At 46.0% G+C, this 111,599-nt stretch carries 125 protein-coding genes and 2 tRNA genes (2 of these 127 only partly in view); 93 read left to right on the forward strand and 34 right to left on the reverse strand.

Translation table 11 applies throughout. The annotated features are described in order from the left end of the window. Window positions 1-239 carry the 3' end of a serine hydrolase gene (locus tag ICV90_RS04015; RefSeq protein ID WP_215359912.1) on the forward strand. 766 nt of this gene lie to the left of the window's left edge, so 239 of the gene's 1,005 nt are visible here — the last part of the coding sequence; its start codon lies beyond the left edge, outside the window; the stop codon is at window positions 237-239. An 8-nt stretch (window positions 240-247) separates the two neighbouring features. Here ICV90_RS04015 and ICV90_RS04020 read toward each other — a convergent pair whose 3' ends face one another. From ICV90_RS04020 to ICV90_RS04080, 13 genes are all read right to left on the reverse strand, one after another. Then, entirely contained in the window at window positions 248-1,081 is an 834-nt protein-coding gene (locus tag ICV90_RS04020) for an IclR family transcriptional regulator (RefSeq protein ID WP_215359914.1), read from the reverse strand. Between the two features lie 102 nt (window positions 1,082-1,183). Continuing rightward, window positions 1,184-2,218 carry a quinone-dependent dihydroorotate dehydrogenase gene (locus ICV90_RS04025; protein WP_215359916.1) on the reverse strand — a complete coding sequence of 345 codons (1,035 nt, stop codon included), beginning with the start codon at window positions 2,216-2,218 and terminating at the stop codon, window positions 1,184-1,186. A 9-nt stretch (window positions 2,219-2,227) separates the two neighbouring features. Next, complete coding sequence (locus tag ICV90_RS04030) at window positions 2,228-2,974, reverse strand: arginyltransferase (RefSeq protein WP_215359918.1); 747 nt, start codon at window positions 2,972-2,974, stop codon at window positions 2,228-2,230. Continuing rightward, window positions 2,971-3,708: a leucyl/phenylalanyl-tRNA--protein transferase gene (gene aat, locus ICV90_RS04035; protein ID WP_215359920.1), complete on the reverse strand. Its 738-nt coding sequence runs from the start codon at window positions 3,706-3,708 to the stop codon at window positions 2,971-2,973. Before aat ends, ICV90_RS04030 begins: the two co-directional genes overlap by 4 nt. Before the next feature lie 6 nt (window positions 3,709-3,714). Next, window positions 3,715-4,275, reverse strand: a complete 561-nt coding sequence (locus ICV90_RS04040) for an NUDIX hydrolase (protein ID WP_215359922.1) — start codon at window positions 4,273-4,275, stop codon at window positions 3,715-3,717. A gap of 9 nt (window positions 4,276-4,284) precedes the next feature. Continuing rightward, the gene (locus ICV90_RS04045) at window positions 4,285-6,111 is read right to left on the reverse strand and encodes a bifunctional chorismate-binding protein/class IV aminotransferase (RefSeq protein WP_215359924.1); all 1,827 of its coding nucleotides are present in this window, start codon (window positions 6,109-6,111) and stop codon (window positions 4,285-4,287) included. A gap of 24 nt (window positions 6,112-6,135) precedes the next feature. Next, entirely contained in the window at window positions 6,136-6,711 is a 576-nt protein-coding gene (locus ICV90_RS04050; protein ID WP_215359926.1) for a peptidylprolyl isomerase, read from the reverse strand. 77 nt (window positions 6,712-6,788) lie between these two features. Next, window positions 6,789-7,415: a 2-hydroxychromene-2-carboxylate isomerase gene (locus tag ICV90_RS04055; RefSeq protein ID WP_215359928.1), complete on the reverse strand. Its 627-nt coding sequence runs from the start codon at window positions 7,413-7,415 to the stop codon at window positions 6,789-6,791. Window positions 7,416-7,421: 6 nt separating this feature from the next. After that, on the reverse strand, window positions 7,422-8,735 hold the full coding sequence (locus ICV90_RS04060) for a replication-associated recombination protein A (RefSeq protein WP_215359930.1): 1,314 nt from the start codon (window positions 8,733-8,735) through the stop codon (window positions 7,422-7,424). A gap of 4 nt (window positions 8,736-8,739) precedes the next feature. Continuing rightward, on the reverse strand, window positions 8,740-9,219 hold the full coding sequence (locus ICV90_RS04065) for a DUF3429 domain-containing protein (protein ID WP_251367797.1): 480 nt from the start codon (window positions 9,217-9,219) through the stop codon (window positions 8,740-8,742). Between the two features lie 36 nt (window positions 9,220-9,255). Further along, entirely contained in the window at window positions 9,256-10,110 is an 855-nt protein-coding gene (locus ICV90_RS04070; RefSeq protein WP_215359932.1) for a 3-hydroxybutyryl-CoA dehydrogenase, read from the reverse strand. A gap of 1 nt (window position 10,111) precedes the next feature. After that, window positions 10,112-10,819: a glutathione binding-like protein gene (locus ICV90_RS04075; RefSeq protein ID WP_215360360.1), complete on the reverse strand. Its 708-nt coding sequence runs from the start codon at window positions 10,817-10,819 to the stop codon at window positions 10,112-10,114. A gap of 32 nt (window positions 10,820-10,851) precedes the next feature. Further along, entirely contained in the window at window positions 10,852-12,048 is a 1,197-nt protein-coding gene (locus ICV90_RS04080; RefSeq protein ID WP_215359934.1) for a pyridoxal phosphate-dependent aminotransferase, read from the reverse strand. Window positions 12,049-12,132: 84 nt separating this feature from the next. On the opposite strand from ICV90_RS04080, the gene yaaA reads away from it, so the two are divergent. Next, entirely contained in the window at window positions 12,133-12,909 is a 777-nt protein-coding gene (yaaA, locus tag ICV90_RS04085) for a peroxide stress protein YaaA (RefSeq protein ID WP_215359936.1), read from the forward strand. Continuing rightward, window positions 12,909-14,120: a DUF2863 family protein gene (locus ICV90_RS04090; RefSeq protein WP_215359938.1), complete on the forward strand. Its 1,212-nt coding sequence runs from the start codon at window positions 12,909-12,911 to the stop codon at window positions 14,118-14,120. The genes yaaA and ICV90_RS04090 overlap by 1 nt, the downstream gene beginning before the upstream one ends. A 119-nt stretch (window positions 14,121-14,239) precedes the next feature. On the opposite strand, the gene ICV90_RS04095 is transcribed toward ICV90_RS04090, so the two are convergent. Together ICV90_RS04095 and ICV90_RS04100 are read right to left on the reverse strand one after the other, a co-directional pair. Further along, window positions 14,240-14,614, reverse strand: coding sequence for a hypothetical protein (locus ICV90_RS04095; protein ID WP_215359940.1), 375 nt, complete (start codon window positions 14,612-14,614; stop codon window positions 14,240-14,242). A gap of 10 nt (window positions 14,615-14,624) precedes the next feature. Continuing rightward, window positions 14,625-15,614: a malate dehydrogenase gene (locus ICV90_RS04100; protein WP_215359941.1), complete on the reverse strand. Its 990-nt coding sequence runs from the start codon at window positions 15,612-15,614 to the stop codon at window positions 14,625-14,627. 167 nt (window positions 15,615-15,781) lie between these two features. On the opposite strand from ICV90_RS04100, the gene ICV90_RS04105 reads away from it, so the two are divergent. From ICV90_RS04105 to ICV90_RS04225, 25 genes are all read left to right on the forward strand, one after another. Beyond that, window positions 15,782-16,510, forward strand: coding sequence for a GntR family transcriptional regulator (locus tag ICV90_RS04105; protein ID WP_251367815.1), 729 nt, complete (start codon window positions 15,782-15,784; stop codon window positions 16,508-16,510). Window positions 16,511-16,654: 144 nt separating this feature from the next. Next, window positions 16,655-17,074 (forward strand): succinate dehydrogenase, cytochrome b556 subunit, encoded by a 420-nt coding sequence (gene sdhC, locus ICV90_RS04110; protein WP_215321900.1) that lies wholly within the window; start codon window positions 16,655-16,657, stop codon window positions 17,072-17,074. A 24-nt stretch (window positions 17,075-17,098) separates the two neighbouring features. Beyond that, window positions 17,099-17,464: a succinate dehydrogenase, hydrophobic membrane anchor protein gene (gene sdhD, locus ICV90_RS04115; RefSeq protein ID WP_072582237.1), complete on the forward strand. Its 366-nt coding sequence runs from the start codon at window positions 17,099-17,101 to the stop codon at window positions 17,462-17,464. Window positions 17,465-17,468: 4 nt separating this feature from the next. Beyond that, the gene (gene sdhA / locus ICV90_RS04120; protein ID WP_072582238.1) at window positions 17,469-19,247 is read left to right on the forward strand and encodes a succinate dehydrogenase flavoprotein subunit; all 1,779 of its coding nucleotides are present in this window, start codon (window positions 17,469-17,471) and stop codon (window positions 19,245-19,247) included. Between the two features lie 16 nt (window positions 19,248-19,263). Beyond that, window positions 19,264-19,968, forward strand: a complete 705-nt coding sequence (locus tag ICV90_RS04125; protein ID WP_215359943.1) for a succinate dehydrogenase iron-sulfur subunit — start codon at window positions 19,264-19,266, stop codon at window positions 19,966-19,968. Further along, entirely contained in the window at window positions 19,965-20,234 is a 270-nt protein-coding gene (locus ICV90_RS04130; protein ID WP_215359944.1) for a succinate dehydrogenase assembly factor 2, read from the forward strand. The genes ICV90_RS04125 and ICV90_RS04130 overlap by 4 nt, the downstream gene beginning before the upstream one ends. 82 nt (window positions 20,235-20,316) lie before the next feature. Next, a complete protein-coding gene (gene gltA / locus ICV90_RS04135) occupies window positions 20,317-21,630 on the forward strand; it encodes a citrate synthase (RefSeq protein WP_215359945.1) in 1,314 nt (437 codons plus the stop codon). A gap of 17 nt (window positions 21,631-21,647) precedes the next feature. Continuing rightward, window positions 21,648-23,057 (forward strand): 3-isopropylmalate dehydratase large subunit, encoded by a 1,410-nt coding sequence (leuC, locus tag ICV90_RS04140; RefSeq protein WP_215359946.1) that lies wholly within the window; start codon window positions 21,648-21,650, stop codon window positions 23,055-23,057. Window positions 23,058-23,069: 12 nt separating this feature from the next. Further along, complete coding sequence (locus ICV90_RS04145) at window positions 23,070-23,276, forward strand: hypothetical protein (protein ID WP_215359947.1); 207 nt, start codon at window positions 23,070-23,072, stop codon at window positions 23,274-23,276. A 32-nt stretch (window positions 23,277-23,308) separates the two neighbouring features. Beyond that, window positions 23,309-23,956, forward strand: coding sequence for a 3-isopropylmalate dehydratase small subunit (gene leuD, locus ICV90_RS04150; RefSeq protein ID WP_215359948.1), 648 nt, complete (start codon window positions 23,309-23,311; stop codon window positions 23,954-23,956). Window positions 23,957-23,979: 23 nt separating this feature from the next. Then, entirely contained in the window at window positions 23,980-25,050 is a 1,071-nt protein-coding gene (gene leuB, locus ICV90_RS04155; RefSeq protein ID WP_215359949.1) for a 3-isopropylmalate dehydrogenase, read from the forward strand. A gap of 46 nt (window positions 25,051-25,096) precedes the next feature. After that, window positions 25,097-26,254, forward strand: a complete 1,158-nt coding sequence (gene asd / locus ICV90_RS04160; RefSeq protein WP_215359951.1) for an aspartate-semialdehyde dehydrogenase — start codon at window positions 25,097-25,099, stop codon at window positions 26,252-26,254. A 10-nt stretch (window positions 26,255-26,264) separates the two neighbouring features. Then, window positions 26,265-27,647, forward strand: coding sequence for a FimV/HubP family polar landmark protein (locus ICV90_RS04165; RefSeq protein ID WP_215359953.1), 1,383 nt, complete (start codon window positions 26,265-26,267; stop codon window positions 27,645-27,647). A 3-nt stretch (window positions 27,648-27,650) separates the two neighbouring features. Further along, the gene (gene truA, locus ICV90_RS04170; protein WP_215359955.1) at window positions 27,651-28,490 is read left to right on the forward strand and encodes a tRNA pseudouridine(38-40) synthase TruA; all 840 of its coding nucleotides are present in this window, start codon (window positions 27,651-27,653) and stop codon (window positions 28,488-28,490) included. A 25-nt stretch (window positions 28,491-28,515) separates the two neighbouring features. Further along, on the forward strand, window positions 28,516-29,193 hold the full coding sequence (locus tag ICV90_RS04175; RefSeq protein ID WP_215359957.1) for a phosphoribosylanthranilate isomerase: 678 nt from the start codon (window positions 28,516-28,518) through the stop codon (window positions 29,191-29,193). 30 nt (window positions 29,194-29,223) lie between these two features. Then, on the forward strand, window positions 29,224-30,417 hold the full coding sequence (gene trpB / locus ICV90_RS04180) for a tryptophan synthase subunit beta (RefSeq protein ID WP_215359959.1): 1,194 nt from the start codon (window positions 29,224-29,226) through the stop codon (window positions 30,415-30,417). A gap of 9 nt (window positions 30,418-30,426) precedes the next feature. Beyond that, the gene (gene trpA / locus ICV90_RS04185) at window positions 30,427-31,224 is read left to right on the forward strand and encodes a tryptophan synthase subunit alpha (protein ID WP_215359961.1); all 798 of its coding nucleotides are present in this window, start codon (window positions 30,427-30,429) and stop codon (window positions 31,222-31,224) included. Window positions 31,225-31,230: 6 nt separating this feature from the next. Next, on the forward strand, window positions 31,231-32,118 hold the full coding sequence (gene accD, locus ICV90_RS04190) for an acetyl-CoA carboxylase, carboxyltransferase subunit beta (RefSeq protein WP_215359963.1): 888 nt from the start codon (window positions 31,231-31,233) through the stop codon (window positions 32,116-32,118). A 4-nt stretch (window positions 32,119-32,122) separates the two neighbouring features. After that, window positions 32,123-33,448 carry a bifunctional tetrahydrofolate synthase/dihydrofolate synthase gene (folC, locus tag ICV90_RS04195; RefSeq protein ID WP_215359965.1) on the forward strand — a complete coding sequence of 442 codons (1,326 nt, stop codon included), beginning with the start codon at window positions 32,123-32,125 and terminating at the stop codon, window positions 33,446-33,448. A gap of 3 nt (window positions 33,449-33,451) precedes the next feature. Further along, the gene (locus ICV90_RS04200; RefSeq protein ID WP_215359967.1) at window positions 33,452-34,261 is read left to right on the forward strand and encodes an SPOR domain-containing protein; all 810 of its coding nucleotides are present in this window, start codon (window positions 33,452-33,454) and stop codon (window positions 34,259-34,261) included. Next, window positions 34,261-34,827, forward strand: a complete 567-nt coding sequence (locus tag ICV90_RS04205) for a CvpA family protein (protein WP_215359969.1) — start codon at window positions 34,261-34,263, stop codon at window positions 34,825-34,827. Before ICV90_RS04200 ends, ICV90_RS04205 begins: the two co-directional genes overlap by 1 nt. Before the next feature lie 4 nt (window positions 34,828-34,831). Then, complete coding sequence (gene purF / locus ICV90_RS04210) at window positions 34,832-36,370, forward strand: amidophosphoribosyltransferase (RefSeq protein WP_215359971.1); 1,539 nt, start codon at window positions 34,832-34,834, stop codon at window positions 36,368-36,370. A 60-nt stretch (window positions 36,371-36,430) separates the two neighbouring features. Further along, window positions 36,431-37,639: an O-succinylhomoserine sulfhydrylase gene (locus ICV90_RS04215; protein ID WP_215359973.1), complete on the forward strand. Its 1,209-nt coding sequence runs from the start codon at window positions 36,431-36,433 to the stop codon at window positions 37,637-37,639. Further along, window positions 37,620-38,279 carry a bifunctional 2-polyprenyl-6-hydroxyphenol methylase/3-demethylubiquinol 3-O-methyltransferase UbiG gene (locus ICV90_RS04220; protein ID WP_251367798.1) on the forward strand — a complete coding sequence of 220 codons (660 nt, stop codon included), beginning with the start codon at window positions 37,620-37,622 and terminating at the stop codon, window positions 38,277-38,279. Before ICV90_RS04215 ends, ICV90_RS04220 begins: the two co-directional genes overlap by 20 nt. Window positions 38,280-38,289: 10 nt before the next feature. After that, the gene (locus ICV90_RS04225) at window positions 38,290-39,006 is read left to right on the forward strand and encodes a Crp/Fnr family transcriptional regulator (protein ID WP_215359975.1); all 717 of its coding nucleotides are present in this window, start codon (window positions 38,290-38,292) and stop codon (window positions 39,004-39,006) included. Between the two features lie 84 nt (window positions 39,007-39,090). Here ICV90_RS04225 and ICV90_RS04230 read toward each other — a convergent pair whose 3' ends face one another. Next, window positions 39,091-39,399 (reverse strand): high-potential iron-sulfur protein, encoded by a 309-nt coding sequence (locus ICV90_RS04230; protein ID WP_215359977.1) that lies wholly within the window; start codon window positions 39,397-39,399, stop codon window positions 39,091-39,093. A 181-nt stretch (window positions 39,400-39,580) separates the two neighbouring features. On the opposite strand from ICV90_RS04230, the gene ICV90_RS04235 reads away from it, so the two are divergent. Further along, window positions 39,581-40,165, forward strand: coding sequence for a rhodanese-like domain-containing protein (locus tag ICV90_RS04235; RefSeq protein WP_215359979.1), 585 nt, complete (start codon window positions 39,581-39,583; stop codon window positions 40,163-40,165). 707 nt (window positions 40,166-40,872) lie between these two features. Beyond that, the gene (locus ICV90_RS04240; RefSeq protein ID WP_215359981.1) at window positions 40,873-41,088 is read left to right on the forward strand and encodes a DUF2892 domain-containing protein; all 216 of its coding nucleotides are present in this window, start codon (window positions 40,873-40,875) and stop codon (window positions 41,086-41,088) included. A gap of 187 nt (window positions 41,089-41,275) precedes the next feature. On the opposite strand, the gene ICV90_RS04245 is transcribed toward ICV90_RS04240, so the two are convergent. Further along, on the reverse strand, window positions 41,276-42,385 hold the full coding sequence (locus ICV90_RS04245; protein ID WP_215359983.1) for an ABC transporter ATP-binding protein: 1,110 nt from the start codon (window positions 42,383-42,385) through the stop codon (window positions 41,276-41,278). Continuing rightward, window positions 42,385-43,038: a molybdate ABC transporter permease subunit gene (gene modB / locus ICV90_RS04250; protein WP_215359985.1), complete on the reverse strand. Its 654-nt coding sequence runs from the start codon at window positions 43,036-43,038 to the stop codon at window positions 42,385-42,387. The genes ICV90_RS04245 and modB overlap by 1 nt, the downstream gene beginning before the upstream one ends. Window positions 43,039-43,156: 118 nt before the next feature. Between modB and ICV90_RS04255 the strand changes: the two genes are divergently transcribed. The 26 genes from ICV90_RS04255 to mnmH all read left to right on the forward strand — a co-directional run bounded on the left by ICV90_RS04255 (window position 43,157) and on the right by mnmH (window position 62,693). Next, window positions 43,157-43,480 (forward strand): helix-turn-helix transcriptional regulator, encoded by a 324-nt coding sequence (locus ICV90_RS04255; RefSeq protein WP_215359987.1) that lies wholly within the window; start codon window positions 43,157-43,159, stop codon window positions 43,478-43,480. Between the two features lie 7 nt (window positions 43,481-43,487). Beyond that, a complete protein-coding gene (locus ICV90_RS04260; RefSeq protein WP_215359989.1) occupies window positions 43,488-43,820 on the forward strand; it encodes a rhodanese-like domain-containing protein in 333 nt (110 codons plus the stop codon). Between the two features lie 194 nt (window positions 43,821-44,014). After that, complete coding sequence (locus ICV90_RS04265) at window positions 44,015-44,920, forward strand: hypothetical protein (RefSeq protein ID WP_215359990.1); 906 nt, start codon at window positions 44,015-44,017, stop codon at window positions 44,918-44,920. Window positions 44,921-45,082: 162 nt separating this feature from the next. Further along, complete coding sequence (locus ICV90_RS04270) at window positions 45,083-45,610, forward strand: YeeE/YedE thiosulfate transporter family protein (protein ID WP_251367799.1); 528 nt, start codon at window positions 45,083-45,085, stop codon at window positions 45,608-45,610. Beyond that, window positions 45,610-46,203, forward strand: coding sequence for a DUF6691 family protein (locus tag ICV90_RS04275; RefSeq protein WP_215359994.1), 594 nt, complete (start codon window positions 45,610-45,612; stop codon window positions 46,201-46,203). Before ICV90_RS04270 ends, ICV90_RS04275 begins: the two co-directional genes overlap by 1 nt. 42 nt (window positions 46,204-46,245) lie before the next feature. Further along, window positions 46,246-47,223, forward strand: a complete 978-nt coding sequence (locus tag ICV90_RS04280; protein WP_215359995.1) for a sulfurtransferase — start codon at window positions 46,246-46,248, stop codon at window positions 47,221-47,223. Window positions 47,224-47,316: 93 nt separating this feature from the next. Beyond that, entirely contained in the window at window positions 47,317-48,603 is a 1,287-nt protein-coding gene (locus ICV90_RS04285) for an OmpP1/FadL family transporter (RefSeq protein WP_215359997.1), read from the forward strand. Between the two features lie 283 nt (window positions 48,604-48,886). Further along, window positions 48,887-49,120: a hypothetical protein gene (locus ICV90_RS04290; RefSeq protein ID WP_215359999.1), complete on the forward strand. Its 234-nt coding sequence runs from the start codon at window positions 48,887-48,889 to the stop codon at window positions 49,118-49,120. Between the two features lie 13 nt (window positions 49,121-49,133). Further along, window positions 49,134-49,766, forward strand: a complete 633-nt coding sequence (locus ICV90_RS04295; protein ID WP_215360001.1) for a hypothetical protein — start codon at window positions 49,134-49,136, stop codon at window positions 49,764-49,766. A gap of 163 nt (window positions 49,767-49,929) precedes the next feature. Beyond that, the gene (locus ICV90_RS04300; protein ID WP_215360003.1) at window positions 49,930-50,217 is read left to right on the forward strand and encodes a metalloregulator ArsR/SmtB family transcription factor; all 288 of its coding nucleotides are present in this window, start codon (window positions 49,930-49,932) and stop codon (window positions 50,215-50,217) included. Between the two features lie 37 nt (window positions 50,218-50,254). Next, window positions 50,255-51,652 carry a sulfite dehydrogenase gene (gene soxC, locus ICV90_RS04305; RefSeq protein WP_215360005.1) on the forward strand — a complete coding sequence of 466 codons (1,398 nt, stop codon included), beginning with the start codon at window positions 50,255-50,257 and terminating at the stop codon, window positions 51,650-51,652. Then, window positions 51,636-52,694 (forward strand): c-type cytochrome, encoded by a 1,059-nt coding sequence (locus tag ICV90_RS04310; RefSeq protein WP_215360007.1) that lies wholly within the window; start codon window positions 51,636-51,638, stop codon window positions 52,692-52,694. The genes soxC and ICV90_RS04310 overlap by 17 nt, the downstream gene beginning before the upstream one ends. A gap of 120 nt (window positions 52,695-52,814) precedes the next feature. After that, the gene (gene soxY, locus ICV90_RS04315) at window positions 52,815-53,267 is read left to right on the forward strand and encodes a thiosulfate oxidation carrier protein SoxY (protein WP_215360009.1); all 453 of its coding nucleotides are present in this window, start codon (window positions 52,815-52,817) and stop codon (window positions 53,265-53,267) included. 52 nt (window positions 53,268-53,319) lie between these two features. Then, a complete protein-coding gene (gene soxZ, locus ICV90_RS04320) occupies window positions 53,320-53,628 on the forward strand; it encodes a thiosulfate oxidation carrier complex protein SoxZ (RefSeq protein WP_215360012.1) in 309 nt (102 codons plus the stop codon). A 35-nt stretch (window positions 53,629-53,663) separates the two neighbouring features. Further along, window positions 53,664-54,494, forward strand: coding sequence for a sulfur oxidation c-type cytochrome SoxA (soxA, locus tag ICV90_RS04325; protein WP_215360013.1), 831 nt, complete (start codon window positions 53,664-53,666; stop codon window positions 54,492-54,494). Window positions 54,495-54,511: 17 nt separating this feature from the next. Further along, window positions 54,512-55,117 carry a sulfur oxidation c-type cytochrome SoxX gene (gene soxX, locus ICV90_RS04330; protein ID WP_215360015.1) on the forward strand — a complete coding sequence of 202 codons (606 nt, stop codon included), beginning with the start codon at window positions 54,512-54,514 and terminating at the stop codon, window positions 55,115-55,117. Between the two features lie 48 nt (window positions 55,118-55,165). Beyond that, window positions 55,166-56,899 (forward strand): thiosulfohydrolase SoxB, encoded by a 1,734-nt coding sequence (soxB, locus tag ICV90_RS04335; RefSeq protein ID WP_215360016.1) that lies wholly within the window; start codon window positions 55,166-55,168, stop codon window positions 56,897-56,899. A gap of 16 nt (window positions 56,900-56,915) precedes the next feature. Beyond that, complete coding sequence (locus ICV90_RS04340) at window positions 56,916-57,350, forward strand: DsrE family protein (RefSeq protein WP_215360018.1); 435 nt, start codon at window positions 56,916-56,918, stop codon at window positions 57,348-57,350. Between the two features lie 22 nt (window positions 57,351-57,372). Then, window positions 57,373-58,335, forward strand: a complete 963-nt coding sequence (locus ICV90_RS04345) for an MBL fold metallo-hydrolase (RefSeq protein WP_215360019.1) — start codon at window positions 57,373-57,375, stop codon at window positions 58,333-58,335. A gap of 60 nt (window positions 58,336-58,395) precedes the next feature. Further along, a complete protein-coding gene (locus ICV90_RS04350; RefSeq protein ID WP_251367800.1) occupies window positions 58,396-58,719 on the forward strand; it encodes a hypothetical protein in 324 nt (107 codons plus the stop codon). 16 nt (window positions 58,720-58,735) lie between these two features. Then, a complete protein-coding gene (locus ICV90_RS04355; RefSeq protein ID WP_215360021.1) occupies window positions 58,736-59,857 on the forward strand; it encodes a YeeE/YedE family protein in 1,122 nt (373 codons plus the stop codon). Window positions 59,858-59,881: 24 nt separating this feature from the next. Beyond that, window positions 59,882-60,319 (forward strand): YeeE/YedE family protein, encoded by a 438-nt coding sequence (locus tag ICV90_RS04360; RefSeq protein ID WP_215360023.1) that lies wholly within the window; start codon window positions 59,882-59,884, stop codon window positions 60,317-60,319. A gap of 2 nt (window positions 60,320-60,321) precedes the next feature. Then, complete coding sequence (locus tag ICV90_RS04365) at window positions 60,322-60,753, forward strand: YeeE/YedE family protein (RefSeq protein ID WP_251367801.1); 432 nt, start codon at window positions 60,322-60,324, stop codon at window positions 60,751-60,753. Between the two features lie 61 nt (window positions 60,754-60,814). Next, window positions 60,815-61,159 (forward strand): TIGR01244 family sulfur transferase, encoded by a 345-nt coding sequence (locus ICV90_RS04370; RefSeq protein WP_215360024.1) that lies wholly within the window; start codon window positions 60,815-60,817, stop codon window positions 61,157-61,159. Between the two features lie 22 nt (window positions 61,160-61,181). Beyond that, complete coding sequence (locus ICV90_RS04375) at window positions 61,182-61,601, forward strand: thioesterase family protein (protein ID WP_215360026.1); 420 nt, start codon at window positions 61,182-61,184, stop codon at window positions 61,599-61,601. Between the two features lie 6 nt (window positions 61,602-61,607). Continuing rightward, window positions 61,608-62,693, forward strand: coding sequence for a tRNA 2-selenouridine(34) synthase MnmH (gene mnmH, locus ICV90_RS04380; protein WP_215360028.1), 1,086 nt, complete (start codon window positions 61,608-61,610; stop codon window positions 62,691-62,693). A gap of 8 nt (window positions 62,694-62,701) precedes the next feature. Here the strand turns inward: mnmH and trxC are convergent, their stop codons facing one another. Beyond that, window positions 62,702-63,121, reverse strand: coding sequence for a thioredoxin TrxC (trxC, locus tag ICV90_RS04385; protein WP_215360029.1), 420 nt, complete (start codon window positions 63,119-63,121; stop codon window positions 62,702-62,704). A gap of 214 nt (window positions 63,122-63,335) precedes the next feature. Between trxC and ICV90_RS04390 the strand changes: the two genes are divergently transcribed. The 3 genes from ICV90_RS04390 to ICV90_RS04400 all read left to right on the forward strand — a co-directional run bounded on the left by ICV90_RS04390 (window position 63,336) and on the right by ICV90_RS04400 (window position 64,419). Then, the gene (locus ICV90_RS04390; protein ID WP_215360031.1) at window positions 63,336-63,716 is read left to right on the forward strand and encodes a rhodanese-like domain-containing protein; all 381 of its coding nucleotides are present in this window, start codon (window positions 63,336-63,338) and stop codon (window positions 63,714-63,716) included. A gap of 41 nt (window positions 63,717-63,757) precedes the next feature. Next, window positions 63,758-64,210: an OsmC family protein gene (locus ICV90_RS04395; protein ID WP_215360032.1), complete on the forward strand. Its 453-nt coding sequence runs from the start codon at window positions 63,758-63,760 to the stop codon at window positions 64,208-64,210. A gap of 74 nt (window positions 64,211-64,284) precedes the next feature. Beyond that, complete coding sequence (locus ICV90_RS04400) at window positions 64,285-64,419, forward strand: DUF3149 domain-containing protein (RefSeq protein ID WP_215360034.1); 135 nt, start codon at window positions 64,285-64,287, stop codon at window positions 64,417-64,419. A gap of 63 nt (window positions 64,420-64,482) precedes the next feature. Here the strand turns inward: ICV90_RS04400 and ICV90_RS04405 are convergent, their stop codons facing one another. Then, a complete protein-coding gene (locus ICV90_RS04405) occupies window positions 64,483-65,667 on the reverse strand; it encodes an acyl-CoA dehydrogenase (RefSeq protein ID WP_215360035.1) in 1,185 nt (394 codons plus the stop codon). Window positions 65,668-65,771: 104 nt separating this feature from the next. Between ICV90_RS04405 and ICV90_RS04410 the strand changes: the two genes are divergently transcribed. Together ICV90_RS04410 and ICV90_RS04415 are read left to right on the forward strand one after the other, a co-directional pair. Beyond that, window positions 65,772-66,482 carry a queuosine precursor transporter gene (locus ICV90_RS04410; protein WP_215360037.1) on the forward strand — a complete coding sequence of 237 codons (711 nt, stop codon included), beginning with the start codon at window positions 65,772-65,774 and terminating at the stop codon, window positions 66,480-66,482. 114 nt (window positions 66,483-66,596) lie between these two features. Then, on the forward strand, window positions 66,597-68,204 hold the full coding sequence (locus tag ICV90_RS04415; RefSeq protein WP_215360039.1) for an ABC-F family ATPase: 1,608 nt from the start codon (window positions 66,597-66,599) through the stop codon (window positions 68,202-68,204). A gap of 40 nt (window positions 68,205-68,244) precedes the next feature. Here the strand turns inward: ICV90_RS04415 and ICV90_RS04420 are convergent, their stop codons facing one another. From ICV90_RS04420 to ICV90_RS04435, 4 genes are all read right to left on the reverse strand, one after another. Continuing rightward, on the reverse strand, window positions 68,245-68,508 hold the full coding sequence (locus tag ICV90_RS04420) for a DUF1289 domain-containing protein (RefSeq protein ID WP_215360041.1): 264 nt from the start codon (window positions 68,506-68,508) through the stop codon (window positions 68,245-68,247). Beyond that, on the reverse strand, window positions 68,505-69,680 hold the full coding sequence (locus tag ICV90_RS04425; RefSeq protein WP_371743889.1) for a GNAT family N-acetyltransferase: 1,176 nt from the start codon (window positions 69,678-69,680) through the stop codon (window positions 68,505-68,507). Before ICV90_RS04425 ends, ICV90_RS04420 begins: the two co-directional genes overlap by 4 nt. Next, complete coding sequence (gene gloA, locus ICV90_RS04430) at window positions 69,680-70,066, reverse strand: lactoylglutathione lyase (RefSeq protein WP_215360045.1); 387 nt, start codon at window positions 70,064-70,066, stop codon at window positions 69,680-69,682. Before gloA ends, ICV90_RS04425 begins: the two co-directional genes overlap by 1 nt. 83 nt (window positions 70,067-70,149) lie before the next feature. Continuing rightward, a complete protein-coding gene (locus tag ICV90_RS04435; protein WP_215360047.1) occupies window positions 70,150-71,820 on the reverse strand; it encodes an electron transfer flavoprotein-ubiquinone oxidoreductase in 1,671 nt (556 codons plus the stop codon). A 158-nt stretch (window positions 71,821-71,978) separates the two neighbouring features. Here ICV90_RS04435 and ICV90_RS04440 point away from each other — a divergent pair, with 158 nt between their 5' ends. The 16 genes from ICV90_RS04440 (at window position 71,979) to ICV90_RS04515 (ending at window position 86,040) form a co-directional block, all read left to right on the forward strand. Then, on the forward strand, window positions 71,979-72,680 hold the full coding sequence (locus ICV90_RS04440; RefSeq protein ID WP_215360049.1) for a CoA transferase subunit A: 702 nt from the start codon (window positions 71,979-71,981) through the stop codon (window positions 72,678-72,680). Between the two features lie 42 nt (window positions 72,681-72,722). Continuing rightward, window positions 72,723-73,373 carry a CoA transferase subunit B gene (locus tag ICV90_RS04445; protein WP_068321494.1) on the forward strand — a complete coding sequence of 217 codons (651 nt, stop codon included), beginning with the start codon at window positions 72,723-72,725 and terminating at the stop codon, window positions 73,371-73,373. Between the two features lie 35 nt (window positions 73,374-73,408). Beyond that, a complete protein-coding gene (locus ICV90_RS10360) occupies window positions 73,409-75,277 on the forward strand; it encodes an alpha/beta fold hydrolase (protein WP_215360051.1) in 1,869 nt (622 codons plus the stop codon). Window positions 75,278-75,304: 27 nt separating this feature from the next. Then, the gene (locus tag ICV90_RS04455) at window positions 75,305-77,338 is read left to right on the forward strand and encodes a bifunctional (p)ppGpp synthetase/guanosine-3',5'-bis(diphosphate) 3'-pyrophosphohydrolase (RefSeq protein ID WP_215360053.1); all 2,034 of its coding nucleotides are present in this window, start codon (window positions 75,305-75,307) and stop codon (window positions 77,336-77,338) included. 18 nt (window positions 77,339-77,356) lie between these two features. After that, window positions 77,357-77,433 (forward strand) — tRNA-Val (locus tag ICV90_RS04460). Between the two features lie 124 nt (window positions 77,434-77,557). Next, a complete protein-coding gene (thrS, locus tag ICV90_RS04465) occupies window positions 77,558-79,480 on the forward strand; it encodes a threonine--tRNA ligase (protein WP_215360055.1) in 1,923 nt (640 codons plus the stop codon). Between the two features lie 42 nt (window positions 79,481-79,522). Continuing rightward, complete coding sequence (infC, locus tag ICV90_RS04470) at window positions 79,523-80,047, forward strand: translation initiation factor IF-3 (protein WP_174249837.1); 525 nt, start codon at window positions 79,523-79,525, stop codon at window positions 80,045-80,047. Window positions 80,048-80,174: 127 nt separating this feature from the next. After that, window positions 80,175-80,372, forward strand: a complete 198-nt coding sequence (gene rpmI, locus ICV90_RS04475) for a 50S ribosomal protein L35 (RefSeq protein WP_046330084.1) — start codon at window positions 80,175-80,177, stop codon at window positions 80,370-80,372. A gap of 25 nt (window positions 80,373-80,397) precedes the next feature. After that, window positions 80,398-80,763 (forward strand): 50S ribosomal protein L20, encoded by a 366-nt coding sequence (gene rplT / locus ICV90_RS04480; protein WP_011902675.1) that lies wholly within the window; start codon window positions 80,398-80,400, stop codon window positions 80,761-80,763. A 25-nt stretch (window positions 80,764-80,788) separates the two neighbouring features. Further along, window positions 80,789-81,835, forward strand: a complete 1,047-nt coding sequence (gene pheS / locus ICV90_RS04485; protein WP_215360057.1) for a phenylalanine--tRNA ligase subunit alpha — start codon at window positions 80,789-80,791, stop codon at window positions 81,833-81,835. A 24-nt stretch (window positions 81,836-81,859) separates the two neighbouring features. Beyond that, window positions 81,860-84,316, forward strand: coding sequence for a phenylalanine--tRNA ligase subunit beta (gene pheT / locus ICV90_RS04490; RefSeq protein WP_215360059.1), 2,457 nt, complete (start codon window positions 81,860-81,862; stop codon window positions 84,314-84,316). 53 nt (window positions 84,317-84,369) lie between these two features. After that, complete coding sequence (locus tag ICV90_RS04495) at window positions 84,370-84,693, forward strand: integration host factor subunit alpha (protein ID WP_072582283.1); 324 nt, start codon at window positions 84,370-84,372, stop codon at window positions 84,691-84,693. After that, window positions 84,671-85,021 (forward strand): MerR family transcriptional regulator, encoded by a 351-nt coding sequence (locus ICV90_RS04500; protein ID WP_072582284.1) that lies wholly within the window; start codon window positions 84,671-84,673, stop codon window positions 85,019-85,021. The genes ICV90_RS04495 and ICV90_RS04500 overlap by 23 nt, the downstream gene beginning before the upstream one ends. Window positions 85,022-85,045: 24 nt before the next feature. Then, a tRNA-Pro gene (locus ICV90_RS04505) sits at window positions 85,046-85,122 on the forward strand. Window positions 85,123-85,158: 36 nt separating this feature from the next. Continuing rightward, on the forward strand, window positions 85,159-85,572 hold the full coding sequence (locus tag ICV90_RS04510; protein ID WP_215360061.1) for a PaaI family thioesterase: 414 nt from the start codon (window positions 85,159-85,161) through the stop codon (window positions 85,570-85,572). Window positions 85,573-85,755: 183 nt separating this feature from the next. Next, complete coding sequence (locus tag ICV90_RS04515; protein WP_215360063.1) at window positions 85,756-86,040, forward strand: H-NS family nucleoid-associated regulatory protein; 285 nt, start codon at window positions 85,756-85,758, stop codon at window positions 86,038-86,040. A gap of 83 nt (window positions 86,041-86,123) precedes the next feature. Here ICV90_RS04515 and ICV90_RS04520 read toward each other — a convergent pair whose 3' ends face one another. Next, window positions 86,124-86,822, reverse strand: coding sequence for an excisionase family DNA-binding protein (locus tag ICV90_RS04520; RefSeq protein ID WP_215360065.1), 699 nt, complete (start codon window positions 86,820-86,822; stop codon window positions 86,124-86,126). 299 nt (window positions 86,823-87,121) lie between these two features. Here ICV90_RS04520 and ICV90_RS04525 point away from each other — a divergent pair, with 299 nt between their 5' ends. The 9 genes from ICV90_RS04525 to bamC all read left to right on the forward strand — a co-directional run bounded on the left by ICV90_RS04525 (window position 87,122) and on the right by bamC (window position 98,560). Beyond that, window positions 87,122-89,977, forward strand: coding sequence for a 2-oxoglutarate dehydrogenase E1 component (locus ICV90_RS04525; protein WP_215360067.1), 2,856 nt, complete (start codon window positions 87,122-87,124; stop codon window positions 89,975-89,977). Window positions 89,978-90,025: 48 nt separating this feature from the next. Then, entirely contained in the window at window positions 90,026-91,219 is a 1,194-nt protein-coding gene (gene odhB / locus ICV90_RS04530; RefSeq protein ID WP_215360069.1) for a 2-oxoglutarate dehydrogenase complex dihydrolipoyllysine-residue succinyltransferase, read from the forward strand. A 12-nt stretch (window positions 91,220-91,231) separates the two neighbouring features. Beyond that, window positions 91,232-92,668, forward strand: coding sequence for a dihydrolipoyl dehydrogenase (gene lpdA / locus ICV90_RS04535; protein WP_215360071.1), 1,437 nt, complete (start codon window positions 91,232-91,234; stop codon window positions 92,666-92,668). Beyond that, window positions 92,669-93,772, forward strand: coding sequence for a cell division protein ZapE (gene zapE / locus ICV90_RS04540; protein WP_215360073.1), 1,104 nt, complete (start codon window positions 92,669-92,671; stop codon window positions 93,770-93,772). A gap of 9 nt (window positions 93,773-93,781) precedes the next feature. Continuing rightward, window positions 93,782-94,633 (forward strand): 3',5'-nucleoside bisphosphate phosphatase, encoded by an 852-nt coding sequence (locus ICV90_RS04545; protein ID WP_215360075.1) that lies wholly within the window; start codon window positions 93,782-93,784, stop codon window positions 94,631-94,633. 53 nt (window positions 94,634-94,686) lie between these two features. Beyond that, window positions 94,687-95,889 (forward strand): tryptophan--tRNA ligase, encoded by a 1,203-nt coding sequence (locus tag ICV90_RS04550; protein WP_215360077.1) that lies wholly within the window; start codon window positions 94,687-94,689, stop codon window positions 95,887-95,889. 9 nt (window positions 95,890-95,898) lie between these two features. After that, window positions 95,899-96,462 carry a bifunctional 2-polyprenyl-6-hydroxyphenol methylase/3-demethylubiquinol 3-O-methyltransferase UbiG gene (locus ICV90_RS04555; RefSeq protein ID WP_251367802.1) on the forward strand — a complete coding sequence of 188 codons (564 nt, stop codon included), beginning with the start codon at window positions 95,899-95,901 and terminating at the stop codon, window positions 96,460-96,462. A gap of 77 nt (window positions 96,463-96,539) precedes the next feature. Next, a complete protein-coding gene (gene dapA, locus ICV90_RS04560; protein ID WP_215360370.1) occupies window positions 96,540-97,412 on the forward strand; it encodes a 4-hydroxy-tetrahydrodipicolinate synthase in 873 nt (290 codons plus the stop codon). Continuing rightward, entirely contained in the window at window positions 97,409-98,560 is a 1,152-nt protein-coding gene (gene bamC / locus ICV90_RS04565) for an outer membrane protein assembly factor BamC (RefSeq protein WP_215360078.1), read from the forward strand. The genes dapA and bamC overlap by 4 nt, the downstream gene beginning before the upstream one ends. A 61-nt stretch (window positions 98,561-98,621) precedes the next feature. Here bamC and ICV90_RS04570 read toward each other — a convergent pair whose 3' ends face one another. After that, window positions 98,622-98,795 carry a hypothetical protein gene (locus ICV90_RS04570; RefSeq protein ID WP_215360080.1) on the reverse strand — a complete coding sequence of 58 codons (174 nt, stop codon included), beginning with the start codon at window positions 98,793-98,795 and terminating at the stop codon, window positions 98,622-98,624. Between the two features lie 110 nt (window positions 98,796-98,905). Beyond that, complete coding sequence (locus ICV90_RS04575) at window positions 98,906-100,030, reverse strand: cupin domain-containing protein (RefSeq protein WP_251367803.1); 1,125 nt, start codon at window positions 100,028-100,030, stop codon at window positions 98,906-98,908. Between the two features lie 162 nt (window positions 100,031-100,192). Between ICV90_RS04575 and ICV90_RS04580 the strand changes: the two genes are divergently transcribed. Beyond that, entirely contained in the window at window positions 100,193-100,792 is a 600-nt protein-coding gene (locus ICV90_RS04580; RefSeq protein WP_215360372.1) for a peptidylprolyl isomerase, read from the forward strand. Between the two features lie 96 nt (window positions 100,793-100,888). Here the strand turns inward: ICV90_RS04580 and cysE are convergent, their stop codons facing one another. Together cysE and ICV90_RS04590 are read right to left on the reverse strand one after the other, a co-directional pair. Then, window positions 100,889-101,653 (reverse strand): serine O-acetyltransferase, encoded by a 765-nt coding sequence (gene cysE, locus ICV90_RS04585; protein WP_215360084.1) that lies wholly within the window; start codon window positions 101,651-101,653, stop codon window positions 100,889-100,891. A 23-nt stretch (window positions 101,654-101,676) separates the two neighbouring features. Next, complete coding sequence (locus ICV90_RS04590; protein ID WP_215360086.1) at window positions 101,677-102,429, reverse strand: RNA methyltransferase; 753 nt, start codon at window positions 102,427-102,429, stop codon at window positions 101,677-101,679. A gap of 140 nt (window positions 102,430-102,569) precedes the next feature. Between ICV90_RS04590 and ICV90_RS04595 the strand changes: the two genes are divergently transcribed. Continuing rightward, on the forward strand, window positions 102,570-103,358 hold the full coding sequence (locus tag ICV90_RS04595; RefSeq protein WP_215360088.1) for an inositol monophosphatase family protein: 789 nt from the start codon (window positions 102,570-102,572) through the stop codon (window positions 103,356-103,358). Window positions 103,359-103,391: 33 nt separating this feature from the next. Here the strand turns inward: ICV90_RS04595 and ICV90_RS04600 are convergent, their stop codons facing one another. From ICV90_RS04600 to ICV90_RS04610, 3 genes are read right to left on the reverse strand one after another with little or no spacing between them, the layout of a single operon-like run. Next, window positions 103,392-104,174 (reverse strand): UDP-2,3-diacylglucosamine diphosphatase, encoded by a 783-nt coding sequence (locus tag ICV90_RS04600; RefSeq protein ID WP_215360090.1) that lies wholly within the window; start codon window positions 104,172-104,174, stop codon window positions 103,392-103,394. After that, window positions 104,171-104,674 (reverse strand): peptidylprolyl isomerase, encoded by a 504-nt coding sequence (locus tag ICV90_RS04605; protein ID WP_215360092.1) that lies wholly within the window; start codon window positions 104,672-104,674, stop codon window positions 104,171-104,173. The genes ICV90_RS04600 and ICV90_RS04605 overlap by 4 nt, the downstream gene beginning before the upstream one ends. After that, a complete protein-coding gene (locus ICV90_RS04610; protein ID WP_215360094.1) occupies window positions 104,646-105,560 on the reverse strand; it encodes a M48 family metallopeptidase in 915 nt (304 codons plus the stop codon). The genes ICV90_RS04605 and ICV90_RS04610 overlap by 29 nt, the downstream gene beginning before the upstream one ends. A gap of 60 nt (window positions 105,561-105,620) precedes the next feature. Between ICV90_RS04610 and cysS the strand changes: the two genes are divergently transcribed. From cysS to tilS, 4 genes are read left to right on the forward strand one after another with little or no spacing between them, the layout of a single operon-like run. Next, complete coding sequence (gene cysS, locus ICV90_RS04615) at window positions 105,621-107,042, forward strand: cysteine--tRNA ligase (protein WP_215360096.1); 1,422 nt, start codon at window positions 105,621-105,623, stop codon at window positions 107,040-107,042. Further along, on the forward strand, window positions 107,042-107,716 hold the full coding sequence (locus tag ICV90_RS04620; RefSeq protein WP_215360098.1) for a DNA-3-methyladenine glycosylase: 675 nt from the start codon (window positions 107,042-107,044) through the stop codon (window positions 107,714-107,716). The genes cysS and ICV90_RS04620 overlap by 1 nt, the downstream gene beginning before the upstream one ends. 9 nt (window positions 107,717-107,725) lie before the next feature. Next, complete coding sequence (locus ICV90_RS04625; RefSeq protein ID WP_215360100.1) at window positions 107,726-108,697, forward strand: acetyl-CoA carboxylase carboxyltransferase subunit alpha; 972 nt, start codon at window positions 107,726-107,728, stop codon at window positions 108,695-108,697. Beyond that, a complete protein-coding gene (gene tilS / locus ICV90_RS04630) occupies window positions 108,663-109,976 on the forward strand; it encodes a tRNA lysidine(34) synthetase TilS (protein WP_215360102.1) in 1,314 nt (437 codons plus the stop codon). The genes ICV90_RS04625 and tilS overlap by 35 nt, the downstream gene beginning before the upstream one ends. Here the strand turns inward: tilS and ICV90_RS04635 are convergent. After that, entirely contained in the window at window positions 109,966-110,259 is a 294-nt protein-coding gene (locus ICV90_RS04635) for a type II toxin-antitoxin system RelE/ParE family toxin (RefSeq protein ID WP_215360104.1), read from the reverse strand. The two genes, tilS and ICV90_RS04635, sit on opposite strands and share 11 nt — an antisense overlap. Beyond that, window positions 110,253-110,537 (reverse strand): hypothetical protein, encoded by a 285-nt coding sequence (locus ICV90_RS04640; protein ID WP_215360106.1) that lies wholly within the window; start codon window positions 110,535-110,537, stop codon window positions 110,253-110,255. Before ICV90_RS04640 ends, ICV90_RS04635 begins: the two co-directional genes overlap by 7 nt. A 171-nt stretch (window positions 110,538-110,708) precedes the next feature. Here ICV90_RS04640 and ICV90_RS04645 point away from each other — a divergent pair, with 171 nt between their 5' ends. Then, window positions 110,709-111,599, forward strand: the 5' portion of a protein-coding gene (locus ICV90_RS04645) for an aspartate kinase (protein WP_215360107.1). 360 nt of this gene lie beyond the right edge of the window; 891 of the gene's 1,251 nt are visible here — the first part of the coding sequence; it begins with the start codon at window positions 110,709-110,711; the stop codon falls past the right edge of the window.

The raw sequence follows: 111,599 nt of genomic DNA on the forward strand, positions 1-111,599 counted from the left end.
TTTTGAACACAAACCGTTTGGTACGTTCCGGGGATATGGATATCGGACTGCAGAAGACGGGCTTCATTAATGCTGCAGGTCGATGTTTGGTCATGCAGGCAAGAGTAAACAACACGCCATTACTATTGGTCTTTTTGGATTCTGTAGGAACGCAATCCCGTTTTGCCGATGCAGTGCGGGTGCGCGATTGGTATGAGCGCATGCCATCGGGCGCGCAACCCATTCGTCGCTTGATGTAACTAATGAATTAAGCTGCTGAGCCTGGCTCGGCAGACTTGGGTTTAAAACCCATGCCTTTGGATATCTGTAGAGCAGTCTCTTGTAGGGCGCGGAGCCAATCTGCTTGTATACGATCCGTTGGGGCGCTTAAAGATAAGCCGGCAACCAATTTTCCAGTGTCATCCAAAATGGCTGCGGCTAAACAGCTCACACCCAACTCTAGTTCTTCGTCATCGCGAGCGCTACCCACTTTACGCACGTGATTGAGTTCAGCTTCGAGTTTGCCCAATTCGGTAATACTGTTACGAGTATGTCCAGACAAACCTGTACGAGTGACATAGGCGCGTACTTGTCCGGGATCGTCGCTTGCGAGGAAGAGTTTGCCAACCGAGGTGAGATGCAAGGGGGCGCGACCACCAATGGCACGAACTACCTGCATGCCTGAGCGTTCACTATAAGCGCGATCAACGTAGACAATTTCATCGCCTTGACGCACTGATAGGTTAACGGTTTCACCAGTGAGCTTATGCAGGGTACGCATCGGTAGTTGCGCAGCCTCACGAACGGATAAGCGCGCCTTCACTAAATTACCCAGCTCTAAAAGTTTTAAGCCAAGGCGATAGGTACCGCCGTCGCCACGCTCAACCAATCGGCAAGCAACGAGGTCATTCAAAATTCGGTGGGCGGTAGAAGGGTGCAGACCAGTTGTCTCTGCGAGATTCTTCAGGCTGCTGGATTCTTCTTGCTCAGCAAGAGCGTCTAGCAAATTCATCATGCGCTCCACTACTTGGATGGCTGTCTTGCCAACCTCGCCGGCAGATTTAGGAGTTTTGATGGTCTTGCTGGTGTTCATAGGCCTCATTGTAGCGATTTCGTACGAAATTGCATATTATGAAATCCTATTTTACAAAAGCATCTGCTGAAAATGTCCCGTTTTATAGGGAATCAGGGGATTAAGGCTCTTTTACGATTGTCTTAAAGCAGTGGCACACTCATTGACTAAGTCAGGGCCTCGATAAATCAGGCCGCTATAGAGTTGTACTAAGCTTGCGCCTGTCATGATCTTTTCACGGGCATCTGCGCCACTCATGATGCCGCCCACACCGATGATGGGTAATTGATCACCCAATCTCGCTTTTAAAGCTTTGATGACAATATTAGAAGCATTACGCACGGGCGCGCCAGATAAGCCACCAGCCTCTTCACCAAACTCCATTCCCTTGACTGCATCTCGAGAGATGGTTGTATTGGTAGCGATGACAGCATCAATGCCAAACTCGATCAGGAGATCGGCAATGAGATGAATGTCGCCATGATCTAGATCGGGTGCAATTTTCAAAAAGAGTGGTTTGCGTATGCCATAACGATCGCTTAAGCGCTTTCTGGCTTCATCAAGACTTCCCAATAATTCGCGGAGCATTTCTTCACCTTGTAAGGCGCGTAGATTTTTGGTATTCGGAGAAGAAATGTTGACGGTGATATAGGTAGAGATTTCATAAACGGCTTCCATCGCCAGGATGTAATCTCGAGAAGCTTCTTCAATTGGGGTGCTGGCGTTCTTGCCAATATTTAAACCAAGTACACCACCACTTTGCCAAAACTGAGAGCGACGCACTCTGGCAACGCAGGCATCAACGCCATCGTTATTAAAGCCCATGCGATTAATAATGCCCTGAGCTTGCGGTAAACGAAACATGCGTGGCTTAGGATTACCCGGTTGTGGCCGTGGCGTGACTGTGCCGATTTCTAAAAATCCAAATCCCAATGCAGCGAGTGCATCGATATGCTTGCCATCTTTATCTAAGCCTGCTGCTAATCCAACTGGATTAGGAAAATCAATGCCACAGAGTGTCTGCGGATCGTTAATCGGCTTGCTTACTAAACGCTCCAATAAACCCCAGCGCTGCGCACGGTCCATATTGCTTAAGGTGAGGTTGTGTGCCTTTTCTGGGTCTATAGAAAACAGCCAGGGGCGGAGGAGGGAGTAACGATCGATCATGGATAGATATTATGACTCAGGGAGCTCTTGCCAGTGATCGTCAATCAAACCTTCCATAGGTTGATATTTCACCTTATACGACATCTTGTCGCTTTCCTTGATGTAGTAGCCAAGGTAAAGGTAAGGCAAACCCAATATGCGAGCTTGTTCAATTTGCCACAGAATGCTATAGCTGCCATAACTGGCCACAGAGCTTGTAGTGTCGTAAAAGGTATAAACAGAAGAGATTCCCTGTTCCAGAATATCGATCATGCTCACCATACGTAATCGACCGGGGTGCGGGTCATGCGGACCATCCCGAAACTCCACAATACGGGAGTTCACTCGGCTTTGTAATAAGAACTGCATATATTGATCTTGATCATCGCTATCCATATCACCACCTGCGTGTCGCTCAGTTTGATAGCGTTGATAGAGTTGGTAATGTTCCTCTTGGTAACCTAGATTGAGGACGGAGGCCTGAAGATCAGAGTGTTTTTTCTGGGCGCGGCGCTGGCTGCGAGAGGGCGTAAATTGATTTACCAAGATACGGGTGGAAATACAGGCCTTGCATTCGTCGCAATATGGTCGATAGGTATACAAACCACTACGTCGAAAGCCTGCGTTGAGTAAATCGTTATACACATCCGCATGAATCAGATGCGATGGTGTAGCTACTTGTGAGCGAGCTGTTTTATTGGGCAGGTAGCTACAAGCATAGGGAGCAGTTGCATAGAACTGCAGGGTGGTTAGGGGTAGTTCTTTAAGCTGAGTCATAACCAGTGATGCAAGATTGCTTTGTCAAAAGTCCAGGATTTCTCAATCTTAGTTTGATTTAAGGATATTTGCAGTTGCTCTAAAAAGACCTGCCTGGATATTGGGGTGGCGCCTAAGGACAATAGGTGAGCCGTTTCTTGCTGGCAGTCGATCATCTGGACTTCATTCATCAGGCACCATGCACTCAGGGCTGCTAAGGCGATTTTTGATGCATTCGTCTTACGGCTGAACATGGATTCACCAAATACCATTCCTCCAAAGGCAACGCAATAGAGTCCGCCAGTAAGCTGGCCATCTTCGATTACGGCAATACTGTGAGCATTGCCTGCTTCGTGAAGTGCGGTGTAGGCATCAATGATTTCATGGGTAATCCAAGTGCCATCCTGATCTTTGCGAGTGCTCGTGGCACAGGAGCGTATGACTGCACCAAAATCGGCATCTACTAATATCTGAGATTGTGTGCTTTGACAAAAGAGTCGAATATTCTTTTGCAAAGATTCACTGCATTTAAAGGCGCTGGGCTTTAACACCATTCTAGGATCAGGCGACCACCAGAGAATAGGTTGGTTATCCGAGTACCAGGGAAAAATACCTTGTTGGTAGGCGCGAGCTAGTTGACCGGGGTATATCTGCTCACTGACGGCAATGAGCCCAGGAACACTGGGATCAGGATCCGCCTCAAGCAGTGGATTTGGGAAAGGGTCATTGGGCCCTAGCCAAGCTATCTGACCCATGTCGACTCAAATTCGTTCGGATGGCAAGACATCACGACTGCGCACATGAAATTCCTTACCAGCATCTAAGTTGCCAGCAGCGCGGTCTGCAAAGAACCATTCAAGGGTCTGCTTAACAGTGGGAAAGGCCAGTTCATCCCATGGAATCTCATGCTCATGGAAAAGGGCTACTTCAAGACTTTCTTCACCAGCAGAAAATTCTGGATTGGCCATCGTGGCTAAATAGAATAGGTGCACCTGTTCTGCATGGGGCACATTAAGCAAGGAATAGAGCGGCCCAATTTTTACTGCAGCGCCAGCTTCTTCTAGAGTCTCACGCGCAGCTCCGTGGCTTGTGCTTTCACCTAACTCCATAAAGCCCGCAGGCAAAGTCCAAAAGCCATGACGAGGTTCAATCGCACGACGACATAAGAGAACTTGCTTGCCGTATACCGGAATACTTCCAACTACGTTGCGAGGATTTTGATAATGAATGCTGCCACACGCTTCACAGACATGACGCTCACGAGAGTCATCCACTGGAATCTTGATAGTTAATACAGATGCGCAGTTAGAGCAATACTTCATACTGACTTTCTAAAAATGGGCCTTGATGGCGCCGCGTAGTGCATTGCTAAGCATAATCTCATCTGCCATTGAAACATCATTAATAGTCAGGTTAGCTTCACGGGCATTCAAGGTGGGGTCTGCAAGCAGGGCGGCACGCATTACCCCAGGTAAAAGGCCAGCGGACACTGGCGGTGTAAGCCATTCATAACTGCCGTGAGGTTTGACAAAAATGCTAGTCCTTCCGCCCTCAGTAACGAAGCCTTGTTCATTGATAAACAGAGCGTCAAATCCACCTAGCTTCACAGCTTCTTGCCAAGCTTGGTCATAGAGAGATCGATTGCTGATTTTATGACGCAGTAAAGCGTCTCCAGAAAACATCGTTGTATCACCCGGCAGAATATTTTTTGCCCAGAATATTTTGACGGGTTCATTGATCAAATCCATCGCAGCAGTTGTAACTAATAGCTCACCAGTAGTTGAGAGATCAAGCCTTAATCGGTATAACAATTTTTTATCAAGTGATGCACAAGTACTCAAAATCAAATGCTGGGCAGTCTCAAGTTGGAAGGACATTCTTAAGGCTATTGCGGATAAAGATAGGCGATTTAAATGAGTATGCAATCTCTGGGGTTCGCCATTCCGAACCGCAATGGTTTCAAATAAACCGGTAGCGCTTGGCAGATCCATCAGAAACGCTGATTTAATGCGACACTCTTGCCATTCTTGGCCTGCATCTGAGTCATTAGTGACTCCGGCGCCAACCCCTAGGGTGAAGCTTGATTCATGAGAGTCGGGATCTTGACTGATTTCCACCGTACGGATCGGCACACTAAAGGCAAAGTTGCCATTGGGGTCAAGCCAGCCTAAGGCGCCGCAATAATAGCCTCGATCTTCGGGTTCCAGTCCTTGAATAATTTCCATGCTGCGTTTTTTTGGAGCTCCTGTAACAGAGCCACATGGAAATACCGCTTCAAAAATATCGAATAAAGAAATCTCAGGTTTGATCTGACCTTGCACGGTAGAAGTCATTTGCAATACATCACCGTGTCTTGCAACTTCAAATAGATTGGGCACTAGTACCGTGCCCGGAAGAGAGATGCGACTGAGATCATTACGTAGCAAGTCCACAATCATGACATTCTCAGCTTGATTCTTTGGATCATCTGATAAGGCGCTCGCAACAGTAGATAGGGCACTTGCAGTACCCTTCATTGGCATCGCTTTGATAGTGCCACCATCTCGCGCAATAAATAGTTCAGGCGATTGCGACAGTAAAAAGTTGCCATCATGCTCGATATAAGCGCCAAAACGCCCAGGCTGGCGATCCCTTAAGCGGCTATATAAGGCGAGCGGAGCGCCATAAGTATTGCCTGTGATTCGATAGGTGTGATTAATCTGGTAGCTATCACCGCTGCGAATATATTCCTGTATCGCTGCAATATCGGCATTAAATTGCCCCTCATTCAAGGATTCCTGAGCATCTATGACTCCAGCACTTGCTTGAGAGGGATCTAATAAGGCTAGTTTTTGAGCAATGCAGCGATCGACATCCTGCTTGGACAGTTTTTTGAATTCTGCAAAAGACCAGGCTTCAATGAGCGGATGGTGATGATCTGAGTGATTGACTCGCTCTGGAAGATGATGAATTTGCCTACCTAACTCGTAAGCAAAGGCAGCAACAATAAATTCGCCCTTAGCAAGCGCGGCAGATATTTCAGTAAGACACTGCTGTGTAGCGGCTAAATCTACAGCATGATCGCCGCTCGGAAGAACGCACCAGTAGTGCAGCGCGTTTTCATATTGGCGACTGGTGGGTAAGGCCGCGGTGCTTTGCGCATCATCGAGCAAAATCATCGCGGCTTACCTGGTAATTTCTACTTACTTCAGAATCGTTGCAGATTCGATGATGACAGTCTTAGTAGGAACATCAGACATTCTGCCCATGCGTGGGGCTGGAGCAACCATGGTTGGTACTTTACGAATGGCATCTATGGTTTGTGTGCCAGAGATCACTTTGCCAAACACGGTATAGCCATTACCCATCGCATTAGGGTAGTCGAGCGCCGCATTGTCTTTCACGTTAATAAAGAACTGCGAAGTTGCAGAATCAGGGTCTGAAGTGCGAGCCATCGCAATCGTGTAAACATTATTCTTCAAGCCATTTTGCGCTTCAGAAACTACTGGGGAATCAGTTGGCTTTTGATTCAAGTCCGACGTAAACCCGCCACCTTGAATCATGAAGCCATCAATCACACGATGAAAGATGGTGCCGTTATAGAAACCGCTCTTGACGTAGTTCAAAAAGTTAGCAGTGCTCTTGGGTGCTTTCACATCATCTAATTCAACAACGAAGTTACCCATCGTAGTTTTAAATTCAACCTTAGGGCCTGCAAATGCTGCTTGACTAGTAAAACAAGAAACAGCAACAACAAGGGCGGCAAATAGCTTACGCATAAGAACTCCTTAAATAAGATAAAAATAGCTTGTATTTGATTGTATTGCCCAAGACCGCCGGAGGGTTAAATGATTTATTAGCCTAGACCATTAGGAACATTTCCGGCATAAGCATAGGAAGCCTCATCAAACATGCCAGGTCTTGCAAGGTAATCCAGTGTCCAGTCAATAGTGTCAACACCCCAAAAGCAATGTTGATTCACTATCAGGGCCGGCACTCCAAAGGCGCCATCGGCTTTTGCTTGATTGGTATTAGCGATCAGCTTTGCCTTCACTTCTGGATTTTCAGGTTTAGGTGCATCTGAGGGAAGTCCTAAGTAGCTACAAAATTCTGGCCAAGATAGATTGGGATCCTTACCTTCCACCCAAACATAATCAAAAGCGCGCTCAACCATCATCCAATCGGCATTTTGTTCAACCAAAAGGCGTTGGGCGGCAACTGTCATAAAAGGGTGATGCTCTGGAAAGCGAAAAGGAATGCCTAACTTCTCCGCCTGCCACACGCAAAATTGATAGGTGTGCGGGCGTTTTGCTGCAACTTCTCCTGGACCCTTATTTTCAGAAGCTCTGAGCAGGCCACCCAGCAGAATAGGAACAGGCTTAATCTCTAGCTTGCTTTCAAGACGCTGTCTTTGCTTGATATACAGATAAGCAAACGGCGAAACAATGTCGTAATAAAAAGTAGCCGAAATCTTTGTACTCATATCGCCTTATTTCTTCTTATGCTCTTCATCGAGCTTTTTTAAGAACGCTAGCTTTTCTTTGATCTGTGACTCTAGGCCACGCTCCACTGGCTCGTACCAATGGGGCTCCTTCATGCCTTCTGGAAGATACGTTTCACCGGCGGCATAGCCATGCGGCTCATCATGGGCGTAGCGATATTCTTTTCCATGTCCAAGCTCTTTCATCAGTTTGGTAGGTGCGTTGCGCAAATGATTCGGAACGGGTTTGGATTGATCGTTTGCTACATAAGCGCGAGCAGCATTAAAAGCGTTGTAGCTTGCATTGCTCTTAGAGGCAACTGCAAGATAAACCACTGCTTGCCCAAGAGCCAACTCACCCTCAGGAGATCCCAGTCTTTCATAGGTCTGCGCTGCATCGTTAGCCAATTGCATTGCTCTTGGATCTGCCAGGCCAATATCTTCCCATGCCATCCGAATAATGCGTCTGGCTAAGTAACGGGGATCGGCGCCGCCATCTAGCATGCGGCAAAACCAATACAAGGCCGCATCGGGGTTGGATCCGCGAACGGATTTGTGTAGAGCAGAGATTTGATCGTAAAAGTGATCACCACCTTTATCAAAACGCCGCGCTTGAGCGCTAAGTGCATTCTCTATAAATTTCTGATCAACGATTTTTACTTCCGCATTTGGTGTGAGGACCGCATTGCGCACTTGTTCAACTAAATTGAGAAGGCGTCGTGCATCACCATCAGCGTTAGAAATCAGGGTATCGATTGCTGTTGATTCAAATTGCACATCGGGCATCGCATGCTGATGGGCTCGATCAAAGAGTAATTTCAGCTCCTCGGGAGTGAGTGATTTCAAGACATAGACTTGAGCACGCGACAGAAGTGCAGAGTTCACTTCAAATGATGGGTTCTCGGTAGTGGCACCAATAAAGGTGAATAAACCAGACTCCACATGGGGTAGCAGGGCATCTTGCTGGCTTTTATTGAAGCGATGGATCTCGTCAACAAATAAAATCGTTTGCTTGCCGTACTGAGCCATATTTTGTTGGGCTTGCTCAATGGATTCCCGGATTTCTTTAACGCCCGCTAGGACTGCAGAGATCGCAATGAACTCACGATCAAATGCTTTGGCGGAGAGACGCGCTAGCGTAGTCTTGCCAACGCCCGGAGGCCCCCACAAAATCATCGAGTGAGGCTTGCCGGAGGCAAATGCTAGATTGAGTGGCTTACCGCTTGCTAATAAATGCGTTTGTCCAATGACTTCTTCAATCGTTTTTGGGCGCAGTGCCTCTGCTAAGGGTGGAGGCGGCGCGCTATCAAAAAGACTGCTCATTGCATCAGGCTTGAATAAAGAGAATAACTAAGGATGCCCAAGTGAGGCAGGCTGCTGCAACATAGGTCAAGCGATTGCGCATGGTCATAAAAGCAGAGCGGGCGGCTTCATCAGCAAAATAATATTGATAGGTGTTCTGATCAATATTGCGCTGAATGATTAGAGTGGAAGCCAAAATCAGTAAGCCTACTGGAATATAAATATGAAGGGCTAACCAAGCCACTAAAGCGGGGATGACACCCCAGATCCATGCATTACGGTCTTCCCAGCGATCACCAGCGGGTGCCTTACCTAGAAGATGTAAATTGGCACCCCAATGCAAAGCCCCCATAAAGGAAGTAATCACGGCACCATAACCCGCTAAAGATTCAGCGCTTAAATAATTCACGGGTGTTGGCGCTAATTGCACCATGAGGGCTAGCCCAATAAATGGAATAAGACCGGCATAGCCAAGTTTGCGAACTAAAGGTGGGATGGGGTTCACGATGGGGATGTCTAGGTTAAGGAGTTGTGAATGAAATTATTTATCGTAGGTGTATACGCCGCGACCTGTTTTGCGACCGAGATATCCAGCGGCAACCATTTCACGAAGTAGTGGGCAAGGGCGGTATTTGGAATCGCTGAAGTTTTCAAAATACACTTCCATTACCGCTAAGCATGTATCTAATCCAATGAGATCTGCTAAGGCTAGTGGGCCAATCGGTTGATTGCAGCCTAACTTCATGCCAGCATCAATATCTTCTGGGCTAGCAAGACCTTCCGATAAAACAAAGAAAGCCTCATTAATCATGGGTAGCAAAATGCGATTCACCACAAAGCCAGGTGAATTTTTAACAGTAATCGGCTCTTTGCCAACACGCTTAGCCATGTCAATAATGGCAGCGTGGGTAGCGTCACTAGTCTGCAAGCCACGGATGACTTCCACTAAAGCCATTAAGGGTGGCGGGTTGAAAAAGTGCATGCCAATAAAGCGGGCAGGGTTTGAGTCAAGTGCCGCTAGTTTGGTAATCGATAGGGAGGAGGTGTTGGTGGCAATGATGGTGTCTTTGCTCACGACCTCGTCTACTTGCTTGAGAATCTTTTCTTTAATTGCTTGGTTCTCGGTTGCAGCTTCAATCACTAATCCCAAGCCTTTGAAGTCAGTATAAGAAGTACTTCCTTTAATACGTTTGAGAGCAGCTTCCTTTGCTTCAACAGTCAACGTTTCTTTTTTGACAAGACGATCCAAACTCTTGCTGATTTGCTCAAGTCCACGTTGCACTGCTGCCTCATTAATATCAACCATCACGACATCCAGACCGGCCACTGCACATACTTGTGCAATCCCATTGCCCATAGTGCCTGCACCAATGACGCCTACAGATTGAATACTCATCTTATTTCCTCTTTTGATACTGGGTGGAACCAAATAACTGCTCTCTAGCCTTGTCATCGTGCAAGGGTTTGCGTAATGCGGTTAATACTTCACAACCACGCTTCACTGCTGGTCGTGCCCCAATCTTTTCAAACCATTTTTTGAAATGCGGGTAATCATTGATTTCAATGCCTTGATTTTTCCAATTACGAGTCCATGGATAAATCGCAATATCAGCAATGGAATAAGTTTTGCCTGCAATATAAGGATTATCTTTCAGTTGACCATCCAATACTCCATAGATGCGTTTGGCTTCATTGGTGTAGCGATTAATGGCATATTCAATTTTCTCAGGTGCGTAGAGTCTGAAGTGGTGGTTTTGCCCAAGCATGGGGCCAAGACCACCCATTTGGAACATCAGCCATTGCAGCACCTCGTACTTACCGCGGGTGCTTTGGGGCAAGAATTTGCCAGTCTTGCCGGCTAAATAGAGAAGGATGGCGCCAGACTCAAATACATTGATTGGTTTTCCGTCCGGCCCATTAGGATCAACGATTGCTGGAATCTTATTGTTAGGGCTAATCTTGAGGAACTCAGGCGCAAATTGATCTCCAGCACCAATATCAATCGGATGAGCAATCCAGTCGCGACCTAGGCGGTAGCCGCATTCCTCAAGCATGATATGAACTTTGTGGCCATTTGGGGTTGGCCAACTATAGACATCAATCACCTGATTCGATTTTGGGGTTGCCATTTTTTCCTCTATAAATTTTGTAAGCGCTGTAACGCATTGGCGAGAGTTTGCTCTTGTTTTGCAAAACAAAAACGAATGACGCCAGACTCGGTGGGTTGTTCATAAAAAGCAGAAACTGGAATGGCGGCTACCCCAACTTCACTGGTGAGCCATTTGCAAAAATCAGCCTCATTCAATTTAGCTTGAGGGATGCCTAGCGCGGAGTAATCAGCGCATTGAAAATAACTACCGGGGCTAGGAAGCAATTTAAATCTGGTTTTACTTAACCCAGCCCTAAAGAAATCTCGCTTAGCTTGATAAAAGGCGGAAAGATTTAAATAATGTTTTTCATCTGCAAGATAAGTGGCTAAGCCATATTGCATAGGGGTATTAACGGCAAATACATTAAATTGATGTACCTTGCGGAACTCTTTTGTTAATAATGGCGGTGCGGCCACATAACCTACCTTCCAACCGGTGACGTGATAAGTCTTGCCAAAGCTAGAGACCAGAAAGCTCCTAGCTGCAAGCTCTGGATGAGAGGCGATGCTATAGTGCTGGGCTCCGTCATAGACCATATGTTCATAGACTTCATCACTCAAAATTAAGGCGGAAGTATCGCGAACTAAAGCTGCTAGGTGATCAAGATCTGATTTATCCCACACCATGCCAGTCGGATTATGCGGAGTGTTAATTAAAATGAGTCGCGTTTTAGGGTTGATAGCATTTGCTAATACACCCCATGGAATTTGATACGAAGCTACTTGTCCTGATTCATCACGTACGACCTGCAATGAAATGGCAATCGTTTTACCTCCAGCTAAATCTATTGCAGGTCGGTAGCAGTCAAAGGCGGGTTCGATGATGATGACTTCATCGCCAGGACCAACGCAAGACAGTATGGCTGTAAATATGGCCTGTGTACCACCCGCAGTAATCGTGATTTCAGTCTCAGCATCGTAGTGGTGGCTATATAAACTGCTGATCTTCTGACTAATGCCATGACGAAGTTCTGCAACTCCAGCCATAGGGGGGTATTGATTGTGATCTGCCAACATGGCGGCATTCACATCAGCAATGAGTTTTCTGTCGCATGGAAAGTCCGGAAAACCTTGCCCAAGATTAATCGCCTGATGCTCTGCAGCAAGGGCAGACATTACTGTAAAGATCGTGGTCCCGACCTTTGGGAGGCGACTTGGAAAAGAGGGGGTCTCTAGCGGGTTCATGAGGGTGGGGGCGGTGATCGGTCTTTTAATGCGGATATATCCGGTAGTCGCTAGAATGGTAAAAATACATTAACAAATTGTGCCATGCTGATCGTTCTTTCACCTGCTAAATCCTTGGATTACAAGACCCCCGCCAAGGTCAAGGCACCTACCTTGCCCGAGTTTGTCTCAGAATCAGCCAAACTCATTGCCGATCTTAAGAAGCTAGCACCGCAAGACATTGCCAAATTGATGGGTTTATCCGATCAGCTGGCCATTCTGAATGTCGGTCGCTATCGGGATTGGTCCAAGAAATTCACAGAAGAAAACAGTAAGCCGGCGATCTATGCCTTTGATGGGGATGTCTATGATGGTTTTGACGTTAAAACGCTGAATGCCAAAGCGGTAGAGTTTGCCCAAGATCACATCCGAATTTTGTCCGGCCTTTATGGTGCGCTCAAGCCTCTGGATTTGATGCAGCCTTATCGCTTAGAAATGGGCACCTCATTCAAAAACGCCAGAGGTAAGGATCTTTATGCATTTTGGGGGAGTCGCGTAACCGATTCCATCAAGAAGGTTCTAGAAAAGCAAAAGAAGCCAGTCCTGCTGAACCTGGCTTCAGAAGAGTATTTCAAGGTACTCCAACCTAAAGAATTGGATTGCCAGGTCATTTCCCCGGTGTTTCAGGATGCTAAGGATGGCAAGTACAAGATTATTTCTTTTTATGCCAAACGAGCCCGCGGCTTGATGGCTCGCTATGTGGTTGAGAATCGCATTACTGATCCCGCTGATTTAAAGGGCTTTAATTTAGATGGTTACAAGTACTATGCCGCTGAATCAAAAGTAGATAAGCCTGTATTTAGAAGGGCAGAAAGAAAATAATGGCCGTGCATCGCACTAAAGCATCGCAACGGAATTCTCCAGAAGTGGAGAAGATGGTAGCTGACGCTATTTCTTTGGCCGCATCTGGCAGTCACATCGAGGATCGCTTTTGGGAAGAACGTCTGAACGTGCGCTTAATGCGCTTGCTCAAAAGTCAAAATCAAAACGTGATTGATGCCGCTCTAGATCAAACCTTTCGTATTAATACGGTAGCCTTTGAAGTGCTTGCCGATATTGCGGAAACATTGGCTGAGTCATTGAAGGTTGAGCATGAAGGACGGGAGTGGGATGTGCTGTTACTAGCAATGCCTATCGTTGCTCATACTCGTTATCAGATTCCATCCGGCCCATTGCCTGTCAATATCATTGAGTCAACTGCTCAGGCTTTACAAAGCGCCATCGCTTCAACGGATGCGCGCATAGCCATCGTTCCATGGCTTTACAGCATTGATCAAATGCCGCATTCGCATTGTCAAACGCGCATACTGACTGAAGCATTGGCAACTGCTGCGATCTCTGGAAAAGACGCCAAGCTAGAGCTGCGCGATATGTCGGAAACCATTGCCGTATTGGCAGACCCACGCTTCATTATTGCTGCCTTAAGTGCACCGAGTGGCTCTCCAATTTTCCGCTGGCAGGCAGAGCCACCGGCTCGCCAAGAGCGCGGTGTGAGCTTGATTGGTTGGCAAACTGCCATGCAAGAGCCAATTGCATCTCTACTCCCTGGTTGTGAGTTTGAGCTGCTCTTACCAGAGGCGTATTTCACAAACTGCCGTTTGGCTGATAAGCATGTCCGACCTTTAAGTATTCGCGCAGCAGTCAATTTTTTAGAGAGCACTTTCGGGATACTGCCAGCCGGCCTATCTTGTGTGGTCGGCGCCTTTGGAGAAGAGCAGGCAGATGAGTATCGAATATCGTTCAGTGTAAAAGGTTCATCCGATGTAATGTATGGGGTGATCTGGCCACTGTATGACAGAGAAAGCGTGGCAAACGACGCTTTAAACGACCTGTCAGATGATGAGAGTCCCATTAAGAAGATTTGTGATGCCTTGCATGACGCAGGAGTAGAGGATGTATTCCGACATGCAATGCTGTTTGATCCAGAGCTTTGTGATGACTGTGGTGCACCTTTATTCCCAGATCGCTCAGGCGAGGCAGTGCATGCTGAAATGCCAGACGATGCACCATCACAGCAACCTTTGTTTCACTAGGTAAAACAAAGAAGCAAAACAAAGAAGCAAAAGAAAAATATATCAATGAAGCAAAAGAAACGCTAAGCAATAAAAAAGCCGAGATGTCTCGGCTTTTTTATTTGATGCAGTGTGAGAAATTAATTCTGCACAAAAGGTTCCGCGCCAGCAAACAAGTGTGGCAACTTACCAGATTTCATATCTGCCGTTTGGCAAAAATCGGCAAGACGCACACCCGCTTTAATGTTGAATAACATTGCTTTGTTACCCAACACCACTAGGTCGAAACCAGAGTTGGTATTTTTGTAGCGAAGACTGCCCGGCAATGAAGTTTGGCGATCCAAATCATACGTTTTGGATTCCCAAGTTAAGCGGATCTTTTCAGTTGTGCCAGCAGTTTTGAACTGCTTGCTTTCTTGACAGGTCCAAGTAAATGCTTCTTCATCAGCAAATGCATTTGCAGCGCCTAAAGCGCTAGCAAGCACAAGGCTAATGGCGAGAAGGTTTTTCTTCATCTAGTTTTCCTTATGAGAGCAAGTGCTTAACGCCAGCCTGCTCTTCGAGTAACTCATTCAAGGTGTGGGTCATGCGATCACGGGAGAATGCATCGATCTCTAAACCCTCGATCATTTTGTATTCGCCGTTTTCGCAAACAACTGGGAAGCCATAAATCACTTCAGCAGGAATATCGTATTCGCCCTTAGAAGGAATGCCCATCGTTACCCACTTACCGTTAGTACCGAGCACCCAATCATGGATGTGATCAATCGCTGCATTTGCTGCAGAAGCTGCAGAAGAAAGGCCGCGCGCTTCAATGATGGCTGCACCACGTTTGCCAACAGTAGGAATGAATACATCTTTGTTCCAAGCAGCATCGTTAATGGAGTCTTTTACTGACTTGCCATCGATAGTTGCAAAGCGATAGTCTGGGTACATTGTTGGGCTGTGGTTACCCCATACAACCAATTTCTCAATGTCAGCAACTGGCTTGTTCAACTTGCTAGCCAATTGTGAGAGGGCGCGGTTGTGATCAAGGCGTAACATCGCTGTGAAATTCTTCGCAGGAATATCTGGAGCAGATTTCATGGCGATGTACGCATTGGTATTTGCTGGATTACCAACAACCAATACTTTTACAGTCTTCTTAGCAACTGCATTTAATGCTTTGCCTTGAGCTGTGAAAATTTGTGCGTTAGCGGAGAGCAAGTCTTTACGCTCCATGCCAGGACCACGTGGACGTGCGCCAACTAAAAGGGCAACGTCGATATCTTTAAAAGCGGTCATGGGGTCAGAGTGCGCTGACATACCTGCCAATAGCGGGAATGCGCAGTCTTCCAATTCCATCATGACGCCAGTTAAGGCTTTTTGAGCTTTTTCATCAGGAATCTCAAGCAATTGCAGGATGACGGGCTGATCTTTGCCCAACAGGTCGCCATTGGCGATGCGGAATAGAAGGGAATATCCGATTTGACCGGCTGCACCGGTTACAGCGACACGCATTGGGGCTTTTGCCATTACTGAGAACTCCAAAGGAAGGTTAATTGGGTTAAATAAAGAAAACTTTTCTATTATCCATTCAAGTGTAGGGACTTTAGCTTTACACTGTCAATGATGTCTTATATAAGACTAGAATTACCTTGAATTTTATCCAATTGACACGGCCTGGAGTTAATTTGTCTGATGTGAATTTGCCTGTTGCCTCATTTAGCCCTCTGTACGAACAGATCAAGGCGATGATTTTGGCTAGTTTGCAAGCCTCGGAATGGCTTCCGGGGATGGCTATTCCTAGTGAAATGGAGCTAGCAGCCCGTTATGCCGTGAGCCAAGGCACTGTCCGCAAAGCCATTGATGAGCTGGCCGCCCAGAATTTACTGGTTCGCCGCCAAGGGAAGGGCACCTTTGTCGCCACCCATCAAGAAGACGACTGGCAATATCGTTTTTTACGCTTAGCCCCGGATTCTGGTGAGAAATTTCACCTAACTAACCAGTTTTTGACCTGCGAAAAGATTAAGGCTACGGCTTACGTGGCTAATTTGCTCAAATTAAAGGCAGGTGACCCGATTATTCATATCGACCGGGTTCAGAGTTTTGCAGGAAAGCCCATTGTTTTTGAAGAGATTTTTCTACCTGGAGCTCGTTTTAAGGGCTTAGATCTTGAGGCGCTCAATGCATGGCATGGTCCTGTATACGCATTTTATGAGGGGCACTACGCCACCCATATGGTGCGTGCAGAAGAAAAAATTAAGGCTGTAGCTGCTGATGAAATGCTGGCAAAACACCTTCATCTGGAGGAGGGTGCGCCACTCCTTTCTGTAGAGCGGGTAGCTTTCACCTACGGGAATAAACCAGTAGAAATTCGTCACGCTAGATACGACACTTCAGAGCAGCATTACGAAAACAAATTGAACTAAGTGCGTTGATGAACATATCCGTTAAAACCCCTATTAAACCCCTATAAACCCGTAAAAATCCCCACCAGCCCTAAGGTTTCCAATAGAATATGTTGCGATACAACAAAACCACAATGAACCTCCACCTAAAGATAGAGATTACCCATGGTTGATTCACAGCAAAACGTAAAAAAAGATAGACCGGTTTACCGAAATATTGGTCTTGCCCAGTTGATTAAATACCGCCTTCCTTGGGCCGGCAAAGTCTCCATTCTTCATCGTATTAGCGGGGCAGCGATGTTCCTCTTGTTGCCATTTATTTTGTATCTCTTCGATCAGAGCCTTGCGTCTGAGCTGAGCTACCAAAAATTCCAAGCGTTCACCGGCAACATTTTGGTCAAGATTATTTGCCTCGGCTTGATCTGGTCTTTCTTGCACCACTTCTGTGCTGGTATTCGCTACCTTTTGCTCGATTTAGAAATCGGCGTTGAGAAGTCTGAAGCAAATCGTTCAGCCATTTTTGTTTTGTTCCTCGGCTTGGCTTTGACTGCTGTAGTGGGTCTCAAATTATTCGGCGTGTACTAAGCGCACATCATTTAAGGAAATTTCATGCCTATTTATCAAATTGGACCAAAGCGCTTAGTTGTAGGCGCGCACTACGGCCTTAAAGAATGGATCATCCAGCGCGTTACTGCGATAGTGATGGTGGTATTTACGATTGTTTTGTTAGTGGACTATTGCATTACTGGCAGCGCTACTTATGAAGGTTGGTCTGCTTTGTTCAGCAACCAATTTATGAAGTTATTGACGCTCTTGGCGTTCATCAGTCTGTTCTATCACGCCTGGATTGGTATCCGTGATATCTGGATGGATTACATCAAGCCCGTCAGCATTCGTTTAACACTCCAAGTGTTAACTGTTCTGTATCTCGTAGCCTGTGCGGCCTATGCCGTGCAAATTTTGTGGAAAGTGTAATTCGATGACTGCAATTAAAAAATCATTGCCACGCCGCCGTTTTGATGCGGTGATTATTGGGGCAGGTGGTTCCGGTATGCGCGCATCTTTACAGTTGGCTGAAGCCGGCTTGAATGTTGCTGTGCTAACTAAGGTATTTCCAACACGTTCACATACAGTTGCTGCCCAAGGTGGTATCGGTGCCTCATTAGGCAATATGAGTGAAGACAATTGGCACTATCATTTCTATGACACCATCAAGGGATCTGACTGGTTAGGTGACCAAGACGTGATCGAGTTCATGTGTCGCGAAGCTCCAAAAGTCGTTTATGAGTTGGAGCACTTCGGCATGCCATTTGACCGTAACCCAGATGGCACGATTTATCAGCGTCCATTCGGTGGCCACACAGCAAATTACGGCGAGAAGCCTGTGCAACGTGCTTGTGCTGCTGCTGACCGTACTGGTCATGCCATGTTGCATACCTTGTATCAACGTAACGTGCGCGCTAAAACAAACTTCTTTGTTGAGTGGTTAGCGCTCGATTTGATTCGTGATGATGCAGGTGATGTTGTTGGTGTTACTGCGCTCGAAATGGAAACAGGCCAGGTTTATATCTTGGAAGCCAAGATTGTGATGTTGGCAACTGGTGGTGCGGGCCGTATTTGGGATGCATCAACAAACGCGTTTATTAATACCGGCGACGGTATGGGCCTTGCAGCCCGCGCAGGTATTCCATTGGAAGATATGGAATTCTGGCAATTCCACCCAACTGGCGTAGCTGGTGCAGGCGTGTTGTTGACAGAAGGTTGCCGCGGTGAAGGCGGTATCTTGCGTAATAAAGATGGCGAGCGTTTCATGGAGCGTTATGCGCCAACCTATAAAGATTTGGCCCCACGCGATTTCGTATCCCGCTGCATGGACCAGGAAATTAAAGAAGGGCGCGGTTGCGGTCCTAACGGTGACTATGTTGTGCTCGATCTGACACACATTGGCGCCGAGACCATCATGAAGCGTTTGCCTTCTGTTTATGAGATTGGTATTAACTTTGCGAACGTTGATGTCACTAAAGAGCCAATTCCAGTAGTGCCTACGATTCACTATCAGATGGGCGGCATTCCAACAAACATCAATGGCCAAGTGGTTGTTCCTGCAAACGGTATCCACAATGAAATCGTCAATGGTTTGTATGCAATTGGTGAGTGTTCATGCGTATCTGTGCACGGTGCGAACCGCTTAGGTACTAACTCATTGCTCGATCTATTAGTATTCGGTCGTGCAGCTGGTAACCACATTGTTGGCCTAGATCTGAAAAATCGCGAGTTCAAGCCGTTGCCTGCGAATGCTGGTGAGCAAACATTGGAGCGTATTGCGAAGTTGGATAACTCAACTTCAGGCGAGTACGCGCAAGACGTTGCAAACGATATTCGTAAGTGCATGCAGAAATATGCTGGCGTGTTCCGTAATCAAGAGTTGATGGATGAAGGTGTTCGTCAAATGGCTAAATTGACAGAGCGCGCTAAACACTTATGGGTTAAAGATAAGTCCGAGATTTTCAATACAGCACGTATTGAGGCTTTGGAAGTGGCTAACTTAGTTGAGACTGCAAATGCAACCATGATTTCTGCTGCAGCTCGCAAAGAGAGTCGTGGCGCACATTCGCATGATGACCACCAAGAGCGCGATGATGAGAATTGGATGAAGCACACCCTTTGGTACAGCGAGGGAAATAAGCTTTCTTACAAGCCAGTTGTCTTGAAGCCTCTCACTGTTGAGTCCTTCCCTCCTAAAGAACGTACTTTCTAAGCAAAAGAGATAGAAGATGAGTGATATCCGTATATTCGAAATTTACCGCTACGATCCAGATGTCGATGCTGCTCCACGCATGCAACGTTATGAGTTAGAACTCACTGGTGAGCGTATGTTGTTGGACGCTTTGATTTCTTTGAAGAAGCAAGACGAAACAATTTCTTATCGTCGTTCATGCCGTGAAGGTGTGTGCGGTTCAGATGCTATGAACATCAACGGTAAAAATGGTTTGGCTTGTCTGACTAATATGTTGACTTTGCCTAAGGTCATTACATTGCGCCCATTGCCTGGCTTGCCAGTCGTGCGAGATTTGATCGTCGACATGACTTTGTTCTTCAAGCAATATTTATCTATCAAGCCTTACTTGGTAAATGACAATCCTCCTCCTGAAAAAGAGCGTCTCCAGAGTCCTGAAGAGCGTGAAGAGTTGAATGGCTTGTATGAGTGCATCTTGTGCGCATCATGCTCAACTTCATGCCCATCTTTCTGGTGGAATCCAGACAAGTTCGTTGGTCCAGCTGGTTTGTTGCAGGCTTATCGCTTTATTGCGGATAGCCGTGATGAAGACACCAATCAGCGCTTGGATAATTTGGAAGACCCATACCGCCTGTTCCGTTGCCACACCATCATGAATTGCGTAGACGTATGTCCTAAGCACTTGAACCCAACCAAGGCAATTGGCAAGATCAAGGAGTTGATGGTTCGTAGGGCAGTATGACCCTCAGTAATGCAGAGTTATATCGTTTAAAGAGTGATGCTCGTAGGGGCTTGCTAGAGAACGACTTAATTCTGCGGCGTTTCTTTGAGCGTTACGACGCTCAATTAAGCGTTGAAGATGGAAAAGTTTTAAGCCAGTTATTAGCTTTAGAGGACAACGACTTGATGGATTTATTGATTGGTCGTAAAGACTCTGTAGCCAGCCTGGAGAAAGAGATGCAAACAGACTCTTTCAAGATGGTTTTACAAAGGCTGAGAGAGAAGTAATTCAGCTTTTTGGTGCAGTGGCGTTATAGACGCATGATTGAATAGTGTATTAATCATAATTTTGAATGACTAAGGATTAGAAATGATTGAATCGGACATCAAAGCAAAACTCTCGTTTTCGGATGGAACACCAGATATTGATCTGCCAATTTACAAGGGGACAGTGGGTCCTGATGTAATCGACATTCGTAAGCTCTATGGTCAGACTGGCAAGTTTACTTACGACTCAGGCTTCTTATCTACTGCGTCATGTAATAGCAAAATTACCTATATCGATGGCGATAAGGGTGAGTTGCTCTATCGCGGCTACCCAATTGAAGATTTAGCTAATAACTGCGACTTCTTGGAAGTTTGCTACCTCTTGATCAATGGTGAATTGCCTAATGCCACTGAGAAAAAAGACTTTGAAGAAATGGTCATGCACCACACGATGGTTCATGAGCAAATGCAATTTTTCTTGCGTGGTTTCCGTCGCGATGCGCATCCAATGTCGGTATTGACTGGCTTGGTTGGCGCAATGGCCGCTTTTTACCATGATGCGATTGACTACAGCCAGCCTAAAGCCCGCGAAGTGGCGCAAATTCGTTTGATTGCGAAGATGCCAACTTTGGTTGCGATGGCTTATAAATATTCTGTAGGTCAACCATTTATCTATCCAGATAACTCTTTGTCATACACCGCTAACTTTATGCGCATGATGTTTGCAACACCATGTGAAGAGTACAAAGTAAACCCAGTATTGGTTCGTGCTTTGGATCGCATCTTCACATTGCATGCAGATCATGAGCAAAATGCTTCCACTTCAACTGTGCGTCTGTGTGGTTCATCAGGCACCAATCCTTTTGCAGCGATCTCTGCTGGTATTGCTTGCCTCTGGGGCCCAGCTCACGGTGGTGCAAACGAAGCCTGCTTACAGATGTTGAACGAGATTCAAGCGAATGGTGGCGTAGAAAAGATTCATGAATTCATCGCTCAAGTTAAAGACAAGAACTCAAGTGTTCGTTTGATGGGCTTTGGTCACCGCGTTTATAAAAACTTTGACCCACGTGCAAAGTTGATGCGTGAAACTTGCTACGAAGTATTGAATGAACTTGGTCTCCAAGATGATCCATTGTTCAAGTTGGCCATGACTCTTGAGAAGATTGCTTTAGAGGACGACTATTTTGTAAGCCGTAAGCTCTATCCAAACGTAGACTTCTACTCAGGCATCGTGCAACGTGCTTTAGGTATCCCAACAGAAATGTTCACCTGTATTTTTGCCTTGGCAAGAACAGTAGGTTGGATTGCTCAGTGGGAAGAAATGATTACTGATCCTGAGTACAAAATTGGACGTCCACGTCAGTTGTACGTAGGCGAAACAGCGCGCAAGGTTCCGAACATCTCAGTTCGTAAATAAGGTATTTAAGGTCTCTCATGTCTCGTACGCTTTATGACAAATTGTGGGATGACCACGTTGTTTACTCTGAAGAAGATGGCACAGCCACAATTTATATTGATCGTCAGTTGCTGCATGAGGTAACCAGTCCGCAGGCATTTGAAGGTTTGAATTTGGCTGGCCGTCCAGTTTGGCGTATCTCCGCCAATTTGGCGGTTTCTGATCACAACGTACCAACAACTGATCGCTCCGAAGGAATTACTGATCCGATATCCAAGTTGCAAGTAGATACTTTGGATCAAAACTGCGATGCCTTTGGAATTACCCAATACAAGATGAACGACACCCGCCAAGGGATTGTTCATGTCATCGGGCCAGAGCAGGGCGCAACTTTGCCTGGCATGACCGTAGTTTGCGGCGACTCTCATACCAGCACCCATGGCGCCTTTGGTGCTTTGGCGTTTGGTATTGGCACTTCGGAAGTCGAGCACGTATTAGCAACCCAAACTTTGCTCATGAAGAAGAGCAAAAACATGTTGGTACGCGTTGATGGTCGCTTACAACCGGGCTCTACTGCTAAGGATATTGTTCTTGCAGTGATTGGCAAGATTGGTACTGCAGGTGGTACGGGTTACACCATTGAGTTTGCTGGTGAAGCCATTCGCAACCTTTCTATGGAAGGTCGTATGACTATCTGCAATATGGCGATTGAAGCTGGTGCTCGTGCCGGTTTAGTTGCTGTAGATGAAACTACGATTGAATATATTCAGGGTCGTCCATATGCGCCTAAGGGCCCAGCGATGTTGCAGGCATTGCAATATTGGAGAACCTTGCATTCAGATCCTGATGCAAAGTTTGATGCCGTAGTCGAATTGCGTGCAGAAGAAATCGCTCCACAGGTTACCTGGGGAACTTCACCAGAAATGGTGCTGCCGATTAGTGAGCGTGTTCCTGATCCAGAAAAAGAGCGTGATCCAAACAAGCGTTCAGCAATGGAGCGTGCTTTGGAGTACATGAACCTTACACCAAACACTCCTCTAAGCAGTATCTCTATAGATAAAGTATTTATCGGCTCATGCACTAACAGTCGCATTGAAGATATGCGTGCTGCTGCTAAGGTTGTAGATCGCTTAGGTAAAAAAGTTGCTGCCAATGTGAAGTTGGCATTAGTTGTTCCTGGTTCTGGTTTGGTAAAAGCCCAAGCAGAGCGTGAAGGCTTGGATCGTATATTCAAGGCTGCTGGCTTTGAATGGCGTGAACCTGGTTGCTCTATGTGCTTGGCCATGAATGCTGATCGCTTGGAGCCGGGAGAGCGTTGCGCCTCAACATCGAATCGCAACTTCGAAGGTCGTCAAGGCAATGGTGGTCGCACGCATTTGGTTAGCCCTGCAATGGCAGCTGCTGCAGCGATCGAAGGTCACTTTGTTGATGTACGTAAGATTTCATAAGGAAACTGATTAATGAAATTTTCTTCACTCTCTTTAATTTCTAGACTAGCAATTATTGGCGTCGCTGGAATCATTATTTCTGCATGTAGCAGCACCATGGAAGGTGTTGGTAAGGACTTGCAGAACATGGGAACCTCCATGGGCGGATCAAGCAATACACAGCAAAACAATCAATCTCAAACCAAGGGTAAGGATGTTGTTATTACCCCTGTGAAGTAAACATTTAGAGCAAATAGAGTAAAAGTCGAATCATGGAAAAATTTACGGTATACAAAGGTTTAGTTGCTCCGCTTAATCGCGAGAACGTGGATACCGATGCCATTATTCCGAAGCAATTCCTTAAATCAATCAAGAAGACTGGCTTTGGTCAAAACCTGTTTGATGAATGGCGTTACCTCGATCATGGTGAACCTGGTCAAGATTGCAGTACGCGTCCCATTAACCCGGACTTTGTGCTCAATCAACCACGCTACAAAGGTGCTGGCATTCTGTTGGCTCGCAAGAACTTTGGCTGCGGCAGTTCCCGTGAGCATGCTCCCTGGGCCTTGGATCAATTTGGCTTTAGAGCAGTGATTGCCCCTAGTTTTGCAGATATCTTTTACAACAACTGCTTCAAAAACGGTGTTTTGCCGATTGTTTTGACTGAAATGCAGGTTGACCATCTTTTTAACGAAACCCAAGCGTTTAACGGCTATCAATTAACAATTGATCTAGCAGCACAGCAGGTTATTACCCCTGATGGCACTGCTTATAGCTTCGAAGTAGCCCCATTTAGAAAGTATTGCCTTCTTAACGGCTTAGACGATATTGGCCTAACCCTGCAACATGCAGATAAAATCAAGGCTTATGAAGCCGAGCGCATTCTAAAAATGCCTTGGCTTGCGACACAATTGCCGTAATTTCGTTGATTTAAAGGCCTTTCATGAAAATTGCAGTTCTACCGGGCGATGGTATCGGCCCGGAAATCGTTGCTCAAGCCGTTCGAGTGCTCCAAGCGCTTGGCCCAAAGTTTGATTTAGAAGAAGCCCCCGTAGGCGGAGCAGCTTATGACGTCGCTGGACATCCTTTGCCACCAGCCACCCTAGAGCTTGCTAAAAAAGCGGATGCTATTTTGTTTGGTGCGGTAGGTGATTGGAAGTACGACACGCTTGCACGCGAACTGCGCCCCGAACAAGCCATCTTGGGTTTGCGTAAACACCTCGAGTTGTTTGCTAATTTCAGACCAGCAATTTGCTATCCAGAACTTACAGCTGCATCCAGCCTTAAGCCAGAAATCATTGGTGGCTTGGATATCTTGATTGTGCGTGAGCTTAATGGTGATATTTACTTTGGTCAGCCACGCGGTATTCGCACTTCAGAGTTGCCTTTGTTCAAGGGCGCTCGTGAAGGTTTTGACACCATGCATTACAGCGAACCTGAAGTAGAGCGCATTGGATATGTTGCTTTTGAAGCAGCACGCAAGCGTGGCAAGAAGGTTTGTAGCGTAGACAAGGCAAACGTATTGGAAACTTCTCAGCTTTGGCGTGAAGTCATGATTCGGGTTTCTAAAGACTATCCAGATGTTGAGTTATCCCATATGTATGTGGATAACGCTGCGATGCAGTTGGTTAAAGCGCCTAAAGCATTTGATGTAGTGGTAACTGGCAATCTGTTTGGTGACATCTTGTCTGATGAAGCCGCAATGTTGACCGGTTCAATCGGTATGTTGCCATCTGCATCCCTGGATAAGAACAACAAGGGCTTATACGAGCCAAGTCATGGTTCTGCGCCGGATATCGCTGGTAAGGGTATCGCCAATCCATTGGCAACCATTTTGTCTGCAGCAATGATGTTGCGTTATTCATTAGGTATGCCTGCAGAAGCAGATCGCATTGAAAAAGCAGTGCAGAAAGTCTTAGCGCAAGGTTTAAGAACGGCAGACATTTATACCGAAGGCACGAAAAAAGTATCAACAGTTGAAATGGGCGATGCTGTAGTTGCAGCACTTGCGTAATAAATTAACTAGAAGCAAATCAAATACATTCATTAGATAGTTCATCATGGCAAATTCAAAAACACCTTTAGTTGGTTTAGTTGGCTGGCGCGGTATGGTTGGTAGCGTTCTCATGGAGAGAATGTTGGCTGAAAAAGACTTCGACCTGATCGAGCCTGTATTTTTTAGTACCAGCCAAGCGGGTGGTGTTGTGCCTTTGCTCAATGGTCAAAAAGTGACTAAGAGCGAAAGCACTTTGCAAGATGCGAATGACATCAAAGCATTGTCACGTTGCGACATCATCTTGACTTGCCAAGGTGGCGATTACACCAATGACATCTTCCCTAAGCTGCGTACAGCAGGGTGGAATGGTCACTGGATTGATGCTGCTAGTGCATTGCGTATGAAGGATGACGCAGTATTGGTTTTAGATCCTGTTAATCGCCCGGTGATTGATAAGGCTTTGGCTGCTGGTGGGAAGAATTGGATCGGCGCTAATTGCACTGTGAGTTTGATGATGATGGCTATGGGTGGCTTGGTTAAGGCTGACATGGTTGAGTGGATTAGCGCGATGACTTATCAAGCAGCTTCTGGTGCTGGCGCTCAAAACATGCGCGAGCTATTGCTGCAGATGGGTGCTTTGCGTGACAGCGTTGCTACTGAGTTGGCTGATCCATCATCTTGGATTCTCGATATTGACCGCAAGGTTACTGAGACATTGCGCTCTTCTGAGTTCCCGAAAAAGAATTTCCGTAACACTGCTTTAGCGGGTAGCCTGATTCCATGGATCGACGTACCTGTTGAGAATGGTCAAACTAAAGAAGAATGGAAGGGTGGCGCTGAGTTCAATAAGATCTTAGGTCGACCTGCATTCCGCACACCTGGCAGCATTCCAATCGATGGTTTATGCGTTCGTGTAGGTGCGATGCGCTGCCATTCACAAGGTTTGACTGTGAAACTCAAAAAAGATATTCCACTGAAAGAGATTGAGGCAATCTTGGCCGCAGATAATCAGTGGGTCAAAGTGGTTCCAAATGATCGCGAAACTACTGAGCGTGATTTATCGCCTGCTGCTGTCAGCGGTACATTGACTGTACCTATTGGCCGTTTGCATAAGATGGCAATGGGCCCAGAGTATTTGGGGGCCTTTACTGTTGGCGACCAACTCTTGTGGGGTGCTGCTGAGCCATTGCGCCGCATGTTGCGCATTTTGCTTGAGAAGTAATTTCACTTTTATGTTTCGTATTGGTCAACTAGGCTTAAAGCTACTTTGTGTTGTTCTGCTTGGTTGGTCATCTATTGCTGGTGCGATTAGCTTAGGCGCTCCTCAACTTCAGTCACGCCCTGGTGAGCCACTCCGTGTTGAGATCCCAATTCGGGCTGGAGTGGATGAGCAGGCTGCTTTATCTAGCCTGAATGTGACAATGCCTAATAAGGCATCTTATGAGCGCTTAGGCATTTCACAAAAGATTCTTGACCTCAATCCGCAGGCAATGGTGTATCGCAATCGTCAAGAGCAACTGATGGTATTGGTAGAGACAGTCAATTCTGTACCGATGACCGATGATCCATTCTTAGATGTATTGGTTAATCTCAATTGGTCTAGCGGTAGCCTTACCAAGACATTCACATTGTTACTCGGTGATGTGCAGAAGATCACCGTAAAGCCGGGGCAGTCCTTATCTGAAATAGCTGCCATCATGGCGCCCCAATTGGATGGTGCTACCTTAGATCAAACCATGATGGCCCTGTATAAGGCCAATCCCGATGCGTTTGCTAGCGGTAGCATCAATCGCTTGGCCGCCGGAGCTGAGTTGTCCAAACCCAGTCAGGCGCTACTTCGTTCTATTAGTCCGGCAGAGGCAAATCAGTTCGTCGCAGATGCTAACGAACAGTGGCGCGCAGAGCATGGCGAAAAAGAAGCAGGCACCGCTAATGGAAAATCAGGTAATGCTAAAACAGGGGAAGTTGTTCCCAAGGATCGACTGAAGATTGGCTCAAGCGCTGATGGCAACGATCAAGAGCGTCGCTACACTGAAGAGTTGGTTGCTCAAGAGAAGATGTTAGAGCAGACTAAAGCTCGAGTTGCTGAGTTAGAAAAGAATATTGCTGACTTACAGAGACTCCTAGATAAATCTAAGGAGAAGAAAGCGGTCGACAGCAATTTTGGCTTAGGTGGATTTGGCCCGGCTATCCTGGCTATTGGTCTGATTGGCTTAACCGGTTTATTGCTCTGGGGATTAGCCCGCAATGCGCGTCGCTCAGAGGCACCAAGCTTTCATGCTGATACACATCATGTTGCTAAAAATGAGAAACCTCCAGCCAGCTCTCATTTTGAAATGCCGGCTCGTGCAAAGGCATTGTTTGATGGCATAGATCTTGATCTTTCAAAGCCTGCAAAAGAGGTTCCCGCAACAATAGCTGCCCCAGTGTCAAATCCACTTGCAGATACTTTGCGCGTCAAATTGAATCTAGCACGTGCTTACATCACTATTGAAGATTTCTCTGCAGCTAAAAAGTCTTTGGATGAAGTGCTTCGTATCAGTAATTCTGTCGATCCAGCCATCACCATTGAAGCGCAGGGCTTGTTGGCAGAAATCTCGCATCGCAATACCTGAACCATGCGCATAGCCCTTGGCCTTCAGTATGACGGCAGCCCCTATTCAGGCTGGCAAACCCAAGTAAATCACAACACAGTACAAGATGAATTAGAAAAGGCCATTACAGCCTTTGTTGGTGAGCAGGCTTGTGCAGAACAGCCCATTCATACAATCACCGCAGGCAGAACCGATGCTGGTGTACATGCCTTAGGACAGGTTGTGCACTTTGATACCAATGTTGAGCGTGAAGACTTTTCATGGGTAAGGGGTGTGAACTCATTCTTGCCGCCATCGATTGTTATTAACTGGGCAAAGCCAGTTTCCGATCAGTTCAGTGCGCGCTTCTCTGCTTATGAGCGCGAATATATTTATGCCTTGCAAGCGGGGCCTTGTCGTTCGCCGATGTCGCACTCACGCGCAGGTTACTTACTGGTGCCCCCAAATCAATGGCTTGATGTCAAGGCTATGAAAAAATCAGCTGAGTGCTTGATTGGCGAACACGACTTCAGTTCTTTTCGCTCATCTGAGTGCCAAAGTAAAACACCGGTAAAAACGATTTACTCCATTGAGATTGTTTCTGATCAACCATGGCTGTATTTCCGAATTCGGGGAAATGCTTTTTTGCATCACATGATCCGCAATGTGGTCGGCTGTTTTTTGCAAATTGGTCAGGGTAGACAAAAGCCCGAGTGGATGGCCGAAGTCTTGGCTGCTAAGAATAGGCAAATCGCCGCTCCTACTTTTATGGCCGATGGCCTATATTTGGCCAAAATCACTTATCCGGACGAATTTGCCATTCCCCAGCCTTGGTTAGAAAACTCCTGGTTACCGAACCAGGTCATCGGGAAACAAAAGAAATAAAGGCCCCAGGCTTTATCATTCATTTATGGGCTTACTGACATATTCTCCGGGCCGAACTAGGGTCAAAATCTGCGGTTTAAAGACTGCGGCTGACATCGATTCCGCAGTTTCTGCAGGGGTTGATGCGGTTGGCTTCGTCTTTTATCCGCCCAGTGTGCGTGCTGTGAGCCCTAATATCGCTGCGCAGCTCATTTCTAGGCTCCCAGCAGGGGTAGATGCCGTTGGACTAGTCGTCAATCCTACAGATGAAGAATTTGCCGCTATTCGGGCTGCTGCCTCAATCACCTTATGGCAGTTTCATGGGGATGAGACCCCAGAGCGCTGTGCCCAGCTTGCTGCAGGCGAGCCTTGGATGAAGGCTGCTCGTGTAGGAACTGGCTTCGCTTTTGACGATTTTTCCCTACAATATGGGGATGCAAATGCTTTTCTGCTGGATGCCCTGGTTGAGGGATACGGTGGCGGAGGCGTTCCTTTTGATTGGCAAGGGATTCCACAGACATGGGTAAGCGAAAACGCGCCTCGGGTCGTTTTGAGTGGTGGATTGAACACGCACAACGTGGGCGAGGCAGTTGCACGCCTGCATCCTTGCGCGGTTGACGTCAGTAGTGGCGTAGAAAGCAGCAGGGGTATTAAAGATCCTGCGCTCATGGCCCAATTTATTCAAGCAGTGCGCGCAGCGGATGCCAAAGCATCATCCCAATAATTTGCTGTAGATAAATCAAAAGAGGTAGCTATGTACGACAAGCCAGATGCACGAGGACACTTCGGTCCTTACGGCGGGGTGTTTGTTTCTGAGACATTGATGTTTGCCTTAGATGAGCTTAAAGAAGCTTATGCAAAGTATCAACACGATCCAAAATTCATTGAAGAGTTTCATTACGAGCTTAAACATTTTGTTGGTAGACCCTCTCCGGTTTATCACGCTAAGAGTTGGAGTGAAATGCTGGGTGGCGCACAAATTTATCTGAAGCGTGAAGATTTAAATCACACTGGTGCACACAAGATTAATAACGTGATTGGTCAAGCGATGTTGGCCAAGCGTATGGGTAAGCCTCGCATTATTGCTGAGACAGGAGCAGGGCAGCACGGTGTTGCTACAGCAACGATCTGCGCTCGCTTTGGCCTAGACTGCACGGTCTATCAAGGCTCTGTGGACGTAGCCCGTCAGGCGCAAAACGTATTCCGCATGAAACTACTTGGCGCTAAGGTAGTTCCAGTGGAGTCTGGTACCAAGACTTTGAAAGATGCGCTCAATGAAGCGATGCGCGATTGGGTTACCAATGTGGATAACACTTTCTACATCATTGGCACTGTCGCAGGACCACATCCTTATCCAATGATGGTGAGAGATTTTCAGAGCGTGATTGGTGAAGAGTGCAAAGTGCAGATGCCAGAGATGACTGGTCGTCAGCCTGACTATGTTTTAGCTTGTGTTGGCGGCGGCTCTAATGCGATGGGCATTTTTTATCCTTATATTGATTTCCCGGAAGTGAAACTCGTTGGTGTTGAAGCTGCAGGTCATGGCTTGGGAAGTGGTTTGCATTCAGCGGCCTTGTGCGTTGGAACACCTGGCGTGTTGCACGGCAACCGTACTTATTTATTGCAAGACAAGAATGGCCAGATCTCTGAAACACATTCTGTTTCTGCTGGTATGGACTATCCCGGTGTTGGTCCTGAACATGCATGGTTAAAAGATTCTGGTCGCGCAGACTATGTGGCGATTACAGATGAAGAGGCGCTCCAAGCATTCCATGATTGCTGCCAGATTGAAGGCATCATTCCTGCGCTTGAGTCTTCTCATGCCATTGCCTATGCCTGTAAGCTTGCTAAGACCTTGCCTAAAGACAAGACGATCTTGGTCAACCTCTCTGGCCGTGGTGATAAGGATATGCATACCGTTGCACAGGCAACAGGTTCAGAAGGTTAAGAAAGAGTTATGTCAAAAATTACTGCGCTCTTCAAGGAGCTAAAAGCAACAGGCAAAAAAGGATTGATCCCTTTTATTACTGCAGGCGATCCAGATCCTAAACAAACCGTTGAACTCATGCATGCATTAGTTCGCGGCGGTTCGAGTGTGATTGAGTTAGGTGTGCCATTTTCAGATCCAATGGCTGATGGTCCTGTCATTCAGAGATCATCGGAACGCGCACTGACTCAAGGTGTCACTTTGCATAGCTGCTTAGAGATGGTGAAAGAATTCCGCAAGCAGGATGCTAATACGCCAGTTGTTTTGATGGGTTATGCAAACCCAGTTGAGCAAATGGGAGCAGAGCGTTTTGCAACCGAAGCGAAGGCTGCCGGTGTCGACGGTGTTCTCGTAGTAGATTACCCACCAGAAGAGTGCGTGGACTTTGCCGCTCGTATGCGCGTTGCCGGCATTGATCCGATCTTCTTATTAGCGCCTACTTCATCACATGCGCGCATTAAAGAGGCGGCCAAAATAGCTTCAGGTTATATCTATTACGTTTCCATGAGAGGGGTTACTGGTGCTTCTAACCTCAATACTCAGGATGTCGCCAGCATCATCCCAAAAATTCGTGAAGAGACGGATATTCCGATTGCTGTAGGCTTTGGTATTAGCGATGCAGCTAGCGCCAAGGCGGTATCGGTAAGTGCTGATGCAGTGGTAATTGGCAGCCGAATTATTCGCCTTTTAGAGGATGCGCCCCCTGGGCAGGCGGTACAATCACTGGAAACCTTCATTCGTGAGATACGCGACGCATTGGATAGCTAAAAACTAATGAGCTGGATAGATAAATTACTCCCACCCCAAATTCAACATACTGACCCTGCAAATCGCAAGTCAGTGCCTGAGGGATTGTGGGTCAAGTGCCCCAGTTGTGAAACTGTTCTGTACAGCACTGATATTGAAGCCAATTTATCCGTTTGCCCAAAATGTAGTCATCACATGCGTATCGGAGCACGTCTGCGCTTAGACAGCTTATTAGATGAAAAAGGCCGCTACGAAATCGGTGCTGATATCTATCCAACTGACCCGCTGAAATTTAAAGACTCTAAAAAATACCCAGATCGCATTAAAGAAGCGAATGATGCTTCTGGTGAATCTGAAGCCTTGATTGTCATGGGCGGCAAGATTGAAGCCATTCCTGTAGTAGCTGCTTGTTTCGAATTCCAATACATGGGTGGCTCGATGGGCTCAGTAGTGGGTGAGCGTTTTGCCCGCGGAGTCCAAGAGGCAATTAATAAGAAGTGCGCCTTCATTTGTGTCACTGCTACTGGCGGTGCGCGTATGCAAGAAAGCTTGTTATCCCTTTTCCAAATGGCCAAGACCAACTCGATGTTGACCTTGTTGGCGAAAAAAGGCTTGCCTTATATCAGCGTGCTGACTGATCCGACGATGGGTGGTATTTCTGCAAGTTTTGCCTTCATGGGTGATGTAGTGATGGCTGAGCCAAAAGCCTTGATTGGTTTTGCCGGCCCACGCGTGATTGAGCAAACTGTTCGCGAAAAATTGCCTGAAGGATTCCAGAGATCTGAGTTCCTGATGCAAAAGGGCGGTATTGACATGATTGTTGATCGTCGTCAGATGCGCGGTGAAATCGCGCGTTTACTTGCTTTGTTACAAAAGCTTCCTGAGCCTGCTATCGCGGGTAGCGCAGTCGTTTAAGCGCTTGAGCTCAGCACACCAAGCCCCCATATTATTTCCTAGCCTAGAGGCTTGGCTTAGCCACCTCGAGACTGCTCACCCCGTTGGCATAGACATGGGGCTTGAGCGCATCAATCGCGTGAAGGCTGCATTAGATCTCCATTTTGATTGTCCAGTAATTACGGTTGCCGGTACGAATGGCAAAGGCTCGACCTGTGCATTTCTGGAGAGCATTCTGTTGGCTTCTGGCTATAGAGTCGGTTGCCATACCTCCCCACATTTACTCAAATTCAATGAGCGTGCACGTATCAATGGTGAAGATGTCAAAGACAATCTCTTGCTTGAACATTTTGCCGCTGTCGAAGAAGCTCGGGTGAGTCTAGTCGATGCACCGACCTTAACGTATTTTGAGTTCACTACTTTAGCCATCATGCATCTGTTTGCTAAATCCAATTTGGATGCAGTTGTCTTGGAAGTGGGTATGGGTGGTCGCTTAGATGCTGTCAACATCGTTGATGCTGATTGCGCAATTGTGACTAGTATCGATATTGATCATGCGGATTTTTTGGGTGGCACACGCGAAGCCATTGGCCTGGAAAAGGCGGGTATTTTCCGCCCAGGACATATCGCCGTATGCGGTGATCCTGTACCACCACAATCGCTGATTGATCATGCTGAAAAGTTAGGCTGCGATCTCTGGTTGCAGGGGCGTGACTACAACTTCCAGGGCGATAAACAGCAATGGGGTTGGGCAGGGCGCAAAAAGCGCTTTAGTGGGCTTGGGTACCCAGCGCTACGAGGCGCCAATCAGATTCTGAATGCCTCGGCAGTAATAGCCGCCTTGATGGCCTTACATCAGCGTCTACCAGTGAGCGCCCAGGACATTCGCAATGGTTTTGCATTGGTTGAGCTCCCAGGACGATTCCAGGTTCTCCCGGGTCAGCCTACCGTGGTATTGGATGTTGCTCACAATCCCCATGCTGCTGCTACCTTGGCTCAGGGGCTCGATAAGATGGGTTACCACCCCTACACCTATGCCATTTTTGGGGCTATGGCTGACAAGGATATTGAGGGGGTGATTAAACCCCTCTTAAACATCGTAGATTTCTGGTTTTGTACCGATTTACCGACCCCCAGAGCTGCCAGCGCTAAGGCCCTGGCCGAGAAGCTTGAATCTATGGGAGTAAAGCCAAAAAATGGGTCAGACGGGGGTATTGAATGCTTCCCAGAACCTGCTTTAGCGTATCAAAAAGCGCTATCTTTGGCGGGTGAGGGTGATAGAATTGTGACCTTCGGATCCTTCTATACCGTTGCAGGCGTAATGACTTACCGAAACAACCAGGCCCACTGATCCATGATTCGTTTACCAAGCTTTTTTAAGCGAAAAACCCAGTCTGATGACCTTGAAATAGGTTCAAGGGGTAGTCGCACCGCCAAACGAGCAGCCCCACGCAGTTTTCAGCGCGCAGCAGAAGCTGAAGAACTTGCCCTCACAGAAGATCCAGAACAACAAAGAGCGCGCCATCGCCTGATTGGTGCTGCTGTCCTCGTATTAATTGCTGTTATTGGCTTACCTCGTATTTTGGATAACAAACCAAAGGCATCATCTAACGATATCGCAGTAAACATTGTTACCAGCTTACCTATTCCTGGTACAGAACCTAAGGCTGAAGAGAAACCAAAAGTAGAGACTCCTGTTGAGCCTGCTAAAGAAGCTCCTAAGGTCGCCGCTGCACCTGCACCAGAAGTGAAGCCAGAAGTAAAAGTAGAGGCTAAGGTAGACGCTAAACCAGCGGCGCCGGCAGTAAATAAATCTGGCACATTAGGTTTGGCTGCGGGTGAAGAGGTGGTTGCTGCCGCAGGTCCTAAGGCTGACGCGAAGCCTAAGGCAGAAGATGCCCCCAAGCCTAGCGCTTCTGGATCGGGTAAGTACGTGATTCAGATTGGTGCCTTTGCTTCAGAAGAGCGCGCTAAAGGTTGGATTGCAAAGCTGAAAGATCAAAAGATTCCTAACTACGTCTTGAATAAGGCGGGTAGTGATGGCACAAAGCTATATGTATTACGTGCAGGGCCATATACAGATAAAGATGCTGCAGAAGCGGCGGAAAAGAAAATTAAGGCGATGGGTCTCTCACCAAGACTTGTCGAGTCCGGTAAGCAGTAATGGAATACTTGTCCACCCTCAAGCTAACATCGGTGGATTACTTCACCCTAGTTGTACTCTTGGTTTCTGCCTTGGTAGGTATCTCACGCGGTTTGTTTAAAGAGGTGCTTGCTTTAGCCTCGTGGTTCGCGGCCGCTTGGGTTGCTTATCACTACAGCAATTACCTCTCAACCGAGTGGCTCTCGACATTTCATTTGGATGAACTACTAAGTCTAGGTGTGAGCTTCATCATATTGTTTGTATTAACCCTCATCATCTGTGGATTGTTTGGTGGAGTAGTGCAGAAGATTATTTTGTCAGTAGGTCTTAGTCTTACAGACCGGTTTTTGGGTTTGATATTTGGCGTGATCCGTGGTGGCTTAGTCATAGTAGTGTTGGCTACCTTAGCGGCACTCACACCCATTCCGCAAAGTATGGCTTGGAAGAATGCTATTACCAGACCAGCAATTGATATGGCAACCGGTTTAATTAAAGGTTGGCTTCCTGCCGACTGGGCAAAACAATTAGGTGATGCAATGCCTAAAGTTAGCCCTACCATTGCTCCTAAATTAACAATAGGAATCTAGAGATATGTGCGGCGTCGTCGGAACTGTTTCCCACTCACCAGTAAATCAACTTCTCTATGATGCGCTGCTACTTTTGCAGCATCGCGGACAGGATGCGGCAGGTATTGCAACGATGAATGGTAATTCGTTCACGATGCACAAAGCCAATGGCTTGGTACGAGATGTGTTTAGAACTCGCAATATGCGTAGCTTGGTTGGTAATGCTGGCATTGGCCAAGTGCGTTACCCAACTGCAGGTTCTGCAAGTAGTGAAGAAGAGGCGCAACCTTTCTACGTGAGCGCACCTTACGGCATTATTTTGGCGCATAACGGTAATTTAACGAATGCACCTAGCTTGCGGGTAGAGATGGCGTATCGTGACCGTCGTCATATCAATACCAGCTCTGATACTGAAGTATTGCTTAACGTGTTAGCTGATGAACTTCAAAAAGAAACTAATAGCGCGGCCCTAGATGAAGGCGCGATGTTTAACGCTGTTACTGGTGTGACTAATCGCGTTAAAGGTTCGTATGCAGTAGTTTCTTTAATAGCGGGTTATGGCTTATTGGCCTTCCGAGATCAGTACGGCATTCGTCCGCTGTGTATTGGTCGTATCGATACTCCTCAGGGCCCTGAGTGGATGATTGCATCTGAGTCTGTAGCGCTCGAAGGCTTAGGCTTTACTTTTGTTCGCGACGTTCATCCAGGTGAGGCAATTTATATCGACTTAGATGGTAATTTCTATTCACGTCAATGTGTACCTAATGCGGTGTTGACACCTTGTATTTTTGAATATGTCTACATGGCACGTCCTGACTCCATCATTGACGGCGTGATTGTCTACAACGTGCGTATGCGCATGGGAGATTACCTGGCCGAGAAGATCCGCAAAGAGACTAATGTCGATGAAATCGATGTGGTGATGCCGATTCCGGATTCCAGCCGTCCAGCAGCTATGCAGGTAGCAAAGAAATTGGGCGTGGATTACCGTGAAGGCTTCTTTAAGAACCGTTACATCGGCCGTACATTTATCATGCCTGGCCAAGCTGTTCGTAAGAAGTCTGTTCGTCAAAAACTCAATGCCATGCGTATTGAATTTAAAGACAAGACGGTATTGATTGTGGATGACTCCATCGTTCGTGGCACAACCTCATTTGAGATTGTGCAGATGGCACGTGAATCTGGTGCGAAGAAGGTGATTTTTGCATCTGCTGCACCACCAGTGCGTTTCCCGAACGTTTACGGTATTGATATGCCAACTCGCAGCGAATTGGTTGCCTATGGCCGGACTGATGAAGAGATCAATAAGATGATTGGTGCAGATCAGTTGATCTATCAAAGCATTGAAGATATGAAGCAGGCAGTGAGGGACGTTAATCCAGATATCAAGAACTTTGAAGCATCTTGCTTTGATGGCTTCTATATTACGGGTGACATTACCGAGTCCTATCTTGATGCCTTAGAAGCCGCTAGAAATACCTCTGATGCGAAGGCTGATCGTCAGAAGGATTCGAGTGACTTCGCCCGTTCACAGCTCCACCTGCATTTGGCTACCGAAGACTAAAAAGCGACAGGAATTTGCCTTACTCGAGGCAAATTCGTAATTCGGTGTCAAAATAGCGGCATGAAGAGCAAAACTATACGCAAAAAACCTGATTTTTCTAAGCTAGCACTCGAGACCTTGGCGGTTCGCGCTGGTACTCGTCGCACTGCTGAATACCAAGAGCATTCAGAGGCGATGTTTCTGACATCCAGCTTCTGTTTTGATAGTGCAGAGTTAGCAGCTGATGGTTTTGCGCATGCTGACCAAGGCTTTATCTATTCTCGTTTTACTAATCCAACTGTAAGCATGTTCCAGGATCGCTTGGCTGCTTTAGAGGGTGGCGAGGCATGTATCGCCACCGCTTCCGGAATGTCTGCCATTCTGACAATGGCAATGGCGCATTTACAATCAGGTGATCACGTGGTTTGCTCACGCTCGGTATTTGGTGCAACGATTCAGTTGTTCACTAATATCTTGGGTCGCTTTGGTATTACAACCACTTATGCTGATTTGGCTGATACCAAATCATGGCAGGCTGCCGTTCAGCCAAATACTAAGCTGTTCTACCTGGAGACTCCTTCCAATCCTTTAACTGAGATTGCAGACATTAAAGCAATCTCAAAAGTAGCGAAAAAGGCGGGCGCCTTATTCGCGGTGGATAACTGCTTCTGCACGCCTGCTTTGCAAAAACCATTGGCGCTTGGTGCTGATGTTGTGATTCATTCGGCCACTAAGTACTTAGATGGACAAGGCCGAGTAGTGGGTGGAGCAATTGTAGGCAGCAAAGATTTCATCATGGGTAAAGTATTCCCATATGTTCGTACCGCAGGGCCAACGCTATCCGCATTCAATGCCTGGGTGTTCCTCAAAGGCCTGGAGACTTTAGAGCTTCGCATGAAGCAGCAGAGTCAGAATGCACTCGCCTTGGCTCAATGGCTTGAGAAGCAATCTGGAGTAGAGCGCGTTTACCATCCCGGCCTGAAATCGCATCCTCAACATGCGTTGGCAATGCGCCAGCAAAAAGAGGGTGGGGCGATTGTTTCTTTCACATTGAAGGGTGGCAAGAAGGCAGCGTTCAAGCTTATCAACCAAACGAAGCTTTGCTCGATTACTGCAAACTTGGGTGATACCCGCACAACTATTACTCACCCAGCTACAACAACGCATTGCCGTGTGACGCCTGAGGCTCGTAAAGCCGCTGGTATTTCGGATGGCTTGGTGCGTATTGCAGTTGGCCTTGAAAATATTAATGATCTGAAGGGTGACCTCGTTGGCGGACTCAAAAAATAATCAAGTGCATCAAGATAAACCCATGGGCTTCTCCGATGCCACGCAATTTTGGAATGAGCGCTTCGATAAAGAAGAGTTCATATTTGGCAAAGAGCCTAACGAGTACCTTGCTGAGAAAACAAAGCAATATCTAAAGCCCAAAGATAAGGTTCTTTGTATTGCTGACGGCGAGGGTCGCAATGGCGTTTGGCTTGCTAAGCAAGGCATGCAGGTTATTGGATTTGATGCATCCGATATTGCGCTAGCTAAAGCAAAACAGTTTGCCAAAGATAATCAAGTGCAAGTTGAGTATTCTTTCTCTGATACTGATAGCTATGCGTGGCAAGAAAATACTTATGACGCAGTGATTGGGATCTTCATTCAATTTGCCGATCCAGCAATGCGCGCTAGAATCTTTGAGCAAGCTTACAAGGCGACAAAACCTGGTGGACTCTTTATCTTGCAGGGCTATACTCCTAAGCAACTAGATTACAAAACCGGCGGCCCATCATTAATAGAGCATCTCTACACAGAAGAGTTAATTAGAGATCTTGCCAAAGACTTTGAAATACTTGAGCTTGTAAGTTACGAGAAAGAACTTTCTGAGGGCCCGCGCCACACTGGCATGTCTGCAATATTGGGATTGGTTGCTAAGAAGTGACTGCTTTCCTATGAAGACTATTGAAATTAAAAGCGCATGGCAGGGTAATAGTGACTGTAATGCCTGCTCCATCCGTAGCTCTGCACTCTTTGCCGAATTAAATGAAGAAGATTTTTCCAAAATTCATTCGCCAATTGATGATCTACGATATGAAGCAAATACAGGGATTTATACACAGGGAGATTCTGCTGAGCATTTATTTACCTTGCGTGAAGGTTATATAAAGCTATTGCATATCAATTCCGATGGCTCAACTAGAATAGTCCGATTAGTAATGCCGGGTGATTTATTCGGGATGGAGGCTTTGTTGGGCAAGATTTATGCTCATTCAGCCACTGCTTTATCAAATATCCATTTATGCCGCATACCAAAAGCCATTATTTCCAGTTTGGGAGAAGAGTCACCACGCTTGCATAGGCAGATTGTGAAGAAATGGGGTGAGGCCTTGGCTCAATCAGAGTCTTGGTTTTCTGAAATTAATACCGGGAGAATTGAGGTGCGCTTAGCGAGATTTTTCTTGCGTGTTGCTAAGATCTCTGGTGATATGGCGGTCTCGCCACTTTTCAAACGAGAGGACATGGGCTTAATGATGGATGTGAAATTTGAGACTATCAGCAGGGCACTTGCTTCAATGGCAGAGCAGGGCTTAATCTCAAATATTAGCAGATTGAGTATTCAGATACCTAGCATGGAGAATCTACGAAAGTTTTCGCAGGTAGGTTCATAAAGACTAATTGCAAAAAAATGCCGCCTATTCATAAAATAAGCGGCATTTTTATTTGCTCAGCTAAGAATTATTTCAGAATCGGAATTAAGCTTTCTTAGCGTAAGCAGAGCACCAGCCCTTACCGGCAACTTGCTTTCCTGCAAACAATGAACAACCACCAGCAGCAGCGCCAACCTTACCTTGAAACAATGCACAGTTATCGCACTCTTGGCCAGCAGCGTATTTTGCATACTTGGCTTTATCAACTGTAGCTGCGTTTGCTTTGTAACCTAATGCAGCAGCCTGTGGATCAGTTTCAGCAACCATAGCTTGAGCTTGAACTTTATTGTTCAAAACTAATGTACAAGCACCAGCAGCTGACAAAATCATAAATTGACGACGACTATTTTTCATATGAACTCCAGTTTTAGATAAATAAGAGGGTAAAAAAACTAACTATATGGCATGTTAAAGAGGATGACACTACTATCAATAGGGGTTTCTCAGTATTAAGTTTAGTCATGATTGGGCACACAATATGCATAAAAGCATTTAAAACGGCATTCCAATTAAAAAATAATACAAAGAGGGTTTTATGAAAAAGTTTCTTTCTCTTGGTCTGATATTGTTTTCAGGCATTTCAGCAGCGCAATCTGGCGTATCAGCCAGCCCTGAATTGCTGCAAATTATTGATAAATCCACTAATTTTGTGGTCAAAACATCCAAAGGGTCAATTGAAATTACCCGTGTGATGACGCCTTGCGCCAAAAATAAAGGGTGGTTGCAACCATTAATTCCTATTAAAGGCGTGGTTCCCGTTGATGAAATCGATGTATTAAATGCATTAAACGATAAAGATTCAGTGGTAGTCGATATGCGCGTAGTTGATGATCGCGTTAAAGGAACAATCCCCGGCTCTATTGGCATTCCATATACTGAAGTGGCAATGCGCATGGATGAGTTGGGTTGCAAAAAGCCTGCTGCCGGATCAACTAAATGGGATTGCTCAAAGGCGAAGAAAGTCTATGCTTTTTGCAATGGTCCTGTTTGTCCGCAAAGTCCAATGGCGATGGCTGCCATGACTCGTGATGGTTTCCCTGCTACGAAAATCTATTACTATCGTGGTGGCATGCTTGACTGGGATGCGCTTGGATTGACTACTATAAAGGGTGAGCTTTAAAACTTTTGCTCACCTTATTATTTAATAAAAGGGAGCCTAGGCTCCCTTTTCCATATTGCACTTAATAAAGTTGCAATTATTTTTATTGCATTGTTGAATTCACCCCGGTGTAAGTCTTTATTTTGTAAGCATGATCCATATCAAATCATTGGGATTTGATATGGATCAATCAATTGATGTGTATTCACTCCGAAATCTTGACTTACCATAAGCGCGGTCAATAAAATACAATTAAATATATTATTAAAAAATGACAAAATAATAATTGTCATTAGGATGGCTTATTTGGTGGACTATAGATCAAATAGGCTGTAAATTGCATCGTTATTAAGGTCCTCTATTGGTTCGTGTTGCACTAATTTTGAAATGTGGTTAACGGTACTGCTAATCTCAACATAAACTTAAAAAGAGTGCAGGCGTCTACAGATGATGTCTGCCAAATAATGAAGGCTCTCTCTAGCCGAGGTCGAATGATGTTGTCGTGTCAAATTGGACGGGGAGAGAAATGTGTGGGTGAATTGGAAGGATACTCTTAGCTATTCATTAGCCTACCTGATCGCAGCAATTAGCCGTGTTACGCAATGAGGATTTAGTAAAGACTAGGAGAGAGAGGTAATTTTATTACTCGCTATCCAGTTATGCTGTCCTCCCTGTTATGAGGATGTTAAATCAGAATTACTGTAGTGAATAACCAAAGGGGGTTTTATATGAAATGTAATGTTGGCGGTATTGATCGTATGCTACGCATGGTTGTAGGTTTGGTTCTAATCGGACTTGCCCTTACTGGAACGTTGGGCATATGGGGATGGATTGGAATTGTTCCTTTGGCTACCGGATTGTTTAGATTTTGTCCAGCGTATCCGTTGCTGGGAATTAATACTCGTGGCACCGGTTCTTGTGATGGCGGCGGTGGCTGTAAGTAGTTTAAAAGATGGTAATTAGCGGCCCATAAAAGGGCCGCTTTTTAATTTTTTGTGAAGTTTTTTTCTCGCCTGCTATGCAGGGTATTGGCACGCATAATTTATTCTCATCGTGTATTTAGGATCAGCCCCAACAATGAGAAGGTTATGTAAAAGTAGATTGCCCTAGAAGAATTGCAGTATCTGGAATTTAATGCTCTATAAATCTTCGTGGATCATTAATGGGACGTAAAGGCATGATGTGAATTTGTTTTCCATCTAATTCAACATGCATCCTACTGCCAACCGCCATATTTAATCTCTTAATTTCAGCTGTAGAGGCTTCCCATTCAATCCGGTGCTCACTGTTTTCTACTCGCAACTGTATAACTGCGATCTGTCCAAGGCTGCTCATTTTTTCAATGGATGCAGGCACACTTATTGATGAGGATATGTCATGTACGCTCAAGCCACTCTGAGGAATAACCCATGCCACTTGGGCATCCGGCGGAATTTTTCCTTTATCAGCAACATCAAAGCTTCGTTCACATCCATCCCAAGTAAGCTTGCCTGCATTAAATCTTCCTTGAAACATATTACTAATTCCAACTAGCTCTGCTACACGAGAGTTTCTTGGTCTTTGGAAAAGTGTCTGGGGGACGGCTGTTTGGAGGCTAACCCCTTCATCGATCACTGTGATCCTGTCAGCCAGTAAATCTGCTTCACGTAAATCGTGCGTGACCAATACGATGGGGATATTCAAATCTTTGCGTAAGTCGGCAAGGGTTTTGTACAGACTTTTACGTGTTGGAGCATCGATTGCGGAAAAGGGTTCATCGAGTAATAAAATTTTGGGCTGTCTCGCTAAGGCACGAGCTAATGCAACGCGTTGCTGTTGACCGCCGGAAAGTTGATCTGGCATTCGATCTGCAAGATCGGCAATACCCATCTTAACCAACCATTCCTTAGCTATCCATATTCTTTTTCTTGAATTGGGCTCAGAATTTTGTAATGGAATGCTGACATTCTCGGCTGCCGTAAGATGCGGAAATAGGGCGTATTGTTGAAATAAAAAACCACAAGAGCGCCGTGCAGGGGTTAGATTCTTGCTTATGCCATTTAGTTCATTGGCTTCAAACCAAACCTCATTGCCACATATAATTCGGCCAGTCTTGGCTTGGCTTAGGCCTGCAATAGCTCGAAGTGTGCTTGTTTTGCCGCTCCCAGATGGGCCAACCAGCGCGTGTAGTTCTCCTGCCGCACATTCAAGACTAATTTGCAGAGGGTTGGGGAGGGTTTGAGCAATCTTTAGCTTAAGCATTAAGTTCTCAATCTGCGCGGGTAACGCGAGCTTTTACCAAAGACCCCATAGGAGAGGGTAATTGAAATCAGTGATACTCCCAAAAGAAGTAGGGCCAAAACGCCTGCCCCAGAAGAATCAAAATTTTGCACCTTGTCATAAATGGCGATTGAAACCGTCTTGGTTTCTCCGGGAATGGCTCCACCAACCATCAGCACCACTCCAAATTCACCTAGGGTATGTGCAAAGGTCAGCACAGTGGCGCTTATGATGCCCCGCCAGGCAAGTGGTAGCTCGATTAAGCGAAAGATTTGCCAATTTGAAAGTCCGCTAACCTGTGCTGCTTCTCGTATATCGGGGTTAATGGATTCAAATGCCCTCTGGATTGGTTGAATGGCAAATGGTAGGTTTGCGATGAGTGATGCAATCAGAATGCCCGCAAAGGAAAAGACCAAAGGAATCCCAAATAAGGTCTTGCCGCTTAATCCAGTTAAGAGGTAAAAACCCAAAACTGTAGGGGGGAGAACTAAGGGTAGTGCCAGTACAGCTTCGATCCACGGTTTGCATTTGTGGAGCTTGAAAAGTGAGTAGGACACCCAAATCCCAAAAGGAATGATGAGAACCACGGTCCAAAGGGCGAGCTTAATTGAGAGAAAAATTGCATCTGCATCCATCGTTTAATTGTATTGCTTATTTAAGCATGGATTCCTGTAAGATTGAATTCAATTTAACGGGAATGTATGGCTAAGCTAAGGACATATATTTGAAACCATTACTACTATTAAGCTTCCTATGGCCAAAAAAACAAATTTAAGTGCCCTTAAGGCGGTGCAGAAGTCCGCTCTACAGGCTACTAAATTAATGAAAGTTCTAGCAAACCAGAAGCGTCTTTTATTGTTATGCGAAATTGCTCAGGGTGAAAAATGTGTGAGTGACTTAGAGTTGAGCACCGGAATAAAGCAGCCAACTCTTTCGCAGCAGCTAACCGTCTTGCGTGAAAATAAGATCGTTCAAACACGCCGCGAAGGAAAGCAAATTCACTATACCGTTAAAAGCCAAGCAGCATTAGCAATAATGGAGGTGTTATATGCACAGTTTTGTAAAAAAGCGACTTAGAACTTAGATGATGAATATTTTCTCCGCCCTCAAGAGGGTATTAACCCCGAGCCCACCTGAGTCGATTCCTGAGGGGGCGGTATTCATTGACGTGAGATCACCGATGGAGTTTTCCGGGGGAAGCATTCCTGGTGCTATCAATATTCCGGTGAATCAAATTCAACTCATTGCGGCTCACAAACCTGCTATTCATAAGCAAAAACCTATTGTTGTATTTTGCGCTTCCGGAATGCGCTCGGGTGTTGCAAGGCGTCAATTAATCTCGATGGGTTATGAGATCGTAATCAACGGTGGCGGTGTATCTCAACTTGCGATGCGTTTGGCGCAACCGCGCTCCTAAATACTGCACCGTACTATAGTCAACTAGTTACTAAAAAGTAAATCTGACTCGCGACATTCGTTTTTTGGCTCTTGATTGGCGCTAATTCAATAGAACCTAGCGTTTCTCCTAACTAGCATTGTACCTATTGTGCGTTCATTATCACTTTATACATAATATTTATATTGATAAAATCAGATACGATTGGAGCGGGGATGAACTTAGCACTCAAGATGGTTTTAGCATTCATTTTTATAGCGCTATCTACATTTGCGCGTGCGGATGCAGAGATTTTGCGACCTTTTATTCTGGCCTCAAAAGTAGTTGGCGGTTTAGACGGCGTAACGGAAACCACTAGGACAGCTTTAGTGAGCAATGGATTTGAGGTTGTTGGGACTTACAGACCCTATAGCAATGCCGTGATCTTGATTGTTACTAATGAAGAATTGAAGAAAAATGCAGCTAGTTCAGAGTATGGTGGCTTTGGAGCTGCGCAGAGAGTTGCTTTAACAAAGGTTGGTAATGAAGTTCAGGTCAGCTTTACCAATCCCGTATACATGGCAAACGCCTATCGCATGAAAGATCAGCAAGAGGGGGTTAAGGCTAAATTAGTTGCGGCGCTTGGCAATGTGGAAAGTTTTGGAGCAAAGGGTATGACAGCTGAGGATGCTCGCTCTTACCACTACATGATTGGCATGGAGTACTTCACAGACCCCAGCATATTAGCAACCTATAAAACACATGAAGAGGCGGTAGCAGCAGTAGAGTCAGGTTTATCGCAAGGTAAGTTTGGAGTAAAGCAGGTTTTTCGTGTTGACGTTCCTGGATCAAATGAAACATTGTTTGGTGTTGCATTAAAGGGTGGCAGCGACTCAAAAGCGCAAGACGATAAGTTCATTATGAGTGAGATTGATTTTAGAGATTTGAAATCTACCGCTCATCTTCCGTATGAAATATTGGTCTCAAAAAGTACTGTTTTAGCCCTTTATGCTCGTTTTCGTATTGCAATTAATTTTCCAGATTTAGCAATGATGGGATCGCATAGCTTTGTCAATATCATGAGTACCCCCGAAGCGATTCGAAAAGCTTTAAAGGCCACTGTAACTGGCGCACCAGAGTAATGGCGGCTGTTGCAATGCATCATTGTGCTTAAAATTTTTGCTGAGAAGTTAATCTAAACTCCTGGGCGACTAGGGAAACTCAGTAGAAAACATTATTGTTTTTTATAGAATGTTATGTTGGAATAAGGTATTCGTAATTTAATCAAAATGAAGAGCAAAAACGTGAGTAAAAATTCTCAAGAGAATCAAGTAAAGCCTTACTGGAATCCTCTGGTAGCGGGTTTATTGTTAGGCGTTGTTCTTTTATTGACTTTTGTCATTACCGGTCATGGATTGGGTGCGACCGGCTTCACTACTCGATTAACCGCTTGGTTGGGGGTACATGTCGCCCCGCAAGCCACTCTAGCTAACGACTATCTAGGCCCCTTGGCCGAGGAATCTAGTCCACTCAGCTCCTGGATTAGCTGGCAATTCTTGGGGGTTGCTCTAGGTGCTTTGCTTTCAGCATTTTTGGCCCATCGCCTTAAAATTCAATTGGATGGTAAGCGCTTTTTAGGTGGCGCTAGTCGCCCATTTACCGCTTTAGGTGGCGGCATCTTAGCTGGCTTTGGCGCACGAGTTTCAGCCGGCTGCACTAGTGGATTGGGTTTATCGGGAGCCGCTACTCTGAGTTTAGCTGGCTTTGTATTTTTAGTGACCTTCTTTGCCGTTGGTCTAATTGCAAATCGCTTTATGAAGGAGTCGCACTAATGAGTGAAATTATTTCAGGCCTATTATTAGGCGGTGCTTTTGGTTTTGTCTTGGAGCGCGCCGGTTTTGGCAGTCCATGCAAATTGACTGCTCAATTTCGATTGACAGATTGGTCGGTATTTAAGGTGATGTTTACTGCAATCGTATTTACCGCAGTTGGCCTCATGATTTTGGAAAAAATGGGTATCGTTGCGTCACAAGAGCTTTTTGTGCCGCCGGCATTTTTAGGTGCGGCGGCTCTTGGCGGCGCGTTGGTTGGTGCTGGGTTTGCTATCGGCGGCTACTGTCCAGGCACTTCTTTGGTCGGATTTGTATCGGGTCGTTTAGATGCGGCAATCTTTCTAATTGGTTTAGTAATTGGTACCGTGGCTTTTTCCATGCTATTTGGAAGTATTGAGTTTCTGACCTCGGCTGGTGAGTATGTGCAGGCGAGCACTTTACCTGAGGCCCTTAATTCTTCTGATGTTTTGATTAATGCTTGCATGATTGGCGCAGCGATTGGCGTATTTGTATTGGGCTCCTGGATGGAAAAGAAGGCGGGCGGCCCAATTCAAGCGGTTGATGCAATGAATGGCTGCGAGATTCGCAAGTAATTTTATAAATATTTTTAAATATTTATTATGCAAAGGCAGAAAATGAATAAGATTCAAATCATAGTGGCATCCGCTTTATATGCCCTGTCAGGCTTAATACAGGCCGCCGGTCTGCCGGGTCCGATTGTCAGTACTGACTGGTTGGCAAGTAATTTAGCTAATGTTCAAGTTCTTGAGGTTACCGGACAGGTTAAGAGTTTCATTAAGGCGCCGGAGTTTGAGATAGACAAGAAGACTGGTAAAAAAATGCTAGTGGATGCTGGCGGCCATATTGAGGGATCTCATTTGCTGAACTCAAAAGATGTCCGTGTTGAGCGTCTTTTAGATGGCGATAAAACTAAATTTCTCATTCCGGAGCAAGCAGACTTCCAAAAGTTGATTCAGTCCGTTGGTATTAATTCTAATAAGCCGATTGTGATTGTTCCCATTGGCATGGATATGTCTGACGTTGACGAGGGCCTACGTGCTTTTTGGCAATTCAAGGTGTATGGCGAAAGTAATATTGCTGTATTGGATGGTGGTTTAGCGGGATGGCTAGCTGAAGGCCGAGCATTCTCTATGGCACCCGCACCTACAGCTGTCGGTAATTGGGTGGCTCAAGCAGCCAACAAGGATTTAATTGCCACTACTGCTGAAGTTGTTCAGGCATCCAAATCTGGCAATATTCAATTGATCGATTCACGTCAGCCTATGCAGTACTTGGGCATTAACAAGAAACCTGATGTAGCTGGTTTTGGTCATATTCCAGGCGCAAAAAATTTCGCACCAGAGCTGATGTCTCGATCTGTAGATGGCGCTTTATATTTCTTAAAGCCAGTAACTTATGCTGCTGTTATGGAGGCAAATGGTATCAAGCCAAAGGAACCTTCAATTAGCTACTGCAATACTGGTCACTTAGCCGCTGGCTCTTGGTTCATCATGACTGAAATCTTGGGTAATAAGTCTGCGCAACTTTATGATGGTTCAGCGTACTTGTGGACTAAGCAGGGCAATAAACTTGAGGGCGTACCTCTGAATTAGTAAGGAATAAAAACCCGTTACCAGTTGGCAACGGGTTTTTTTATCAACTATGCATGAGTTAAAAAATAGATCTAAAAAAGAAAAGGGGATTGAATGAAAGCTGGAAAAATTGTTAGTGCGATGATGTTAGGTGGACTTATTTCTACTGGTGCATACGCAACAAATGGATATTTTGCTTCTGGCTACGGTATTCAGTCTCAAGGTATGGGTGGCGTGAGCATTGCATTCCCACAAGATTCTTTAGCAGCAGCAAGTAACCCAGCCAGTATTGGCTTCTTAGGGGATCGCCTGGATGTCGGTGTAACTTACTTCCAGCCAAATCGTTCTGCCACTTTGTCCAACTCAGGATATGGGGGGCAATCAATGCCAAGCATGAATGGTTCTTATGATGGAAATGGTACCAAGAGCTTCTGGATTCCTGAATTTGGTATTACCAAAGCGATTAACAAGGAATTTTCTGTTGGTTTGAACGTATTTGGTAATGGCGGTATGAATACAAACTATACAGCTCGTATTCCGCAGTTTAACGGCGGAACGGCTCAAGGAACAGCCAATAACAATACTCCCGGCGTAAATCTCGAGCAGATGTTCATCTCGCCGACTGTGTCATGGAAGCCCATTGAGAATCAATCCCTTGGCGTTTCTTTGATATATGTGAATCAAACATTCTCTGCAACTGGCTTGGGTAATTTTGCTAGCCCTCAAGCATCTAGCTCATACAAAAATGTTACTGATAACGGTAACTCAAATTCATCTGGTTTTGGTTATCAATTGGGTTGGCTTGGAAAGTTCACGGATTATTTGAGTGTTGGCGTACGTTATCAGCCGAAGATTACTATGTCGAGCTTTGGTAGCTACAGTGGCTTATTTGCTGGTGGTGGATCATTCGATATACCTGAGACGTATGGTGCTGGCTTGGCATTTAACCCAACTAAAGATATCACTCTTGCCGCGGACTATCAAAATATTAAGTACGGGAACATACCTTCTATTGCGAACCCGATTTCTAACTTTAATACCGCTCAATTAGGCTCTACCAATGGACCTGGCTTTGGATGGCAAAATATTAATGTTTACAAGCTCGGAGCAAACTGGCGCATTAATCCTAGTTGGGCGGTACGGGTCGGATATAACTTTAATGATCAGCCAATTCCTAGTTCGCAAACCCTATTTAACGTGCTTGCTCCGGGCGTAATCACCCAACAAGCTTCTATTGGCGCTACATACTATATTGGTAAAGAGTATGAGATCTCAGGTTTTTATGCCAGAGGTTTTAGCCAGACTGTTACCGGAAACTATTCTGCCGCTGGTTTGACAGGCACCTCGAGTCTGAATATGCACCAAGACTCCCTAGGCTTGGCATTTGGTTGGAAGTATTAATGCCTTTCTATTTGTTTGATTTTAGCTTCGACTAATTTCAGCCCCTCGCCTAGGTGAGGGGCTTTTATTCATAGTAGGTTACATGTATTTATGATCTAGATCATGAATATAGCTTGACTCTAGAAAGCAATTTTTTTAATATATAAATTTATATATTATTGCTCTAGGAAAAGTAAGGCTATTTAAAGGCGTATATTTGGGTTCATATCTGCGTTAGCCTCTAGATCATTTGTAGTGAGGGTAGTTAATAACTGCAGTAATCATTGATGAAGAAAGAAAAGCTATGTCCAAAAAATCAACTGTAGCAGCATTGGCGATTGCATTAGCAGGATTGGCTTCGGCGCCAATCGCTCACTCCGCTGATACGTCTACAGCTCCTGCTAGCGCAGAGCAAAAAAAGCCTTGTGCCCCTAAGAAAGAAGCCTCAAACCCTTGTGGCCCAGCAAAGAAAAAGGCCGCAAACCCTTGTGGTCCATCTAATCCGTGCGGCCCAAAGAAACGTAAATCGGCAGAATAAGTTTTTGTTCTCCATGTCGATTGAGTCGACCCTTTGTTTGGCGGCGCAACAGCTTGCCGCTATTCAAATGGACTATGCCCAAAAAGGGTTGACTTTAAGTCAGATTGCATTATGTGGCGCTAAAGAATTTATAGAGTGGCAGCACTATCCGCGTAATGATTTGGTGGATGAGGAAAGTGGTTATGAGTTTTACTATCACGCCCATTCGGCTGATGAAACGCCTTTAGATGAACATGGCCATTTCCACTTATTTAGTCGAGATGCCCGAAATCCAGAGGAGTTTTGTCATCTAATTGCCATTGCCTTGAACCAAAAGGGCTTACCCATCAGGATATTTACAACGAATCAATGGGTTACTGGTGAGCTATATGCATCTGCCGAGGAGGTTTTACAAAGACTCAGGCTGTTTGATATGGCAATCAAGGGCCGCATGAGTCGAGTGGCCGCTTGGATTACTGCTTTTACCAGCTTGTTCTATAAAGATATGGAAGCTTTGATTCTGGAGCGTGATTTGGTTGTTGAAAGTTTATCAGCGGAACTTGGGGGCATGGAGACTGCATTGGAATCAAGGAGGGACGCGGTTTTAACGCAGTGCAATATTGATTTGATGGCAAGGCTTTCTGAAAACCTCTTAATTGAATGTTGAATAGTGCACCCACCTTTTTTGTATATGTTCTTTAGGGTTTATCGCTATTCAATAGATCGGTAAAAATGATTCAAATATGCGTTCACATGCATATATTTACGAAATGAGAAAAGCGTTGAGAAAAAGAGCGGTTGATGTGACAAAGAGTTTGAGCCCCGCGTTAATGGAACAAGTATTTTCCGTCATGGCCGGTTACTTTAGCGTCCTCTCTGAATCCTCACGTTTGAGAATTATGTATGCCATTTGTGGTGGAGAAAAGTCTGTCTCAGAAGTGCTTGCATTGTGCGGCTCGAGTCAGGCAAATATTTCTCGTCAACTTACTGCGCTGCATAAGGCTGGAATTGTATCTAGACGTAAAGAGGGAGTGACCGTTTATTACGCTATTGCTGATGAAGCAACGGTAGAAATGTGCCAGTTGATCTGCGCAAAAATAGCTCAAGAGTTACATTAATTTTTTTCGGTATTTATCAAATTTAATTAGAGGTTAAATGTCTAAAGATCAAATTGAATTGGGTGCAAAAGATATTTCTGCAGTCGAGAAACCTCTCGATCGTGCACGCATAATTAAGGCGCCAGAAAATTTTCTATCAAAAGAATTAATTTCTGACATTAATAAAAATGGCTTAGATGAGAATCGACGTGGCTTTCTGCGCAAGAGCTTTATGGCGGCTGCGGCTGCTGGTGTTTCTACTGGACAAGCATTTGCAGGTTCTATGCCGGTTGAGGGCGATCCAGCAATTTTAGAAAAGCAGCCTTGGCAAACCACTCTTGGCAAGAATGTGGCCACTATGCCTTATGGCTTGCCTTCTATTTTTGAAGCCAATATTGTTCGTCGTGAATTGCCAGGATTGACGCGAGTGTCTGCCGCCTCCGTTGCATTTACTCCTTTGCAAAGCTTATTCGGCATTATTACTCCGAATGGTTTGCATTACGAGCGTCACCACCAAGGTTGGTACAACATTGATCCCAATATGCACCGCTTAATGATTAATGGTTTGGTTAAACATAATCGTGTGTTTACGATGTCTGACTTGATGCGTCTGCCTTCAGTATCACGCATTCATTTTATTGAGTGCGGTGCAAATACTGCGGTTGAGTGGGGTAATTCTGCAGTGCCAACCGTTCAATATACCCACGGAATGCTTTCTTGCTGTGAGTTTACTGGTGTGCCACTTTCTGTTCTTTTGGAAGAGTGCGGTGCCGATCTGAAAAAAGGTAGATACCTCATGGCTGAGGGTAGCGATGGCTCAGGTGAGAATCGCACTATTAACATGGAGCAAATCGATGAGATTATGGTTGCATGGGCAATGAATGGTGAGATGCTGCGCCCCGAAAATGGCTTCCCATTGCGCTTAGTTGTTCCAGGCGTCCAAGGTGTTAGCTGGGTGAAGTGGTTACGTCGTCTAGAGTTGGGTGATATGCCGTATGGCACCAAAGACGAATCTGCTCAATATGCTGATCTAATGCCGAATGGCACTCAACGTCAATACACCTCTATTCAGGAATGTAAATCTGTTATCACCACTCCATCAGGCGGTCAGCAATTGCTTGATAAAGGCTTCTATAACGTTTCCGGAATGGCCTGGTCCGGACGCGGAAAGATTCGCAAAGTGGATGTTTCATTCGATGGTGGCAATAACTGGCGTACTGCTAGATTGGAAACCCCCGTACTTTCTAAAGCAATTACCCGCTTCAATATTGGTTGGAACTGGGATGGTGCACCTGCCATCATTCAGTCGCGCGCTACCGACGAAACTGGTTATGTTCAGCCAGCAATTAAAGCACTGCGAGATGTGCGTGGTTCGAGAGGTATCTATCACAATAATTCGATTCAATCGTGGAAAATCGAGAGCAACGGGGAGGTTGGCAATGTCCAAGTTGGTTAAACCTAGCATTGCGGTAGCGCTACTTTGCTTATTCATCTGGCAGAGTGCGTTCGCCCAAACCAGTAAATATCCCGGTATTGGTAGAGAGGCCACTCCGGCTGAAGTCAAGGCTTGGGATATTGACGTTCGTCCTGATTTCAAAGGATTGCCGCAAGGATCCGGTTCAGTTGCTGATGGTCAAGTAGTGTGGGACGGTAAGTGCGCCGCATGTCATGGTTCTTTTGGGGAATCAAATGATATCTTTACGCCACTAGTTGGCGGCACTACTAAAGAAGATATCAAGACCGGCAGAGTGGCTGCCCTGGCTGATAACAAGCAGCCTCACAGAACGACAATGATGCGCCTTTCCACTGTGTCGACTTTATGGGACTTCATTTATAGGGCAATGCCATGGAACGCACCGCGTTCTTTATCGGTTGATGAAACATTCGCAGTGGTTGCCTATATTTTGAACCTGTCAGAAGTTGTTCCAGACGATTTTGTTCTCTCGGATAAAAATATTGCCGAAGTGCAAAAGCGTATGCCCAACCGTAATGGCATGGTCATGGCGCCTGGTTTATGGCACGTTAAGGGCAAGTCTGACGTTACTGGTAGTTCTTGTATGACCAATTGCGTTAAATTTGTGCAAATTGGCTCCAGTTTGCCTCCTGAAGTCCGTAATGCTCAAGGTAACCTGGCTGAGCAAAACCGGACATTTGGTCCATTTGTCGGTGTTGATACCGCCAAACCTCCATTGAAAGCTTTGCCTGGTGCAGATGGTGTGGCGCACTCATCTATTACTAAAGTGGCAAAAACGCCTGCTGACCTGTTTAAAGACAATAATTGCTCAGCTTGCCATGCTCAAGCAGCTAAGCTTGTTGGGCCCTCTACGAATGATGTGGCAGCCAAGTATAAGGATCAGTCTGGTGCAGAGGATATGTTGGTCAAGAAGGTAAAAAATGGAGGATCTGGTGTTTGGGGTGCTATCCCAATGCCACCGCAGTCTGACATTTCGGATGAAACCCTTCATAAGTTAGTGCATTACGTTTTAACAGGGCAGTAAGATAATTTAGTAAAAGCTTTGGAAGTAATATTACTTATTAATTGGACATACAGCATTGGCTGAATTGATGTTGTTTGTTGAAGATTTGAATTACCGTTAAAAGATTGAAAAGGAGTTTTTATGAATGAGCAACGCCGTGTTTTGCTGAAATACTCAGCAGTTTTTGGCTTGATGGCCTCAGTGGGCTTGATTACTGAAGCTCAAGCTGCCGAGTGGAACAAAGCCGCTTTTGACGGCAAAAATCTTGACGAAGTATTCAAGGCCCTTAATGCTGGTACTCCAGAGAAATCTGCAGAGGTAGTAATGACTGCGCCTGATATTGCAGAAAATGGTGCAGTTGTGCCCGTTAACGTCTCATCTACCGGCAATGCTGACCAACTCGCAATTCTGGTTGAAAAGAATCCCGGAACACTCGCGGCTCAATTTTTCATTCCTGCTGGCACAGTGCCTAATGTAACAACACGCATCAAAATGGGTCAGACCTCCAATGTTTATGCTCTAGCAAAAATTGGTAATAAATGGGTGATGGCAGTTAAGGAAATTAAAGTGACCTTAGGTGGTTGCGGCGGTTAATTGATTAAATTTGAGAATTACATTGATATATATTTAGATAAAGGAATAAAAAATGCCTGATCCAATGCGCGTAAGAGCTGCTGAGAGCGGTGGTGTAGTTGATGTCAAAATTTTGATGAAACATGATATGGAGTCTGGTTTACGAAAAGATGCTGCCGGCAAGACTGTTCCCGCCTGGTTTATTAAGAACCTCAATGTAAAGGCTCAAGGCAAAGATGTATTGAATGCGGAATTCGGGACAGCGGTTTCTAAAGACCCTTTCTTGAATTTCAAGTACAAAGGCGCCAAAGGCGACAAGATTGTCGTTAGCTGGACTGATAGCAAAGGCGAAACAAGAACTGACGAAGCAACTGCTTCTTAATTCTGAGTTGGCTAAATATAATTAAAAAGGTTGCCATGAAGACGCGTATTTTATACGGCACAATTATTGGAGTTTTTGTCATGTTGCAAGGATTTTCTAATCTTGCTTCATCACAGACCTCCGGTTCATCAGCGGCTCCAACTGATGGGATAGAAAAATATCGAGCAATGATTGCTGATGGCAACCCTGCTGATTTATATGAGGCTGCAGGTGAAGATCTTTGGAAAAAATCCATGGGTCCGAAAAATACTTCATTGGAGAAGTGTGATTTGGGTATGGGCCCTGGCGTTGTAAAAGGTGCCTATACGCAGTTACCAAAGTACTTCAAGGATACAAACAAAGTGCAAGATCTTGAGTCTCGTTTGGTCACTTGCATGGAAACACTCCAGGGATATAGTCGTCAAGAAATTATTAAAGAACGCTTTGGAAATGGCGTACGTAAAGATCTTGAGGCTGTTGTAGCTTACGTGGTTTCTGAGTCTAAGGGGATGAAGATAGAGACTGCTGCAAAGCATCCCAAGGAAAAAGAACTTTATGAGATGGGTAAGAAGTCTTTCTACTACCAGGGTGGTCCAATGGACTTTTCTTGCGCTTCTTGTCATGGGTCTGATGGCAAGCGCATACGTTTGCAGGAATTGCCAAATATCACAACCCAAAAAGGCGCTGAAGCTGGTTGGGGTTACTGGCCCGCATATCGCGTTTCCACTGGTGATTTTTGGACAATGCAACGTCGTTTAAATGATTGCTACCGTCAACAGCGCTTCCCTGAGCCAATTTTCATCTCTGAAGACACAATTGCTGTTTCGCTTTATATGGCTATAAATGCTAAAGGTGGAACCATGAACGCACCGGGGCTAAAGCGTTAAACGCTTGAGATCATGATATGAAAACTAAATTACTCTTTTTAATGCTCGCCCTTGAGATTTCTATTGGGGTTGCACATGGTGCCTCGGCCTTTGACCAAATGCTGTCCTCTAGTTTTAAGGCGAATGGTATTGCGGGGCTTGATCGATTGAATCAAGATGCTGCGCAGAAGTTTTGCTCTAACCCAGTAAATTTGTCTGGCGGTGGAGATCCCAAGATGCGCGAAAAAATTCAAAATGCAAATATGGCTAGTATCAAACAGCCATCAGATGGAAAGTATATCGGTAACTGGGTGGATGGCGAAAAAATTGCTCAAAGTGGTAGGGGGGCAACATGGTCAGATAGCGCTGATTCAATTAATGGCGGGTCTTGCTATAACTGTCACCAGATTGATATCAAAGAGCTATCCTACGGAAACATTGGTCCGTCGCTTTGGAATTACGGCAAGATGAGAGGCTACTCAAAAGAGGTGATTGATTACACCTGGAATCGTATTAACAACGCAAAAGCTTATAACGTATGTAGCAACATGCCACGTTTTGGCCACTTTAAATTGTTAACTGAAAAGCAAATGCAAGATGTTATGGCTTTGCTCCTCGATCCTGAGTCACCCGTAAATAAATAACAAAATAAAACGGGCCGTAAGGCCTGTTTTTACTAATAGGGATTTACTATGTCACTAAGTCGTCGTGAGTTCTTGCAAGCGCTAGCTGTTGCCTCCGCTGGCGGTATGAGTTTGCATTCTGGTTTTGTAAATGCTCAAGGCTCTGCACAAAAATTTTATGACTTACCAAAGTTTGGTAATGTCCATTTCTTGCATTTTACAGACTGCCATGCGCAGTTGCTACCAATTTACTTCCGGGAGCCAAATGTCAATCTAGGCATTGGTGCGCAAGAAGGTAAAACGCCTCACTTAGTTGGCGAATATTTCTTGAGGGCCAATGGCATTAAGCCTGGTACTCATGATGCGCATGCGTTCACTTATTTAGATTACGTGGCTGCCGCTCAGAACTACGGCAAGATGGGCGGATTTGCTCATATGGCGACTTTAATTAAGCAATTAAAAGCAAATCGTCCTGGCGCATTACTTCTAGATGGTGGCGATACTTGGCAGGGATCCGGTACAGCTCTTTGGACCAATGGTCAAGATATGGTAGATGCAGCACTTGCTTTGGGGGTTGATGTGATGACTCCTCACTGGGAAATGACTCTTGGCGAGAAGCGCGTTATGGAAATTGTCAATGGCGATTTTAAGGGCAAGGTTTCTTTCGTAGCCCAAAATATTAAGACCGCAGATTTTGGTGATAACGTATTTAATCCCTATGTTATGAGAGTGCAAAACGGAATACAGATTGCCATTATTGGTCAAGCGTTCCCATACACACCGATTGCGAATCCGCGATATTTCACTCCCGACTGGACTTTTGGCATTCAGGAAGAGAATCTCCAAAAGACCATTGATGAAGTGAGGGCAAAGGGGGCAAAAGTCGTTGTATTGCTATCTCACAATGGCATGGACGTTGACTTAAAGATGGCTTCACGAGTAAGTGGTTTAGATGCCATTATGGGTGGGCATACGCATGATGGTGTGCCTATTCCCGTAAAGGTTAAAAATTCTGGAGGTGTCACTTTAGTTACTAATGCTGGCTCTAATACAAAGTTTTTGGCCGCATTAGATTTTGATGTCAAAGGGGGTAAAGCAATTGATTTCCGCTATAAATTATTCCCAATCTTTTCAAATATGATCCCAGCTGATCCGGCGATGAGCAGGTTGATTGCAAAGATCCGGGCTCCATATGAAGCCAAGCTGAATGAGAAATTGGCTACTACTGAGGGTCTCTTGTATCGACGTGGTAACTTCAATGGCAGCTTTGATCAACTTATTCTAGATGGCTTGATGTCTCAGAAAAATACGGAAATTGCTTTCTCACCTGGCTTCCGTTGGGGTACCAGCCTATTGCCGGGTCAAGCTATTACTCGCGAGAATTTGCTTGATCAAACGGCGATTACTTATCCCTACACCACTGTGACCAATATGACTGGTGAAACAATTAAGACTATTCTTGAGGACGTAGCCGATAACCTCTTCAATCCAGACCCGTATTATCAGCAAGGTGGCGATATGGTTCGCGTTGGTGGATTGCAATACACCATCGACCCAGCGGAAGCTGCTGGCAAGCGGATCACCGATATGCGTTTGAATGGCAAGTCTATAGAGGCTAATAAAGTTTACAAAGTGGCTGGTTGGGCTCCGGTTAGTGAGGCGGCAAGGGATGCTGGCACAGAACCAATTTGGGATGTGATTGAGCGTCACCTGCGTGATGTCAAGTTGGTTAAAGCCGTTAAATTAAATGAGCCAATCATTAAGGGTGTGAGTAATAATCCTGGTATGGTTTCTATTGCCTAATATCCTGTAAATCTTCATGAATAAAATATTACGATTACTGGCGGCGACCTTATTTGCTTTTGCTGCTTTGACTGCTCAGCGGTCATATGCTGTGGGCTCAGAGGTCACATACCAAATAGATGATGCTCAAGTCCAGGGGATCAAGGGTCTTAGGAGTATCCGTAATCATTTAGATGTTGCGCCTGACACTAAGATTATTGTGGTGACTTATGCTGAAGGCGTTGATCTTTTGTTAGAAAATGCAAAAGATATTAAAAATAATATTGAATACGCTCCATTAATTTCTGCATTGAAATCTCGTGGCGTACGTTTTGAGGTTTGTGAAATTACTTTGAAGAATCGCAACCTTAAGAAAGACCAATTTATTCTTGATGCCGACTTCACTCCATCTGGCGTAGTTCGCATTGGCGATTTGCAATACAAAGATCATTTCGCCTACATTAAGCCTTAATATTTCCTAGTCTATTCGCCAGATGTTGATCAGGTTCATTAAGATAGCGCTCATTGGCGGCGCTATTTTTCTTGCTGCGAGCATTTCTCATGCAGCTGAGCCAAAAAATGATCCTGCTGGAATCCTATTAAAGCCCATCAAGGTGGCTCCAAATACCTATTTTGTGCAAGGATTGGCAGAAATGGGTGCTAGTCAAAATCAAAACTTTATCTCTAATGCTGGCTTTGTGATTACACCTAAAGGGGTGGTAGTCGTTGATGCCCTTGGATCTCCAGTGCTGGCTCAAAAGCTAATTCAAGAAATAAAGAAGATAAGCGCACAAAAGATTGTTGCGGTTATTGTTACTCACTATCACGCTGATCATGTTTATGGTCTACAGGAGTTTAAAAAGATTGGTGCAAAAATATACGGACAAAGCGAAGGAAGAGGTTATATTTCTTCTGAAACTGCCAAGCAAAGACTGATCACCTCTCGTGTTGATTTTGCTCCTTGGGTTAATAAAGATACCCACTTAGTGCCAGCGGACATTTGGTTCGATAAGCATTATCAACTCAATATTGGTGGCCTTGATTTCATTATTAGTAGAGTGGGTCCAGCGCATTCGCCCGAAGATGTTTTGGTATACGTTCCTTCAGAGGGCGTGCTATTTGTAGGGGACTTAGTTTTTCAAGGCAGAATTCCTTATGTAGGCAATGCTGATAGCAAGGGTTGGCTGTTAGCCCTTGATGAGTTTGAAAAATTCAACTCTAAGGTCATCATCCCTGGTCATGGGCCCCAGTCAATTAATCCGATTGAAGACATTCGTTTTACTCGTGATTACTTACGTTTTTTACGAGAAAGCATGGCTCCGGCAGCTCTTAATATGGATGCGTTCGATGGGGCCTATAGCGCAGTAGACTGGTCTGAATATGATGGAATTCCTCTATTTAAGGCTGCCAACCGTATGAATGCCTATAACGTCTACCTCTCGATTCAAGGCGAATAGGGCAAATTTAGTTCCTAAGCCTTAAAATAGGCAATTCTTGGGCTGAATGATGGATTTGTCATGAAATTAAATCGATTGCATCTTACCTTTACTTTTTTGGCGATTTCCAGTTTTGCCCTTAGCTTCTCTGTTTCCGCATCTAGTGATTTTGCTCATGGCAAGAGAATTGATGAGGAGAAGTGTTACACCTGTCATGCGAAAAAAACAGGTTTTGGCAATGGCGATATGATTTACACGCGTAAGGATTCGAAGGTGCAAAGTTTTAGCAGGTTAAAGACCATGGTCGGAATGTGTAATGCGGAGTTACGGCTGGATCTTTTTCCAGAGGATGAGGTTGATGTGGTGACCTACTTAAACGGGCAGTTTTACAAATTTAATAAATAGTCAAAGCATTCTAATTATGGAAGCAGTAAATATTGATGTGTTAGGCAAGTCTGTTTTATGGTGTACCTTTGCGATCACATTCATGTTCGGTGCTGTGCTGCAAAAGACAGGCTTTTGCAGCATGGGCGCAGTTTCTGATGCATTTATTATGTCGAGCTGGGATCGCATGAGGCAATGGTTCTTGGCAATTGGTGTGGCAATTATTGGGTTTACGCTAATGTCCTATGTTGGACTGATTGATCCATCAAAAAGTTTCTACACAGGAAATAAGTTTTTGTGGCTATCTACGCTAGTAGGTAGCTTGCTTTTTGGTTTTGGTATGGTGCTTGCATCAGGTTGTGGGAGCAAGACTCTGGTGCGTATTGGCGGCGGTAATTTAAAGTCTGTGATTGTTTTCTTGGTGCTTGGTTTGACGGCTTATATGACAATGCGCGGATTCCTGGGGGTGATTCGCATCAATACATTGGATACTGTATTTTTGTCTTTTTCTACCCCTCAAGATTTACCTAGTCTTTTAAGTGGCCCACTTGGCATTGCACGATCCCATCTTCATCTGGGTTTGGGTCTATTAATCAGCTTTATCTTTATTGCCTATGCTTTAAGTAAGAGGTCATTCTGGACCTTTGAGAATCTATTTGCTGGCACGGTGGTGGGTTTGGCAATTTGCGCAATATGGTGGGTTAGCGGTAATCTAGGTCATGTCGCCGAAGATCCTACTACATTGGAAGAGGTTTTTTTGATGACGAATTCTGGTCGCATGGAAAGTCTATCGTTTGTTGCGCCATACGCATATTCTTTGGATTGGCTAATGATGTATAGCGACACTTCTAAAGTTCTCACGCTGGGAATTGTGGCTGTGATAGGTATGATTTCTGGCTCAGCCCTGATCGCGCTCATCACTAGATCGTTTCGTTGGGAATCTTTTCGAAATACTGAGGATACAGCCAATCATTTGGTGGGTGCGACACTCATGGGATTTGGCGGCGTTACAGCGCTAGGTTGTACCGTTGGACAGGGCCTCAGTGGGGTCTCCACATTATCTCTGGCATCATTCTTGGCTTTACCGGGATTTATTCTAGGTGCCTACTTGGCCTTACTGTATTTGCAATTTAGACTTGCGCCCAAACCTTGTAATTAATTTTTAGTGACTGATTGGAATAGCATGCAGATTGATTGGATTTCATTCACCCCAATACCCTCCTTAATTGGTGGAATGATATTAGGCGTAGCGGCGGCTCTTTATATGTTGTTGCATGGCCGAATTTTGGGAATTAGTGGCATTGTTTCTGGCTTATTGAATCCGCAGAAGGGCGATGTAGATTGGCGTGTTTCGATTGTGCTGGGAATACTATCCGCACCAGTCTTGGCGGCTGTAATGCTTGATCTGCATGCAATTCAAGTTATTGATACAGACTGGTTCAGTATTATGGCTGCAGGCCTCCTCGTTGGTTTTGGCGCCCAATACGGGTCTGGGTGTACGAGCGGCCACGGAATTTGTGGTTTGTCGCGTCTATCACCTCGTTCGATGGCGGCAACAATGCTTTTTATGTCTTCAGGATTTATGGCGACGTTCATCATTCGTCACATAATAGGGGCTTAATCGTGAGAAGACATTTCAACCTATTTAGTCAGTATTTAATTGGCTTGTTATTTGGTTTTGGTTTAATTCTTTCGGGAATGAGTAATCCACAAAAAGTATTGAATTTTCTGGACATCACAGGCTCATGGGACCCATCCTTATTGTTTGTAATGGGGGGTGCTGTAATTGTTGGTTTAGCTGGATTCTATTTAGTCACTAAACGCAGCGAGGCCTTTTTTAGCGGGGCCTTTCATCTGCCGCATCGTAAAGACATTACAAGACCCTTAGTTTTAGGGAGCTTAATTTTTGGTGTAGGTTGGGGTATTGCTGGTTTCTGTCCAGGCCCTGCCTTAGTCTCCCTAGGTGCCGGTCATCTAAAGGCGTTTGTATTTGTGATCTTCATGTTGATAGGCATGTCTTTTTGCAATCGATTTTGTACTGGCCATAAGCATTAAGGCGGTTTTCTTGAGTCGTCTCGATGGTTAATTTTCTACAGTCTTAAAAAAGGAGTTTTTTGTGAGTCTTCCTATTTCTTGTCATAACGCTCAGTTTGGTACTCTTGGTCAAATCGATCCAAGTCATTTGGCTGAAATTGCGGCACAAGGCTATAAGAGCGTGATTAATAATCGTCCTGACGGTGAGGGCGGCCCAGAGCAACCAACTAATGCATCCATTCAAGCTGAAGCAGAAAAGCTTGGATTGAATTATGTTTACTTGCCAGTCATTTCTGGCGCATTTACTCCAGACCAAGTGCAAGAAATGGCTCGTCTCTTAAAAACTTTGCCAGGTCCTATTTTGGCTTTTTGCCGCTCAGGCGCACGCTCAACAAACTTGTACCAACTTGCTTTGCAGCTCCGTTAAGTAAAAGAGCACTCTCTAAAACATGCGCATCGCCATCCCCGAAGAAAGAAAGCTGGTTCATGAAATGATCATGCCCATTCGTTGGGGCGATATGGATGCGTATGGGCATGTAAACAATACCGTGTACTTCCGGTATATGGAGCAAGCGCGCTGTGAGTGGATTACTTCTTTGGGCTATGATGTCGCTCCTGGTCGTGAGTCTATGTTGATGATTAATGGCTTTTGTAATTTTTATCAGCAGCTGACCTTTCCGGGTGAGTTGAGGCTGAAAACCTCGATTGGTGCTATTGGTAGAACAAGCCTGGATCTTTACACCAGCATGGCTTTAACTACGTCTCCTGATATAGAAGCCGCTATTGGTGGTGCAACCATGGTTTGGGTCGATCTCACTACCAATAAATCAGCGCCTTGGCCTGAGCATGTTTTACAACAGTTGCGCTAGTTCGCCGTGCAGCCTATTAATTCCCATATCCTAAGATCTGAGCAATTTTTATCTGAACTGGATGAGTTTGACCTGATCATTGACGTTAGGTCTCCAGCTGAGTTTGCTCTTGATCATATTCCCGGTGCAGTTAATTACCCGGTGCTTAATAATGAGGAGCGCGCCACAATTGGTACGCTCTATAAACAAGAATCTCCCTTTGCCGCTAAAAAACTGGGCGCAGCTTTAGTTTCTAAAAACATTGCCGCACATTTGGAAAGCCATTTTCTTGATTACCCTCGTGAGTGGCGGCCATTAATTTATTGCTGGCGTGGTGGCGAGCGTAGTGGAGCATTTACACATATCCTCAATCGCATTGGCTGGAAGGCCAAGCAGCTTGAAGGTGGTTACCAGGGCTTCAGAAGAACTGTAATAGATGGTCTTGACTCTGCTGCAAAACAGTACTCGTTTCAGGTCATCTGCGGTATGACGGGTAGTGGTAAGACTAGGGTGCTGCAAGAGATTGGCGCCTTAGGTGCTCAGATTCTAGATTTAGAGGGCCTGGCGGTGCATCGTGGTTCAGTGCTTGGTAATGAACCGAATGAGGATCAGCCTTCCCAAAAAGGTTTTGAGACCGCCTTATGGAATACATTGCGTTTGCTCGACCCTGCTAAACCCGTGTTTGTGGAATCGGAGAGTAAGAAGGTTGGTGGCCTGCATGTACCTGATGCTCTAATGGAAACTATTCGCAATGGTAGCTGTATTGAATTGCGATCAAGTGCCCAGACACGAGTCTCATGGTTAATTCGTGAATACCATCATTTCTTAACCAACACCGATAACTTCAAGCAAAAGCTAGCATTACTCACCGCCCATTATGGAAAAGTACAAATCTCTAAATGGAATGAAGCCATTGATGCGGGAAATTTTCCGGAGCTAGTTGAAGAGCTATTAGTCAAACACTACGACCCATCCTATCAATCATCAATCGTGAGAAATTTTCCTCAGTATCAAGAGGAGAATTTTGTGCAATTAGAGAGTGATACTGATGAAGCCTTTAAGAATGCAGCTAAAGCACTCTTTTTAAATTCAATGAAAACTGTAGAGGCCTAACTTTCTCGCTAGAGAAGACTGCCCAGGAATTGCTCCAGCTGTGCGGGCGGCAAAGCCCCGCTAATGCGCTTTACCTCAGCCCCATTCTTGAAGCCCGCTAATGTTGGTATTGAGCGTATAGCAAACTCTTGTCCAATGCTGGGATTGGCCTCAGTATCCAATTTTATGTGTAGAACTTGTTCACCGTGTTTAGCAGCGCTAGCCGCAAAAGTTGGTGCAAACATTTTGCAGGGGCCACACCAGGGGGCCCAGAAATCTACTATGACAGGGAGCTTGCTTTGATTGAGGATCTCTTTAAAACTTGCCTGGTCTGCCTCGACAGGACCTAGCAACAGGCTGGCTTTGCATACACCACAAATAGGCTTTTGATTAACCCTATCTAAAGGTATGCGGTTGAATTTATGGCAACTTGGACATTTAATCAGCATATCGGTTTAACTCCCTTGAAAGCAAATGTATTTAGCCTCTGATTTGATATTCATGCGTACGGATTTCTTTTAAGATTCAACTGTATTTTGAATATTTCTTCCATTAAATGCAAGACTAAACGTTTATCCAGTTGATTGTTTTTGATGTGCATCAAATCCTTTAAAACAATATATAATAAAATATAATGATAAATTAAATTTCAAAAGGAAAAGAATGAAAACAGCTCATGACTTAGTTGCGTTAGCTAAATCCTCTATCAATGAAGTTGCCCTGGCAAATGCACTACAAGCCATTCAAGAAGCTGACGTGTTATTGGATGTTCGAGAAGCCGATGAATACGCAATTGGTCACATTCCTGGCGCAGTACATATTTCTCGGGGAATGTTGGAGTTTAAATTAAGTAATGACCCCAATTTAAGTGCCCGGGATCTCAAAATAGTTCTATATTGCAAAAATAGCGGTAGAGCAGCATTGGCCTCAAAATCACTACATGACATGGGCTATATGCATATCCAATCTATTGCAGGTGGATTTGATGCATGGGCAGAAGCGGGCAATCCGATTGCTAAGCCTGAGTCAATCGTATTTGAGTAATCAATTTTGCAGCAAATTATCACCCCACTTAGGAGCTCCATATGAGCGGTAACCCATCCGTAAGACTCAAGCAACAGGCCGACTACCAGTTCGCCATCTATTACAACGAGGAAAAGGCCCCCATCATGGGAGACGAGCCGCCGCCTTTGGGTAAATCAGACGGTGCAACCCCATCACAATTCTTAATTGCTGCGGTGGCCAACTGCTTATCCGACTCCCTATTATTTGCCTTAAGAAAATTTAAACAAAACCCTGAGCCTATTGAGACTTTAGCAACGTGTGAGATTGGTCGAAACGAGCAGAATCGTCTGCGCATTCTGTCGATTCGTGTGGAGATACATGTTGGCGTGCCTGGTGAGACCCTGCAAAATCTTGATCGGGTCTTGGAGCAATTTCAGGAATTTTGCACTGTTTCATCAAGTGTTAGTGCAGGCATTCCGGTAAATGTGTTTGTAATGGATAGCTTGAAAAAACAACTTTATCCAGCAATTTAAGCAGTATTTCTTTGATGTTAATCAAACAATCATTTTTTAAAGACCCTATAGTGAACTTACTGGAGGGAAGAAAAATGAAAATGTTAGTTGAGCTATTTGGATCGTTTGCCGGTCAATTGAGTTTGGCCGTTATTCTATTTATGATCGGCATGGTAATTTTCTTTGCCCGTTTATTTATTAAGAAGAGCGCTGAGGGCGGTGATCAGTAATTCCCCAAAAAAAGCCCTTGAGTATTCATTCAAGGGCTTTTGTATTACGGGGATATTTTATATTTAGCTAAAAGCTTGGATCCCCGTTTGCGCACGACCTAGAATTAAGGCGTGAATATCGTGAGTTCCTTCGTAGGTGTTCACAACTTCTAAGTTCAGCATGTGACGTACTACGCCGTACTCATCAGAAATTCCGTTACCGCCGTGCATATCGCGCGCCATACGGGCGACATCTAAAGATTTGCCACAAGAGTTGCGTTTCATGATGGAGGTGATTTCTGGTGCTGCGATTCCTTCATCTTTCATACGGCCTAAACGTAGGCAGCCTTGAAGTGCAAGCGTGATTTCAGTTTGCATATCAGCAAGTTTTTTCTGGATTAGCTGATTAGCGGCGAGAGGGCGATCAAATTGCTTGCGATCCATCGTGTATTGACGTGCGGCATACCAACACCACTCAGCAGCACCAAGCGTACCCCAGGCGATGCCATAACGTGCTGAGTTCAGGCAAGTGAATGGGCCTTTGAGGCCGGTAATTTCTGGGAATTCATTTTCTGCCGGAACAAACACTTCATCCATCACGATTTCGCCGGTAATAGAGGCGCGTAGACCCATCTTGCCGCTGATCTTGGGTGCAGATAGACCCTTCATACCTTTTTCCAGGATGAAGCCTCTAATCAAGCCCTCATCATTTTTTGCCCACACAACAAATACATCTGCAATTGGAGAGTTGGAGATCCACATCTTAGAGCCGGTAAGTGAGAATCCACCGGGAACCTTTTTCGCTCTTGTGATCATTCCACCTGCATCAGAACCATAGTTAGGCTCTGTCAATCCAAAGCAACCAATCCATTCGCCGCTCGCTAATTTAGGGAGGTACTTTTGTTTTTGCGCTTCGCTACCAAATTCATTTATGGGAACCATGACTAAAGAAGACTGCACGCTCATCATGGAGCGATAGCCAGAATCCACGCGTTCAATTTCACGCGCAATTAAGCCGTAAGAGACATAGTTCAAGTTAGCTCCACCGTACTGCTCAGGAATCGTGATGCCTAAGAGGCCAAGCTCGCCCATTTCTCGGAAGATGGCTGGGTCGGTTGTTTCGTTGCGATAAGCATCGTGAATGCGGGGCATCAGGCGCCCTTGAGCGTATTCAGCAGCTGCGTCACGAATCATGCGCTCCTCTTCGGTTAGCTGGGTATCCAGAAGAAGGGGGTCCGCCCAGTTAAAGCTGGCCTTACTTTTACTCATTGCTTTGTCATCCTATATTTCATTTTGTCTTGATTTTTAACTGCTTCCTGCGAATTTTCAGGAATACAGATATTCTTGTTTCTATTATCCATTTTTCTGGACTTATGGACTCGCCTAGACCTCGCCATCGCTATTACGACCTGATTTTGGCTGCCTTTGTGGTGGTCTTACTCTGCTCTAACTTTATTGGTGCCGGTAAAGCAGCCGTGGTTGAATTGCCTTACTTCGGGTCGGTACCATTTGGCGCGGGTATTTTGTTCTTCCCTATTTCCTATTTCTTCGGCGATATTCTGACTGAGGTCTATGGCTATGCCTATGACCGTAGAGCGGTTTGGACTGGGTTTGCTGCGCTTGCATTTGCGGCAATCATGGCGCAGATAGTGATTGCTTTGCCGGTGGCGCCAGGCGCTTATATGTCTAATTATCAGCAGGGGCTAGAGACTGTCTTTGGAAACTCATGGCGTATCGCCTTAGCTTCCATGTTCTCCTTTTGGTGCGGCAGTCTGACGAATAGCTATGTGCTGGCGAAGATGAAAATCATGACCCAAGGGCGCTTTCTCTGGATGCGTACTATTGGCTCGACAGCGGTAGGGGAGTTGGTCGACTCCTCTTTCTTCTATATGTTAGCGTTCTATGGCATCTGGACTACCCATGAAGTCATTCAGGTAGCGCTGGCTCAATATGTCCTCAAGACTACTTGGGAGGTTCTGGCAACCCCCATGACCTATTGGGTTGTGAACTTCCTCAAGCGCAAGGAAAACGAGGATTTTTACGATATTCATACGAATTTCACCCCATTTAGGGTCAAAGTCTAAGCAAGACTACGGGCTTCCTGCCAACAAAGACCTCTAAGCCGTTAAAATAACGGTCTTTGCCCCCAAATTCGGGGGTAACTATCCAATTGAATTTCAGAAAGCTAGAAAACATCCGTGCTGTCAGCATCTAATATCACCATGCAGTTTGGGGCAAAGCCTCTGTTTGAAAACATTTCCGTGAAGTTTGGTGGCGGTAATCGTTATGGCCTGATTGGCGCAAACGGTTGCGGTAAATCCACCTTCATGAAAATTTTAGGTGGCGAGCTAGAGCCAACTAGCGGCAATGTGAGTTTGGACCCCGGCATTCGTTTGGGTAAGTTGCGTCAAGATCAATTTGCTTACGAGGATGTGCGCGTACTCGACGTCGTGATGATGGGTCACGAAGAGATGTGGAAGGCTGCAGCTGAGCGCGATGCTATCTACGCCAATCCAGATGCTACTGATGAAGATTACATGAAGGCTGCTGAGCTTGAGGGTAAGTACGCCGAATACGGTGGCTACACCGCAGAAGCAAAAGCGGGTGAGTTGTTGTTAGGTATTGGCATTCCTATTGACCAACACAATGGTCCGATGAGCAACGTTGCACCAGGATGGAAGCTGCGTGTATTGCTAGCGCAAGCATTGTTCTCCGATCCAGATGTATTACTGCTCGATGAGCCAACGAATAACTTGGATATTCACTCCATCCATTGGCTTGAAGATATCCTCAACCAAATTAAGAGCACTATCGTCATCATTTCCCATGACCGTCACTTCCTCAATGAAGTCTGTACGCATATGGCTGACATGGACTATGGCACATTAAAGGTCTACCCAGGCAACTACGACTCCTACATGCTGGCTTCTGTGCAGGCGAGAACGCAACAGCTCAGCAATAACGTAAAAGCCAAAGAGAAAATTGCTGAATTAGCAGCTTTCGTGGCCCGCTTCTCTGCAAATGCTTCTAAAGCTCGTCAAGCGACTTCACGTCAGAGGCAGCTGGAGAAGATTGAGATTGTTGAGGTAAAGCCCTCTTCACGTCAGAACCCATTTATTCGTTTTGATACTGAGAAAAAATTACACAATATGGCGGTAGAGTGCAACGCACTTACTAAAGCTTATGACCGCGTCATCTTTAAGAATTTCAAATTAGGCGTTCGCGCTGGTGAAAAGATTGCGATCATCGGTCAAAATGGTGCTGGTAAGACAACTCTTCTCAAAACAATCTTGAGTAAGCGCTTTGATGGTATTGCCGCTGATAGCGGTGATGTGAAGTGGGCTGAGAATGCTAACGTCGGCGTAATGCCTCAAGACAACACCGAGATGTTCGCTAAAGACGAATTGCTCATGGACTGGATGAATTGGTGGCGCAATACCGGCGATGATGACCAAGTGATCCGTGGCACTTTGGGCCGCCTCCTGTTCTCTGGTGACGATATTGGCAAGTCTGTCAAAGTTCTATCTGGTGGTGAAAAGGGCCGCATGATTTGGGGCAAACTCATGCTCCAAAAATACAACGTCCTGGCAATGGATGAGCCAACCAACCACATGGATATGGAATCGATTGAGAGTTTACAAATCGCTCTTGAGAAATTCGACGGTACTTTGATATTTGTTTCTCATGACCGCGAGTTTGTTTCTGCATTAGCCAACCGCATCTTAGAAGTGAAGATGGATGGTACGGTGGTGGATTACTCTGGCACTTACGAAGAGTACCTACGTAGCCAAGAGTTGGCTGGTTAATTAAGGCCCAGTTGTAAAGCTGGCAATAAAAAATAAGCCCCTAAGCGGGCTTATTTTCTTTGGCTTGTCTCTGGAAGCGGGTTGCAGTACCTTCTGCACGAATGCGTTTCCATACGGAATCTTTTTCTTCTTGAGAAAAGAATACCCAATTACTCACTTCACCTAAAGTGCGACCACAACCTTGGCAGATCTCATCGTATAGCGTGGTGCAAACACCAATGCAAGGCGAGTCAGAGTCTGCATCCCCAGTGGATAGGGAATGGGAGCCATCTTGCACAATAGATTTGGTGTCTTCAGAATTCATGGCTGTACTTTAGACGATTTCAAAGGACTGTGCTCGGCGAGCTCATCTACATAAGCCCCTATGCCTTGATGTTCACGATCTAGGAAGTGTTGCACAGCTTTGGCAAACTGAGGATCCGCAATGAAATGGGCAGATTGAATGGTAGTGGGCAAGAAGCCGCGCGCCATCTTGTGTTCACCTTGTGCACCACCTTCAAAGGCTTGAATCTGATTAGAGATGCAATATTCAATTGCTTGATAGTAGGCGGTTTCAAAGTGCAAGCAGGGCACATGTTCAATGGCGCCCCAATATCTCCCATAAGCCTTAGAGCTTGTGGGGTCAACAACTAGTAGCGACGCAGCGATTGGGTTGCCATTGCGCTCAGCAATGATGAGGTGTAAGTTTTCAGGCAGGCGATGCGCCCATAATTTCAAGAATGTCTCATTAAGATAGGGGCTGGATCCATGCTCTAAGTAAGTGTTTTCGTAACAGCGATAAAAGAATTCCCAATCAGCATTGGTTGAAGATATTCCTGGGACATGTCTAAAAGTAATTAGCTCTCTAGATACCTGCTCTCGTTCACGTCGAATATTCTTACGGCGCTTCATAGTGAGGACTTCTAAAAATTGTTCGAAATTTTCAAAGCCTTGGTTATGCCAATGAAATTGAACTGAGTCTCGCAACATAAAGCCTTGACCCTTAAGACTCTTTACTTCTGAAGCATGGGGAAATAAAACATGTGCTGAAGATAGATTATTTTGCAGAACCAAAGTCTTAAAGCCTGCAATTAATTGTCGTTCTACTAAATCAGCATCTACATTTCTGGCGCTCAAAATCCTTGAGCCTTGAACGGGTGTAAACGGAATGGCGCAAAGCGCTTTCGGAAAATACTGCATACCTTGTTGCTCATAGGCCTGAGCCCAAGACCAATCGAAGACAAATTCTCCGTAGGAGTGTTGCTTCAAATACAGGGGCATTGCACCAATCAGTTTTTGATCATCCCTTAAAACGAGATGAGCCACTTGCCACCCAGTATTGCCTCCAACACAGCCAGTTTCCTCTAGCGCACTAAGAAACTCATGGCGAAGAAAGGGTCCTGCATCTGAGGTAAGAAGAGTATTCCACTCCTCTGAGGTGATATCGCTAAGGCGATCAACTATTTCTAATTGAAATGAATCGGGCTCTGCCACGATTAACGCTGAATGAGCTCTATTTTGTAACCATCAGGATCGGTAACAAATGCAATGATGGTGTCACCGCCAGCTACTGGACCAGCCTCACGAGTGACATTGCCGCCAGCCGCCTTGATGGCAGCACAAGCAGCATAGGCATCCGGAACCTCAATTGCAATATGCCCATAGGCCGTGCCTAGGTCGTAGGATTGAACGCCATGGTTGTAGGTAAGCTCAATCTCCGATTGGCCATCACCATTACCTTTGCCGTATCCGACAAAAGCAAGGGAGTATTTTTGCTCAGGACGCTCAGTTGTGCGCAGTAAATTCATGCCCAATACTTTGGTGTAGAAATCAATAGAGCGATTTAAGTCGCTGATGCGAAGCATAGTGTGTAGGATCATCATGGGTTAAATATAACGCTATTTATTTAATCGTGTTGAGATGAAAAACCCCGGTATGGAGCCGGGGTTTGCTGTATTGCATTTCTTTACATGGATGCGTAGTTTGGACCGCCGCCACCTTCTGGGGTAACCCAGACGATATTTTGTGTTGGATCTTTAATATCACAGGTTTTGCAGTGTACGCAGTTTTGCGAATTGATTTGCAAGCGCGCTTTACCATCGGTTTCTACAAACTCATATACGCCAGCAGGGCAGTAGCGTTGCTCGGGTCCTGCATAGGTTTCCAGGTTCACGCCCACAGGAATAGATTCATTCTTCAGTGTTAAATGAACCGGTTGATTTTCAGCATGATTGGTATTGGAGATAAATACTGAAGAGAGGCGGTCAAACGTAATCTTGCCATCTGGCTTAGGGTAGTCAATCGGCTTGTGTTGCGCTGCAGGCTCCAAACATTCATGGTCTGCATGTTTTAAATGCACTGTCCATGGCATGTTGCCACCCAAAAGCTTTTGCTCTAATCCCACCATCAGCGTGCCAGCATAAAGTCCTTTTGACATCCAGGGCTTGAAGTTGCGCGCTTGATTGAGTTCTGTATGTAGCCAACTGTTTTGAAATGCAGTTGGGTACGCAGACAAAACATCCTCAGAGCGATTCTCATTGATAGCAGCAACTGCTGCTTCAGCAGCAAGCATGCCAGTCTTAATTGCCGCATGACTTCCTTTGATGCGAGATGCATTGAGGAAGCCAGCATCACAACCAATGAGTGCGCCGCCAGGAAATACAGTCTTAGGAAGGCTATTTAAACCACCGGCAGTCAGTGCGCGTGCGCCATAGGAAATGCGTTTACCACCCTCAAAGGTCTCACGAATCTTTGGGTGCAACTTATATCGTTGGAATTCTTCAAAAGGAGAGAGGTAGGGATTCTTATAAGACAAGCCAACCACTAATCCAACAGCAACCTTGTTGTCACCTAAGTGATAGAGGAATGAGCCACCATAGGTATCACTCTCTAAAGGCCAGCCAGCGGTGTGCACTACTAGCCCAGGCTTACTCTCGGAGGGTTCAACCTCCCAAAGCTCTTTAATGCCAATGCCATAGCTCTGGGGGTCTGCATCTTTATCCAATGCAAACTTAGCAATCAGTTGTTTGCCAAGATGACCACGCGCGCCTTCAGCAAAGAGGGTGTACTTGCCGCGCAATTCCATGCCAAGCTGAAACTGATCCGTTGGATTGCCTTCTTTGTCTAAACCCATTGAGCCTGTAATCACGCCGCTGACTGCGCCTTGCTCGTTATAAAGAATTTCTGCAGCCGGAAAGCCAGGGAAAATTTCTACGCCAAGGTTCTCGGCTTGTTGTCCTAGCCAACGCGTGACGTTAGCAAGGCTGACAATATAGTTACCTTCATTTTTAAAGCAGTGCGGCAACATCCAGTTTGGAACTTGAAATGAGTTATCGCTGGTTAAGAATAGAAATTGATCTTGCGTGACGGGTGTATCGAGCGGTGCTCCGAGCTCTTTCCAGTCAGGGAATAATTCAGTGAGTGCCTTGGGGTCCATGACGGCGCCAGAAAGGATGTGGGCTCCGATTTCAGAACCCTTTTCTAGAACACAAACACTGATTTCTTTTCCTGAGGAGCTGGCTAATTGCTTGGCTTTAATAGCAGCCGACAATCCTGCGGGACCGCCTCCAACAATGACTAGGTCATAGTCCATAGAGTCCCTGGGACCATATTGCTCTACCAACTCTGCAGAATTCATTCAATTTCTCCGAAATTTCTTAAAAATGGGGCATTTAAGCCCTAATAGTTTAGTTCTAAGTGACAAAAACCGAATTAGTGCCAAGACCGCCTAGCTCAAGGCGTCTTAAGCGTTATGATTGCTTTTTTACCCATTTTGGCAATATTAGGACAAAAGTTATGAATAAAACTTACCCATCGGCAGTAGATGCCTTGCGGGATATCTTAAAAGACGGACAAAAATTGGCCGTTGGCGGTTTTGGTCTTTGTGGCATTCCAGAGGCTTTAATTCAGGCGGTTAAGGACCTAGGCGCTCAAAACCTCACCGCAATTGCAAACAACGCTGGCGTCGACGGGTTTGGTTTGGGTTTATTGCTCAATTCACGCCAGGTAAAGAAAATGGTTGCTTCATACGTGGGCGAAAACAAAGAATTCGAACGTCAGTATTTGGCTGGTGAATTGGAGTTGGAATTTACACCGCAAGGAACTTTGGCTGAAAAATTACGTGCCGGTGGTTGTGGTATTCCTGCTTTCTATACCAAAACTGGTGTTGGTACTTTGGTTGCTGAAGGTAAAGAAGAAAAAGAATTCGATGGCGAGAAATACATCATGGAGCGTTCAATCGTTTCGGACATCTCCTTAGTAAAGGCTTGGAAGGCAGATAAGTCCGGTAACTTAGTCTATCGCTATACAGCACGGAACTTCAATCCAGTAGTTGCTATGGCTGGCAAGATCACCGTTGCAGAAGTAGAAGAGATTGTTGAGAACGGCAAACTCCATCCTGATGAGATTCATACGCCCGGTATTTATGTCCACCGTTTGGTGCTGCATAAAACACCAGAAAAGCGCATTGAACAGCGCACTATGACTGCAACAGCGTAATTCCCAGAACAGCAATAGAACAGAATACTTAGGAAGATCGAAATGCCTTGGACTAGAGATGAGATGGCAGCACGAGCTGCTAAAGAATTAAAAGACGGTTACTACGTAAACTTGGGCATTGGTATGCCCACTTTGGTAGCGAATCATGTGCCGAAAGATATGGAAGTATGGCTTCAGTCTGAAAATGGTTTATTGGGTATCGGACCGTTTCCAACAGAAGAAACAATTGATGCAGACTTAATCAATGCCGGTAAGCAAACGATTACAACTTTGCCTGGTTCATCCATTTTTTCTTCTGCCGATTCATTTGGAATGATTCGTGGTGGAAAAATTAATATCGCGATCCTGGGTGCAATGCAAGTGAGCGAACATGGTGATTTAGCCAACTGGATGATTCCAGGAAAAATGGTCAAGGGCATGGGTGGCGCAATGGATTTGGTTGCCGGCGTTAAGCATGTAGTGGTATTGATGGAGCACGTTGCCAAGAAAAAAGATGGCACAGAAGAGCTTAAAATTTTGCCGAAGTGCACATTGCCATTGACAGGTGTGGGCGTCATTAGCCAGATCATTACTGATCTTTGTGTGCTTGACATCACTCCTAAGGGTTTGAAGTTAACTGAATTGGCTCCAGGCGTGACCAAAGAAGAGGTTATTGCTAAAACAGGAGCCCCTGTTGACACAACAGGTTTCTAATCAGCGTCATCAATTAATGGAATAATGGGTTCACCATGTCGGGCTCCCATCATTTCCATTCGAAGCCATCTAAACCCCAGAATCAATCTGGGGCAGATCCTTCCCTACATGCCCATAAGAAGGGTGATGCACGGCACACCCATAGCAAGCAAGCCTCCAATCAAAACCTACTGTTAATTGCCTTAGTACTGACTTTAGGCTTTTCAGGGGTTGAGGGCGCTGCCGCTTATTTCGCTAATTCATTGGCGCTGATTTCTGATGCTGGCCACATGGTCACTGATGCAGCGGCTTTGGGTTTAGCGCTACTTGCGCAGATTATTTCTCGTCGCCCACCATCCCCGAAGCATTCATTTGGTTTTGGGCGTGCCGAAGCGCTAGCAGCGTTTGTCAATAGTATTGCGATGCTGGCTTTGGTTTTATGGATTGTCATTGAGGCGGTCAGTCGTTTTGCTAATCCCCATAAAGTAGATGGCTTGACTGTTACGGTTGTTGCTGCAATCGGTCTTCTGATGAACATCGTCGTGGCATGGGTTTTGTCTCGCGATAAGCAAAGCGTGAATACCCGTGCGGCACTAGTTCATGTCATGGGTGATCTATTGGGTTCAGTTGCGGCATTGATTGCTGGTGTTGTTATTCAACTTACCGGTTGGATGCCAATCGATGCGATTCTCTCTATTTTGGTATCGCTGCTTATTCTGAAGTCCACCATCTCGATTCTGCATGAGTCTTATCACTTCCTGATGGAAGGCGTACCTCTACATATTGACTACTTACAAGTAGGTACTGATTTAAGAAATATTCCAGGCGTACTCGCGGTGCATGATCTGCACGTATGGGAAATGACCCCTAGCTTCCCAGCCTTAATTGGCCATATTGAGATCGCTGAGATGCAGAAGTGGCCAGAAATAATGGCCAGAATCAATACGATGCTCTTGAATAAGCATGGTATTGATCATGTGACCTTGCAGCCTGAAGAGGTTGGTGATGACCATGAGCACGATCATCTCCATCATGAAGTTCATAATGAAGCTCAAGCAGCAAATGTATTTCATGACGGAGTTACTTTCTTTGTGGAGTGCTCAAGCGGTGATGAAAAACACCGCATGGCTTATCACGCTTGGGGCAATCCTGGAAATAAAGTATTGGTGTGTGTTCACGGCCTAACAAGACGGGGCAGCGACTTTAAGACACTTGCTCAGGCAATGTGCAAAGACTATTACGTAGTATGTCCAGACGTAGTTGGCAGGGGTGAATCGGATCGCTTAAGTAATCCAATGCTTTATGCCGTGCCACAGTACGTTGCCGATATTGCTGCGTTAGTTAAGAAGCTAGGCGTTGCACAAGTAGATTGGCTGGGAACTTCCATGGGCGGCTTGATTGGTATGGTGTATGCCGCAATGCCAAACTCACCCATACGGAGAATGATCATCAATGATGTGGGTCCCAAGATTGAGCCAGAGGCAATTAAACGCCTAGGCTCATACGTTGGTCAACCATTTACTTTTTCAGATCGCTCCGAAGCGCTTCAACGCTTAAATGAAATTTGCGCCACTTTTGGCGAGCACACTCCTGAAGAGTGGGAAATTTATAACGGCCCTATGCTGATTCAGAAAGATGGTAAATGGATCATGCATTACGACCCAGATATCTCAGTGCCGTTTGCATCAGTAAACCCCATCATGGCTAAAGCAGGTGAGATGGCGATGTGGCATGCCTTTAAGCAAATTCATATTCCGATGTTGATTGTCCGAGGCGGTAACTCTGACTTGCTTTCCGCTGCCACAGTCGCAGAGATGTGCAAAGTCAATCCTCATGCACGCAGTATTGAAATTCCCAATGTAGGTCATGCACCTGCGTTTGTGAAGCCGGAGCAGATTGCTTTAGCAAAAGAATTTTTCAGTTAATTAGTTCTTAATCACCCCTTATTGCCAATGGCAAATGTCCCCAGCAATTCGACAAAAGAGTCAGTATTCGTAGATGCCTGGTATGGTGAGCCGGCAGAATTGCACGCAGCCGGGGTATTGCAAGTATTGCAGTCTCTCAATCTGGATGAGGCGACATTAACTGCCGCCAGCAATATTGCCCGCACCCATGGCAAAGAAGCCCTCATAAAACTTATTGGCGAAGAGTCCGCGAAACTACTCATTGGTTATCGCGGCTTACGTCAAGCACAGGCAAAGCTAGTTCGTGGTGATGGTGGCTTAAGTGTTACTGGCCAAGAAGAAATGTTGCGCAAAATGCTTTTGGCATTTGGTGATGATTTGCGGGTAGTTCTGATTTATCTTGCCTCCCGTCTGCAGACATTGCGCTGGATTACACAAGAGAAGATCGAGATGCCTGCAGCTTGGGCTCAAGAAATCTTGAGTATCGATGCCTCACTAGCCAATCGATTGGGTATTTGGCAAATGAAGTGGGAGATGGAGGACTTAGCATTTCGAGCGCTCTCACCACAGACTTATCGTGATATTGCCAAGATGCTGGATGCTAAACGCATTGAGCGCCAATCATTCATCGACCAAATCGTCTTGCAACTACAGCAAGAATTAAAGTCTGCGCAGATTGAGGGCGAAGTACTTGGAAGACCAAAACATATTTACAGCATCTGGAAAAAGATGGAAGGCAAATCTTTGGACTTTGCCAATCTGTATGACGTCAGAGCGTTCCGGGTTTTGGTAGAGGACGTGAAGTCTTGTTATGCCGTCTTGGGTATCGTGCACAATGTCTGGCAGCCGGTACCAAGAGAGTTTGATGATTACATCGCGCGACCTAAGCCTAACGGTTATCAATCGCTGCATACGGTAGTCATGAATGATGATGGCACCGCATTTGAGATTCAGGTACGCACACAAGAAATGCATCAGCAGGCGGAGTATGGTTTAGCTGCGCATTGGCGCTACAAAGAGGGTGCTTATGCGGGTATGGCCACACCCCCCAATCCCGCCAAAACAAACAAGCCAAGTGTTACTCACCAGCAAGGCACGCATAGCGCAGAGGTTGCTTATGAAAGGCAAATCGCTTGGGCTCGCCAGCTTATCTCTTGGAAAGAGGATGCTTGGGAGCAGCTTAAGCACCATGAGATTGATGACCATATTTATGTTCTTACGCCTTTAGGGAAAGTAATTTCTTTAGAGAAGGGCTCAACGCCAATTGACTTTGCTTATGCGGTTCACACTAATCTTGGTCATCGTTGCCGGGGTGCACGTGTAGATGGCGCAATGGTTCCGCTCGAGACAGCATTGAAAAACGGTCAAACCATTGAAATCATTGCTGTCAAACACGGTGGCCCATCACGCGATTGGATTAGCCCTGATAAGCACTATGTACGCTCACAAAGAGCACGCCAACGAGTACGCGCTTGGTTTAATGCACTTGATGATGAAGAGGCCGGACAATCTGGAAAATCTGTAGAGGGTAAAGCTGAAGGAATCCCTGAATTAAAGACTCCATCCACAACACCTGAAATCGTTTTGCGCAGCGGCACTCATAAAGCAGGGCGAGGCGGCGATGTTTTGGTCGTTGGCGTGGATTCATTATTGACCCAGTTAGCGCGCTGCTGCCGACCTGTTCCACCGGATGCAATTGCGGGATTTGTGACCCAAGGTAGAGGTGTTTCAATTCACCGTCGCTCATGCAAAACCTTTAGAGGTTTGCTGGAGAGAGCGCCTGAGCGGGTCATTCAAACGGCTTGGACTGCTTCTGCTGCTGATCCTGTAGTCAATCAAGAGCAAAAACGCGTCTTTCCAGCTGATTTAGTGGTAACTGGCTTAGATCGCCCAGAGTTAATGCGGGAGCTCTTTGAAATTCTGACCAGGCAGGGCGTGCATGTGATCGATTTGCGTAAATCAGCCAAAAAAGGTCTGGCCCAGATCCTTTTAACGATTGAGGTGAAGGATTCTGAAGTGCTGCGAGTCGTGCAAAACAGCCTAGAAGAGGTCAACGGGGTCACCCAAGTGCGCCGCCGGTGATAAACTCTATGGCTGTATAGGCTCGTAGCTCAGCTGGTTAGAGCACCACCTTGACATGGTGGGGGTCGTTGGTTCGAGTCCAATCGAGCCTACCAACGAATAAGACCCAAAAGAAGCGCTAATCATGGCTTCAAAGAGGCGCGGATGCCCAAAAGCTACCGCGCTTTCTTTTTGGGAAAGATGTCAGTAATGAAGTTCCGTAAATAAGATGGGGTCATCATGCTTGTAGTTACTCTACCCGATGGATCAAAACGTGAGTTTGAGGCACCAGTTCGCGTAGCGGATGTTGCTCAAAGCATCGGTAGTGGTCTTGCAAAAGCTGCCTTAGGCGGCATCGTAGATGGCAAGATGGTGGATACCAGTTTTGTGATTGATAAAGACAGTCAATTAGCTATCATCACCGACAAAAGTCCTGAGGCTCTTGAGATTGTGCGTCACTCCACAGCTCACTTGTTGGCTTACGCTGTAAAAGAATTATTTCCAGAGGTACAAGTAACCATTGGTCCAGTAATCGAGAATGGCTTTTACTACGACTTCTCTTATCACCGCCCATTTACTCCAGACGACTTAGTTGCTCTCGAAAAGAAAATGACTGAGCTCGCTAAAAAAGATGAGCCAGTTACTCGCACCGTAATGCCGCGCGATGACGCTGTCGAGTTTTTTAAGAAGCAGGGTGAAAACTACAAAGCAGAATTGATTGCCAGCATTCCGCAGGGCGAAGATGTTTCTTTGTATGCCGAAGGTAAGTTCACTGACCTTTGTCGCGGCCCGCACGTGCCTTCTACCGGCAAGCTCAAGGTATTTAAGCTTATGAAGCTGGCTGGCGCTTACTGGCGTGGCGATAGCAAGAATGAGATGCTGCAGCGTATTTACGGCACTGCATGGTTGCGTAAAGAAGATCAAGATGCTTACTTACATATGCTTGAAGAATCTGAGAAGCGTGATCACCGCCGCCTCGGTAAGCAACTTGATTTATTTCATTTTCAAGAAGAAGCGCCTGGTTTAATTTTCTGGCATCCAAAAGGTTGGTCCATTTGGCAAGAAGTTGAGCAATACATGCGTCGCGTGTATCAGCAAGAAGGCTATCAAGAAGTAAAAGCTCCGCAGATTTTGGATCGCGGTCTTTGGGAAAAATCAGGCCACTGGGAAAACTATAAAGAAAATATGTTCACGACGGAGTCGGAGAATCGTGCTTATGCATTAAAGCCGATGAACTGTCCTGGTCACGTGCAAATTTATAACTCTGGCTTGCATAGTTATCGTGAGTTGCCATTACGTTTTGGTGAGTTTGGTCAGTGCCACCGTAACGAACCATCAGGTGCATTGCATGGTTTGATGCGTGTGCGCGGCTTTACTCAAGACGATGGTCATATTTTCTGTACTGAAGATCAAATTCAATCTGAAGTAGCGGCATTTGATAAAGCAGTTCGTGCCGTGTATCAGGATTTTGGCTTTACCGAAGTGGCAGTAAAGCTGGCCTTACGTCCTGCTAAGCGTGTAGGCGATGATGCTATTTGGGATAAAGCAGAAGAGGCTCTCCGTGGTGCCCTCAAGGCCTCAGGCCAGGAATGGGAAGAATTGCCAGGCGAGGGTGCTTTTTATGGCCCTAAGATCGAATATCACCTTAAAGACTCGATTGGCCGTACTTGGCAGTGCGGCACGATTCAGGTTGATTTCTCGATGCCAGCCCGTTTGGGTGCTGAATATGTGGCTGAAGACAATACTCGCAAGACCCCAGTCATGCTCCATAGGGCAATTGTGGGCTCTTTAGAGCGTTTTATCGGTATTTTGATCGAAAACCACGCTGGAAACATGCCTGTTTGGCTGGCTCCAACCCAGGCTGTAGTCCTTAATATCTCCGGAAATTCTGCTGCATATGCACAACAAGTGCAGCAATTACTGAAAAAACAAGGGTTTAGAGTCGAATCCGATTTGCGGAACGAGAAAATTACGTATAAAATACGCGAGCACGCATTACAGAAGACTCCATTTTTGCTAGTTGTAGGTGATAAAGAGTCTGAAAGCAATACGGTGGCCGTTCGTGCCCGTGGCGGAGTAGATTTAGGTGTAATGCCTCTTGATGCCTTCGTTGCCCGACTCCAGCAGGATATATCCCATAAAGTCGGACCCGAGCCTAGCTAGGGTTAGAACGGTTTTTATTGTTTTTTTAAAGGAATTAAGAAGATCGCTACTGAAAAATTGCAGCGCATTAACCGGGAAATTACTGCTCCTGAAGTGCGTTTGATTGGAATTGATGGAGAGCCCATCGGTGTAGTTAAGTTGAGTGAAGCCTTGGCTTTAGCAGAAGAGAAAGAGACCGATTTGGTTGAAATTGCTCCGACGGCTGTGCCACCTGTAGTCCGCATCATGGACTTCGGCAAATTCAAATACCAAGAAGCCAAGCGGATGCATGAAGCTAAGCTGAAGCAAAAAGTAATTCAGGTGAAGGAAGTGAAATTCCGCCCTGGTACTGATGATGGTGACTATGGTGTGAAGCTACGCAATCTAATCCGCTTTTTGGAAGATGGCGATAAGACAAAGATTACGCTGCGGTTTCGGGGTCGTGAAATGGCCCACCAAGAAATCGGTGTCAGAATGTTGGAGCGTTTGAAGTTGGACCTCGTTGAGTACGGTCAAGTTGAACAGTTTCCAAAAATGGAAGGCCGCCAGATGGTGATGGTATTGGCCCCCATTCGTAAGGCTAAGTAACTGGGTTCTACCTGGTTCTTGTGTAGTGAGGTGTCGTAAGACGCTGGTAGTTTGAAGTGCTTCTGGGTACAGGAAGAGTAACCGTCGGTTACCACCTATGTTGCACAAGTAATTGAAGGGGTGCTTTATGCCCAAGATGAAGAGCAAGAGTAGCGCTAAAAAGCGCTTCACGGTTCGCGCAGGCGGAACGATTAAACGAGGACAGGCTTTCAAACGCCACATCCTTACCAAGAAGACCACAAAGAATAAGCGTCACTTACGTGGTACTACCGAAGTTGCGAAAGCTGACGTTAAGTCAATTCGCTCCATGCTTCCTTACGCTTAACCTCAGACTAGATTAGGAGAAATAAATGCCAAGAGTCAAACGTGGGGTTACAGCAAGAGCCCGTCATAAGAAAATCACCGATGCCGCTACAGGTTACCGTGGCCGTCGTAAGAACGTATTCCGTATTGCTAAGCAAGCGGTTATGCGTGCTGGTCAATATGCATATCGTGACCGTCGCAATAAGAAACGTGTATTCCGCGCATTGTGGATTGCCCGTATCAACGCGGCAGTTCGTCAGCATGACATGACCTATAGCGTATTCATGAATGGTATGAAGAAAGCTGCGATCGAACTCGACCGCAAGGTACTTTCTGATATGGCCATTGCTGACAAAGCGGCTTTTGCTGCTTTGGTTACTCGGATCAAATCCGTAGTAAACGCTGCAGCTTAATCTTAGTTTTCTAAACTAAGCTGCAATGGTTTCTCTCGACCACATTGTCGAGGATGCTAAACGTGATTTCCTCGGAGCTGCCGATGCGGCAGCTCTTGAGGACGCGAAAGCCAAGTATCTCGGTAAGTCAGGTGTTCTCACTGAGCGTTTAAAAGCGCTTGGTGGAATGTCGCCTGATGAACGCAAGAGTGCTGGCGCCCAAATTAATCAAATCAAAACCCAAGTAGAAGCTGCATTACAAGAGCGCCGCCAAGCTTTGGCTGATGCCATCTTGTTGCAACGTCTTGCAGCCGAGTCTATCGATGTGTCCTTGCCTGGCCGTGGCCAAGCAGTAGGTAGCTTGCATCCTGTGATGCGCACCTGGGAGCGTGTTGAAGAGATCTTCCGCTCAATAGGTTTTGACGTAGCAGATGGCCCTGAGATTGAAACCGATTGGTTTAATTTCACAGCCTTAAATAGTCCTGAGAATCATCCTGCACGTTCAATGCAGGATACTTTTTATATCGATGGTAAAGATTCTAACGAGAAGCCTTTGCTATTACGTACGCATACCAGCCCTATTCAGGTTCGTTATGCGAGCGAGCATGTTAAGAAATACGCTAGTGCAGATGTAATGCCGCCAATCAAGGTGATTGCGCCAGGCAGAACATATCGTGTTGATAGCGATGCAACCCATTCACCAATGTTCCATCAAGTTGAAGGCTTGTGGATTGCTGAGAGCGTTTCTTTTGCAGACCTCAAAGGCGTCTATACAGATTTCTTAAGAACCTTCTTTGAAACGAATGCATTGCAAGTTCGTTTCCGACCTTCATATTTCCCTTTTACAGAGCCTTCTGCTGAAATTGATATGGCCTTTGGTAGTGGCAAGCTTGCCGGCCGTTGGTTAGAAATCTCCGGAGCAGGGCAGGTTCATCCAAACGTCTTACGTAATATGGGTATCGACCCAGAGCGCTATACCGGCTTCGCATTTGGATCTGGTCTAGAACGCTTAACGATGCTGCGTTACGGCGTAGATGATTTGCGTCTCTTCTTTGAAAACGATCTGCGTTTCTTGGCGCAGTTCCCTGCATAACCAAATCATTAACTAGATACCGCTATGCAATTTTCTGAATCTTGGCTTCGTCAGTATGTAAACCCATCACTCGATAGTGATGCGCTTGGTCATGCAATGACAATGGCCGGTTTAGAAGTTGAAGAGCAACATTCAGTAGCACCTGCATTTACTAAGATCGTGATTGCGCAGATATTGTCTGCAGAGCAACATCCTGATGCAGACCGTTTACGTGTTTGTAAAGTAGACGCTGGTACTGGTCAAGAGTTACAGATTGTTTGTGGTGCGCCTAATGCGCGTGCTGGCATCAAGATTCCGTGCGCTATGGTTGGCGCTGAATTGCCTCCTGCTGAAGCCGGCGGCAAGCCATTCATGATCAAAGTAGGTAAGCTACGCGGCGTTGAAAGCCAAGGCATGTTGTGCTCTGGCCGTGAGCTTGGCCTGGGTGATGATCACGAAGGCATCTTAGAGTTACCTGTTGATGCGCCAGTTGGTAAAGATATTCGTGAATATCTGAATCTTGATGATCAAATCTTTGTTATTAAATTAACCCCGAATAAAGCCGATTGCCTCTCATTGATGGGGATGGCAAGAGAAGTTTCCGCCATTACTGGTGCTGCGCTCTGCGCGCCGAAGTGGACACCACCAGCAGTATCGATTAACGACAAGTGCAAAGTTACTGTAGAAGATAAAGAACTCTGTGGACGTTTTGCTGGTCGCGTGATTCGTGGTGTCAATCCGCAGGCTAAAACGCCCGAGTGGATTGTGCAGCGTTTATCCCGCGCAGGTCAAAGAAGTATTTCTGCATTAGTGGATCTCTCCAACTACGTCATGCTAGAGATGGGGCAACCTACCCACGTATTTGATATTGATAAATTGAATGGCGATATCACTGTTCGTTGGGCTAAAGCAGGCGAAACTCTTGAATTATTAAATGGTCAGACTGTGACTTTGCAGCGCCCCGACTCTGCGGGCAAGTTACAGGACGCTGGTGTGGTTGCTGATCAGAATGGCCCGGTAGCGCTTGCCGGAATTATGGGCGGGAATCATTGCGCCGTATCTGATGACACCAAGAATATCTATGTTGAGGCTGCATATTGGTTGCCTTCAGCTATTCAGGGCCGTGCCCGCCGCTTTAACTTCAGTACCGATGCGTCGCATCGATTTGAGCGTGGTGTGGATCCACAAAATACGGTTAATTGTCTAGAGTATCTCAGCGCCTTAATTATTGAGGTCTGCGGTGGCCAAGCTGGTCCAGTAGATGATCAAGTATTGAATGTGCCAGAACGTAAGCCAGTCAAAATGCGTTTGGCTAGAGCAGAAAAAGTAATTGGTATTCCACTGACAAATGAAGTGGTTGCTGATGTATTTCAGCGTCTTGGTTTTGAGTTTAAGCAAGAGGGTGATGCGTTTATCGTTGCGCCTCCAAGCTATCGTTTCGATATTGAAATCGAAGAAGATTTGATTGAAGAAGTCGCTCGCATGTACGGCTTTGAAAATATCCCCGATCAACCGCCAGTAGCCTCATTGAAGATGAGTGCTAAACCAGAAGCAAAACGCGGTGTTCATTTATTGCGCCAGCGTTTGGCTCTCCAAGGTTATCAAGAGGCAGTAAATTTTGGTTTCACAGATCTTGAAAGTGAAAAGCGTTTAACTGGCGCCACTGAAAAGGACATCATTGCAGTGCTAAATCCTATTGCCAGTCAATACGGTGTGATGCGCAGCACGCTATGGGGCGGTTTGTTAAATAACCTCAAGGCGAATTTGAACCGTGGAGCAGGGCGTGTGCGCCTGTTTGAGACTGGCCGTGTATTTAAGCGTGACGTGAATGCTCAAGAAGAAGCTGGCAAAGTGGCCGGTTTTCATCAGCCCCAGAAAATTGGTGGCCTAGCTTATGGATCTTTTGTTCCAGAGCAATGGGCCAATGCAACCCGTGCAGTTGATTTCTTTGATGTGAAGGGTGATCTGGAGTGTGTCTTAGATCCCCTGCATTTTGTCACTGAAGCTGCACAGCACCCAGCATTACATCCGGGTCGCAGTGCGAAGATATTCTTGACTACAGCCAAGAATCGCATTGAAGTAGGATTCATTGGTGAGCTTCATCCTGGTTTGCAACAAGCGTATGAGTTGCCACAAGCGCCGGTGTTATTTGAATTAGACTTAGATCCTATTCGTGAGCTTGGCTTACCGGTGCCTGAAGAGTTGAGTAAATTCCCTGCAGTGCAACGTGATTTGGCCTTGGTTGTTAAGCAAAGCGTTTCTGCGCAGTCCCTGTTAGATGTTATGGCTGCTAGCAAGCAAAATTTTGTGCGCAATATTGAACTCTTTGATGAATTCAAGCCTAAGGCTGGATCAAGCAGCATGGCAGATGATGAGAAGAGCTTGGCTTTCCGAGTAACCCTCTTAAACCCTAATGAGACATTGCAGGATCCCCAAATTGATGCAGTAATGGCTGCTTTATTGGGCGCAGTTGAGAAAAAGTGCGCGGCCCGTTTGCGCTAGGTTTAATATTAGGCATAAATCAAATAATTAATTAGTTACCAAAGAGACAAGCAATGACTGAATTGATTTCTAACGACACCGTTACCAAGAATGAGCTATCCGAAGCTCTTTTTGATCAAGTTGGACTAAATAAGCGCGAAGCAAAAGATATGATCGATGCCTTTTTTGATCGTGTTGGTCAATCTCTTGAAGCAGGCGTAGAAGTAAAGATCTCCGGTTTTGGTAATTTCCAGTTGCGCAATAAATCGGCTCGTCCTGGCCGAAATCCAAAGACAGGTCAAATGATTCCGATTGCAGCTAGACGCGTAGTTACATTTCACGCAAGTCAAAAGCTTAAAGATGTAGTGGAGTCACATGCTCGAGAAAACCGAGTTTGATGCTAGCTCAGCGCTGCTGAGCTCTCAACTTCCCCCGATACCAGCAAAGCGCTATTTCACCATTGGTGAGGTAGCTGATCTTTGTGGTGTGCGCTCTCACGTACTGCGTTATTGGGAGCAGGAGTTTGCTCAACTCAGCCCACAGAAACGCCGTGGTAACCGTCGTTACTACCAGCACCATGAAGTGGTCTTGATCAGAAAGATTCGCTCTCTCCTCTATGAAGAGGGCTTTACGATTAGCGGTGCTCGCAATCGCCTTGAAGAGGCTCGTGGCGATCTCCGTCTGCGTGAAGAATTGCAAGCGGTTCTGCAGATTCTCTCTAAATAGTTACTGCTACAATTTTAATTTCGTCGGGGCGTAGCGCAGCCTGGTAGCGTACATGCATGGGGTGCATGTGGTCGGAGGTTCAAATCCTCTCGCCCCGACCATTCAAACTAATCCCACTATCTCAAAGCACCATCTCTATGACAAGCGATACAAAACCCGTTGAATACTTTGGTCTCAAAATTCCTTTTTTGGCGCATTTGGGCGTAGTTCCTGAGTATGCGAAAGAGGGCAAGTCCCGTATTAGTCTTGACCTTAAGCCTGAGTATGAGAACAGCTTTGGTATTGCCCATGGCGGCGTCATCATGACACTCCTGGATTTTGCAATGGGGGCAGCAGCTAGGAGCATTTCCGAGGTTCCCTTGGGTGCTATGACAATTGATATGTCAGTCAGTTTCCTGCGTCCCAGCACCGGCAAAATCGTGGTGGAGGGCACCATCCTCAAGCCAGGAAAGACGATTAACTACTGCGAAGCTGTGGTTTTGAATGAAGCGGGGGAGATAACCGCTAAATCCAGCGGTACATTTATGCTCAGAGAATCAAAAACAGTTTAATTAAATATAATATTTATAAAGATTATGTCTTTTATTAACCTGAGCTGATATAGCCCTAATAAATATAGTTAATTATTCCGAATAATATATATTGCCTGATTGATTAATGTATATATAATCATCATCTAATATGGCTTATATCAGCCCTATAAAACAACCCATTATTCGGAGAGTGAAAAGAATATGTCTTCTTATAAAGAGCTTTTAGCCCAACGCGAGCAGTTGGATAAACAGATTAAAGAAGCAATTGCCCATGAAAAGGCTGATGGCATTGCCAAGGCCAAAGTGATTATTGAGCAATATGGCTTAACTGCATCCGATCTATTTAGCCGCAAAGCCGGCGTAAAGAGCGCTGGCGGTAAAGTGGCTCCTAAATACCGCAATCCTTCAACAGGCGAAACCTGGACTGGTAGAGGTAAGGCGCCAAAGTGGATTGAAGGCAGAGATCGTAGTAGCTACTTGATCTAAGTGCTTGTTTTTATTAAGTTTTAGTACCAAAGGCCGCTGATAGCGGCCTTTTCTTTTACTCCTTTCTCAATCTGAATTGCCCTCTAAGCGCACTTCCTAGCCAAAGCTTCTACAAATAGGGGCTCAAGTAACTCATGCCGACTACCATGAGGCCAGTTTCCCTCAGCCTCTGGATTAGTTGCGGGGTAGCCAATAATGAGAGGATTGAGGTCAATTAAGCCGTTTTCAAGCTCCTGTTTAATGCTTTCACTCAAGGGATGCTTACCGCCAGAGTTCTCGTCTGCCAGTGCAACCACACCAGGGTGCAGTTTGATAAAACCTTCATCTACTAGAATAGGTATGCGCTGTGTGTCCTTGTTTTTGCTAAAATAATGGATTAAATGGACTTGCTCTACAGGTGGAATAAGAGCATCCAAAAAGATCAAATCGGGGGCAATGGAAACAGCCTTCATTAAGCCCTCCAGGCTATCTACTGCCATTTCCATATCTACTTTGAGCTGCCAATCAGCAATAGACTCTAATAATTCTTGGCCATTCTCAGACCTTCTAAATATCCCCATGGCTACACAGTTTTGAGTGGTCTTTTGACGCATAGCCCTTTTTCTGCGCTGTAATTGCTGTTCTAAGGAGCTGGCCAATATACGTCTGTGGCCGCCACGGGTTTTCCAGGCAATGAGTTCGCCCAATTCCACCATTTTTTGAACGGTGCCTAGGGAAACCTGTAAAACCTTGGCGCTTTGGCGAGTACTGAGATATTCCGTTTCTGGGGTAATTGATTTCATATTTCCCTTAATTTCATTTAATTGTTTGAAGATTTAGAGAATAAAAATCAAATTCATTTGAATCTGTCGGTAAAACTTTAAAGCGGGGTAGGAAAGTTCTTATTAATTCTCATTTATAGGGAGATACCCCAAAATTCCTTGAAATCAGGGAAAGCCCTTTATGTATCAATGGTCATTCGTGTTAAATTACACCTGTAGTACCAGTATTCGCACAGATCAATTCGCTAAACGGTAGAGCCGTGCAACGAATGGTTTTAACCACAGTTTTTATTCGGGAAACCCGATGAAAGGTGAGCATCATGATGCAGGATCAAAGAGATAACTCCTATCTCTTCGGCGGAAACGCACCCTACGTAGAGGAACTCTACGAATCCTACTTGCACGATCCAGCTTCCGTAGCTGATCATTGGCGAGATTATTTCGATAACGTGAAACAGGTTCCTGCGGTTGACGGTTCATCTCGAACTGACATTGCCCATGCACCTATTGTTGCTTCATTTGCTGAGCGCGCTAAGCAAGGTCCAATCAGAACGATTTCTGATTCGGCTGACTCAGAGATGGGCCGCAAACGCGTTGCTGTTCAGCAGTTAATTGCCGCATACCGTAACGTGGGCAATCGCTGGGCAAACTTAGATCCATTAAAGCGGACAGAGCGCCAGGATATTCCTGAGTTAGATCCCGCTTTCTATGGCTTTACTGATGGCGATATGGATATCGTTTTCAATACAAGTAATACATTCTTCGGTAGAAACGAAATGTCCCTGCGCGATTTGCTCCAAGCATTGCGCGAGACATACTGCGGCACGATCGGTGTCGAGTTTATGTTTATTGCCGACCAAAAGATTAAGAAGTGGTGGCAGGAAAAATTAGAGTCTATTCGCTCAACCCCACAATTTAACGTGGATGAGAAGCGTCAAATCTTGGATCGCGTAACTGCTGCTGAAGGCTTAGAGCGTTACCTCCAAGCTAAATATGTTGGTCAAAAGCGCTTCTCCCTAGAGGGCGGCGAAAGCTTTATTGCCTGCATGGATGAGTTGGTTCGTGATTCAGGTAATAAAGGCATTCAGGAAATCGTGATTGGTATGGCTCACCGTGGTCGTCTCAATGTATTGGTCAACACCTTGGGCAAAATGCCTAAGGACTTGTTTGCTGAGTTTGAGCACAAGGGACCAGAAACATTGCCTGCGGGTGACGTTAAATACCACCAAGGTTTCTCAAGCGATATTTCTACTCCCGGCGGTCCGGTTCACTTGTCATTGGCATTTAACCCATCCCATTTAGAGATCGTTAACCCAGTAGTTGAGGGTTCTGCACGTGCTCGTATGGAGCGTCGTGGCGATATGTTGGGTATGCAAGTGATGCCAGTATTGGTTCACGGTGATGCTGCGATTGCAGGTCAGGGCGTGATGCAAGAAACATTGGCGATGTCAGAAGTTCGTGGTTATTCCACGGGCGGCACAATGCATATCGTGATTAACAACCAGATTGGTTTCACGACCTCAGATCCACGTGACTTGCGTTCGAGCTTGTATTGCACGGACATCATGAAGATTGTGGATGCCCCGGTATTGCACGTGAACGGCGACGATCCTGAAGCGGTAGTGTTGGCGACTAAGTTGGCTGTTGAGTTCCGCATGAAGTTTCATAAGGACGTTGCAGTTGACATCATCTGCTTCCGTAAATTGGGTCACAACGAGCAAGATACGCCTGCAATGACTCAGCCTTTGATGTACAAAATCATTGCCGCACATCCTGGCACACGTAAGCTCTATGCCGACAAACTAGAGGCTCAAGGCGTATTGCCTGCCGGTACTGGTGACCTCATGGTTAAAGAGTACCGCGCTGCAATGGATGAGGGTAAGCAAACCTCCGATCCAGTGTTGAGCAACTTCAAAGGTAAGTTTGCGGTAGATTGGTCTCCGTTCTTAAATAAGAAGTGGACCGATGAAGCCGATACAGCGATTCCATTAACAGAGTGGAAGCGTTTGGCTGAGAAGATTTCTACTATTCCCGAAGGTTTCAAGGCTCATCCATTGGTTGCTAAGGTCTATAACGATCGTGCCGCTATGGGTCGCGGTGAGGTGAACGTGGATTGGGGTATGGGCGAGCATATGGCTTTCGCATCCCTGGTGGCTAGCGGCTACCCAGTGCGTTTATCTGGCGAAGATAGCGGACGTGGAACCTTTACCCACCGTCATGCGGTATTACATGAGCAAAACCGTGAGAAGTGGGATACCGGTACTTATGTCGCTCTTCAGCATGTCACTAAAGATCAAGCGCCGTTTGTGGTGATTGACTCGATTCTTTCTGAAGAGGCTGTCCTGGGTTTTGAATACGGCTATGCCGCTGCAGAACCAAACACCTTAACAATTTGGGAAGCGCAATTCGGTGACTTCGCTAACGGCGCTCAAGTAGTGATTGACCAGTTCATCGCCTCAGGTGAAGTGAAGTGGGGTCGTGCGAATGGTTTGGTCATGATGTTGCCGCATGGTTACGAAGGTCAAGGCCCAGAGCATTCCTCTGCACGTCTTGAGCGCTTTATGCAGTTATGTGCCGACACGAATATGCAGGTGATTCAGCCGACTACTGCGGCGCAGATCTTCCACGTATTGCGTCGTCAAATGATTCGTCAGTTCCGTAAGCCGCTGATCTTGATGACTCCTAAATCATTGTTGCGTAACAAAGAGGCTGCATCACCTTTATCTGAATTTACTAAAGGCGGTTTCCAAACCATCATTGGTGAGCGTGATGATTCTATCGATGCGAAGCAAGTTACTCGTTTAGTCATGTGTTCTGGCAAGGTCTATTACGACTTAGTTAAGCAGCGCGCTGAGAAGAAGATTGCTGATGTAGCGATCATTCGCTTAGAGCAGTTGTATCCATTCCCGCACAAAGCATTGACTGCTGAGTTGAAGAAATATCCGAAATTGGAAGACGTGGTGTGGTGTCAAGATGAGCCGCAAAACCAAGGTGCTTGGTTCTTTGTCCAGCACAACATCTTGGAAAACATGTCTGATGGCATGAAGTTGGGCTACGCAGGCCGTCCTGCATCAGCATCTCCAGCTTGTGGTTATGCCCATCTCCACCAAGAACAGCAGAAGTCTCTACTGAATGCGGCATTTGCCAAACTCAAAGGTTACGTGATCACGAAATAATCGTCTTCATAACTCAACATACACACATACATATAAACAGGATTAATCATGGCTATTTTCGAAGTTAAAGTTCCACAACTCTCCGAGTCAGTTGCTGAAGCAACTTTGTTGCAATGGAAAAAGAAGGTTGGTGACGCTGTTGGTCAAGACGAGATCTTGATCGAAATCGAAACAGACAAAGTTGTTCTCGAAGTTCCAGCGCCTTCCGCTGGTGTTTTGACACAAATCGTTGTTGCTGACGGTGGTACTGTTGTTGCTGAGCAATTGATTGCAAAGATTGATAGCACTGCTGTTGCCGCTGCCGCACCTGCACCTGCCGCTGCTCCTGCAGCAGCACCAGCAAAGGCAGCTGCTCCTGCCGCTAAAGCTGGCGCAGCTGCCGCTCCTTCCGCTGCAAAAATTCTTGCAGAGAAGGGTGTCGACGCTGGTCAAGTTGCTGGTTCAGGACGTGATGGTCGTATCACTAAGGGTGATGCATTGAATGCTTCTGCAGGCGGTACTAAATCTGCTGCATTGCCAAGCGCGCCAGTTCCAATGGGTGATCGCCCAGAAGAGCGTGTACCAATGAGCCGTTTGCGTGCTCGTATTGCTGAGCGTTTGCTTGAGTCCCAAGCTAACAACGCTATTTTGACTACATTTAATGAAGTCAACATGGCGCCAGTAATCGCTATGCGTAATAAGTACAAAGATCAGTTTGAAAAAGTCCATGGCGTGAAGTTGGGCTTCATGTCTTTCTTTGTGAAAGCAGCTACGCATGCTTTGAAGAAATTCCCACTCTTGAATGCTTCAGTTGATGGCAATGACATCGTTTACCACGGTTACTTTGATATCGGTATTGCAGTAAGCTCACCACGTGGCTTGGTAGTTCCGATTTTGCGTGACGTTGACCAAATGAATTTGGCTGACATTGAGAAGAAAATTGCTGAATTCGGTGCCAAGGCTCGCGATGGCAAATTGTCGATTGAAGAGTTGACTGGCGGTACATTCTCCATCTCTAACGGCGGCGTATTCGGATCGATGTTGTCTACCCCGATCATCAACCCACCGCAATCCGCTATTTTGGGTATTCATGCAACTAAAGATCGTGCTGTAGTTGAAAACGGCCAAGTCGTTGTTCGCCCAATTAACTACCTTGCTTTGTCATACGATCACCGCATTATTGACGGTCGTGAGGCTGTGCTTGGTTTAGTTGCTATGAAGGATGCTTTAGAAGATCCTTCACGTCTTCTCCTTGATTTGTAAGAAGGGAAGATCATGAGCCAAGCTTTTGACGTAGTAGTAATTGGTGCGGGCCCTGGTGGCTACATCGCCGCAATTCGTGCAGCGCAACTTGGATTTAAGGTTGCCTGTGCTGAATCTAGTTCCTATGATGATCCTAAAGGTGAAACACGTTTGGGTGGTACCTGCTTAAACGTGGGTTGTATTCCCTCTAAGGCATTGTTGGCATCTTCAGAGGAATTTGAAAAGATCAGCCATCATGCTGCGGATCATGGCATTAAAGTGGGTGCAGTAAGCATCGACTCTAAAAAGATGATCGCTCGTAAAGACGATATTGTTACCAAAATGACGGGTGGCATTCAGTACTTGTTCCGTAAGAACAAAATCACTTTGTTAAAAGGCCATGCTTCATTCGAAGGTAAGAATGCCGATGGTTATCAAGTAAAGATTGATGGCAAAGACAAAGAAACGGTTACCGCAAAGAATGTCATTATTGCTACCGGCTCTAAAGCGCGTCACCTTCCTGGTATCGCTGTAGACAACGTCTTGATCTGCGATAACGAAGGTGCGCTCAAGTTTGATTCTGCTCCTAAGAAATTAGGCGTTATTGGTGCAGGTGTGATCGGATTAGAGTTGGGCTCCGTATGGCGCCGTCTCGGTGCTGAAGTGACTGTACTTGAAGCCATGCCTTCATTCTTGGGTGCTTGCGATATCGGTATTGCAAAAGAAGCTCAAAAGCTCTTTGCTAAGCAAGGCTTAGATATTCATACTGGCGTGAAGATTGGTGATGTTAAAGCCGACAAGAAGGGTGTAGTGGTGAATTACACCGATAGCGCTGGTAAGGCTGCTAAGTTGGAATGTGAACGCTTAATTGTTTCCGTTGGTCGCGTACCTAACACCGACAAATTGGGTTTAGACAAGATCGGCCTTAAAGTGGATGAGCGTGGCTTCATTCCAATTGATGATCACACCTGTGCTACTGCTGCACCTGGCGTTTATGCTGTTGGTGACGTAGTACGCGGCCCTATGTTGGCACACAAAGCAGAAGACGAAGGCGTCTTGGTTGCCGAAGTGATTGCCGGTCAAAAGCCGCATATCGATTACAACTGCATTCCTTGGGTGATCTATACCGATCCTGAAATTGCCTGGGTTGGTAAAACTGAACAAGCACTCAAAGAGGCGGGCATTGCTTATAAAGCAGGTCAGTTCCCCTTTGCTGCTAACGGCCGTGCATTAGGCATGGGTCGTGCTGATGGTTTCATTAAGGTATTGGCTGATGCCAAGACTGATGAGATTCTTGGCGTACATATTATTGGTGCCAATGCTTCTGACTTAATTGCTGAAGCAGCGGTTGCAATGGAATTTAAAGCAGCAGCAGAAGATATTGCTCGTATCTGTCATGCACATCCAAGTTTGTCTGAAGTGATGCGCGAAGCAGCGTTGGCGACAGACTCACGTGCATTAAATATGTAATTGAAAACCATTGAGTTTTACCAACAAGAGTTAAAAGCGCGCGGGTATCAAAGTGATCCCGCGCAGCTTTGTGCTGTAGAGCGTCTTCAGGAATGTGAAGATCAATGGATTGCTTATAAAGAAATCCGCAGCAATACCTTAAAGAAAAAGATATTCAAACCAACGCTCCCACGCGGTATTTACTTATGGGGTGGGGTAGGTCGCGGCAAGTCCTTCTTGATGGACTGCTTTTATGCGGCCTCACCATTAGAAAAGAAAATCCGCATTCATTTTCATGAGTTCATGCGTGAAGTACATCGTGAATTGCATGAGCTGTCAGGAATGGCAGACCCACTCGATGAGCTTGCTAAGCGTATTTCAAATCGCTATCGCCTTATCTGCTTTGATGAGTTTCACATCAACGACATTGCCGATGCGATGATTCTCTATCGCTTGCTCAGCGCACTCTTTGCCGATCGCGTGCAGTTTGTGATGACATCAAACTATCGTCCCGATCAGCTCTATCCGAATGGTTTACATCGTGATCGATTGATTCCTGCAATTAAGCTGTTGGAAGAAAAGTTAGATGTCTTGAATGTAGATGCGGGCAATGATTACCGCCGGGTTCAAATGGCGCAAGTCGAGGCCTATCTCACCCCGGCCAATGCCGAGACGCAAGCAACGCTCGGTCAAATGTTTCAAACCTTGATTGGTAATCAAAAAGAAGCGCGTAATCCAGTGCTCAACATTGAGTCCCGTGAGTTGCGACCGCTTCACATGGCGGACGGTGTTGTTTGGTTCGACTTTAAAACTTTGTGTTGCGGCCCACGCTCACAAAATGATTACTTAGAGATTGCCAACCAGTTTCATACGGTGATTTTGTCTGGGGTGCCCTATATGCCCCCAAGAATGACAAATGAAGCTCGCCGCTTTATTTGGCTAATCGACGTCTTGTATGACCACAAGATTAAGTTAATCATGTCTGCTGAGGTCCCAGCTCCAGATTTGTACACTGAGGGCCAAATTACGGCTGAATTCTCTCGAACCGTGTCCCGTTTGATTGAGATGCAGTCCCGTGACTACCTAGATGCGCCGCGCCGGGTAATTGACACCAGCTTGACCTAAAATAGGGTTATGAGCAGCTTTTCACCCCTAAATGCCGACTTGCATTGCCATTCAGTGATTTCTGATGGCACTTTGACGCCCGAACAATTAGCGGAGCGTGCCAAAGCCAATGGAGTGCATTTGTGGGCGCTAACCGATCATGATGAGTTGGGTGGTCAGAAACGTGCGCGAGAAGCAGCTAGTGCACTAAAGATCGAATACCTTGCTGGTGTAGAAATTTCTGTCACTTGGATGGGTGAGACGATTCATATTGTTGGTCTTGGAATTGATGCTGAGCATGCTGGCATCATCGAAGGACTTCGTCGCACTCGTGATGGCCGAGGTAATCGCGCCAAACTGATGGCAGAGCAGTTACTCAAAGCAGGTATACCCGGTGCTTATGAAGGCGCACTTCATTTTGCAGGCAATCATGATTTGATTTCAAGAACACACTTTGCGCGCTTCTTAGTAGAGCAGGGTGTTTGTCGTAATACCGAGCATGTATTTAAAAATTATTTAATTGAAGGCAAACCAGGATATGTACCTCATCAGTGGGCTACTCTAGATGACGCTGTTAGCTGGATTAAATCAGCAGGTGGTGTAGCGGTGATTGCCCATCCTGGACGCTACAGTAGACTCAATGCCATGCAAATGGATGAGCTCTATAAACACTTTAAGGATATCGGCGGCCTAGCGATAGAGGTCATTACTGGCAGCCATAGCCCTGATCAATATAAAACCTTTGCAAAGATTGCGCAGCAATATGGCTTTTTGGCCTCTCGTGGCTCAGACTTTCATGACCCAAGCGAGAGTCATATAGATTTAGGCAATTTGCCGCACTTACCGGATCACCTCACGCCAGTATGGTCTGCATTTCATTAAACGATTAATTCATTAACTCCATCATTACTTAACCACTTAGAAAAAGAATACAGATGTTTGCTGAACGCGTTCTCTCTGGCATGCGACCAACCGGTAGCTTGCACTTGGGTCACTACCATGGTGTATTAAAGAACTGGGTGCGCTTGCAGTCAGAGTATCCATGCTTCTTTTTTGTGGCTGATTGGCATGCATTAACTACTCATTACGAGACTCCGGATGTCATTGAGCAGTCTGTATGGGATATGGTGATTGATTGGTTGGCAACGGGCGTTGATCCAAATCAGGCTACTTTGTTCATTCAAAGTAAAGTGCCTGAGCACGCTGAACTGTTTTTATTGCTCTCCATGGGAACCCCGCTGGGCTGGCTTGAGCGGGTACCTACCTATAAAGATCAAATTGAGAAACTCAAGGAAAAAGATCTCCAAACTTATGGTTTCTTGGGTTATCCATTGCTGCAGGCGGCTGACATATTGATGTATCGCGCACAGTTGGTGCCAGTTGGTGAAGATCAGGTGCCACACGTAGAGATGACTCGTGAAGTGGCGCGCCGCTTTAATTATTTATACGGACGCGAACCCGGTTTTGAAGAAAAAGCTTTAGAGGCAGTTAAAAAATTAGGCAGCAAGCGCGCCAAAATGTATGCAGAATTACGAGTGGCCTTCCAAGAGCGCGGTGATGAAGAGGCGTTGGAGCAGGCTAAAGCATTGCTGCAAGAAGCGCAGAGTTTATCGATGGCTGATCGCGAAAGACTCTTTGGCTTTTTAGAAGGCGCTCGCAAAATTATTCTGCCTGAGCCACAAGCATTACTCACAACAGCATCACGTATGCCTGGTATTGATGGGCAAAAGATGTCGAAGTCCTACGGCAACACCATTAGCATTCGCGAAAATCCCGATGATGTCATTAAGAAGATTCGTACGATGCCAACTGATCCGGCGCGCGTCAGAAGAACTGATGCCGGAGACCCGGCACGGTGCCCCGTATGGCAACTGCATACTGTTTACTCCAATGAAGAAACGAAACAGTGGGTTGATAAGGGTTGTAAATCTGCTGGTATTGGATGCCTCGAGTGTAAGCAACCGGTAATCGATTCAATTTTGGCTGAGCAGCAGCCGATGTTTGAGCGTGCTCAGAAGTATTTGGATGACCCTAGTTTGCTGCGTTCCATCATTGCTGATGGTTGCGACAAGGCACGCAAGGTTGCCCAAGAAACTATGCGTGAGGTTCGCGAAGCAATGGGCCTTGCTTACGATTGAGTCTTAATCTTGCCTAGCCCGCACGATGCCATTTTGAATGCCTCTCCTTGGGTAAGGAGATTTGTACCCCTCATTCCAAAGGGTGGGGTGGTACTGGATTTAGCTTGCGGATCAGGGCGACACTCTGAGTTATTGGCAAGCATGGGTCATGATGTCTTGGCGGTTGATCAAGATGTCGCAGCAGTAGGTTCTGTTGGTAACCCTTTAATCACTCCAAAGCATCTCAATCTTGAACAGGCTGATTGGCCTCTGATAGGTTCGGAGTTCAGTGCGATCGTAGTGACAAACTACCTCTATCGTCCGCACTTAGACCAATTGCCCAAAATGCTTCAGCAGGACGGTGTTTTAATCTATGAAACCTTCGCCCTGGGGAATGAAGAATTTGGTAAGCCATCTAACCCCAATTTCCTGCTAAATCCAGGGGAATTGCTCACTTTTGCCTCCCGTCATGGTCTTAAGGTAGTGGCTTATGAGGATATTTACGTAGATCAACCCAAACCAGCTATGGTTCAGCGCCTGTGCGCGGTAAAAGGTGAGCTAAAACAGCGCATTCCGTTACAATTTCAGGGTTAAGACAGCTAAAAATCGGTGCATATTCGGTGACAAATACAGCTCATTCCAAAGGTAGCAAAAAGCCCATCGCTGGCAGTATGCCGGCTATCGTGACTCCCATGTTCGAAGATGGCAGCTTGGATTACGCTAGCTTGCGTTCCTTGTTGGATTGGCATGTGTCTGAAGGTACTGACGGCATTGTGATTGTTGGTACTAGCGGTGAGTCTCCAACAGTTTCTGTTGAAGAGCATTGCGAGCTCATTCGCGTGACAGTGGAGCAGATTGCTGGACGTATTCCAGTGATTGCTGGCACTGGCGGTAACTCTACGATTGAAGCGATTGAATTAACTCAATTTGCTAAGCAGGTTGGCGCGGATGCCAGCTTGCAGGTAGTACCGTATTACAACAAGCCAACGCAAGATGGCATGTTTGCTCACTTTAAGAAGATTGCTGAGTCGGTTGATTTGCCAGTGATTTTGTATAACGTTCCTGGCAGAACGGTTGCTGATTTGGCTGGCGATACGGTCGTCCGTTTAGCGGGTGTGCCAGGCATTATTGGTATTAAAGAGGCAACAGGTAGCTTAGAGCGTGGCACCTTATTGATTAATGATCTCAAGCGTGCTGGACATCAAGACTTCTCCGTATTTTCAGGCGACGATCTGACTGCAGCCATGTTGATGTTGATGGGTGGCAAGGGAAACATTTCTGTCACGGCCAATATTGCTCCGCGTTTGATGCATGAGCTCTGCGTAGCAGCTATGTCAGATGATGTGAAAAGAACCCGTGAAATTCAATATCAATTGATTGCAGTCCATAAAGCCATGTTCACAGAGGCTAACCCAATCCCAGTGAAGTGGGCATTACACGAAATGGGCAAGATCACTGCAGGCATTCGTTTGCCATTAACACCTTTAAGCAATTCTTTGCGTGAGCCTTTGAAGGCAGCGCTAAAACAGGCCAACCTACTATGATGAATTTGCTCCAACTATCCCGTCGACATTTTTCGATTCTGATTTTAATCGTTATCGGTTCTGCTGTATTGACTGCGTGTAAGACGGTTACCAGTAACGATACCGTTGACTATAAGAGCGCGGGCGCTGTGCGTGGCCCAAATTTATCCTATCCTCCAGACTTGATTACCGCTCAGGCTGATCGCCGTTATATTGTTCAAGATGGAACGGCCACGATGTCTGAATACAATGCTGCTGTCAAGAAATCGGTACAGATCCGTAGTAATGTTATGACTGGTATTCCGGGGATGCGGATTGCTCGTGATGGCGAGCGTCGTTGGCTGGTAGTTGAAAAACCAGCCCCCGAACTCTATCCGCAAGTAAAAGATTTTTGGCAAGAGAATGGCTTCTTATTGGTGATCGACTCACCATCTACTGGAATTATGGAAACCGATTGGGCTGAAAATCGCGCCAAGATCCCGCAAGATTGGATTCGCTCCGTCGTTGGCAGCGCAGTAGACTCAATCTATGACACTGGTGAGCGGGACAAATACAAAACACGCTTAGAGCTATCCAAACCTGGCGAGACTGAGATTTACATTACCCATCGCGGCATGATTGAAAAATGTGTAACCGATACTCCGGGGGGAGCATGCATATCCACTCTTTGGACACCGCGCCCCAATGATCCTGAGTTAGAGGCTGTTTTCTTGGCGCGCTTGATGGAGCGCTTGGGAATGACTCAAGAGCAAGCCAGGGCAATGGTTGCGGCTCCTCTAAGCCCTAAAACCCCCAAAGCGAAGTTTGTGCAAGAGGGCAGCAATCAGGGTTACATCGAGCTAGCCACTGGCTTTGATCGTTCATGGCGCGATATTGGATTGGCATTGGACCGCTCGAACTTCACTGTTGAAGATCGCAATCGTTCCACTGGTGTTTACTATGTTCGTTACGTTAATCCGAAGGACTTGGGCGACACCAAGGGCTTCTTCTCTAATCTCTTTAGCAGTAAAGATGATTCGGGTATGAAGGCTAAAAAATATCAGGTACTTGTGAAGAGTACTGGCGAGAATTCTGCAAATGTTTATGTGCAGAACGCTGATGGTAAGCCAGAAAATACGCCTGCTGGTTATCAATTGCTGACTTTGTTAACGGAGCAACTAACAAGGTAGTAGTTATTGAAGACAAATAAAAAAGCCGCTTTTCAGCGGCTTTTTTTCTTCATGAAGAAGATTACTTCTTAGCGTCAGCAGCAGGAGCAGCTGGAGCTGGAGCAGCAGCAGGAGCTTCAGCAGCAGGAGCAGCTGGAGCAGCAGCAGGAGCTTCAGCAGGTTTTGCTTCTTCTTTTTTACCGCAAGCGGCCAAGGCGATTGCTAACATAGCAGCGAATACGAGTGACTTCTTCATTTGTAAATTCCTTTAAAAAAATTAATAACAATTACCGGTAATTGTTCTTTGGATATACCGAGGGATTGCCCCTAAGTAGTTTCCAGTAAATATTATATCCATCTCCGTATTCAGTGTTCAAAAACCAACCATCCGGCTAAATAAGCCTCATAAAGGCTGGATTGACCAAGCTGTTTGAGTTTGCCCACCCTGAGTTCTTTATGTGCCGAGAGGCTCTGCCAGGCCGAAAGAATATCGGGAGCTTGTCCCTGGGTCATGGATTCTCCATTGCAATACACCTGTTTTCCAAGGCTCAGAATACGGGTTTGTGCATGGGGGAGAAGTCTGTTAGACCCAAGTTTCTTAAGGAATGCATTCGGTTTTAGGGGTCTATCGGGGGCGTCAAAAAGGGCTTGTTGTTTGGGTTCTGATAGATAGGCGGTAATCCCAGGTAAAAATCCATCAATTTGGTCTAGTTTTAGCTCTTTGAGCTTTGAGCCTAGTTGTTTGATGAGCTCTTCGGGCAATTGCTCTGCACTATGAGTTGCGCCTTGTTTAGGATCTGCAAACTTGCTCTCTAGGGCGGGAATATCTTCCAAAGATTCGGCTAGGCGCCACAAACCTTCTTGCAGTAATTCTTTAAAGCTGGGGGAACGAAATCCAACAGACCATGTTTGGCAACCTGCATCTAGTGCAATGCCATCATGAGCAACATGAGGCGGTAAATACAACATATCGCCAGGCTCTAGCGTCCACTCCTGCTCAGGTTTAAAGTTACGCAGAATTTTTAGCGGTAGATTAGGGTTGAGGCTCAGATCTTTTTGTTCTGAAATTTTCCACTGCCTTCTACCAGACATTTGAATCAGGAAGACGTCGTAAGAATCAAAGTGGGGGCCAACACCGCCTCCAATACCAGCAATGCTAATCATTAAGTCATCTAAGCGCGCATCAGGAATAAAGCGGAACCAAGACAGAATGTTTGCAGCTGCTGGATGATGGGCCTCCATTCCTTGAAGCAATAAAGTCCAGTCGGGCTTGTCGATCGATGGAATTGCCCTTTTAGTAAACGGTCCGCTATCAAAACTCCATGGATTGGATTTAACCAAGCGAGCCTCTACCTCATCTTGCAGGGCAAATTTGAGTAACTCTTTGGTGGGAATTGGGCTATCCAGGAGTCCACCGGCGTGAGCCGAAAGGGCAAATGCCGGAATCGCCCCGCGGATGAGAAGAGGCTTTTTATGCCAATATCGTGCCATGAACTGGTCTGGGCTAATACCCCCAAATAAGGCCCAGGGCTCGCCTAAAGGGAGTTTTGAGGGAGCCTGAGGCGGTTCATAGGGTTTGCTCAAGTAAAATGAGGTCATAAAGTAAAAAGCTGTTTAGAAACTGATTAAAAACGAATGTTCGACAAATTCCGCATGAAGATTGAAAAAAATACTATCGTATCCCTTCGCTATAAGTTAACCGATGCGCAAAACAATGTCATCGAGGAACCTGATTCTCCGATGGTATACCTGCACGGTGGTTATGAAGGCACTTTTCCTAAAATTGAGACTCTGCTTGATGGCCAAGATATCGGTTATGAGGCAACGATTCAGCTAGAGCCAAGTGAAGCCTTTGGTGAATATGATCCTGAGTTGTTAAAGATCGAGCCACGCACCCGTTTCCCTGAGCCCTTAGAAGTGGGGATGCAGTTTGAAGGGGTTCCTGATGCCGATGAAGATACGACAGTAGATGACCCTGAAGATGATGAACCTTTAATTTATACAGTTACTGATGTTGCAGATAGTCAGGTCGTGTTAGATGGCAATCATCCCTTAGCAGGCATGGCATTACGTTTTTGGGTTCAAGTTGAAGATGTTCGCGCAGCTACTGATGATGAAATTGAAAATCGTCATCCAGAAGGCGGCGAAAGCTTTTCATTTGGGATGCCTAATGATGAGGGCGATGATGAGGATGAAGAATTTCCAGGTGGTGCATTAGGTGGTGATAGCACTGGCCCACGTACGCTGCATTAATCAATACCAGACCTGCATAAAAAAAGGAATAGCATGCTATTCCTTTTTTTTATACATTATTTCTTCTGCATGACCCCAAGGGGTAACTAAGAATCACTATTCTCTCAACCACTGTTTAATCGCATCAAGGTCGCGTTTGGTATCACTAGAGCCTTCAGCATCAATGCCAGCAGGGGTGTTGCTTAACTTGGCTAATGCCTTCTCTAGCGCTGCAATCTTGGCTTCCTGTTCGATCGTGGCATCAATTAAACCTTTGAGTGCCATTGATACAGGATCATCTACATTCGGTGTCACTCCATAAGCAGAAAAATATTCTTTTGTTTTGCTATCAGGACTTTGCGGTAAATCTGGATGCAGGATGCGCGCAGGAATACCAACAGCAGTCGCACCCGCAGGAATTTCTTTTAGTACTACGGCATTGGATCCAACGCGTGCGCCATCGCCTACAGTAAATCCACCGAGAACTTTTGCACCAGCACTGACCACAACACCTTTACCAAGAGTAGGGTGGCGTTTAACGCCTTTATAAAGCGAAGTACCGCCCAAGGTAACGCCTTGATAAATCGTGCAGTCATCACCAATTTCTGTGGTCTCGCCAATCACAATGCCAAGTCCATGATCCAGAAATACTCGGCGACCAATCTTTGCGCCAGGATGAATTTCTATCCCCGTGAAAAAACGCGCAAACATGGACAGCACACGGGCAAGCCATTTCAGACCAAGATTCCACAGAAAATGGGAGATGCGATGCAGCCAAACTGCATGCAAGCCTTGGTAGCAAGTGATGACCTCGAGACGATTCCGGGCTGCTGGGTCTCTGGCAATAATGGAGTCGACTTGGTCGAATAAGGGATTTGACATAGCTTGATTTTAACGGGATGCGCTTATTTTCTCAGGAGCATCTGTTTTGCAATACCGCGCAGCAGATCAATCTCTTCTTTATGAAGGCGGCTACGAGCAAACAGCGCTTGAATACGGGGCATCAGTTTCTTGGGGTTGGCTGGATCTAAATACCCAATTGCTTCCAAACCTTCGCGCCAATGTTCCACCATCGCTGCAACGGCCGCAGGGTCGGCAAAATCAGCCATTTCTTCCCGGCTAGATAAGGCATTTCGCCCGCCCAAATGCCGGGAGAGTGTTTCCCTAAGGGTGTAGGCGCAGACCATAATTGCCTGTGCCAGGTTAAGAGACGGGTAGTCCGGATTGGCATCTAACCAGACTCTATGGGTGCATAAGGCCAAATGATCGTTATCCAAGCCAGTTCTTTCTGGACCAAAGAGCAGGGCAACCTGTCCTCCTACTGATGTCGTATCGGCTATTAAGGTCCGAGCGGTCTCCCAGTCTAAGGCTGGCGGGCCAAATTCTCGATCACGGCTGGTTAAGCCTAAAACTAGTGAGCAACCCTCTACGGCGGAAGATAGGGAGCTGGTTTCTGAGGAGCACTCAAGGATATCTGCCGCACCGCTGGCTAGAGCGATTGCATCGGGATTTGTTGCTACACCCTTGATCTTAGGATTAATAAGGCGCAGGTCGCTAAAGCCCATCGTTTTAAGGGCGCGAGCAGCAGAACCCACATTTCCTGGGTGACTGGTTTCGACTAAAACCCAGCGCAGTAGTTCAGATTTGTCGATATTCATCAATGCCAATGGGGGTGTTTATAGGGGGTAATAGATGCTAATCGTTTAGAATCAGTCTGTTAGCTTCGTATTGTCACGCAATTTTCCTTTTTGCAGGCATTACAAGGAGCTTGTTCTTATTTAATTTGTCCATCAATACTATGCATCCCATGTTAAATGTGGCCGTCAAGGCCGCCCGTCGCGCTGGAACAGTCATTAATCGTGCTTCTTTGAATTTGGAGCGCTTGCAAGTTGACCGTAAGCAACACAACGATTTCGTCACCGAGGTGGACAAAGCCGCAGAAGCGGCCATCATTGAAACGCTTAGCGAAGCCTATCCAACTCATGGATTTTTAGCTGAAGAAACAGGCGGGCACAATGCCGATGCAGAAAACGTATGGATCATTGATCCACTCGATGGCACAACTAATTTCATTCACGGCTTTCCGCAGTATGCGGTTTCGATTGCGCTCGCAGTCAATGGCGTGACTCAACAAGCCGTAGTTTATGACCCAACACGTGATGAGTTATTCACCGCTACCCGTGGTGCGGGCGCATATTTGGATCGTCGGCGTTTACGTGTAGCCACTCAAGATCGCTTGGCAAATTCTTTACTCGGTACTGGCTTTCCATATCGTGAAGACCAGGACTTAGAAAAGTATTTAAAGATCTTTGCCGAAATGTCACGTCAATGCGCGGGCTTGCGTCGCCCAGGTGCTGCATCATTGGATTTGGCTTATGTAGCAGCTGGTCGTTACGATGGATTTTTTGAGAGCGATCTCAAACCATGGGACATGGCTGCTGGTGCTTTGCTGATCACTGAAGCGGGCGGACTGATTGGTAACTATCGCGGCGAAGAAGGCTTTCTGAAAAGCGGTGAAGTCATGGCTGCTAATCCACGCATCTTTGCGCAGATGGTGCAGTCGCTCTCTAAGTACTCAGTTTCTTAATAGACATTTCTCGACTCGAGAAGTCAGTAGTGCTTAGTGCTTAATGAGGTCGAGATAGCGCGCTCCAGCACTATCGATCAGTAGGGCGCTTGCCCGAGGGTGAAGGCTCTCAGGGTGATCGAGATCCCAGTCAGATAAAACCCAGCGCTGCCAAGCCTGGGTATCCAAAGATTCTTCATGATGGGCTGGCAAGTGAGTATGCCCATGAATCAATCTGTCTCCAGATTGATCTTTCATCACAGTTGCACAAGCTTCTCGCGTGACATCCATTTTGAGTTGACTTGCAGCCGAGCGTTGCTGTGTTTGATATTGGCTATGGCTATTGCTACGTAAATGTTGGGCAACACCTCTGCGCCAATTGACGGGCAAGGTTAAAAAGAGTTTTTGCACCCAAGGTTTTCTAACCCAACTACGAAATACCTGATAGCCAAAGTCTGCGGTACATAAAGCATCACCATGGGCTAAGACCCATTTGTGTGAAGCTAATTCGACTACGCTAGGGTCTGGCAAGAGCGTCATGCCAGTCTTTTTAATAAAACTTTTGCCGATTAAAAAATCTCGATTGCCATGGATGTAATACGTTTTTACTTTGGCAGAAAGATTGGCGATGGCACGCTGAACTTCTTGTTGAAAAGGTGAGGATGCGGATGCATCGTCACCAACCCAATACTCAAATAAGTCACCTAGAATAAATACAGCCTCAACTTTAGGGGCGTCTTTTTCACAGAAGTCAAAAAAGCGTTGCGCCGTCAAGGGCATTGACGGCGTGAGGTGTAAGTCTGATATGAGCAGCGCGCTCGCGTGTTGCGGAATCATTCCTCGAGAACAGTAGCCTTCTCAATCACAACATCTTCAGCAGGAACATCTTGGTGAAAGCCGGAGCTACCAGTTTTGACTTTGCGAATGGTGTCAACAACATCCATGCCGCCAGTAACTTTTCCGAATACCGCATAACCCCAGCCTTGGGCATTCGGAGCAGTGTGGTTTAAGAAATCGTTGTCATTCACATTGATGAAGAATTGAGCGGTTGCAGAATGAGGGTCGCTGGTACGCGCCATGGCTACAGTGTAGCGATCATTCTTAAGGCCATTATTGGCTTCGTTTTCAATTTCTGCACCTGTTGGCTTTTGCTTCATGCCGGCAGTCATGCCGCCGCCTTGCACCATAAAGTTATCAATGACGCGGTGGAAAATCGTGCCATCGTAATGACCGCTTTTTACATACTGCAAAAAGTTAGCAACACTTTTCGGTGCCTTAGCTGCGTCAAGAGTGAGGGTGATCTCACCCTTATTGGTTTTTAAGAGTACTTTCGCCATTATTAGGTCTACTTTCTAGAGGGTTAGTGGATGGAGTATTGCTAGGCAGAGAATCTGCAGAATTGAGGGCGCGATTAACGGGGCGCTTTGCAGGGGGCTTGAGCACATCTAAGAGTGCTTTAGCGCGGTTGGAGTATTGACGCTGATTCAGCGTTGCATTTTTCGCAGCGTCTTCATACGCTTGAGCGCCAAGGCGAATATAGATCTCACCCAAATTAGCTGAGGCAATGGCATAGCTAGGACGCAGCTTTAATGCAAGCTCTAAATAATCTCGCGCTTCAATCCATTGACCTTGGTTGGCAGCTATCGCGGCAAGATTGTTATAGGGTTCTGGTAATTCAGGGAACTGCTGGGTAATTTCAATCAAGGTTTTTTTCGCTTGATCGAATTGGCGCATCTCAATTTGTAAGCGGGCTTTTACAAAACGCAATTGCACATTGCGTGGTGTCTTCTTGAGATCCATATTGATTTGGGTAACCGCATCTTGGTATTTTCGTGCCTTGATCAGTTTTTCTACATCGGATGGCACCGCATTTTTGGTGATGGGATCCGGCTCAATAATCAAGAAGGATAAAAATGGGACGCCAACGGTCTCCGATAACTCTGGGTTTAATGGGTCATAGCCCATATCCGCCGATAACCTAGGGGGATCAGTTGGGCTGTAACCGCCTAAATAGGGTTGTGGAGCCATTTGGCCTGACTTCATTTCCTGGGCATTTAATGCCTGAATTTCAGCATCGGCACGTTGCTGGGCAGGCGTGCTGCAGCCTGTCATAAGTACCAGTGATACCAAAGTGGCAAAAGCTGGGACTAAGACCTTATTCAGGGCAAGGTGTGGCGCTGGGGCGTTGTGGGGCATAGAGGAAGGGGTGTGAAACGGGCTCATTCGATATACTCAGCGCTCAGTCTAACAAATTGGCGCTACTTGCCCCACCTTTATAGCCCTATGCTGCAAATCTATAACACCCTTAGCCGTTCTAAACAGGTCTTTAAGCCCATAGTGCCGGGCAAGGTCAAGATGTACGTCTGCGGCATGACGGTTTATGACTTTTGTCATATTGGCCATGCCAGGGTCATGATCGTCTTTGATATGGTGGTTCGTTGGCTTAGGGCTAGCGGTTATGAAGTGCTTTATGTGCGCAATATCACCGATATTGATGACAAAATCATCAATCGTGCCATTGAGAATGGCGAACCTATTTCTGTATTAACCAATCGCTTTATCGATGCGATGCATGCCGACTCGGATGAGTTGGGTTTAATGCATCCCGATCAAGAGCCGCGCGCTACCGATTACATCGCCCAAATGCAGGGCATGATTGGCAGGCTTATTGAAAACGAATTGGCTTATCAAGCTAATGATGGTGATGTCAATTTTGCGGTGCGTTTATTGCCACGTTATGGTCAGCTATCTGGTAAGTCGCTTGATGAATTACATGCTGGTGAGCGGGTGGCAGTGGGTGATGGCAAACGTGACCCACTGGATTTTGTTTTATGGAAAAGTGCTAAAGCAGAAGAGCCGGCTGATACTCGCTGGAAATCGCCCTGGGGCGAAGGCCGTCCAGGCTGGCATATTGAGTGCTCAGCAATGTCTTGTGACTTACTGGGCGAGCATTTTGATATTCATGGTGGCGGTGCCGATTTGCAATTCCCGCACCACGAAAATGAAATTGCGCAAAGCGAAGGCGCTTTGTATGGCAAAGACCGTAAAGAAGATGATGCCCCCTTCGTTAACTACTGGATGCATAACGGCCACATTCGGGTGAATGAAGAGAAAATGTCCAAGTCATTGGGCAACTTCTTTTTAATACGAGATGTCTTAAAAAGCTTTGATCCAGAAGTATTGCGTTTCTTCATGCTGAAGGCACATTACCGTAGCCCGATTAATTACAGCGATGCACAACTAGAAGAGGCGCGCTCAGGCCTTGGTCGTCTATATACCGCATTGGCTCAAGCCCCAAAAGCCCAATCAATTAATCTAGATCCACATAATCCATGGGCTAAGCGTTTTGCGGATGCCATGAATGATGATTTCAATACACCTGAAGCGATTGCAGTCTTGTTTGACCTGGCCAGCGAAGTCAACCGCGCGCAAGGTGATGAAAAGCAATTACTCGCCAATACAATGAAGGCTCTCGGCGCTTCCCTGAATTTCTTGCAGCGTGATCCAACCGCATTTTTGCAAGCAGGCTCCAAAGATCAGGATGGCTTAAGTCCTGCACAAATTGAAGAGCGTATCGCTGCACGTGTAGCCGCTAAACAGGCAAAAGATTTTGCCCAAGCGGACTCAATTCGTAAGACATTATTAGAGCAAGGAATTGTTCTGGAAGATAAACCCGGCGGCTTAACAGAATGGCGTAGGGCTTAATGACTGTAGTAAAAGAAATAAAAGTAGAAAAAGCAGAATCAATCTTGCAAGAAATTGCTCCAGACTATTGGGAGCAGGCTTGCAAGGAATTGATGAAGCACGATCGTATTCTGAAAAAACTGATTCCTAAAATTGGATCTGGATTTTTAGTGACACGCGGCGATTCATTTAATACTTTGGCGAGATCGATTGTGGGGCAGCAGATTTCAGTGGCAGCGGCCCAATCTGTTTGGAATAGAGTGGTTGCCGCTAGCAAAAAGAAAGTCACCCCTAAAAATATCCTTGCCCTCTCTGTAGAGGAGTTGCGCGCCGCTGGATTATCTGGACGCAAGGTAGAGTACATCCGCGATTTGGCGGATCACTTTGATTCCGGTCGCCTCCATGCCAATCAGTGGAAGGATATGGATGATGAGAGCGTGATCAAAGAATTAAGCGCTATTCGGGGAATTGGCCGCTGGACTGCTGAAATGTTCCTCATTTTTAATATGGTTCGCCCTAATATCCTCCCTCTAGACGATGTTGGTCTAATTAAGGCTATTTCCCTCAATTACTTCAGTGGCGAGCCTGTTAGCCGCCATGAGGCTAGGGAGGTGGCGGCCAATTGGGCCCCGTGGCGTACGGTTGCCACTTGGTATATGTGGAGAAGTATCGACCCCGTCCCGGTTGAATATTAAAATCAGACTATGAAAACGACTTTCCTGGATTTTGAGCAGCAAATCGCCGAATTAGAGTCAAAGATTGAAGAGCTGCGTTTTGTGCAAGATGAGTCATCGGTAGACATCTCCGATGAGATCAAAACGCTCGCCGAAAAAAGCCAGCAATTAACAAAAGATGTTTATGCCAATCTCACCCCTTGGCAGGTCTCACAAGTAGCGCGTCATCCTCAGCGTCCATACACGCTAGATTATGTTGGTGCCTTATTTACCGACTTTCATGAGCTTCACGGTGATCGTACTTTTGCAGATGACCAATCGATCATCGCTGGATTAGCCCGTTTTGAAAATCAGCCCTGCATGGTGATTGGTCATCAAAAGGGTCGCGATACCAAAGAGCGCGCTCTCCGAAACTTTGGTATGAGTCGTCCAGAAGGTTATCGCAAAGCAATGCGCCTCATGCGCCTTGCAGAAAAGTTTGGCATTCCGGTATTTACTTTTGTTGATACCCCAGGCGCATTCCCTGGTATTGATGCAGAAGAGCGCAATCAGTCTGAAGCGATTGGTCGCAATTTGTTTGTGCAAGCAGAGCTTGAGGTTCCAATCATCGCCACCATTATTGGTGAAGGTGGTTCCGGTGGTGCGTTAGCAATTGCTATGGGCGATGTGGTCTTAATGTTGCAGAACTCCACTTACTCAGTAATCTCGCCTGAAGGCTGCGCCTCTATCCTCTGGAAGACTGCCGATAAGGCTCCTGAGGCCGCTGAGCAGCTGGGCCTCACAGCTCAGCGCTTAAAGGCTTTGGGTCTAATCGATAAGATCGTTGCTGAGCCTATTGGTGGTGCACATCGTGATTACGACAATATGATGAGCAATATGCGCAAAGCACTTACTGAATCTTTAAAGACGTTTGATGGCATGAAAGTAGACGCATTGCTTGAGCGTCGTCATGAGCGTTTGATGAGCTATGGCAAGTTCAAGGAAATCACAGCAAAGTCCTAAGCTAGGAAAACGAATTGCGGTTGCCCTCAGTGGCGGCCTCGATTCGGTTGTGTTGCTTGACATGGTTTGTAAGGCACAAGCTAAAGCAACTACACAAAACAAAAACCAAGCCAAAGACCAAATCTACGCATTCCATATCCATCATGGTTTACAAAAGCCAGCGGATGACTGGTTAATCTTTTGTGAGAACTTGGCAAAAAAATACAAGATCCATTTTGATTTTCGCCTTCTGCATTTAGATAATTCCAATGAACAGGGTAATGTTGAGGCAAGGGCAAGAGCAGGTCGTTACGAGGCGCTCGCCGACCTGTGTGAAGAATATGGAATCGAAGATTTACTCTTGGCTCATCACCAAAACGATCAAGCAGAAACCGTTCTCCTGCAGCTCCTGCGTGGCTCGGGCGTAGCTGGCTTGTCTGGTATGCCAACCAGTAGGGGAGTTTCAAGCAATCAAACTCCCACCCTATGGCGACCACTTTTAAATCAAAGTAGACAAGAGCTTGAGGCTTACGCAAAAGAGCATAAGCTCCAATGGATTGAAGATCCCAGCAATCAAGATACAAAATATCGCCGTAATGCCGTCCGTAAAAGAATTATTCCAGCACTAGAAAAGATTCAACCAGAAGCATTAGCCAATATGGCGCGCAGTGCAGAGCTTCTTGGCGAAGCGCAAACACTGCTTAACCGACTGGCAACACAAGATGGCAAAAGTATTCTCATTAAAGATCAATTGAAAGTAAGCCTATTACTAGCTCTTGCTAAAGATGATTTACCGGCAGCAAACAATGTCTTGCGCTATTGGTTGCAAACGCAACAGTTGGCGATGCCATCTCAAGAGCGTCTTCAAGCTTGGTGGCGCGATCTTGCTAAAGTCAAGGTAGATGCCAAATTAGAGTGGTTGCATGATGAGAGAAAAATCTACCTATGGCGTGGGGCACTGCAAGTACCCAATTCAGAAGAAGGGCGTTGGGTTCTCAAATCATTGCCAGCGAATTCCAGGCAATTGGGCCTTCCTGCAGATTGGGTAAAAGCTGCCCAAAAGAATAATCAAATCACCCTTAGAGAGCGCTTAGGCTCGGAGAAAATCCAGATTAAGCCTAAGACGCCCCGTAAAACCCTTAAAAACCTCTACCAGGAGGCTGATATACCACCCTGGGAGCGTCAGGCACCCTTGCTCTATATCAATGATGAATTGATCGCGGTGGCAGGTATTGGGCTTAGTTACCCACATCTGACTTCGGCTGGCAAGCGTGTCCTGCCAATTTGGACTAAGGCGTAATCCCAGATTCTTTTTGATGACGTATGGTGCAAATGAGCACGGCATTTTTAGTTTCATCAAAGCTGTATAGCGCTACGTAACCAGACTTTCCGCGGGAGATAATTAACTCTCTGATGTGGGCATCGCAGGTGCGACCGATGTAAGGGTGTTCAGACAATATCTGAACTGCGCTCTCAATAATTTCTAAAGTAACTAGAGCAGCATTTTTATCACTTTCAACTAAAAAGTCAGTAAGTCTCTCGAGATCTAATAGGGCTCTTGGGGAGAAAACAATTCTTACCAATTCGCTGCTTTCAAGGTTGACTTCTTACCGGCAATGCGCGCTTTTAAATGTTTGAAGACTTTTTCTGCATCATGCACTTTACCTTCTTGTAAAGCCTCCTTGCGAGCATTGTTAGCGTCTTCAATAAAAGATCTTCGCAATTCCGCATTGATGCTTGCTTGCTTAATTGCTTCCACCATAAAGGCGTGTGTAGTAATGCCAAGATCTTTGGCGGCATTAGCTGCTTGGAGCTTGATTTCATCAGTGAGTTTGAGGGAGGTCGTACTTACAGGGCTCATGGAAGCTCCAAAGGAAACATTAAGGTAACACTAAAGTAACACCATGCTAAACCGGCACTAGAGCAAAGTCAACGAGTTGGTCTTAAGCCCTACAAAACCCTGTAAAATAAGCCCTTTTTAGACCTCCAAGGATTCATTTCCTTGTTACAGATAGTTAAATAGACGGTTTTTATGGCTCTTATCGTTCATAAGTACGGCGGCACCTCAATGGGTTCAACTGAGCGCATTGCCAATGTTGCCAAGCGCGTTGCCAAATGGATGCGTGCAGGCCACCAAGTGGTGGTCGTGCCCTCGGCTATGTCTGGCGAAACCAATCGCTTGCTCGGCCTTGCAAAAGAAATCAACCCGGATGCAAACCCACGCGAGTTAGATCAAATTGCATCTACTGGTGAGCAGGTTAGTTCTGGCTTATTAGCTCTGGCATTAATCCGTGAGGGTATCGATGCAGTGAGTTACGCTGGTTGGCAAGTAACAGTCCACACGGATTCTGCATTTACTAAAGCGCGTATTAAGAGCATTGAGAGCGACAAGATTCTCAAAGACCTGAATGCTGGTCGTGCAGTTGTTGTTACTGGTTTCCAGGGTGTTGATCCTAACGGCAATATCACCACGCTAGGTCGCGGTGGTTCTGATACATCAGCAGTAGCGATGGCAGCAGCCCTGAAAGCCGATGAGTGCTTAATCTACACAGACGTTGATGGTGTGTACACAACTGACCCCCGTGTTTGTGAAGATGCACGTCGCTTAGATAAGATTACTTTTGAAGAGATGCTAGAAATGGCAAGCTTAGGTTCAAAGGTATTGCAGATCCGTTCAGTGGAATTTGCTGGTAAGTACAAAGTTAAAACCCGGGTTCTGTCTTCATTGACAGACCCATTGATGCCTTTAGACATTGAGATGAAGTCGGGCACCTTGATTACATTTGAAGAGGACAGCACTATGGAAGCCGCAGTTATTTCCGGCATCGCCTTTGCGCGTGATGAAGCGAAGATTACCGTTCTTGGAGTTCCTGATCGTCCAGGTATTGCATATCAAATTCTTGGTCCGATTGCGGATGCCAAT

This window comes from Polynucleobacter sp. JS-JIR-II-b4, assembly GCF_018687815.1.
In the GTDB taxonomy this organism is placed as follows: domain Bacteria; phylum Pseudomonadota; class Gammaproteobacteria; order Burkholderiales; family Burkholderiaceae; genus Polynucleobacter.

What these genes read in the sequence shown, in the direction of transcription:
- ICV90_RS04020 (WP_215359914.1), bottom strand. Translation starts at nt 1,081, where the DNA reads ATGAGGCCTATGAACACCAGCAAGACCATCAAAACTCCTAAATCTGCC.
- ICV90_RS04025 (WP_215359916.1), bottom strand. Translation starts at nt 2,218, where the DNA reads ATGATCGATCGTTACTCCCTCCTCCGCCCCTGGCTGTTTTCTATAGAC.
- ICV90_RS04030 (WP_215359918.1), bottom strand. Translation starts at nt 2,974, where the DNA reads ATGACTCAGCTTAAAGAACTACCCCTAACCACCCTGCAGTTCTATGCA.
- aat (WP_215359920.1), bottom strand. Translation starts at nt 3,708, where the DNA reads ATGGGTCAGATAGCTTGGCTAGGGCCCAATGACCCTTTCCCAAATCCA.
- ICV90_RS04040 (WP_215359922.1), bottom strand. Translation starts at nt 4,275, where the DNA reads ATGAAGTATTGCTCTAACTGCGCATCTGTATTAACTATCAAGATTCCA.
- ICV90_RS04045 (WP_215359924.1), bottom strand. Translation starts at nt 6,111, where the DNA reads ATGATTTTGCTCGATGATGCGCAAAGCACCGCGGCCTTACCCACCAGT.
- ICV90_RS04050 (WP_215359926.1), bottom strand. Translation starts at nt 6,711, where the DNA reads ATGCGTAAGCTATTTGCCGCCCTTGTTGTTGCTGTTTCTTGTTTTACT.
- ICV90_RS04055 (WP_215359928.1), bottom strand. Translation starts at nt 7,415, where the DNA reads ATGAGTACAAAGATTTCGGCTACTTTTTATTACGACATTGTTTCGCCG.
- ICV90_RS04060 (WP_215359930.1), bottom strand. Translation starts at nt 8,735, where the DNA reads ATGAGCAGTCTTTTTGATAGCGCGCCGCCTCCACCCTTAGCAGAGGCA.
- ICV90_RS04070 (WP_215359932.1), bottom strand. Translation starts at nt 10,110, where the DNA reads ATGAGTATTCAATCTGTAGGCGTCATTGGTGCAGGCACTATGGGCAAT.
- ICV90_RS04080 (WP_215359934.1), bottom strand. Translation starts at nt 12,048, where the DNA reads ATGAACCCGCTAGAGACCCCCTCTTTTCCAAGTCGCCTCCCAAAGGTC.
- yaaA (WP_215359936.1), top strand. Translation starts at nt 12,133, where the DNA reads ATGCTGATCGTTCTTTCACCTGCTAAATCCTTGGATTACAAGACCCCC.
- ICV90_RS04090 (WP_215359938.1), top strand. Translation starts at nt 12,909, where the DNA reads ATGGCCGTGCATCGCACTAAAGCATCGCAACGGAATTCTCCAGAAGTG.
- ICV90_RS04095 (WP_215359940.1), bottom strand. Translation starts at nt 14,614, where the DNA reads ATGAAGAAAAACCTTCTCGCCATTAGCCTTGTGCTTGCTAGCGCTTTA.
- ICV90_RS04100 (WP_215359941.1), bottom strand. Translation starts at nt 15,614, where the DNA reads ATGGCAAAAGCCCCAATGCGTGTCGCTGTAACCGGTGCAGCCGGTCAA.
- sdhC (WP_215321900.1), top strand. Translation starts at nt 16,655, where the DNA reads ATGGTTGATTCACAGCAAAACGTAAAAAAAGATAGACCGGTTTACCGA.
- sdhD (WP_072582237.1), top strand. Translation starts at nt 17,099, where the DNA reads ATGCCTATTTATCAAATTGGACCAAAGCGCTTAGTTGTAGGCGCGCAC.
- sdhA (WP_072582238.1), top strand. Translation starts at nt 17,469, where the DNA reads ATGACTGCAATTAAAAAATCATTGCCACGCCGCCGTTTTGATGCGGTG.
- ICV90_RS04125 (WP_215359943.1), top strand. Translation starts at nt 19,264, where the DNA reads ATGAGTGATATCCGTATATTCGAAATTTACCGCTACGATCCAGATGTC.
- ICV90_RS04130 (WP_215359944.1), top strand. Translation starts at nt 19,965, where the DNA reads ATGACCCTCAGTAATGCAGAGTTATATCGTTTAAAGAGTGATGCTCGT.
- gltA (WP_215359945.1), top strand. Translation starts at nt 20,317, where the DNA reads ATGATTGAATCGGACATCAAAGCAAAACTCTCGTTTTCGGATGGAACA.
- leuC (WP_215359946.1), top strand. Translation starts at nt 21,648, where the DNA reads ATGTCTCGTACGCTTTATGACAAATTGTGGGATGACCACGTTGTTTAC.
- ICV90_RS04145 (WP_215359947.1), top strand. Translation starts at nt 23,070, where the DNA reads ATGAAATTTTCTTCACTCTCTTTAATTTCTAGACTAGCAATTATTGGC.
- leuD (WP_215359948.1), top strand. Translation starts at nt 23,309, where the DNA reads ATGGAAAAATTTACGGTATACAAAGGTTTAGTTGCTCCGCTTAATCGC.
- leuB (WP_215359949.1), top strand. Translation starts at nt 23,980, where the DNA reads ATGAAAATTGCAGTTCTACCGGGCGATGGTATCGGCCCGGAAATCGTT.
- asd (WP_215359951.1), top strand. Translation starts at nt 25,097, where the DNA reads ATGGCAAATTCAAAAACACCTTTAGTTGGTTTAGTTGGCTGGCGCGGT.
- ICV90_RS04165 (WP_215359953.1), top strand. Translation starts at nt 26,265, where the DNA reads ATGTTTCGTATTGGTCAACTAGGCTTAAAGCTACTTTGTGTTGTTCTG.
- truA (WP_215359955.1), top strand. Translation starts at nt 27,651, where the DNA reads ATGCGCATAGCCCTTGGCCTTCAGTATGACGGCAGCCCCTATTCAGGC.
- ICV90_RS04175 (WP_215359957.1), top strand. Translation starts at nt 28,516, where the DNA reads ATGGGCTTACTGACATATTCTCCGGGCCGAACTAGGGTCAAAATCTGC.
- trpB (WP_215359959.1), top strand. Translation starts at nt 29,224, where the DNA reads ATGTACGACAAGCCAGATGCACGAGGACACTTCGGTCCTTACGGCGGG.
- trpA (WP_215359961.1), top strand. Translation starts at nt 30,427, where the DNA reads ATGTCAAAAATTACTGCGCTCTTCAAGGAGCTAAAAGCAACAGGCAAA.
- accD (WP_215359963.1), top strand. Translation starts at nt 31,231, where the DNA reads ATGAGCTGGATAGATAAATTACTCCCACCCCAAATTCAACATACTGAC.
- ICV90_RS04200 (WP_215359967.1), top strand. Translation starts at nt 33,452, where the DNA reads ATGATTCGTTTACCAAGCTTTTTTAAGCGAAAAACCCAGTCTGATGAC.
- ICV90_RS04205 (WP_215359969.1), top strand. Translation starts at nt 34,261, where the DNA reads ATGGAATACTTGTCCACCCTCAAGCTAACATCGGTGGATTACTTCACC.
- purF (WP_215359971.1), top strand. Translation starts at nt 34,832, where the DNA reads ATGTGCGGCGTCGTCGGAACTGTTTCCCACTCACCAGTAAATCAACTT.
- ICV90_RS04215 (WP_215359973.1), top strand. Translation starts at nt 36,431, where the DNA reads ATGAAGAGCAAAACTATACGCAAAAAACCTGATTTTTCTAAGCTAGCA.
- ICV90_RS04225 (WP_215359975.1), top strand. Translation starts at nt 38,290, where the DNA reads ATGAAGACTATTGAAATTAAAAGCGCATGGCAGGGTAATAGTGACTGT.
- ICV90_RS04230 (WP_215359977.1), bottom strand. Translation starts at nt 39,399, where the DNA reads ATGAAAAATAGTCGTCGTCAATTTATGATTTTGTCAGCTGCTGGTGCT.
- ICV90_RS04235 (WP_215359979.1), top strand. Translation starts at nt 39,581, where the DNA reads ATGAAAAAGTTTCTTTCTCTTGGTCTGATATTGTTTTCAGGCATTTCA.
- ICV90_RS04240 (WP_215359981.1), top strand. Translation starts at nt 40,873, where the DNA reads ATGAAATGTAATGTTGGCGGTATTGATCGTATGCTACGCATGGTTGTA.
- ICV90_RS04245 (WP_215359983.1), bottom strand. Translation starts at nt 42,385, where the DNA reads ATGCTTAAGCTAAAGATTGCTCAAACCCTCCCCAACCCTCTGCAAATT.
- modB (WP_215359985.1), bottom strand. Translation starts at nt 43,038, where the DNA reads ATGGATGCAGATGCAATTTTTCTCTCAATTAAGCTCGCCCTTTGGACC.
- ICV90_RS04255 (WP_215359987.1), top strand. Translation starts at nt 43,157, where the DNA reads ATGGCCAAAAAAACAAATTTAAGTGCCCTTAAGGCGGTGCAGAAGTCC.
- ICV90_RS04260 (WP_215359989.1), top strand. Translation starts at nt 43,488, where the DNA reads ATGATGAATATTTTCTCCGCCCTCAAGAGGGTATTAACCCCGAGCCCA.
- ICV90_RS04265 (WP_215359990.1), top strand. Translation starts at nt 44,015, where the DNA reads ATGAACTTAGCACTCAAGATGGTTTTAGCATTCATTTTTATAGCGCTA.
- ICV90_RS04275 (WP_215359994.1), top strand. Translation starts at nt 45,610, where the DNA reads ATGAGTGAAATTATTTCAGGCCTATTATTAGGCGGTGCTTTTGGTTTT.
- ICV90_RS04280 (WP_215359995.1), top strand. Translation starts at nt 46,246, where the DNA reads ATGAATAAGATTCAAATCATAGTGGCATCCGCTTTATATGCCCTGTCA.
- ICV90_RS04285 (WP_215359997.1), top strand. Translation starts at nt 47,317, where the DNA reads ATGAAAGCTGGAAAAATTGTTAGTGCGATGATGTTAGGTGGACTTATT.
- ICV90_RS04290 (WP_215359999.1), top strand. Translation starts at nt 48,887, where the DNA reads ATGTCCAAAAAATCAACTGTAGCAGCATTGGCGATTGCATTAGCAGGA.
- ICV90_RS04295 (WP_215360001.1), top strand. Translation starts at nt 49,134, where the DNA reads ATGTCGATTGAGTCGACCCTTTGTTTGGCGGCGCAACAGCTTGCCGCT.
- ICV90_RS04300 (WP_215360003.1), top strand. Translation starts at nt 49,930, where the DNA reads ATGGAACAAGTATTTTCCGTCATGGCCGGTTACTTTAGCGTCCTCTCT.
- soxC (WP_215360005.1), top strand. Translation starts at nt 50,255, where the DNA reads ATGTCTAAAGATCAAATTGAATTGGGTGCAAAAGATATTTCTGCAGTC.
- ICV90_RS04310 (WP_215360007.1), top strand. Translation starts at nt 51,636, where the DNA reads ATGTCCAAGTTGGTTAAACCTAGCATTGCGGTAGCGCTACTTTGCTTA.
- soxY (WP_215360009.1), top strand. Translation starts at nt 52,815, where the DNA reads ATGAATGAGCAACGCCGTGTTTTGCTGAAATACTCAGCAGTTTTTGGC.
- soxZ (WP_215360012.1), top strand. Translation starts at nt 53,320, where the DNA reads ATGCCTGATCCAATGCGCGTAAGAGCTGCTGAGAGCGGTGGTGTAGTT.
- soxA (WP_215360013.1), top strand. Translation starts at nt 53,664, where the DNA reads ATGAAGACGCGTATTTTATACGGCACAATTATTGGAGTTTTTGTCATG.
- soxX (WP_215360015.1), top strand. Translation starts at nt 54,512, where the DNA reads ATGAAAACTAAATTACTCTTTTTAATGCTCGCCCTTGAGATTTCTATT.
- soxB (WP_215360016.1), top strand. Translation starts at nt 55,166, where the DNA reads ATGTCACTAAGTCGTCGTGAGTTCTTGCAAGCGCTAGCTGTTGCCTCC.
- ICV90_RS04340 (WP_215360018.1), top strand. Translation starts at nt 56,916, where the DNA reads ATGAATAAAATATTACGATTACTGGCGGCGACCTTATTTGCTTTTGCT.
- ICV90_RS04345 (WP_215360019.1), top strand. Translation starts at nt 57,373, where the DNA reads ATGTTGATCAGGTTCATTAAGATAGCGCTCATTGGCGGCGCTATTTTT.
- ICV90_RS04350 (WP_251367800.1), top strand. Translation starts at nt 58,396, where the DNA reads ATGAAATTAAATCGATTGCATCTTACCTTTACTTTTTTGGCGATTTCC.
- ICV90_RS04355 (WP_215360021.1), top strand. Translation starts at nt 58,736, where the DNA reads ATGGAAGCAGTAAATATTGATGTGTTAGGCAAGTCTGTTTTATGGTGT.
- ICV90_RS04360 (WP_215360023.1), top strand. Translation starts at nt 59,882, where the DNA reads ATGCAGATTGATTGGATTTCATTCACCCCAATACCCTCCTTAATTGGT.
- ICV90_RS04375 (WP_215360026.1), top strand. Translation starts at nt 61,182, where the DNA reads ATGCGCATCGCCATCCCCGAAGAAAGAAAGCTGGTTCATGAAATGATC.
- trxC (WP_215360029.1), bottom strand. Translation starts at nt 63,121, where the DNA reads ATGCTGATTAAATGTCCAAGTTGCCATAAATTCAACCGCATACCTTTA.
- ICV90_RS04390 (WP_215360031.1), top strand. Translation starts at nt 63,336, where the DNA reads ATGAAAACAGCTCATGACTTAGTTGCGTTAGCTAAATCCTCTATCAAT.
- ICV90_RS04395 (WP_215360032.1), top strand. Translation starts at nt 63,758, where the DNA reads ATGAGCGGTAACCCATCCGTAAGACTCAAGCAACAGGCCGACTACCAG.
- ICV90_RS04400 (WP_215360034.1), top strand. Translation starts at nt 64,285, where the DNA reads ATGAAAATGTTAGTTGAGCTATTTGGATCGTTTGCCGGTCAATTGAGT.
- ICV90_RS04405 (WP_215360035.1), bottom strand. Translation starts at nt 65,667, where the DNA reads ATGAGTAAAAGTAAGGCCAGCTTTAACTGGGCGGACCCCCTTCTTCTG.
- ICV90_RS04410 (WP_215360037.1), top strand. Translation starts at nt 65,772, where the DNA reads ATGGACTCGCCTAGACCTCGCCATCGCTATTACGACCTGATTTTGGCT.
- ICV90_RS04420 (WP_215360041.1), bottom strand. Translation starts at nt 68,508, where the DNA reads ATGAATTCTGAAGACACCAAATCTATTGTGCAAGATGGCTCCCATTCC.
- gloA (WP_215360045.1), bottom strand. Translation starts at nt 70,066, where the DNA reads ATGATGATCCTACACACTATGCTTCGCATCAGCGACTTAAATCGCTCT.
- ICV90_RS04435 (WP_215360047.1), bottom strand. Translation starts at nt 71,820, where the DNA reads ATGAATTCTGCAGAGTTGGTAGAGCAATATGGTCCCAGGGACTCTATG.
- ICV90_RS04440 (WP_215360049.1), top strand. Translation starts at nt 71,979, where the DNA reads ATGAATAAAACTTACCCATCGGCAGTAGATGCCTTGCGGGATATCTTA.
- ICV90_RS04445 (WP_068321494.1), top strand. Translation starts at nt 72,723, where the DNA reads ATGCCTTGGACTAGAGATGAGATGGCAGCACGAGCTGCTAAAGAATTA.
- ICV90_RS10360 (WP_215360051.1), top strand. Translation starts at nt 73,409, where the DNA reads ATGTCGGGCTCCCATCATTTCCATTCGAAGCCATCTAAACCCCAGAAT.
- ICV90_RS04455 (WP_215360053.1), top strand. Translation starts at nt 75,305, where the DNA reads ATGGCAAATGTCCCCAGCAATTCGACAAAAGAGTCAGTATTCGTAGAT.
- thrS (WP_215360055.1), top strand. Translation starts at nt 77,558, where the DNA reads ATGCTTGTAGTTACTCTACCCGATGGATCAAAACGTGAGTTTGAGGCA.
- rpmI (WP_046330084.1), top strand. Translation starts at nt 80,175, where the DNA reads ATGCCCAAGATGAAGAGCAAGAGTAGCGCTAAAAAGCGCTTCACGGTT.
- rplT (WP_011902675.1), top strand. Translation starts at nt 80,398, where the DNA reads ATGCCAAGAGTCAAACGTGGGGTTACAGCAAGAGCCCGTCATAAGAAA.
- pheS (WP_215360057.1), top strand. Translation starts at nt 80,789, where the DNA reads ATGGTTTCTCTCGACCACATTGTCGAGGATGCTAAACGTGATTTCCTC.
- pheT (WP_215360059.1), top strand. Translation starts at nt 81,860, where the DNA reads ATGCAATTTTCTGAATCTTGGCTTCGTCAGTATGTAAACCCATCACTC.
- ICV90_RS04495 (WP_072582283.1), top strand. Translation starts at nt 84,370, where the DNA reads ATGACTGAATTGATTTCTAACGACACCGTTACCAAGAATGAGCTATCC.
- ICV90_RS04500 (WP_072582284.1), top strand. Translation starts at nt 84,671, where the DNA reads ATGCTCGAGAAAACCGAGTTTGATGCTAGCTCAGCGCTGCTGAGCTCT.
- ICV90_RS04510 (WP_215360061.1), top strand. Translation starts at nt 85,159, where the DNA reads ATGACAAGCGATACAAAACCCGTTGAATACTTTGGTCTCAAAATTCCT.
- ICV90_RS04515 (WP_215360063.1), top strand. Translation starts at nt 85,756, where the DNA reads ATGTCTTCTTATAAAGAGCTTTTAGCCCAACGCGAGCAGTTGGATAAA.
- ICV90_RS04520 (WP_215360065.1), bottom strand. Translation starts at nt 86,822, where the DNA reads ATGAAATCAATTACCCCAGAAACGGAATATCTCAGTACTCGCCAAAGC.
- ICV90_RS04525 (WP_215360067.1), top strand. Translation starts at nt 87,122, where the DNA reads ATGATGCAGGATCAAAGAGATAACTCCTATCTCTTCGGCGGAAACGCA.
- odhB (WP_215360069.1), top strand. Translation starts at nt 90,026, where the DNA reads ATGGCTATTTTCGAAGTTAAAGTTCCACAACTCTCCGAGTCAGTTGCT.
- lpdA (WP_215360071.1), top strand. Translation starts at nt 91,232, where the DNA reads ATGAGCCAAGCTTTTGACGTAGTAGTAATTGGTGCGGGCCCTGGTGGC.
- ICV90_RS04545 (WP_215360075.1), top strand. Translation starts at nt 93,782, where the DNA reads ATGAGCAGCTTTTCACCCCTAAATGCCGACTTGCATTGCCATTCAGTG.
- ICV90_RS04550 (WP_215360077.1), top strand. Translation starts at nt 94,687, where the DNA reads ATGTTTGCTGAACGCGTTCTCTCTGGCATGCGACCAACCGGTAGCTTG.
- dapA (WP_215360370.1), top strand. Translation starts at nt 96,540, where the DNA reads ATGCCGGCTATCGTGACTCCCATGTTCGAAGATGGCAGCTTGGATTAC.
- bamC (WP_215360078.1), top strand. Translation starts at nt 97,409, where the DNA reads ATGATGAATTTGCTCCAACTATCCCGTCGACATTTTTCGATTCTGATT.
- ICV90_RS04570 (WP_215360080.1), bottom strand. Translation starts at nt 98,795, where the DNA reads ATGAAGAAGTCACTCGTATTCGCTGCTATGTTAGCAATCGCCTTGGCC.
- ICV90_RS04575 (WP_251367803.1), bottom strand. Translation starts at nt 100,030, where the DNA reads ATGGCACGATATTGGCATAAAAAGCCTCTTCTCATCCGCGGGGCGATT.
- ICV90_RS04580 (WP_215360372.1), top strand. Translation starts at nt 100,193, where the DNA reads ATGAAGATTGAAAAAAATACTATCGTATCCCTTCGCTATAAGTTAACC.
- cysE (WP_215360084.1), bottom strand. Translation starts at nt 101,653, where the DNA reads ATGTCAAATCCCTTATTCGACCAAGTCGACTCCATTATTGCCAGAGAC.
- ICV90_RS04590 (WP_215360086.1), bottom strand. Translation starts at nt 102,429, where the DNA reads ATGAATATCGACAAATCTGAACTACTGCGCTGGGTTTTAGTCGAAACC.
- ICV90_RS04595 (WP_215360088.1), top strand. Translation starts at nt 102,570, where the DNA reads ATGCATCCCATGTTAAATGTGGCCGTCAAGGCCGCCCGTCGCGCTGGA.
- ICV90_RS04600 (WP_215360090.1), bottom strand. Translation starts at nt 104,174, where the DNA reads ATGATTCCGCAACACGCGAGCGCGCTGCTCATATCAGACTTACACCTC.
- ICV90_RS04605 (WP_215360092.1), bottom strand. Translation starts at nt 104,674, where the DNA reads ATGGCGAAAGTACTCTTAAAAACCAATAAGGGTGAGATCACCCTCACT.
- ICV90_RS04610 (WP_215360094.1), bottom strand. Translation starts at nt 105,560, where the DNA reads ATGAGCCCGTTTCACACCCCTTCCTCTATGCCCCACAACGCCCCAGCG.
- cysS (WP_215360096.1), top strand. Translation starts at nt 105,621, where the DNA reads ATGCTGCAAATCTATAACACCCTTAGCCGTTCTAAACAGGTCTTTAAG.
- ICV90_RS04620 (WP_215360098.1), top strand. Translation starts at nt 107,042, where the DNA reads ATGACTGTAGTAAAAGAAATAAAAGTAGAAAAAGCAGAATCAATCTTG.
- ICV90_RS04625 (WP_215360100.1), top strand. Translation starts at nt 107,726, where the DNA reads ATGAAAACGACTTTCCTGGATTTTGAGCAGCAAATCGCCGAATTAGAG.
- tilS (WP_215360102.1), top strand. Translation starts at nt 108,663, where the DNA reads ATGGCAAGTTCAAGGAAATCACAGCAAAGTCCTAAGCTAGGAAAACGA.
- ICV90_RS04640 (WP_215360106.1), bottom strand. Translation starts at nt 110,537, where the DNA reads ATGAGCCCTGTAAGTACGACCTCCCTCAAACTCACTGATGAAATCAAG.